The organism is Streptomyces sp. Ru73, from assembly GCF_002920575.1.
Taxonomy (GTDB): domain Bacteria; phylum Actinomycetota; class Actinomycetes; order Streptomycetales; family Streptomycetaceae; genus Streptomyces.
On the sequence record NZ_PQSQ01000001.1, the window covers coordinates 114,653 to 229,995 of the forward strand.

Genomic DNA, 115,343 nt, shown 5'->3' on the forward strand with positions numbered 1-115,343 from the left:
CCTGGATGACCCGGCCCACGAACAGCACCGGCACGCTGGTCGCCAGCGCGGCGATGACGCAGCCGATCACCATCAGGGCCATCATCCCGGCCAGCACCTTGCGGCGGCCGATGACGTCTCCCAGCCGCGGCAGGAACAGCGAGAAGAGCGCCGCCGAGGTGAAGAACGCGGTCTGGGTGAGACCGATCTCCGCCGAGGTGGCGTGCAGGCTGTCCTCGATGCTCTTGAGCGCGGGGCTGAGCATGGAGGCGTTGAGCTGGAAGGCGAAGCACGCCGCCAGCAGCGCGGTGACCAGGACACCGACCCGTACCGCCGGCCGCTCCGTCAGGCCGCCCGGGGGCGGCCCGGCCTGGGTGGATGCGTTCATGCCAGCACGTCTCCGGGCTTCTGCGGGTTCTCGCCGATCAGCTCCGGGTCGCCGATCCGCTCCAGCGCGTCCACGACGAGGTCCCAGAAGCGGCCGTGGTCCAGCTTCACCGCGACCTGGGTCTTGCAGTCGGCCGGTGCGGGCGCGCGGAAGTCGGTGACGGTCATGCCCTTGGTGAGGGTGCCGGTCAGCTCGATGTCGACCGGGGCGCGGCGCACGGTCATCACGTCCGGGTCGATGACGTACGCGACCGCGCACGGGTCGTGCACCGGCGGGGACTCGAAGCCCTGGTGGTCGCGGTAGGTGGTGCCGAAGAACTCCAGCAGCTCCTCGACGAACTTGCCGGGCTTGGTGCCGAGTGCGGCGATCCGCTCGACGACCTCGGGAGTGGCGAGCGCCTGGTGGGTGAGGTCGAGGCCGACCATGGTCACCGGCCAGCCCGCGTTGAAGACGATGTGCGCGGCCTCGGGGTCGATGACGATGTTGAACTCGGCGACCGCGCTCCAGTTGCCCTCGTGGTAGCCGCCGCCCATCAGCACGACCTCGCGGACCCGCTCGACGATGCGCGGCTCCTTGCGCGCGGCCAGCGCGATGTTGGTGAGGCCCGCGGTCGGCACGATGGTGATCTCGCCCGGCTCGTGGGACATCACGGTGTCGATGATGAGGTCGACGGCGTGCCGCTCGTCCAGGACGCACGTCGGGTCCGGCAGCACGGGGCCGTCCAGGCCGGTCTCGCCATGGATGTCACCGGCGGTCTCGATGTTCCGTACGAGGGGACGCGGGCAGCCGGCGGCGAAGGGGACGTCGGTGATGCCCGCGATGCGCGCAACGGACAGCGCGTTGCGGGTGACCTTCTCCAGCGTCTGGTTGCCGACGACGGTGGTCACGGCGACCAGCTCGATGTCGGGGTTGCCGTGGGCCAGCAGCATGGCGATCGCGTCGTCGTGCCCCGGGTCGCAGTCGAGGATGATCTTTCTGGCCAACGGTGAGCCCCTTTGCCCTGTTGAACGGTGGTGCGGTGACGGCCGGAGCAAGGATGGGAAATCGTTCTCCGACATGCCGCGAAGAGTTCACCCGCATACCGGGGCGGTTGTCAATGATTCATCCCACAGAGTCCGGCGGCTTCCCGGTGATAACGTTTGCCCGCCGTTTCCGCAGCGTACGCCGTGTTTCCGCACCTTGCGCCCGCGCGGGCGGCCCAGCCGAGCCGAGCGAAGGGCACGACCGTGGCCGAAGTCACCCTCAAGGACGTCGCCCGCGCCTCGGGCTGTTCCGTGGCCACCGTCTCCCGCGTGCTCGCCGGCACCCGGCCCGTCGGCGCCGAGACCGCACGCACCGTCAAGGAGGCGGCCGAGCGTCTGGGCTACCGCCCCAACCATGTCGCCCGCGCGCTGCGCCGCCGCGCCACCGGCACCGTCGGCCTGGTCCTGCCGCAGATCACCAACCCCTTCTTCCCCGCGCTCGTGCGCGAGCTGGAGCACGCGCTGCACGCGGCGGGCCGGGCCGTCCTGCTCGCCGACTGCGACGACGACCCGGTGACCGAGGCGGCCAGGATCGGGGAGTTCCTGGACCGCCAGGTGGACGCGCTGCTGCTGATACCCGTCGACGAACGGCGCAGCCGGGAGGCGGTGGCCGACGCCGCGCTGCGGGTGCCGGTGGTGCTGCTGGACCGCGGCTGCGGACCGGGCGTCGCCGACTCGGTCGCGGTGGACAACGCGGCCGGCATGGCGCTCGTCCTGGACCATCTGGCCGCGGCGGGCCGCCGCCGCCCGTGGTTCGTGGGCGCGGCCGGCACCACCTCGACGGCGGCCGAGCGGCGCGCGGCGTACGAGGCGGGGGCCGCCGCCCTGGACCCGGCGGCCCCCGGCCGGGTCGAGCTGGGCGACTTCTCGGTCGCCTGGGGGCGCGAAGCGGTCGACCGGATCTGGCCGTCCCGCCCCGACGCCATCGTCTGCGCCAATGACCTCATCGCCGTCGGCGCGCTGCAGCGGCTGCGCCAGCTGGGCGCCGACGTGCCGGGCGAGGTCGCGGTCACCGGCTTCGACGACGTGCCCTTCGCGGGGCTGGCCGACCCGGCGCTCACGACGGTCCGTCAGCCGGTCGCCGAACTGGCGGCGGAGGCAGCGCGGTTGCTCGCCGGCCGGTCGGCGGACCGGACGCCGGCGGAGGCGCCCCCGAGTCGCGCCGTCCGCCTCAGCCCGCAGCTGGTCGTCCGCGCCTCCGGCTGATCCGTACCCCGCTTCCTCCCGCGGCGGCGGGGCAACCCGAACGGCCGTCAGTACGACGCGCATGAGGGCGGATTCCGGCATCTCGCCCGATAATGTGCACATGACGGATGACATGCTGGATCCCGTGACATTGGCCGTACGGCCTGTGGTGTGCCCGGTCTGGTGCCACCGTGTCCACACCGCGGCCGAGGCCGGTGGCCGGGAGGGGATCATGCATCTGGCGGAACCGGTCAGCTGGAACATTTCGGCGCAGCCGGAGCGGAGCTTCCCGCAGCTCCTCTTTCACATCATGTGCGAGGACGGCACGTCGGGCCGGACGTCCCCGGTCGTCGAGGTGGGCGTGATCGAGGCGGAGGGGCGGCTGCCGTACTCCTGCGACGCGCGGACCGCCGGCGAGCTGGACCGGATCATCGGCGAGCTGGAGCGGGTGCTGGAGACCCTGCGCGGCTGGCGCGCCGCGCTGCCCGGCGGGGTTTCGGTGTCCTGACACCCCTCGTACGAACGCCCGTACGCACCGCCTCGAACGCCGTCAGCCGTCCGAGGTTGCGTCGCGCAGGCGGGTTTCAAGGAATCTGCACATCGTCCGCGCATCAGCGACACAGCGTGTGCCGCCCGGCGCCGTGCCGTGCGCGGCCGCCCGCGGCATGAAACGGGTATGTCCGAATGGGTCCGGCGTGTGCGCACCGTCTTCTCGTCGCGGGCAATCGATCTTGTGAAGGAGTCGTCACCAAGGCGTGCACGAAGCTGCACGTGATCGTCCGGTGTCGGTGAAATATGCCGAGTGGCCCGGGCAAGCGGGTTGGCCGCGCTGCCAGTTGGCGTGCTTGGATCATTTCGACGCGAGGGTCCGGCGAAAGTCCGGGGTTTCCGCTCGGTTAATCGACCGGTTTGGCGACCCCGTTATGTTCGACCACCGACCCCCGTGTCATTCGAGTATTACCGACAGTAATTGAAGGGATCCCCCTCATGGACTTCACCCCCCAGGTCGAGACCGCTGAGATCGCCGACGCCGAGCTGGACAACATCGCCGGTGGCCTCGGCGTCGTCGGTCCGGTCGCCAACGAGGTCGTCGGCACCGTCGACGGCGTGACCGGCGGCACCGTCGGCAACGTGCTCGGCACCGTGACCGGCACCGTGCAGCAGACCACCGGCGTCAACGTGAACGGCGTCGTCGCCGGCCTCTGAGCCAGGCAGTCGCTGTCGGTTTCACCGCCGCAGGCTTGACTCGACCTATGGGTACATGTCCGTATCCATAGGTTTCCCGTGAGCCCCGGAGCATTTGTTCCGGGGCTCACGGACGCCTTCGGCGGATATGTCTTCTCCCGTCAAGTGCGGGCTTTTCCGCCTGTGTTACGGTCATGCTTCGGCATGCCCGAACGGCGGGCATTTTCATGCCTTATTGGTGCGCCATGTCGCGCGTGTCCCCTTGGGTCGCCTTTACGTTGTGCCGACCTTCGGCAGCGCGCCGGCGCCGAATGAGACAAAAGCAGTCGAGGGAAAAGTTCCGTGCAGTTCCGGCAAAAGGCGCTGGCCAAGCTCCAGTCGCCTGAAGAGCTCGACCTGCCCGTGCGCTACGCCCGGCCGCAGGGCGGCCTCGTCCTCGCCGTCACCGTCGTCGTGATGGCAGCCGCCGCCTTCTGGGCGTTCACCGGGTCCGTGTCCTCCAAGCTGACCGCACCCGGCATCCTCACCCACCCCCAGGGCAGCTACGTCCTGCAGAGCCCGGTCGCGGGCCAGGTCACCCAGGTCTTCGCCAAGGAAGGCCAGACGCTCCGCGCCGGGGCCCCGGTCCTCAAGGTCCGCACCGCGCAGGGCGACCGCGCCGTACGCGCCGTCGCCCCCGGCCGCGTCACCAGCCTGGTCGGCAAGATCGGCTCGGTGGTCACCGTCGGCGCCGACGTCGCGAGCGTCGAACGCGTCAGCAGCACCCGTGAGCCGCTGGTGGCCATGGCGTACGTGCCCAGCCGCAGCGCCGCCACCGTTCCCGTCGGCGCCACCGTCGACCTCACCGTCCAGTCCGTGCCCACACAGCAGTACGGCGTGCTGCGCGGCAAGGTGAAGGCGGTCGGCCGGGCACCGCAGAACAGCCGGCAGATCGCCGCCTTCCTCGGCGACCGCGAACTCGGCAAGCAGTTCACCGCAGACGGCCAGCCCGTCGCCGTCCTGGTCCAGCTGGACCGCGCGGACACCAAGTCCGGCTACAAGTGGTCCACCGCCGGCGGCCCGCCGAACGCCATCGGCTCCATGACACCCGTCACCGGTGCGATCCACCTCACCGCGCAGCGCCCGATCGATTGGCTCCTCCCGTGACCGCGCAGCCCGAAGCACCGGCACCGCCCCCGCTGCCGCCCGGCGGCCGCGGCCGGCACCGCCCGAACGCCAAGCCCGCCCGGCGCCGCGCCGACCGCTCGGGGCCCGGACCCGCCAAGGGCACGGGCCGCACCGTGCGCACCCCCACCGTCCTCCAGATGGAGGCCGTGGAGTGCGGCGCCGCCTCGCTCGCGATGGTCCTCGGCCACTACGGCCGGCACGTCCCGCTGGAGGAGCTGCGCATCGCCTGCGGCGTCTCCCGCGACGGCTCCCGCGCCTCCAACCTCCTCAAGGCGGCCCGGTCCTACGGCCTGAAGGCCAAGGGCATGCAGATGGAGCCCGCGGCGCTCGCCGAGGTCAGGGCCCCGGCCATCCTCTTCTGGGAGTTCAACCACTACGTCGTCTTCGACGGCATGGGCCGCCGCTTCGGCCGCCGGGGCGCGTTCATCAATGACCCCGACCGGGGCCGCCGCTTCGTGCCCGCCGAGGACTTCGACACCAGCTTCACCGGCGTCGTGCTGACCTTCGAGCCGGGCGAGGACTTCCGCAAGGGCGGCCGCAAGCCGGGCGTGCTCGGCGCCCTGCCGCCCCGGCTGCGCGGCACCTCCGGCACCATGCTCGCCGCCGTCCTCGCCAGCTTCCTGCTGGTCGTGGTCGGTGCGACGGTGCCCGCGCTGAGCCGCACGTACATCGACATGTTCCTGATCGGCGACCAGACGTCGCTGCTCGGGGTGCTCTTCGCGTCGATGGGCACCACGCTCGTGCTCACCGCCGCGCTCACCGCGCTGCAACAGGCGAACCTGCTGCGCGGCCGCATCATCTCCTCCACTCTGAGCAGCGCCCGCTTCCTGCGCCACCTGCTCAGGCTGCCGGTCACCTTTTTCGCCCAGCGCAACCCGGCCGACCTCGTCCAGCGCCTGCAGACCAACGACACCGTCGCCGAGACCCTGGCCCGCGACCTCGCGTCGGCGGCCGTGGACGCGGTCGTCGTCATCCTCTACGCGTTCCTGCTGTGGTCCTACGACCCGCAGCTCACCCTCATCGGTGTGGCCGTGGCGCTGCTCAACGTCGCCGCGATGCGCATCGTCGTACGGCTGCGCGCCACCGGCACGCAGAAGCTGCGCGCCGACACCGCCCGGCTCACCAACACCTCCTACAGCGGTCTCCAGCTCATCGAGACCATGAAGGCCACCGGCGGCGAGAACGGCTACTTCCGCCGCTGGGCCGGGCAGCACGCCACCACCCTGGACGGGCAGCAGCGCCTCGGCGTGCCCACCGCCTGGCTCGCCGTCGTCGCGCCCACCCTCGCCGCCCTCAACAGCGCCTGCATCCTGCTCATCGGCGGGCTGCGCGCCGTCGAGGGCCACATGTCGGTGGGTCTGCTCGTCGCCTTCCAGGCGCTGGTCACCAACTTCACCCAGCCCATCACCCGGCTCAACGGCATGGCGGGCCGCATCCAGGACTTCGCCGCCGACGTGGCCCGGCTGAAGGACGTCGAGTCCTTCCCCGTCGACTCCCTCTACACCCGGCCCGAGCCGGTCGCCAGCACCCGGCGGCTCAAGGGCCACGTGGAGCTGAGCGGCATCACCTTCGGCTACAGCCCGCTGGACAAGCCGCTGCTCACCGACTTCTCGCTCACCGTCGGGCCCGGGCAGCAGGTCGCCCTGGTCGGCGGCTCCGGCAGCGGCAAGTCCACCGTCTCCCGGCTGATCTCCGGCCTGTACCGCCCCTGGGAGGGCACCATCCGCATCGACGGGCAGCGGCTGGAGGACATCTCCCGCGGCGCGCTGGCCTCCTCGGTCTCCTTCGTCGACCAGGACGTCTTCCTCTTCGAGGGCACCGTCCGCGACAACGTCGCGCTCTGGGACCCCTCGATCCCCGACGAGGCCGTCATCGAGGCCCTGAAGAACGCCGCCGCTCACGACGTGGTCGCCCGCCGCCCCGGCGGCATCCACAGCCGCGTCGAGCAGGACGGCCGCAACTTCTCCGGCGGCCAGCGGCAGCGCCTGGAGATCGCCCGCGCCCTGGTCCGGCGCCCCTCCATCCTCGTCCTGGACGAGGTCACCAGCGCCCTGGACGCGGAGACCGAACAGCTCATCATGGACAACCTGCGGCGCCTGGGCTGTGCCTGCGTCGTCATCGCGCACCGCCTGAGCACCGTGCGCGACAGCGACGAGATCGTGGTCCTGGACCACGGCACGGTCGTCGAGCGCGGGCGGCACGAGGAGCTGGTCGCCGCCGGCGGCGCCTACGCAGAGCTGGTCAAGGAGTCCTGAGGTGACGACCCCTCATCCCGCGGCCGCCGGTACGGCCGCCGACGACAGCGTGCTGCACGCCCTCGGCGGGCTCGGCACCGAGGCCGACCTCACCGGCCTGCGCAACCTCCCGCTCGAAGGCCCGCACGTCCTGTGGCTGGTCACCGCCGGGGCCATGGACCTCTTCGCGGTCGACGCCGCCCAGGAGGGCCACTGGTACTTCCTCGGCCGGCTCGCCCCCGGCACCCTGCTCCTCGGCCCCGTCGAGGGCCCGCAGCACACCCTCGTCGGCCGGCCCCTGCAGGGCTGCGCCGTCCGCCGCATCCAGCTGCGCGAGCTGTTCCGGCCCGAGTACGGCGGCTACGCGGAGTACGACGCGTACGGCCGGTACGTCGGGCAGGCCCCGTACCCGGGCGACCCCGCGTACGACGGCACGCTCAGCCCGCTGGAGGACGCCTTCGCACGCGGCGTCGGACGCAGCCAGCGGGTGCTGTTCGAGGCGCCCCTCGACGGCGAGTACGAGACCCCCGGGGCGGACACCGCGCCCGACCCGCAGGGCACCGCCGACGAGAACATCCTCTGGATGCCCGTCGAGCCCGGCAGCCTCCAGTACGGCGCCCACTACAGCGCCGAGGCCGCCGCCGACCTGCTCATCGACGGCACGATGTGGCAGCGGATGGTCGACCAGCAGTACCGGCTGCTGTCCGCCCTCGACCGCTGGATCGAGCGGCTGGAGCGTGCCCACGAGGACCGCACGGCGGCCGGCATCAAGGCGGGCGAGGCGGCCCGCTCCCAGGCCGACCGGACCCTCATCTCCTCCATCGGCACGCGGGGCCGCGGAGGCGAACGGACCGGCGCGGCCGACGACGCCACGCTCGCCGTCTGCCGCCGGGTCGCCGACGCCGCCGGCATCGCGCTCACCTCGCCCAAGGAGGGCGGCACGGCGGACGACCGGCTCAGCCCGGTCGAGCGGATCGCCGTCAGCTCCCGCATCCGTACCCGCGTCGTCAAGCTCGACGGCCGGTGGTGGCGCGAGAACAGTGGCCCGCTGGTCGGTCACCGCACCGAGAGCGGCGATCCCGTCGCGCTGCTGTGGCGCCGCGGCCGCTACGAAGCGGTCGACGCCGACGGCACCCGCACCCGTCTCGGACCCGAGACCGCCGCCGAGCTGGAACCGCGCGGCGTCATGCTCTACCCGCCGCTGCCCGACCGCCCCATGGGCGCCCTGCGGCTGGTCCGCTTCAGCATGCGCGGCACCCGCCTGGACCTGCGCAACCTCGCCATCGGCGGGCTGGTCGCCGTGGTGCTGGGCGCGCTGGTGCCCATCGCCACCGGCAAGGTGCTGGGCGAGTACGTGCCCAACGCCGAGCGCGGCCTCATCGTCCAGACGGCCGTCGCGCTGATCGTCACCAGCGTGGTCTCCGCCGTCTTCATGCTGCTGGAGAACACCTCCATCCTGCGCGTCGAGGGACGCATCGAGTCCACCCTGCAGCCGGCCGTCTGGGACCGGCTGCTGCGGCTGCCCACCCGGTTCTTCAGCGCGCGCTCCACCGGCGAGCTGGCCAGCGCCGCGATGGGCATCAGCGGCATCCGCCGCATCCTGTCCGGCATCGGCTCGATCGCCGTGCAGGCCAGCACGGTCGGCAGCATGAACCTGGTGCTGCTGCTGGTCTACAGCCCGAAGCTGGCCGTCGTCGCGATCGCCATGCTGGTCTGCATCGCGGCGGTCTTCCTGCTCCTCGGCCTGTGGCAGCTGCGCTACCAGCGCCGCCTCATCGAGCTGACCAACAAGCTCAACAACCAGGCGTTCCAGACCCTGCGCGGACTGCCGAAGCTGCGCGTCGCGGCCGCCGAGTCCTTCGCGTACAGCGCGTGGGCCGGGGAGTTCGCGCGCAGCCGGGAGCTCCAGCAGAAGGTCGGCCGGATCAAGAACCTCACCACCGTGCTCAACGCGATCTATCTGCCGCTGTGCACCCTGGTGATGTTCATGCTGCTCGCGGGCCCGGCCCGCGGCGTGCTCTCCGCCGGCGCGTTCCTCACCTTCAACACCGCCGTGACCATGATGCTGTCCGCGGTGACCCAGCTGACCGGCGCGTTCCTGCAGGCCGCCGCGGTGCTCCCGATGTTCGAGCAGATCAAGCCGGTGCTCGACGAGCGGCCCGAGGTGCGCGGCGGCTCCACCCAGCCCGGCGTCCTCACCGGCGCGCTGGAGGCCCGCGGCCTGTCCTTCCGGTACTCCGACGACGGGCCGCTGGTCCTGGACGACGTGTCCTTCCAGGTGCGGCCCGGTGAGTTCGTCGCCGTGGTCGGCGCGAGCGGCTGCGGCAAGTCCACCCTGCTGCGTCTCCTCATCGGCTTCGACCGGCCGGCCGCCGGCAGCGTCCTGTACGACGGCCAGGACCTGGCGGCGCTGGACCAGGCGGCGGTGCGCCGGCAGTGCGGCGTGGTGCTGCAGAACGCCCAGCCCTTCAACGGCTCCATCCTGGACTGCATCTGCGGCGCCGAGATGTTCACGCAGGAGGAGGCGTGGGCGGCCGCGGAGATGGCGGGCCTGGCCGAGGACATCAAGCGGATGCCGATGGGCATGCACACCATGCTCTCCGACGGCGGCGGTTCGATCTCCGGCGGCCAGCGGCAGCGGCTGATGATCGCGCAGGCGCTGATCCGGCGGCCGCGCATCCTCTTCTTCGACGAGGCCACCAGCGCGCTGGACAACGAGACCCAGCGGGTGGTCACCGAGAGCACCCGCAAGCTGAACGCCACCCGCGTCGTCATCGCCCACCGGCTCTCCACGATCATGGACGCCGACCGGGTGATCGTCATGGCGGACGGCCGGGTCGCCCAGCAGGGCACCCCCGCCGACCTGCTCGCCGACACCGGCGGCCTCTTCCACGAGCTGGTCCGCCGGCAGATCAGCTGACCGCCCGCCGGCCGGGTCCCCGGGGGCGCGGCCGGCCCGCAGTGTGGAACGTCACGGTCCGCCCGGCCGTCCGCACGTAAGAATGCCGTGTGCTCCAGCAACTGTTCACGCCCACCGTCCAGCACACGCTCGACCTCATCGGCATCTTCGTCTTCGCGATCTCCGGCGCGCTGCTCGCCGTGCGCAAGAACTTCGACATCTTCGGCATCGCCGTGCTCGCCGAGGTGACCGCGCTGGGCGGCGGGCTGTTCCGCGACCTGATCATCGGGGCCGTGCCGCCGGCCGCCTTCACCGACCTCGGCTACTTCGTCACCCCGCTGATCGCTGCGGTCCTCGTCTTCTTCCTCCACCCGCAGGTCCAGCGGATCCAGACCGGCGTGAACGTCTTCGACGCGGCCGGGCTCGGCCTCTTCTGCGTCGCCGGCACCACCAAGGCGTACGAGTACGGGCTGGGCCTCACCGCCTCCGCCACCCTGGGCATGGCCACCGCGGTCGGCGGCGGCGTCATGCGGGACATCGTCGCGAACGAGGTGCCCTCGCTGGTCCGCTGGGACCGTGACCTCTACGCCGTGCCCGCCATCGTCGGCGCGGCCATCGTCGCGCTCTGCATCCGCTTCCAGACCCTCAACCCCGGCACCAGCGCGGCGGCGGCCCTCGTCGCCTTCGCCGTCCGGCTGCTCGCCCTGCGCTACCACTGGCGCGCCCCCCGCGCCTGGAACCGCCGCTCCACGGCGGTCGAGGTGGACGAGACCCAAGGAGCCCGCTCATGACCGACGACAGCCCCGGCCTGGCCGCCGCACAGCACGCGCACTGGCAGCGCACCTACGACGCGCATCCGGAGATGTACGGGCAGGAGCCCTCAGCGCCCGCGCGGCACGCCGCGGCCGTCTTCCGCGCCGCCGGGGCCCGCGACGTGCTGGAGCTGGGCGCCGGGCACGGCCGGGACGCGCTGTACTTCGCGCGGGAGGGCTTCACCGTGCGGGCCACCGACTTCTCCGCGACCGGGCTGGAGCAGCTGCGGGCCGCCGCCGGAGAGCAGGGCGTGGCGGACCGGGTGACCACCGCCGTGCACGACGTGCGCGAGCCGCTGCCGCAGCCGGACGGCTCGGCCGACGCGGTCTTCGCGCACATGCTGCTGTGCATGGCCCTGTCCACCGAGGAGATCAAGGCGCTGGCCGCCGAGGTGCGGCGGGTGCTGCGGCCCGGCGGCGTCTTCGTGTACACCGTCCGGCACACCGGTGACGCGCACTACGGTGCCGGCACCGCACACGGCGACGACATCTACGAGCACGGCGGCTTCGCCGTGCACTTCTTCCCCCGCGCGCTGGTCGACGACCTCGCCGAGGGCTGGTCCCTCGACGAGGTCCACGCCTTCGAGGAGGGTGACCTGCCCCGCCGGCTGTGGCGCGTCACCCAGACGCTGCCCCGCCGGGGAAGCCGTCCCGGCCGTCGTTGACGGCGTCCGGGTCGACGCCGAGGGTGATCGCCGCGTGCACGCCGCGGTCCACCCGCCGTGCGTCGTACCGCAGCGCGAGCATGCCGTCGGCCGGGGTGTCGCCGGTGTGCAGCATGTCCTCGGCGTTGGTGGTGCGCTCGGTGGTGTTGGTGGCGTACGGCTTCGTCCGCGCGACGGCCTCGATGGCCCGCTCCGGGAAGTAGAGCTGGCCGGTGTGGCAGTCGGTGCCGCCCTCGTAGCGGCCGTGCGTGAACACGCCGTCGACGTGCACCTTGGTGTGGATGTGCACGGCCCGGCCGCGGTACCAGCCGGGGAAGACGGTCCGGAAGGTGACCCACCCGGCCGGGTCGGTCAGCTGGAAGCCGCGCAGGTAGGTGGTGTCGCTGTCCGGCTCGGCGTGGCCCCCGCCGCCGCCCGGCGGCGGCCCGGTGGGCGGGGCCGTCGGGGTGCCGGTGGGTGGTGCGGAACCGTCGCCGGAGGACGCCTTCTCGTAGCTGGAGTAGATGCCGAGCGCGTCGCAGTGCCAGATGTCGACGGCCACCCGGGACAGCGGGCGGCAGTGCACGGCGTCGACGACGCGGATGCGGAGGGTCAGCGGGACGCCCGGCTTCCCCTCGGTGACGTCGGAGCGGTACTTGTCGTAGTCGAGGTAGTACGGGCCCTCGATGGACTCCTTGGTGAGGCGGAGGCAGCCGGCCGCGGCCGGCTCCTCGGCGGACGCGCTGCCGGACAGCGCCGCTCCGCCGAGGCCCGCCACGGCGATGCCGGCACCGCCCGCTGCCAGTAACCGGCGGCGGCTGAGACGAGGTGTGCTCTCTTCTCTCATGCGGCGCACGGTACCGGGGAAAGCTGGGAATGCGCTGTGAACTCCCTTGTGAGGCACGGCTGTTGAAAGGTGCCTGCTAGCGCACCGGGCGGCTTCCCGCGTCGGCCGTGTGCTGCGCCGCCAGCCGCACCGTGGCATTGGCCGCGCCGTAGCCCTGGTAGCCGCCGCGCCGCTCCACCAGCTCGAAGAAGACCCGGCCGACGGTGACGGTGTAGCAGTGCAGGAACTCCCCGCCGTCCGCGTCCCGTTCGTAGAGCACGCCCAGTTCGCGGAAGGCGTCCAGGGTCTCGCGGTCGAGGCCGTACCGCGCGTCGAGGTCGTCGTAGTAGTTGTCGGGGATCGGCAGCAGGCCCGCGCCGTTGGCGCGCACCCGGCGCGCGGTGGCGAGCAGGTCGTCGGTGGCCAGCGCGATGTGCTGCGGCCTGACCTCCTGCTCGCCGGGTACGGGCGCGACGTTCAGCGCGACCCGCAGGGTGCCGGCCGCGTTGGCGACGGCGCGGCTGCGGAACAGGCCGTAGGGGTCGGCGAGGTCCAGGCTCTCGTTCGGCCGCAGCCCGAGCACGCTCGCGTAGAACAGGGCCGCCTCGTCGAAGTGGTGCCAGGGCTGGGTGAGCGCGACGTGGTCGATACGGGTGATCCCTGCGCCGCCGCCGTCCGGCGCGGCCGGGGAGCCGAAGTCCGCCGTCCAGCTGGGGTGGTCCTCACGGTCGGTACGGCAGAAGAACAGCTCGGTGTCGTCCGGCGCCGCGACCGCGTCCAGCGGTACGTCCCCGGGAGCGCGGCGGCGCGGCACGACCGGGGCCCGCAGTGCCTCGGCGCGGCGCACGGCGGCGGCCGGCTCCGGGCTCTCCAGACCGAGCGCGACCAGCCCCGGACCCTCGCGGCGCGCACCGCTCACGGTGTTCAGCAGCACCCGGGCCGTGCCCTGCTGCCACAGCTCCACGGGCTTGCCGCCGGTGTGCCGCCCCGTGCGCGCGAAGCCGAGCGCGCCGAGCAGGGAGCGCAGCGGTTCGGTGTCGGCGGCGGCGAGTTCGGCGAAGGCGAAGCCGTCCGGGACGACGGGCGCGGGCAGGCTGCTCAGCCCGGCCGCCTCCTCCAGCGCGATCAGCGAGCGCATCGCGTCCACCGCCGTACGGCCCGCGTCGGCCTGCCGGAAGACGTCGTTGAAGACCTCCAGCGACAGCGGTCCCGCGTAGCCGGCGCGCAGCACGTGGCCGAGCAGCCCGGCGAGGTCGAAGCCGCCCTGGCCGGGGAAGCAGCGGTAGTGCCTGCTCCACTGCAGCACGTCCATCGCGAGCTTCGGCGCGTCGGCCAGCTGGAGGAAGAAGATCTTCTCGCCGGGGATGTCCTCGATGCCCTTGGGGTCGGAGCCGCGCGAGAGGATGTGGAAGCTGTCCAGACAGGTGCCGAGCGCCGGGTGGTCGGCCTGCTCGACGATGCGCCAGGCGTGGTCGTAGGTGTTGACGTGCCGGCCCCAGGCCAGCGCCTCGTACGCGAGGCGGATGCCGTGGTCGGCGGCGCGCTCCGCGAGGGTGCGCAGCTGCCGTGCGGCCAGCGCGTCGTCGTCGACGGCGTCGGGGGAGACGCTGGAGCACACCAGCATCGTGTCGGCGCCGAGCCGCTCCATGACGGCGAACTTCCGCTCGGCGCGCCGCAGGTTCCGCGCGAAGACCTCGTCCGGCACCGCCTCGGCGTCCCGGAAGGGCTGGTAGAGGTCGATGGACAGGCCGAGGTCGGCGGCGCGCAGCCGGACCTCCTCCGGGCTCAGCGGGCTGGCCACCAGGTCGTTCTCGAAGATCTCGACACCGTCGAACCCGGCTGCTGCGACGGCGCTGAGCTTCTCGGAGAGCGAGCCGCTCAGCGACACCGTGGCGATCGATTTACGCATCGGGGCCTCCTCAGACCGCGGCAGCGCCGACCAGGCCGGCGAGGTCGGCGAGCATCTCTTCGGCGTGCGGTTCCCGGCCGGTGAAGAGCCGGAAGGCGTCGGCGGCCTGGAAGACGGCCATGCCGCCGCCGTCCAGCGTCCGGCAGCCCAACTCCCGTGCCGTACGCAGCAGTTCGGTCTCCAGCGGGCGGTAGACCACCTCGGCGACCCACAGCTCGGGGCGGAGCAGGCCGGCGGGCAGCGGCAGGCCGGGGTGGGCCGCCATGCCGGTGGGCGTGGCGTGCACCAGGCCGTCGGCGCCGGACAGTGCGGCGGCCAGCTCGTCGGGCGCGGCGGTGCCGGCGCGCCCGGCACCGAAGCGGGCGTTCAGCGCGTCGGCCAGCGCGCCGGATCGCACCGGGTCGGTGTCGACGAGGGTGAGGCGGTCGGTGCCGAGGGAGAGCATGGCGTGCGCGACGGCGGAGCCGGCGCCGCCCGCGCCGAGCTGGACGACCTGCCGGGTCGCGGCGCCGGGCAGGCCGCGCGCGAAGGACTGGGTGAAGCCGGTGACGTCGGTGTTGTGGCCGGTCGCCCGGCCGCCGCTGAAGACGACGGTGTTGACGGCGCCCAGCTCGGCGGCGCCGGGCGACAGCTCGTCCAGGTGCGGGATCACCAGCTGCTTGCAGGGGTGCGTGATGTTGAGCCCATCGAAGCCGAGGGTACGGGCGGCGGCGACCAGATCGCCGACGGACCCGGCGGGCACGCCCAGCGTGTCGAGGTCGAGGGTCCGGTAGAGCAGCCGCAGGCCGTGCCGGTCGGCCTCCCGCTCGTGCAGGGCCGGGCTCAGCGAGGGGCCGATGCCGGAGCCGATGAGACCGGTGAGATACGAGGGCGTGGACAACACGACTCCCTGGTGGTGCGCAATGTACGAACTGGTTAGTTAATTATGCTGGCAGAGGACCGCGGACGGAAGGGGAGGCCCGCGGCCCTCTGCCGCGGCGGCGGTGGAGTCGCGGTCAGGCGGAGGCCGCGCCGGCCAGATCGCCGCGCTCGCGCGCCGGGTCCGGCTTCTCGCCGAGCAGGGCGGTCGGCACCCGGTGCGTCTCCCGGCCGGTCAGCACGGCGAGCGAGCAGACCACGCAGGTCGCGGCGGTGAATGTCGCCACGCCGACCCAGTTGTCGCCGCCCGCGCCCGCGATCCGCTCGGCGATGCTCACCGCGAAGCCCGCGACCGCGAAGCCGATCTGCGTGCCGATCGCCATGCCGGACAGCCGCACCCGGGTCGGGAACATCTCGCCGTAGAAGGACGGCCAGATGCCGTTGGCGGCGCTGTAGACCACGCCGAAGAAGAGGATGCCGGTGACGAAGACCAGCGGGTAGCTGCCGGTCGAGACCGCCCACAGGTACACGAAGACCATCACGGCCGAGCCCAGCGAGCCGGTCAGGAAGACGGGCTTGCGGCCGATCCGGTCCGACAGCTTCGCCCACAGCGGGATCGCGAACAGCGCGACCACGTTGGAGAGCACCCCGACCCAGAGCATCGCCGACTTGTCCAGGCCGGCCGCGTCGCTCGTCGCGTACGCCAGGGCCCAGACCGAGAAGATCGTGCTGACGGTGGCGATCAGGGCGGCCGCGATCACCCGCAGCACACCGGTCCAGTGGTTGCGGAGCAGGTCCGCGAGCGGCAGCCGGGCCACCGCGTCCTCGGCCGCCGCCCGCTCGAAGACCGGGGTCTCCGAGAGCTTGCGCCGGATGAGGTACCCGGCGGCCGTGACGACCACGCTGACCAGGAACGGAAGCCGCCAGCCCCAGGTGTAGAGCTGCTCCTCGGGCAGGGCTGCGACGGGGATGAAGACCAGGGTGGCGATGATCTGCCCCGCCTGGGTGCCATTGAGCGCGAAGCTCGTGTAGTACCCGCGGCGATCCTCGGGCGCGTGCTCCAGCGTCATCGAGTTGGCACTGGCCTGCTCGCCGGCGGCGGAGAGGCCCTGCAGGATGCGCATCAGTACCAGCAGGACCGGCGCTGCCGTGCCGACCTGCGCGTACGTCGGCAGGCAGCCGATCAGGAAGGTCGACAGGCCCATCAGCATCAGCGTGAAGACCATGATCTTGCGGCGGCCGAGCCGGTCGCCGAAGTGGCCGAGGAAGAGCGCGCCGACCGGGCGCGCCGCGTAGGCCACGCCGAAGGTCGCCAGCGAGATGAGGGTGGCGGTCGCCGGGTCGGACGGATCGAAGAAGACCTTGGGGAAGACGAGCGCGGCGGCGCTGCCGTAGATGAAGAAGTCGTAGTACTCCAGCGCGCTGCCGATCCAGGCGGCGACGGCGGCTTTGCGTGGCCGGGCGGGGGGCGGGGCCCCGGCCTCGGACGGGAGAGCGGACATGCCTGCTCCACGGGGGAGGGCCACCGGCGTGAGGGGCGGGTGGCGGCGAGTTAACGTACTAGATAGTTAGTTGTGGGGGTGCAGCGATCGTGAACCGCCCACAGGTCACTGTCAAGACATCTCGCGGAAACAATTCCCGCCCGTGCGGCCCCGCCGCTCAGCTCGCCGCCGACCCCGTCAGATAGCCCAGCACCATGTCACCCAGCATCGTGCGGTAGTGCTCCCGCCGGTCCGCCGCCGTCAGGTCCCGCGCGAAGAGCGCGCCGAAGGTGTGCCGGTTGGCGACCCGGAAGAAGCAGAACGAACTGATCATCGCGTGCAGGTCCACCGCGTCCACCTCCATGGTGAACACCCCCTGCGCACGGCCCTGTTCGAGGATGCGCCCGATCACCTCGATGGCCGGCGAGTTGAGCCGGCCGATCGTCTCCGAGGCCGCGATGTGCTCCGCCTCGTGGATGTTCTCGATGCTCACCAGGCGGATGAAGTCGGGGTGCGCCTCGTGGTGGTCGAAGGTCAGCTCGGCCAGCCGCCGGATGGCGGCGGCGGGATCCAGGTGCTCGACGTCCAGCTGCTGCTCCTGCTGCCGGATGCCCGCGTACGCGTGCTCCAGCACGGCCGTGAACAGCTGCTCCTTGCTGCCGAAGTAGTAGTAGATCATCCGCTTGGTGGTGTGGATGCGCGCCGCGATCTCGTCCACCCGGGCACCGGTGTACCCCTGCCGCGCGAACTCCTCCGTCGCGACCTTCAGGATCTCCGCCTTCGTCCGCGCCGCGTCGCGCTGCCGGCCTGCGGTGCGGGCCGACGGGTGAACGGCGGTCATACGGCTGGCTCCTCGCGATGGTCCACTGGTCGGCCCAGTCTAGGCAGACCCGGCGGGCGCCTGGCGAGGGCCCCGGACGGCCGCGGGTGACCCGTACGACTGATGTGGCGTCAGCCCGGCGTGCAGTCCTCACGCAACGTACGTACGGTGTGACGATGAGTGATGCGGTGTGGCTGATGTCGACCCAGGCGGCCCGCCCGGCGCACGTGCCCGACCTGCCGGGCGCGGGCGGCGGACCGGACCCGGACCGGCGGCTGGCGTGGCTGGACGCGCTGCGGGGGATCGGCGCGCTGATGGTCGCGCTCCACCACGCGGCGCCGCGCTACCTCCCCGACCTGTCCGCCGCCGTGCAGCGCCACGTCAACCCCGGCACCTACGGCGTCATCGTCTTCTTCCTGGTCAGCGGGTACATCATCCCGGCGTCCCTGGAACGGCGCGGCTCCCTGCGCCGGTTCTGGACCGGCCGTGTCTGCCGCCTCTACCCGCTGCTCCTCGTGGCGCTCGCGGGCACCGCACTGCTCGCCCGCTGGGGCCCCGGGCAGCTGCGCGAAGGGCTCGGGGAGCGCGACCCGCTGAGCGCCGTGCTCGCGCACGCCACGATGCTCCAGGACCTCCTGGGCGTGCCCAACGCGCTCAACGTGCTGTGGACCCTTTCCTACGAGATGGCGTTCTACCTCCTCGTCTCGGCCCTCTTCGCACTGCGGCAGCACCGCCGCTCCGCGCCCGCGGCGCTCGGCGTTGCCGCGCTCGGCGTGGTGGCCGGCGGGGCGCTGCCGGCCGCTGCCCTGACCCGCGGTCTCGGCAGCGCCCCGGTGATCGCGGCGACCGCGCTCGGGGCGGCCGTCGCACTGTGCGCCGTGGCCTCGGGCCGCGCGCCGTGGACCCGGGCCGGGGCGCTGCTCGGCGGCGGGCTGGCGGCCGTCCTGGTCCTCGGCAACGGCCGCGTCCCGCCCTGGCAGGGGCTCGCGCTGCTGTCCCTGATGTTCGCCGGGACCGTGCTGTACCGGATGGAGCGCGGGCAGCTCGGCAGGGCCGCCGGCACGGCCGTGGTGGGCGCGGTCCTCGCGGCCTGCGTCCTCTCGGCGGCGCTGCACCTCAGTGCCGCCGACGCGGTCACCGGCGGCGACGGCCAGCGCTCCGCCGTACGCATCTGGTCGGTCAGCGCGGGACTGGCGGTGCTCACGTTCGGCGCGGCGATGGCCCTGCGGCGGCACCGCGTACCGCGCTGGCTCGCCCACTGCGGCGTCATCAGCTACTCGGTCTACCTCCTGCACCCGCTCGTACTTGAGGTCTGCGACCTGGCCGTGCCGTGGCAGCGGCACGACACACCACTGCTGATGGCCGCCTACCTCGCGCTGCTGCTGCCGCTCTGCATGCTCGCGCACCGCCTGGTCGAACTCCCCGGGCAGCGCCTGGGCCGGCTGCTGGCGGGCCCGCCCGGCGGCCTGCCGCTGCCCCGCGCGGAACAGCGAGCGAAGGCGCCGGTCCCGGCGCCGGGGGAACCCGCCTGACGCCTCCTCGGCCCTCGCGTCGTACGCCGGATCAGCGGCCCGCCGTCGCCGCGTCCAGGTGCACCCGCAGCGCCGCGTTCACCGCGTCGGGGCGCTCCACACCGGCCAGATGGGCCGCGCCCGCGACCTCGACGAGGGCCGCGCCCGGTATGCCGTCGGCGATCTCCCGGGCGTGCGCGGGCGGCGTCGCCGAATCCTGGCGGCCGGCCACCACGAGCGTGCGGGCCGCGACGGACCACAGATCGGACCGTACGTCGTAGCCGGCCAGCGCGTCGCAGCAGGCGGCGTACCCGGCCCGGTCGGCGGCGGCGAGATCGGCGAGCAGACCGCTGCCGCGCGGCCCGGCCGCGGTGCCGGGATCGGCGAACCAGCGCCCCGGCGTCGCCTGCGCCATCGCCGCCGTGCCGTGTGCGCGCACCGTGGCGGCGCGCTCCCGCCAGCCGGCCGGTTCGCCGAAGCGCGCGGAGGAGCAGATCATCGCGAGCGAGGCGATCCGGTCGGCGTGGTGCACGGCCAGGTGGGCGCCGATCGCGCCGCCGAGCGAGATCCCGGCGTAGTGGAAGGTGCTCCAGCCGTGGTGGCCGGCCAGGTCCAGGACGAGCCGCGCGAGAGCGGCGACCGTGGTGCCGCCGGCGCCGGGGGAGGGCAGGACGTCCGTGGGCGTGCCGCCGTGGCCGGGCAGGTCGAAGCGGAGCACCCGGTGGGTACGGGTCAGTTCGGCCAGCTGCGGCTCCCACACGGCGAGCGAGGTGCCCAGGGACGGGCCGAGCACGAGCGGCGGCGCGTCCGCCGGGCCGTCCAGGCGGTGGTGGAGCAGTGGGGTGGCGGGGCTGGTCACGGACTCTCCTGCGGAACTGCGGAACTGTTCGGGAACGGGTGGCGGACGGGGCACGGGGAGCGCGGAACGGCTCCCCGCGCCACCGCCGCCCGGACCGCGGCGGGGACCCGGGCCGCGCTTCTCCTGAGTCGGGCACCTGCGAGAAGCCGGCCCGGGCCCGGATGCCCGCCGGGCCAGGTGGCACTCCCGCCGGCCGGACGGCTGTCCGGGTGCGTCGGCCGGCGGGACGTACGGGATGCCGGGCGGGACCGGGTCAGCCGAGGCCGGCCGGGACCCGGACCGGGGCCGCGGTGCGGGCGGTGAGCTCCTCGGCGCTCACGCCGGGTGCCGTCTCGACCAGCGCCAGCCCGTCCCCGGTGACGTCCAGGACGCCGAGGTCGGTGATGATCCGGTGCACGCAGCGCTTGCCGGTCAGCGGCAGCGAGCAGGACTCGACGATCTTCGGGCTGCCGTCCTTGGCGGTGTGGTCCATCACCACGACCACCCGGCGGGCGCCGTGCACGAGGTCCATCGCGCCGCCCATGCCCTTGACCATCTTCCCGGGGATCATCCAGTTGGCCAGGTCGCCGCGGGCGGAGACCTGCATGGCGCCGAGGATCGCGGTGTCGATGTGGCCGCCGCGGATCATGCCGAAGGAGAGCGCGGAGTCGAAGAACGCCGCGCCCGGCAGCACGGTGACGGTCTCCTTGCCCGCGTTGATCAGGTCGGGGTCGACCTCCTCCTCGGTGGGGTACGGGCCGACGCCGAGCAGGCCGTTCTCCGACTGGAGCACCACGTCGACGCCCTCGGGCAGATAGCTGGGCACCAGCGTGGGCAGCCCGATGCCGAGGTTCACATAGTCGCCGTCGCGCAGCTCGCCCGCGGCCCGCGCGGCCATTTCTTCCCTGGTCCAGGCCATCAGCCGCGCACCGTCCCTTCGCCCTTCGGCGGCGCGGCGACCGTGCGCCGCTCGACCTTCTTGTCCGCCGCCTGAGCGGGCGTCAGCTCGACCACCCGCTGGACGAACACGCCCGGCAGGTGCACCTCGTCCGGATCCAGCGCGCCGGGCTCGACCAGCTCCTCGACCTCGGCGACCGTGACCCGGCCGGCCATCGCCGCGAGCGGGTTGAAGTTGCGCGCGGCCTTGTGGAACACGAGGTTGCCGTGCCGGTCGCCCTTCGCGGCCCGGACGAGCGCGAAGTCGGTGGTGATGCCGCGCTCCAGGACGTAGCTCTCGCCGTCGAACTCGCGCACCTCCTTGGGCGGCGACGCCTTGGCCACTCCTCCGTCCGGCCCGTACCGCAGCACCATCCCGCCGTCCGCGACGTCCGTGCCCACCCCGGCCGGGGTGTAGAAGGCCGGGATGCCGCAGCCGCCGGCCCGCAGCCGCTCGGCGAGCGTGCCTTGCGGGGTGAGTTCCAGCTCCAGCTCGCCGGCCAGGTACTGCCGCGCGAACTCCTTGTTGGCGCCGACGTAGGAGCCGGTGACGTGGGAGATCCGGCCGGCGCCGAGCCAGATGCCGAGGCCGCCGCCGTCCACCCCGCAGTTGTTGGAGACCACCCGCAGCCCGCTCGCGCCGGTCTCGTACACGGCCCGGATCAGCACGTCGGGGACGCCGCTGAGCCCGAAGCCGCCGACGGCGAAGGAGGCGCCGTCCGTCACGTCCGCCACCGCCTCGGCGGCGGTGGCCACGACCTTGTCCATGCTCCCCTCCTCAGGCGTTGATGTCGGAGGGGTGCACCGCCAGCGGCGTGACCTCGATGGACATGTAAGGGAAGAGCGGCAGGTTCCACAGGATGCCGTGCAGCTCGTCGTTGGACTCCACGTCGAAGACGCTGAGGTTGGAGTACTGGCCGACGCACCGCCAGATGTGCGGCCACTTCCCGGCCTTCTGCAACTCCTGGGAGTACGCCTTCTCACGGGCAAGGGTGTCGGCCTTGACCTCGGGGTCCAGGTCGGTGGGGAGGCGCACGTCCATCTTCACGGCGAACAGCATGCTCAGGCCTCCGCCCGGTCCATGACGAAGTCGTACGTGACCTCGTTGCCCCGGCCGCTGGTGGCGGGCTTCGGGTCCAGGATCAGCTCGGGCTTCACGGCCGAGGCGATGTCGTCCTCGACGTGGCTGCCGCCCCGGAAGTACAGCTGGGTGGTGATGAGCCGGTGACCGGGGGCCGACACCTTCAGGTGCAGGTGCGCGGGGCGCCAGGCGTGCCAGCCGGCCGCGGCGATCAGCTTGCCGCAGGAGCCGTCGGTGGGGATCTGGTACGGCGCCGGCTGGATCGTGTGGATCTTAAAGTTGCCCTGCTCGTCGGCGACGACGGTGCCGCGCAGGTTCCACTCCGGCAGGTTCGGCGCGTACTGCGAGTACAGCCCGTCGTCGTCCGCGTGCCACATCTCCACACGGGCGCCCGCCAGCGGCGTGCCGTCCACGCCGCGCACCTGGCCCTGGAAGAGCAGCGGGGTGCCGGCCTCGTCCGGGCGCATCGGCAGGGTCGCCTCGGCCTGGAACTCCGGCGAGTCGGGGACGTAGTACGGGCCCTCGATGGTGCCCTTGCTGCCCTCGCGGTTCTCGTTGGCGACCTCCTCGACGACGTGCTCGATCCACACGTCGAGGAAGAGCGGCCACTCGCCGTCCTGGCCGACGCCGATCAGCCACGCCTTCAGCGCGTCGTACTCCGCGTACGTCACCTTGTGGCGGCGGATCACGTCGTGCACCGCGGTGATGACCTCGGTGGCCAGGGTGGAGACGCGCTCCTTGCTGCTGGCGGCCTCGGCCCGCTGCTTGGCGCGGAAGGCCTCGGTGGCGGAGGCGCCGGACGCGGCGGCGGTGGCCTGCTCCTGGACGTTCTCGCTCATGGTGGTGCTCCTGTCCTCACGGGGGAAGAGGGGAAGTGGTGCGGCTCGTGCGGTGTACGGCGCCGCCGCCGGTCAGGTGTCCTGCCGGTAACGGGCCAGCTTGTCGGGGTCGAGCGCGATGCCCAGGCCCGCGCCCTCGCGGACGCGCAGTGTGCCGTCCTCGATGCGCAGCGGCTCGGCGAGCAGGTCGTCGCTCATGTCGAGGAAGTTGGACAGCTCGCCGGCCCGGCGCGCGGTCAGCTCGTAGGCGGATCCGAAGACCGCGGTGCACAACGTGCCGATCTGGCCGTCGATCTGATTGCCCATCACGGCTTCCACGCCCAGCCCCTCGCACAGGTGGTGGACGCGCTGGGAGTACGTGAAGCCGGTGCGGGCCGTCTTGATGCTGATGGCGGTCGCGGAACCGCCCAGCAGCTCACGGGTCACCTCGCCGGGGCGGGTGGCGCTCTCGTCGGCGACGAACGGGATGCCGGTGCGCGCCACCAGCCAGCGGCGGCCCATGACGTCGTCGGCCGGGCACAGCTCCTCGGCCAGCGTCAGGTCCAGCCCCTCCATCGCCCGCAGCGCGCGGGCCGATTCGGAGGCGGTCCAGCCGCGGTTGCCGTCGATGTACAGCTCCGCCTCGTCGCCCAGCCCTTCGCGCAGCGCCCGGCAGGCCTCGACGTCGAGCCGGAAGGGGCGGCGGCCGACCTTCACCTTGAAGGTGGTGATGCCGTACGTGTCGCGGATGCGCCGTGCCTCGTCGACCATCTGCTCCGGCGGCGCGAAGCCCACCATGTGCGAGACCCGCATCCGGTCGGTGAAGCCGCCGAGCAGTTCGGTGACGGGCAGTCCGACGGACTGCCCGATGATGTCCCACAGGGCCATGTCCACGGCGGACTTGGCGGTGGGGTTGCCGACGGTGCGGTTCAGGCGGTGGTGCACCGCCTCGCGCGCGGTCGGGGCGAGGCCGGTGAGCTGCGGCGCGAAGACCTTGCTGATGACCGCGACGATGGATTCCTGGGTCTCGCCGTAGGTGAAGGGCCGGGGCGGTGCCTCGGCGATGCCCGTCAGGCCGTCGTCGGTGTGGACGCGTACGAGGACGTGCTCGGCCGTGTGGACCTCGCCGCTGGCGAACTTCAGCGGCTTCTTGTAGGGGATGGCGAACGGAATCGCCTCGATCTCGGTGATCTTCATCGGTCCTCGTTTGCGGTGGTCTTCAGCGGTCCTCGGAGTCCGCGACGAACACGCCGTGCGTCTCCAGGACGCCGATCAGCGTCTCCAGCAGGGGAGAGGTGTCGTGCTCGCGCCAGGCCAGGGCGAGGCCGACGGTCTCGGCGTCCCGGACGGGCTTGAAGACGACGCCCTCCCGGGACACCGAGCGGACGGAGTCGGGCAGCAGGGCGATCCCCAGACCGGCGGCGACGAGCGCCAGCGCGGTCGAGGTCTCGGTGACATCGTGTGCGCAGTGCGGGTAGTAGCCCGCCGCGAGGCAGCTCCTGGTGACCGCGTCGTTGACGACGGAGCGGGAGTTGACCGCGTACATGATGAAGTTCTCGTGGCGCAGCTGGGCGACCTCGGCGGCCTCCGCATCGCTCAGCCAGTGGTCCTCGGGGACCGCCAGCACCAGCGGTTCGCGGGCGACCTCCCGGCAGACGATGCCCTCCTGCCGGACCGGCGGCCGGAGCATGCCCACGTCGAGACGGTTCTCGGTGAGGGCCAGCTCCTGCGCCGGGGTCAGCAGCTCGGTCTGGATCTCCAGCGCCACCCCCGGCATCTCCTCCTTGACCAGCCGGGCGATCTCGGGGAGCTGCCGGTAGCAGGCGGTCCCGGTGAGGCCGAGCCGGAGGATGCCCTCGGCGCCCTTGGCGAAGCGGCGCACGCGGGTGGTCGCCTCGTCGACCGACTGCAGGATGCGTACCGCGTCGGTACGGAAGACCTCGCCGGCCCCGGTGAGCGCCACCTGGCGGGTGGTCCGGGTGAACAGCTCGACCCCGAGGTCCGCCTCCAGCTGGCGGATCGCCTGGGACAGCGGGGGCTGTGCCATGTGCAGGTTCTCCGCGGCCCGGCCGAAGTGCCGGGTCTCGGCGACGGCGACGAAATAGCGCAGGTGGCGCAGTTCCATGGGGCCTCCTTGGCTTCCTTGCCGCCGGAATGCGGCTCATCGTAGGCAGCGGTTCTCAGACGAGAGAAATACTCTTTTCCCGCCGATTGATATGCAAGGAATCTCAATGAGGCCCTGGGTCAACCCTGGGCAAATGCCCGGGGTGGTGTCGGCACCCCGCTGCCATGGTGCTGAAAAGCGGCCGTGAGAACCCCCGACGGGACGACGGGGGCCCGGCGCAGGTTTGGAGGGACCATGACGCAGACGTCGGTCACCACCCGGGCGATCCTGGACGACGCCCTGGTGGAGGACGAGGAGCACGGCATCTACCGGGCCCGGCGGAAGATCTTCACCGATGAGGAGATCTTCGAGCTGGAGATGAAGTACATCTTCGAGGGCAACTGGGTCTATCTCGCGCACGAGACGCAGATCCCGGAGATCGGCGACTACTTCACGACGTACATCGGCCGCCAGCCCGTGGTGATCTCGCGGAGCAAGGACGGCGCGCTGCACTGCCTGATCAACGCGTGCAGCCACCGCGGCGCGATGCTCTGCCGCCGCAAGACGGACAACCGCACCACCTTCACCTGTCCGTTCCACGGCTGGACGTTCAACAACTCCGGCAAGCTGCTGAAGGTCAAGGACGGCCGCGGCGCCGGCTACCCCGAGCAGTTCAACAAGGACGGCTCGCACGACCTGACGAAGGTCGCCCGCTTCGAGAACTACCGCGGCTTCCTCTTCGGCAGCCTCAACCCCGACGTGCTGCCGCTCACCGAGCACCTCGGCGAGGCCACCAAGATCATCGACATGATCGTGGACCAGTCCCCGGAGGGCCTGGAGGTGCTCCGCGGCTCCTCCACCTACACCTACGACGGCAACTGGAAGGTGCAGGCGGAGAACGGCGCCGACGGCTACCACGTCTCCGCCACCCACTGGAACTACGCCGCCACCACCGCACGCCGCACCTCCGGCGAGTCCGCCAACGACACCAAGAACATGGACGCCGGCAGCTGGGCCCGCCAGAAGGGCGGCTACTACTCCTTCGACCACGGCCACCTGCTGCTGTGGACCCGCTGGGAGGACCCCTCCAACCGCTCGCTCAACGAGCGCCGCGCCGAGCTGGTCGCCGAGTTCGGCGAGGACAAGGCCGACTGGATGATCGAGTACTCGCGCAACCTGTGCCTGTACCCCAATGTCTATCTGATGGACCAGTTCAGCTCCCAGATCCGGCACTTCCGCCCGATCGCCGTGGACAGAACCGAGGTCACCATCTACTGCATCGCCCCCAAGGGCGAGAGCGCCGCGGCCCGCGCCAACCGCATCCGCCAGTACGAGGACTTCTTCAACGCCTCCGGCATGGCCACCCCGGACGACCTGGAGGAGTTCCGCTCCTGCCAGAAGACCTACCTGGCCGGCGCGGCCCCCTGGAACGACCTCAGCCGCGGCGTGGCCCACCGCATCACCGGCCCCGACGAGGACGCGAAGAAGCTCGGCATCCACCCCATCGCGAGCGGCGTCCGCACCGAGGACGAAACCCTCTACTCGATCCAGCACGGCTACTGGCTGGACACCATGCGCAGGGCCGTGGCCGCCGAGGACGCCGCGGCCGCGGGCCGGGACCGGTAAGGACGGAGCGAGGACATGACCGTGAGCACCGAGACCGCAGCCCCGGCCGTCACCCTGGAGGACGTCCGGCAGTTCCTCTACCGCGAGGCCCGCCACCTCGACGACCGCGAGTTCGAGAAGTGGCTGGAGTGCTACCACCCGGACGCCGAGTTCTGGATGCCGGCCTGGGCGGACGACGACGAGCTGACCCGCGACCCGCAGACCGAGATCTCACTGATCTACTACGCCAACCGCGGCGGCCTGGAGGACCGGGTCTTCCGTATCCGCACCGACCGCTCCAGCGCCACCAGCCTCCCCGAGCCGCGCACCGGGCACAACATCACCAACGTGGAGATCACCGGGCGGCGCGGCGCCGAACTGGACGTGCGCTTCAACTGGTTCACGCTCTACTACCGCTACCAGAGCGTGGACACCTACTTCGGCACCTCGTTCTACACCATCGACTTCTCGGGCGAGACCCCACTGATCAGGAAGAAGAAGGTCGTTCTGAAGAACGACTACATCCACCACGTGGTCGACGTCTACCACATCTGATCATTCGCCCTTCCCCCGAATCGAGTTCACCATGAGCTACCAGGTCGCCCTGACCTTCGAGGACGGCATCACCCGGTTCGTCACCTGCGGACCCGATGAAACCGTCGCCGACGCGTCCTACAAGGCCCGCATCAACATCCCCCTCGACTGCCGCGACGGCGCCTGCGGCACCTGCAAGTCCCTCTGCGAGAGCGGCCGTTACGACGGCGGCGACTACATCGAGGAGGCACTGAGCGACGAGGAGGCCGCACAGGGATACGCACTGCCCTGCCAGATGACCCCGCAGAGCGACCTGGTGCTCCGCATCCCCGCCACCTCCGAAGCCGCCAAGACCGCCGCCGCCACCCACAGCTCGACGCTGGTCGCGCTGGAGAAGCTGTCGGAGACCACCGTCGCCTTCACCCTGGAGCCCGACGACCGCGCCGCGCTGGCCTTCCTCCCCGGCCAGTACGTCAACGTCGCCGTGCCCGGCACCGACGTCACCCGCTCCTACTCCTTCAGCTCCGGACCCGCCGAGGGCCAGGTCTCCTTCCTCGTCCGCCTCACCGAGGACGGCGCGATGTCCGGCTATCTGCGCGACCGCGCACAGCCCGGCGACCGCATCGACTTCACCGGCCCGATGGGCAGCTTCTACCTCCGCGCGATCGAGCGCCCCGCACTGCTGCTGGCCGGCGGCACCGGCCTCGCACCCCTGCTCTCCATGCTGGAGAAGCTCGCCACCGAACCCCCGGCCCACCCGGTCCACCTGGTCTACGGCGTCTCCGCCGACCGCGACCTGGTCCGCCTCGAAGCCCTCGCCGACTACGCGGCCGTCATCCCCGGCTTCACCTACGACCACTGCGTGAAGGAGTACGTCACCGGCCGCCTGGAGCCGCGCCACCTCAACGACGGCGACGTGGACGTGTACGTCTGCGGGCCGCCGCCCATGGTCGAGGCCGTCCGCGCGCACCTGGCCGAGCAGGGCGTCACCCCCGCCCACTTCCACACCGAGAAGTTCGCGCCGACCGGCACCGCCGCGCTCGCGGGGGCCGCACGGTGAGCGCCGCGTACTTCCCCGGCCGGTTCGCCGGGAAGAAGGCCGTGATCACCGGCGCGGCCCAGGGCATCGGCGAGGCCGTGGCCCGCCGGATGGCCGCCGAAGGCGCCGAGGTCGTCCTCGTCGACCGCGCCGAACTGGTCCGCGAACTCGCCACCGAGCTGGGCAAGGACGGCGCCCCCGCACACGCCGTCACCGCCGACCTCGAACAGTACGACGGCGCCGAGCAGGCCGTGACCGAGGCCCACCGGGCACTCGGCGGCCGCATCGACATCCTCGTCAACAACGTCGGCGGCACCATCTGGGCCAAGCCCTACGAGCACTACACCCCCGAGCAGATCCGGGCCGAGGTGCAGCGCTCCCTCTTCCCGACCCTGTGGACCTGCCGCGCGGCGCTCCCGCATCTCATCGCGCGGCGCTCCGGCACCGTCGTGAACGTCTCCTCCGTCGCCACGCGCGGCGTCAACCGCGTCCCCTACGCCGCGGCCAAGGGCGGCGTCAACGGCATCACCTCCGCGCTCGCCCTGGAGGCCGCCCCGTACGGCATCCGCGTCGTCGCCACGGCCCCCGGCGGCACCGAGGCACCGCCCCGCCGGGTCGCCCGCGGCCCGGCCGCCGCCGACGACAGGGAACGCGCCTGGTACCAGCAGATCGTCGACCAGACGACGGAGTCCTCGCTGCTCAAGCGGTACGGCACCCTCGACGAGCAGGCCGCCGCCATCTGCTTCCTCGCCTCCGACGAGGCGTCGTACATCACCGCCTCCGTCCTCCCCGTCGCCGGCGGTGACCAAGGATGACCGGACCCCGGGAGGGCGCGGCGCCGCGCGGCTAAGGTGACAACCGTGGACGATCACGACGGCGCGGGCACCGGCCGGGACGGCGCCCGCGAGAAGGCCCGGCGCGGCCCCGCCGGACGGCAGGCCGAGCTGACGGCCCTGCACCGCCGGCTGGCCGCAGCCCGCGCGGGACACCCCTCGATCGTGCTGGTCGAGGGCGAGTCCGGCATGGGCAAGACCGCCCTGATCCACCACTTCCTCGCCGAACTCGCACCGGCCGGCCCCGCCGGGGCCGCGCCGGACACCGCCGCGCCGCGGGCCGTCCGCGTGCACCGCGCCAACGGCGTGCGCTGGGAGAACGAGCTCGCCCTCGGCGTCGCCGACCAGCTCGCCAAGACCGCCGGCACCGCCCTCCTCCCGGACGGGGGCGCCCCCGACGAGCCGCCGGACCCGCTCGCCGCCGCACGCCGCCTCCACGAGCTGTGGAGCACGCACCGCGAGGACACCACCGTCGTCGTCATCGACGACGCCCACTGGGCCGACGCCGCCTCCCTGCGCGCCGTCGCCTCCGCCGTCCGCCGGATGACCGCCGAGAAGGTCCTCGTCGTGCTGGCCGCCGCCGACGACCAGCTGCACCGGCTCCCCGTCGACGTACTGGACTTCCTCACCGCCCACCGCGACGGCGCCCTGCGCCTGGGCCCGCTCACCCCCGAGGACGTCCAGCAGCTCGCCTGGAGCGCCGGCCGTACCGACCTCTCGCTGCCCGCCGCGCGCATCCTCTGCCGCCACACCCGCGGCAACCCCCGCCACATCACCGACCTGCTGCAGGAGGTGCCCGCCAACATCTGGCGGGACTGGCAGCCCGCACTGCCCGCACCCCGCCGCTACGCCTCCGCCGTCCACCGCCGCCTCGACGCCTGCGGACCCCAGGCCCGCACCCTGATCGAAGCCTGCTCGGCACTGGGCGAGTCCGTGCCGTTCGCCGAGGCCGCCGAGCTGTCCGGCGTCCCCGACCCGCTCGCCGCCGTCGACGAGGCCCGCAGCGCCGGGCTGCTCACCACCACCGACGGCCCGGGGCTGACCCTGCTCACCTTCCCGCACCCGCTCCTACGCGCCGCCGTGCACGGCGCCCTCGGCCTCGTCGAACGCGGCGACCTGCACCGCAGGGCCGCGAAGATCGTCGAGGACCACGGCCGCCGCCTGATGCACCGGGTCGCCGCCACCCCCGCCGCCGACGCCGAGCTCGCGGACGACCTCGACCGGTTCGCCGCCGACCGGGCAGCCGAAGGCGCCTGGTCCCAGGCGGCGGGCGCCCTCGTCGCCGCCGGTCGGCTCACCCCGGCCCCCGCCACCCGCCGGGACCGCCTCCTGCGCGCCGTGGACGCCCTCGTCGGCGCGGGCGACCGGCCACAGGCCGAGACCTTCGCCGCCGAACTGGAGAGCTTCCCGCCCGGCGCGCTCCGCGACTCCGTCCTCGGCTACCTCGCCATCACCCGCGGCCGCCCCGAAGAGGCCGAGGTCCGCCTCGGCCAGGCATGGGAGCGCTGCGACCCGGCCCGCCGCCCCGAACTGGCCGCCGCCATCTGCCACCGCTGGGTCCTGCACTCCCTCGGCCGCTGCCGCGCCGCCGACCTCGTCCACTGGGCCCGCAAGGCCGTCGACCTCGTCGGCCCCATGGAACCCTCCGCGGTCGAGTCGGAGGCGATCCTCGGCCTCGGACTCGCCGCGATGGGCCGCGCCGACGAGGCCGCGCGCGCCTACGACGACGTACTCGCCCGCATCGAAAGCGGCGCCCAGTCCCAACGCGTCCAGATGGGCCGCGGCTGGATGGACCTGGCCATGGACGAGCCGGAGGCGGCCCGCCGCGAGCTGGAGGGCGCCGTGCCCACCGGCTTCCGCATGGGCTCGGCCCGCATCTCCCTGTGGGCACAGGCCTGGCTGGCCCGCACCCAGTTCGCGCTCGGCGCCTGGCAGGACGCCGTACGCACCGTCGACCGGGCCGCAGCCCAGCTCGCCGAGGTCCGCATGGAACTCCTGCGGCCCCTCGTGCACTGGACCGGCGCCCAGATCCACGCCCTGCGCGGCGACTGGACCGCCGCACACCACCACGCCCGGCACGCCTCGGCCGACATGCAGCACTACGAGGCGATGGTCGTCCCCGCCTGCCTGGCCCGCGCCCAGGTCGCCGAGGCCCGCGGCCAGTACGAGCGGGTGACCGCTGCGCTGGAGCCCGTGCTGCGGCTCCGGCACCGCGAAGGCATCGACGAGCCCGGCTTCTGGCCCTGGCAGGACGTCTACGCCAACGCCCTCGTCATGACCAACCGGGCGGCCGAGGCCGACGCCTTCCTCAAGCCCCACGAGGAGCTGGCCGCCGACCGCGGCCACCGCTCCACGATGGCCCGGCTCGGCTACGTACGCGGCCGCATCGCCGGCACCGAGGGCGACCTCGACGCCGCCCGCGCCCACTTCGAAGGCGCGCTGGCCCACCTGGCACACCTGCCGCTGCCCTACGACCGCGCCCGGGTGAGCTACGCCTACGGGCAGACCCTCCGCCGCGCCGGCAAGCGCCGGGAGGCGGACGCGCTGCTCCAGAACGCCCGGGACGCGTACGTACTCCTCGGCGCCCGCACCTACGTCGAGCGCTGCGAGCGGGAGCTGCAGGCGGGCGGCCTGAGCAAGCGGGGCGCGGGGGAGGCCGGCGGTGGCGCCCCGGAGTTCGCCCGGCTGACCGCGCAGGAGCGCGCTGTGGCCCGCCTCGTCGCACGCGGGATGAGCAACGGCCAGGTCGCGGGCGAGCTGTTCCTGTCGGTGAAGACCGTGCAGTACCACCTCACTCACGTCTACGCGAAGTTCGGCGTGCGCTCCCGGGGCGAGCTGGCGGCGGTCTTCCGTGAGACGGGCGAGGACGCGCCGGAGTAGCCCCACCGCACACATTCGTACAAAAATTCGAACACGGCGTACGCTGGCACCATGGCCACGCACGCCACACACGCCGCACACCTCCAGGGCTCCCTCTTCGGCGCCGCCGAAGAGCCCGCACTCCGCCCGCTCACCGGCATCGCCCGCACCGACCTCGGGCTCGGCGCCTGGATCGACGTCCTGCCCGGCTGGCTGACCGGCGCCGACACCGTCTTCGACGTGCTGGCCGGCACCGTCCCCTGGCACGCCGAACGGCGGCAGATGTACGAGCGGACCGTCGACGTACCCCGGCTGCTCTGCCACTACCGGGAAGGCACCGAGCTGCCGCACCCCGTCCTGGCCGAGGCCCGGGACGCGCTCAGCGCCCACTACGCCGCCGAACTCGGCGAACCCTTCCGCACCGCCGGCCTCTGCTACTACCGCGACGGCGAGGACAGCGTCGCCTGGCACGGCGACCGCATCGGACGCGGCCGCAGCCAGGACACCATGGTCGCCATCCTCTCCGTCGGCGAACCCCGGACCCTCGCCCTCCGGCCGCGCGACGGCGGCGGCCCGAGCATCCGCCGCTCCCTCGGCCACGGCGACCTGATCGTCATGGGCGGCTCCTGCCAGCGCACCTGGGACCACGCCATCCCCAAGACCGCCCGCCCCGTCGGCCCCCGCATCAGCATCCAGTTCCGGCCCCGGGGCGTACTGTGAGGGCCCCGGCCACATGACCGGACCGCGCCTTGTGGTCCCGCCCCACATCGGTACCGGACCCCGCGCTGCCTAAGGTGGCGCCCATGAGCGCCACCTCCACACCCGGCCCCGTCCCCCCGGCCGACCTCCACGGCCGCACCGCCCTCGTCACCGGCGCCGCCGGCGGCATCGGCGCCGCCGTCGCGCTGCGCCTCGCGGCCGCCGGCGCCACCGTCCGCGCGGTCGACCGGGACGACGACGGCCTCACCCGGCTCGCGGAACGGGCCGACGGCCTGCCCGGCGCCCTCCAGCGGATCACCCTCGACCTCACCGACCTCGACGCCGCCGAGGAGACCGCCGCCGGCGCCGACATCCTCGTCAACAACGCCGGCATCCAGCTCGTCCGGCCCCTCGAGGACTTCCCGCCCGACGTCTTCGCGACCGTCCTCAAGGTCATGCTGGAGGCACCCTTCCGCCTCGTACGCGGCGCACTGCCCCACATGTACGCACAGGGCTGGGGCCGCATCGTCAACATCTCCTCCGTGCACGGCCTGCGCGCCTCGCCGTACAAGTCCGCCTACGTCGCCGCCAAGCACGGCCTGGAGGGCCTCTCCAAGGTCGCCGCGCTCGAAGGCGCCGAGCACGGCGTCACCTCCAACTGCGTCAACCCCGGCTACGTCCGCACCCCCCTCGTCGAGAAGCAGCTCGCCGACCAGGCCGAAGCACACGGCATCCCCGCCGAGCGGGTACTCACCGAAGTCCTGCTCAAGGACACCGCCGTCAAGCGCCTCGTCGAACCCGACGAGGTCGCCGACGCCGTGGCCTACCTCTGCGGCCCCCACGCCTCCTTCATCACCGGCACCTCGCTGGCCATGGACGGCGGATGGACGGCGCACTGACCTCCGGGAACGACCCGTCCGGCACCGGCACGCCCGCCGCGGCCCCGGCGCCCGGTACCCCGCGCCGCGCCCCCGCTGGCGCGCCCCGGCGCACCGGCGGTATCCCTGTGTCCATGCCACCCCAGCAGCCCGCTCGAACCCCCGCCGAACCGGCCGAGACCCCCTTCCTCGACCTCCTCGCCACCGGCGCGCCCGCCGAGGACTTCGAACGCGCGGTGCTGCGCGCCCGGGCCGACGGCGCCTCCGCCGAACGGCTGGCCGCCCTCGAACGCGCCAAGCTGCTCGCCCTGCGCGTCCGCACCGAGCTGGAAGGACGGCGCCGCCGCGAGGCCGAACTGTCCGCGCTGTACGAAACCGCGCACGACCTCGCGGGCCTGCGCGACCTGGACGCCGTCCTGCGGGCCATCGTCCAGCGCGCCCGCTCCCTGCTCGGCACCGAGACCGCGTACATGACCCTCAACGACCCCGTCGCCGGCGACACGTACATGCGGGTCACCGACGGCTCGGTCTCCGCCCGCTTCCAGCAGCTCCGGCTCGGCATGGGGGAGGGGCTCGGCGGCCTGGTCGCCCAGACCGCCCGCCCCTACGTCACCGACAGCTACTTCGACGACCCCCGCTTCCAGCACACCCGCACCATCGACACGGGCGTACGGGACGAAGGACTCGTCGCCATCCTCGGTGTACCGCTGAAGCTGGGCAGCGGCGTCATCGGCGTACTCTTCGCCGCCGACCGCCGGGTCCGGGTCTTCGACCACGCCGAGATCGCCCTGCTGTCCGCACACGCGGCCCACGCGGCCGTCGCCATCGACACCGCCAACCTGCTCGCCGAGACCCGCAAGGCGATGACCGAGCTGGAGGCCGCCAACGAGATCATCCGCGACCGCAGCGGCGTCATCGAGCGCGCCTCCGACGTCCACGACCGGCTCGCCGAACTCGTCCTGCGCGGCGGCGGCGTCCAGGACGTGGCCGCCGCCGTCGCCGAAGTGCTCGACGGCACAGTGGAGTTCACCGAGGCCGACCGGGCACCCGCCGAGGCGCTGGACCGCTCCAGCGCCGACGGCCACGCCGTGCCCGACGGGGACGACTGGGTCGCCGCCGTCCGCTCCGGCAGCGAAGTGCTCGGCGCGCTCGTCCTGCGCGGCCACCCCCGCCTGGACCCCGTCGACCAGCGCACCCTCGAACGCGCCGCCATGGTCACCTCCCTGCTGCTGCTCGCCCGGCGCACCGCGGGCGAGGCGGAGCAGCGGGTACGCGGCGAACTCCTGGACGACCTGCTCGAAGCCCCCGACCGCGACCCGCGGCTGCTCCGTGAACGCGCCGCCCGGGTCGCCGCCGACCTGGACGTCCCGCACGTCGTCCTCGCGGCCCGCATCGAGGACCCGGCCGGCACGTCACCCGGCCCGGACGGTGCGGGCGCCACCGGACGGCAGCGCCTGTGGTCCGCCGCCTCCCACCTCGCCGCCACCCGCCACGGACTGGCCGCGGCCCGGGACGCCGGCGTCGTCCTGCTGCTGCCGCTGGGCGGCGACGGCGACACCGGCGACCAGGGCGCAGAACCCGGCGAAGCGGCCCGTCGGGTCGCCCGCCAGCTCGGCGCCGCCGTCCACGCACCGGTCACCGTCGGCGCCTCCGCACCCGTCGCCGCACCGGCCGCCACGCCCGCCGCCGTCGCCGGCGCCTACGCACAGGCCCGCCGCTGCCGGGAAGCGCTGCGCGTGCTCGGCCGCTGCGGCCAGGGCGCGGCGGCCGAGGACTTCGGCTTCCTCGGCCTGCTGCTGGCCGACGGCCGGGACGTGGACGGCTTCGTACGCCGCACGCTCGGCGCGGTACTGGACTACGACGCGCGCCGCGGCACGGACCTGCTGGGCACCCTGAACGCGTACTTCGCCAGCGGCATGAGCCCGGCCCGTACGAAGGACGCCCTGCACGTACACGTCAACACGGTCGCTCAGCGCCTGGACCGCATCGGCCGCCTGCTCGGCCCCGACTGGCAGTCCCCGTCCCGGGCACTGGAGCTGCAACTGGCGCTGCGGCTGCACCAGTTGTCGGCGGCTTTGGGGGAGTACGGGGTGGGCCGGGTTTTTTCGGCCCGCCCCCGTTTCCCTGGCAGGGCCCCTCCCTCTCCCCATCCAACGGGAGAGCCGCCCCACCCCCGCGGCCAAGACCCCCTCCCCCGCCTCCACCGCACATACCGTGAAGGTAGCGCCCCCCATCGACAGCCGGGGGCGCCTGTGGACAACGCCAACCCCACACTGTGTGCCGGCGCGGGGAGGCACCCGGCCGGGTACCTCCCCGCGCCACTCTCAGACCGCCCCGGCCTCCGCTCCGCGAGGACCTTCCGCACCCGCGGCCGACTCCGCACCCACCGCCGCCAGGTCCCGGTGCCGGGTCTCCTTGGCCGCGTACAGCGCGATCAGCGTCAGCACCGCGGCAGCGATGACGTACAGCGCGATCGGCGTCGGGCTGTCGTAGTCCGCCAGCAGCGCCGTGGCGATCAGCGGCGCCGGCGCACCCGCCGCGACCGAGGAGAACTGCGCGCCGATCGACGCGCCCGAGTACCGCATCCGCGTCGCGAACATCTCCGCGAAGAATGCGGCCTGCGGCGCGTACATCGCCCCGTGGAAGACCAGCCCGACGGTCACCGCGAGCAGCAGCAGCCCGAAGTTCTTGCTGTCGACCAGCGCGAAGAAGGGGAACGCCCAGGCCGCCACGCCCAGCGCCCCTATGAGGTACACCGGCCGCCGTCCCACCCGGTCCGACAGCGCGCCCCACGCCGGGATGACCGCGAAGTGCAGCGCGGAGGCGATCAGTACGGCGTTGAGCGCGGTCTGCTGCGACAGTCCGCTGTGCTCCGTCGCGTAGACCAGGACGAACGCCGTGAGCACGTAGTACGAGATGTTCTCGGCCATCCGCGCGCCCATCGCGATCAGCACGTCCCGCCAGTGGTGCCGCAGCACCGCCACGAGCGGCAGCTTCTCCGTCGCCCGCTCCTCGCCCTTCCGCGCCTCCGCCTGGGCCAGCGCCGCCTTGAACACCGGCGACTCGTCCACCGTCAGCCGGATCCACAGTCCGAGCAGTACCAGCACACCGGACAGCAGGAAGGGGACCCGCCAGCCCCACGACACGAACGCGCCCTCCGGCAGCACCGCGGTCAGCACCGCCAGCACCCCGGTCGCCAGCAGCTGCCCGGCCGGCGCGCCGGTCTGCGGCCAGGACGCCCAGAAGCCGCGCCGCCGCGCGTCCCCGTGCTCGCTCACCAGCAGTACGGCGCCGCCCCACTCGCCGCCCAGCGCGAAGCCCTGGACGAGCCTGAGCAGCGTCAGCAGCAGCGGGGCGGCCGAGCCGACCGTGGCGTGGGTGGGCAGCAGGCCGATCGCGAAGGTCGCGCCGCCCATCATCAGCAGGCTCAGCACCAGCAGCTTCTTGCGGCCGAGCCGGTCGCCGTAGTGCCCGAAGACGAGCGCCCCGACGGGCCGGGCCGCGAATCCGACCGCGTACGTGAGGAACGACAGCAGCGTGCCCACCAGCGGATCGGAGTCCGGGAAGAACAGCTTGTTGAAGACCAGCGCGGCGGCCGACCCGTAGAGGAAGAAGTCGTACCACTCGACGGTGGTGCCGATGAGGCTCGCGGCGACGATGCGCCGCAGCCCGGCGGGGGTTGGTGGGACGTGCGCGGTGGCGGCCATGGGTTCACTCCGGACCGGGAAGGGGGGACGATGCGATGTCGCCACACGGTAGGAAGCCGGTGCCATGGCGCGTATGTGGCCGCGCACCACACTTCCCGGCGGGCCTGTGCGCCCCGCCTCCATGACACCCGCGACCGGCCCGCGAGCGGACGGGAACCGGACGGCGACCAGCGCGGCCTCGGCCCGCGTCCGGTCCGGGACCGGCCCGTGACCAGCCAGGGACCGGTCCGCGACCGGTTTCCCCTGCGGCGCCCTCGGGCACCCGGCTGTTCTCACTCGTACCGCTGGGCGAGTGACAAAGCGGAACACACCCGCCCCTTCCGGTCGCACACGCGATGCCGCGGGGTGAGCCTGGAAGGGGACGGTATCCGCGTACGGCTCGAACAGGAAGGTTGCACAGTGGACAGCGCGCACCAGGAAACGCAGGTCGAGCACGCGGCGGAGGTCACGGTCGAGTGCACCGGATGCAAGGCGGAGGACGCCGCGGCCATCTTCACCGTGCTGCGGACGTGCTTCGCCTCCGACCGCGACGCGGACGACGCGCCCCGTGAGACGGCCGGAGCGGGGCCGAGCGTGTGGACGGCGACCTTCGACGTCAACCAGCCCCGTGACACGCCCGAGCCCACCCGGCTCTCCGCGCCCTGCACCGTCACGCTGCAGGGCGGATACCAGGCGGTCGACCAGCTCCGGAAGGCGCTGCTGCCCGCCTTCGTGGTCTCGGTCGCCGGCACGGCGGCGGGCGACCAGGAGGAGGAGGTCTCCCTGCGCCTGGAGAGCCGCTAGGGGCGTGCCGGCCTGCGGGCGAAGAAGTTCAGGGCCGTCACCGTCAGCACCGGCTCGTCCCGCTGGTTGAGCACCTCGATCGCGGTGCGCACGATGCCCCGGTCCGGCTTGGACCGGGAGACCCGTGCGTCCAGGACCGTGGTGCGGATCGACAGGGCGTCGCCCGGCCGGACCGGCTGCACCCAGCGCAGCTCGTCGACGCCGGGTGACGCCAGGCTCGCCACCTTGCTGACGTAGTGGTCGGCGTAGAGCCGCATCATCACCGCGCTGGTGTGCCAGCCGCTCGCGATCAGCCCCTTGAACGGTCCGTTCTCCGCCGCAGCCGGGTCCGTGTGGAAGCTCTGCGGGTCGAAGCGGCGCGCGAAGTCGAGGATCTCCTCCTCGGTGAGCGTGATGCTGCCGTAGGTGTAGACCGAACCCGGGACGTAGTCCTCGAAGTACCGCTCGGTGATGGGCGCCGCGAAGTCGCCGGAGCCCGCTGCCGTCGTCGTCATGCGGGCACGGTATTACGGTACTGACACTGGAGAGGCGCTGCGGTACTGAAGTCGACAGCACCACAGCGCTGCGGAAGCGCATGACAGCGGCTCTGACACCAACAGCGCCACAGTGCTGCCAGTGCTGTGCGAGAGCGCATCATTGTCCTGCACCAACAACGTCACAGCGCTACTCCGCCACACCGCTCCGGAGCGCACTACGGTACAGACACCATGAGCGCGCCCCTGTACGGTCCGGTCTTCTTCCAGGACCCCTACGCCACCTACGCCCGGCTGCGGTCCGCCGCCCCCGTCCATGCCCTGCCGCCACCGCGCGCCGGTGGCCCGGTGAGTTACCTCGTCACCGGCCACGCCGCCGCCCGCGCGGCGCTCGCCGACCCCCGGCTGTCCAAGGACACCGCGCGCTACTTCGCCGACCGGCCCACCGGCCGCCGGCTGCATCCCGCGCTCGCGCACACCATGCTCGCCACCGACCCGCCGGACCACACCCGGCTGCGCCGCCTGGTGGCCCCCGCCTTCACCGCGGGCGCCGTCGCCCGACTGCGCCCGTACCTCGACGAGCTGACCGCCGGCCTGACGCGTGACTGGCGGCCGGGGGACACCGTCGACCTCGTCGCCGGGCTCGCCGTGCCGCTGCCGGTCACCGTCATCTGCCACCTCCTCGGCGTGCCCGAGGCGGACCGCGCGCAGCTGCGGGCCTGGTCGGACCAGCTGTTCGAGGCGGGCGCCCCGGACCGTATCGATGCCGCGTCGCACGAGGTGGCGGCGTACTTCGGCCGGCTCGTCGCCGCGAAGCGCGCGGCGCCGGACGACGGCCTGCTGTCCGCGCTGATCGCCGCGCGGGACGGCACCGACCGGCTCGGCGAGGACGAACTGGTCTCGCTGGCCGTCCTGATCCTGGTCGCCGGGCACGAGACCACCACAAACCTCATCGGCAACGCGACGCTCGCGCTGCTCGCCCACCCGGACGCCGCCGCCCGGCTGCGCGCCCGCCCCGAGCTGATCCCCGGCGCGCTGGACGAACTGCTGCGGTACGACTCGCCGGTGGGCATCGCCACGTTCCGGTACGCCACCGAGCCGCTGACGCTCGCGGGTACGGACGTACCGGCCGGATCACCGGTGCTCGTCGCGCCAGGCGCCGCCAACCGCGACCCGGTGCGGTTCGCCGACCCCGACACGCTCGACCTGGACCGGGACGCGGCCGGACATCTCGCCTTCGGCCACGGCATCCACCGCTGCCTGGGCGCCCCGCTCGCCCGCGCCGAGGCGGCCACCGCGCTGACCGCCCTCCTCACCCGCTTCCCCGCCCTCCGCCTCGCCGCCCCCACCACGCAGCTCCGCTACCGCCACACCCGCCTGATGCGCGGCCTGGAGGCGCTACCGGTGGTGCTGTGAGGCGCGCTCAGGGCCCGGCCGGGGCGGCGGGACACCCGGGCAGGCACCGGACCGACGGCCGACCGCACCCGGAGCCCCCGGACACCGCCCGGTCGGCGGGCCGGTGGGCCGCCGGGTCGGCGCCGCGCCCCGGCACCGACCCGACCGCCCCCTGCCCTCCATCCCCCGGCTTCCCGTCCCCGTCCTCCCGTTCCCCGTCTCCCTCATTCCTTCCGGTACGAGTACGCCTCTCCGGCCGCCGTGGCGACCGCGTCGAGGTCGGCGCCGGTGGAGGCGGTGACCACGGCGGCCACCGCGCCCTCCAGGAACGGGGCGTCCACCAGGCGTGTCCCGTCCGGGAGTTCGTCGCCCTCGGCGAGCAGGGCCTTCACCGTGAGGACGGCGCTGCCCAGGTCCACCAGTACGGCGACGCCCGCGCCGCGGTCGACCGTGCGGGCCGCCTCGGTGATCAGCTCGGCGCTGGTCCCGAGCCCGCCGTCGGGCGTACCGCCCGCCGCCGCGACCGGTGCCTTCGCGCTGCCGCCCGCGAGTCCCACGGCCAGCTCCGCGACCGAGTCGGCCACCGCGCCGCTGTGCGACACCAGCACGATGCCGACCAGCGCGTCGCCGCCGTCGGCCGTTGTCTCCGTGCTCATGCGGTCACCTCCGCGAGGGCGGCGAACAACAACGCCGCCGAGGTCGCCCCCGGGTCCTGGTGCCCCTTGCTGCGCTCGCCCAGGTAGCTGGCCCGGCCCTTGCGGGCCTGCAGCGGCGTGGTGTCCACGGCGCCCTTCTCCGCGGCCTCGGCGGCGGCGGCGAAGGACGTACCCAGCGCCTCGACCGCCGGGCCCAGCGCGTCCAGCATCGTCTTGTCGCCCACCGCAGAGCCGCCCAGTTGGGCCACCGCGTCGACCCCGCCGCGCAGCGCGGCCCGCAGTTCCTCGGCGGTGACGCCCGGCGCGTCTCCCAGTGCCTTGCCCGCGCGGCGCAGCAGCGTCCCGTACAGCGGCCCCGAGGCGCCGCCCACGGTCGAGATCAACTGCCGTCCCGCCGTGGTGAGTACGGCACCGGGGGTCACCGGCGGGTCCGACTCCAGGGCCTTGGCGACGGACGCGAAGCCGCGCTGCAGGTTGCCGCCGTGGTCGGCGTCGCCGATGGGGGAGTCCAGCTCGGTGAGGCGGTCGGCCTCCCGGTCCACCAGGGCGGCGGCAGCCTGCATCCAGCGGACGAAGAGCGCGGCGTCAAGGGCCGTTTCGGTCACGTGCTGCTCCTGAGATCTGCGGTACGCGCAACGACGGCGCGTACGGAACGGACGAGGGGGACAGGTACGGGTACGGATACGAGTACGGGAACGGCTGGGAAGTCGGTACGGACAAACGGATCGGTGCTTTCGCGGCCGGTCCGGCAGGGAGCACGGCAACGGCGCTGTCGCGGACGATCCTGGCAGGTCAGCGCCCCCACCGCAGCCCGGCGGTCTGCACCGGCGCGTCCCACAGCCGCAGCAGCTCCTCGTCCGCCTGGCACAGCGTCACCGAGCAGCCCGCCATGTCCAGCGAGGTGACGTAGTTGCCGACGAGCGTACGGGCCACCGCCACGCCGCGCTCGGCGAGCACCCGTTGCACCTCAGCGTTGAAGCCGTACAGCTCCAGCAGCGGCGTCGCGCCCATCCCGTTGACCAGTACCAGCACCGGGCCCCTGGGCTGCCAGTCGTCCAGGATCGCGCCCACCGACGCGTCGGCGATCTCGTGGGAGGTCATCATCGGCCGCCGTTCGCGCCCCGGCTCGCCGTGGATCCCGACGCCGAACTCCAGCTCCCCGGCGGGCAGATCGAACGTCGGGGTGCCCTTCGACGGCGTCGTGCAGGCGCTCAGCGCCACCCCGAGGCTCCGCGAGGACGCGACGACCCGGCGGGCGAGCGCCTCGACCCGCTCCAGGGGCTGCCCCTCCTCGGCCGCGGCGCCGGCCAGCTTCTCCACGAACAGCGTCGCCCCGGTCCCGCGCCGCCCCGCCGTGAACGTCGAGTCCGTCACCGCCACGTCGTCGTCGACCAGCACGCTGGCGACCTGCACGCCCTCGTCCTCGGCCAGCTCCGCCGCCATCTGGAAGTTCAGTACGTCACCGGTGTAGTTCTTCACGACGAACAGCACGCCCTTGCCGCTGTCCACGGCGGCCGCGGCCCGCACCATCTGATCCGGCACCGGCGAGGTGAACACCTCGCCAGGACACGCCGCGTCCAGCATCCCGGGCCCGACGAACCCGCCGTGCAGCGGCTCGTGCCCACTGCCACCGCCCGACACCAGCGCGACCTTCCCGGACACCGGCGCGTCCCGCCGCACTACGACGCGCCCCTCGACATCCACCACCAACTCCGGATGCGCCGCCGCCATCCCCCGCAAAGCGTCCGCGACCACACTCTCCGGCACATTCATCAGCATCTTCACGGGGTACCTCCAGGTGAGTCCGGCAGTAGGGCCACTGAGCAGTGTTGCCGCAGGTCATGCGGGTCATGCCCGGCTCCGTCAGCGCCTTTGCCCGGAGCCGCTCGGTCCCCAGTATCGACCCCGTGGCGATCGAGGTCACGGATCAGGCGGGAGGCTCTGCGCGGGACGCCGCCGCCACCGTCGAGCACGGCCTCCGCAGTGCTGCCGTGGGCGTGCGGGAATCTCCGCTGGGGACCGTGCCGCGCCACGAGACAGCGGGGAACGTAGCGGTGACTCCACCTGTCCTCACCAGCCCGAACGACCAGTCCGAACGGCTCGGGCGGTCCGGACCCGCAGTGGTTGATCAGTCGAGGCTTCTCCCCAGAAGGCGCATTGCCATGACGGGGGCGCTGACGGCCACGTCCAGGGCGTCGGGTCCGGCGGTGACCTTCGTGCTCGGCATCTGCGTCAACACCCCACCCGGATCGGTTGCACGGCTTCGCAGGGCCCGTCCGTCCCGCTCCACCCGGGTCCGGGCACCCGTGCGCTGCTGGTACAGATTTCCGGCACTGTTCGCCGACAGGAAGGCGAGTCACCCCAATGCAGGAAATCTATCGAGACGGCTGTAGACATGCGCGGGTCACAGGGTTACTGTTTTGCCTGTAACCGAGAGATCGAGTGAAGCGCGGCAGAGGACGAACTGCCGTGGAGCAGAACGCAAGTAGCAACGGCACGGCAGCGGAGCGAGGGAGCCGGAAGGTGTAAGGGTTCCGTCGCTGGCTGCCGGGCCGGGCGGCCCACTGAGGGGCCGCGCGCAGTTCCGCATGTTCAGCAGTACGAACCAGCAGTCCGGAGAGAAGGAGGAAGACGCCATCAGGATCGCCCGGGCGAGGAAACGTCACCGCCCGGGTACCGCAAGACCCCGGATTGGAAGGTGGTCCCCGGTCACGCAACCGCGATCCCCGCGCCTCCGGCCTCCCAGGCGGAGAGACGCGGAATGAGAAGGCCGGCGCAACCAACCGCCGGCAGATGGTGTTGAAATCCTCGGGGCCCTGGTGCTGTACGGCACCAGGGCCCCTCGACGCATGACCGTGAACGAGGTGCAGATGACGGCAGACACCCCGCTCGACCGTCTCGATGACGACGACTACCCCGCCTACACCATGGGCCGCGCCGCCGAGATGCTCGGCACCACCCCGGCCTTCCTGCGCGCCATAGGCGAAGCCCGTCTGATCACCCCGCTGCGCTCCGAGGGCGGCCACCGCCGCTACTCCCGCTACCAGCTGCGCATCGCGGCCCGTGCCCGCGAACTGGTCGACCAGGGCACCCCCATCGAGGCGGCCTGCCGCATCGTCATCCTCGAAGACCAGCTCGAAGAGGCCAAGCGCATCAACGAGGAACTGCGCCACTCCGCCGCACAGCGCCGGCGCACGAGCGACGCCTGACACCGGCGGCCTGCCCCGCACCACCCGGATCTGCGACCGAGTACCTCTGCTCGGACGCTGAGCCCGATGCGGGGTTCCTGTGCAGGCTCATATGCAGGGCGAGAGCGGCACGGCCTGAGTGGTGCGGCGCCCGCCCTCCTGCGGCGAAGCTCTCCGAGGCGTCGGCCGACCCGGTCAGTCCCCCTTGTACGGAGGCACGGCCACCTGCGGCAGGGCCATGGTCGGCGCGTCCTTGTGCGTCGGCGGGTGGCAGGGGACCAGACGGCTGCGCACCCGGTAGCGGGCGCGCCCGCCGTCCGGATGCGCCACGACGCCCACCGTCACCGGGCCGGCGAAGCTGTAGGACCGCTCGGCCGCGTACCGCCGGATCTCAGCGGCCAGTTCCGGCCCGAGCCGCTCCCGGTGGCCGGCCAGCCGCCGGTGGCTGGCCGCGGGCAGCTCGATCGAGAAGCAGTTGGGTACCACGGTGCGGCCACGGCCCATGATCAGGGCGTTGTCGTCGCACTCCCGGCGCAGCCTGGCCACCACGTCCATCGGCTTCTTCCCGGGCTTGCGCACCGAGGCCCATGCGGCACTCGTCCAGCGTTCCATGGCCCGTTCGAATCGTCCGATCATGTTCATCCCCGGCGCCTGTCCGCCCTCGCTCCGCCCAAGCGCACCCATCCGGGTGAGTGGCCGCAGCGCACTGGTTCGACGGCCGTCCATCGATTCCTCGAGGCGCTGCTGCTGCGAATGACTCGGAGAGGCCCAGCCGGGCAACGAACGGACTGGGCAATCCGGCCGTGCCCTCGGGCCTGCCGGCGGCGCAGCCGGAAATTTCGACAGCCCCCCGGAGGCAAATATCTGGTCTCGCCGTTGCAGAAATGCGGGTATGCGTGGCGAGAATTCGTGGTTCGGCGGATCCGGGGCGAGAAAGTGTTGCCTTCTCCCGGAGTGACCGTGCTACGGTTACGTCAGTTGCAGTTGTGGTTCCCCGAAACTTCGAGTGCTCCTCCCGGATTTCTGGGGGAGTCCTTGTGTGTTCCGGTCTCCCGGAAGGGCGATCATTGCGGCAGCTCCGGTTCCTGCGCAGTGCGGGCTCCGGGTATCGCCCAGAAGGAGAAGTATTTTGGCTACTGGCACCGTGAAGTGGTTCAACGCGGAAAAGGGTTTCGGCTTCATCGAGCAGGACGGTGGCGGCGCTGACGTGTTCGCCCACTACTCGAACATCAACGCCACCGGCTTCCGTGAGCTGCTCGAAGGCCAGAAGGTAAGCTTCGACGTCACGCAGGGCCAGAAGGGCCCGCAGGCGGAGAACATCGTTCCCGCCTGACGCTGACGCGCACAACGAGCTGGGGCACGCACCTGCGTGCGGCCCCGGCTCGTTGCGTTATTCGCGCTCGCCCGCGGGGACGGACTTCCGCCCGCGGCGGCGAGCGAGCGGCGGCACGGTCCGCCGCATCCCCGAGTCGGGGCCGGAAGCCCGCGGCTCCCTCGCACCCGTATACCGGTCACGTTCGTCACGGGCCGGGTCCCGGTGCCTCTTCACGACGATTCGACGGCCATTTAAGGCCGCGTTTATTTCGTCTTTTCTTCGGCTCGATCTTGCGAATCCGTACGTGGTTCAACAGCGCTGCGGCGAATTCCTCGATACGTGCCGCATCGAGGAAGGTTCTGCATGAACCGCACTGCTCGCACCACCGCCGCTCCCTCTCCCTCGCGCAGCGGCGCGCTCGGCTCCGGCCGCGACGGCCGACGCTCGCAGGGCATCGCCCGCCGGGGCGGACCGTCGCGCTCGGCCAAGACCGGGCACCCCCGTCAGGGACGCGCCACAGGCGCCCCGCGGGAGTTCGCCCTGCCGGTCACCCACACTCCGCCCCTGCCGGCCGTCGAGACGTTCGCCGGTCTCGACATGCCCGAGCGTCTGAAGACCACGCTCCGCGCCCACGGCATGAGCGCCCCGTTCCCGATCCAGGCCGCCACGCTGCCCAACGCGCTGGCCGGCCGGGACGTGCTGGGCCGGGGCCGTACGGGCTCGGGCAAGACCCTGGCCTTCGGTCTCGCCCTGCTGGCCCGCACCGCGGGGCAGCGTGCCGAGCCGCGGAGCCCGCTGGCGCTGGTCCTCGTCCCCACCCGGGAGCTGGCACAGCAGGTAACGGCCGCGCTCACCCCCTATGCCCGTGCGCTGCGGCTGCGGCTCACCACGGTGGTCGGCGGCATGTCGATCGGCCGTCAGGCACGCGATCTGCAGAGCGGCAGCGAGGTGGTGGTGGCCACGCCGGGCCGGCTCAAGGACCTCATCGAACGCGGTGACTGCCGGCTGGACCGGGTGGCCGTCACGGTCCTGGACGAAGCCGACCAGATGGCCGACATGGGCTTCATGCCCCAGGTGACCCACCTGCTCGACCAGGTACGGCCCGAGGGGCAGCGTCTGCTGTTCTCCGCCACCCTGGACCGCAACGTCGACCTCCTGGTCCGCCGCTATCTGACCGATCCGGTGGTCCACTCCGTCGATCCGTCCGCAGGCGCGGTCACCTCCATGGAGCACCATCTGCTGCACGTCCAGGGGGCCGACAAGCACGCGACGACCACTCGGATCGCCGCACGTGACGGGCGAGTGATCATGTTCCTGGACACCAAGCACGCAGTGGACCGGCTGACCAGGGACCTTCTGGCGGTCGGGGTACGCGCCTCGGCCCTGCACGGCGGCAAGTCGCAGTCGCAGCGCACCCGCACCCTCGCCGGTTTCAAGTCGGGCCACGCGAACGTCCTGGTGGCCACCAATGTCGCGGCCCGCGGCATCCACGTCGACAACCTCGACCTCGTCGTCAACGTCGACCCGCCGAGCGACCACAAGGATTACCTGCACCGCGGTGGGCGTACTGCCCGCGCCGGCGAGTCCGGAACCGTCGTCACCCTCGTCCTGCCCGGACAGCGCCGCAGCATGAACCGCCTGATGTCGGACGCCGACATCACCGCGCAGGAAACCAGGATCCACCCGGGCGAAGCCGACCTGAGCCGTATCACCGGGGCCCAGGCGCCTTCGGGCATCGCCCTGACCGCAGCGGACACCCAGCCCCCCGAGCGCACCGGCACCGTGCGGCAGTCGCGGCGCAGCCGCCCTGCCCGACAGCGGCGCCGCTCCTGAACCAGCAGCCACGGCCCCTCACGCAGCAAGCGCCCCGGAGGACTGGCCCTCACCGACCGTGGCTTCACCGACGGCCGGGCGGGGCGACCGCATCGGCTGGCGGCGTACGGTGACGTGGTCCGGCGGCCCCGAGGCTCGGCGACCGCGTCGCTCTCGTGGAAATTTCGGGGAAGAAGTGCTGGTCAGCGAGGTGCGGGCAGGGAACCGGAAATTTTTTCCGGCGATGATGTCGAGAACCGGCGAGTGGCTCCGTCCCCGGGGTGAACGCGACGACAATGGGTCGCACCGGCATCGAGGAGACCGACCATGGCCAAGTACCTGCTGCTGAAGCACTACCGCGGCGCTCCGGACGCGGTGAACAACATTCCCATGGACCAGTGGAAGCCCGAGGAGATCTCGGCGCATATGCAGTACATGCAGGACTTCGCGGCCCGGCTGGAGAAGAGCGGGGAGTTCGTCGACGGGCAGGCGCTCGCCCCCGAGGGGACGTGGGTCCGGTACGACGGCGAGGGGCGTCCGCCGGTCACCGACGGGCCGTTCGCCGAGACCAAGGACCTCATCGCCGGCTGGATGGTGATCGACGTCGACAGCTACGAGCGCGCCGTCGAGCTGGCCGGGGAGCTGTCGGCCGCCCCCGGCGCGGGCGGGCAGCCGATCCACGAGTGGCTGGAGCTGCGCCCGTTCCTCACCGCGCCCCCCACCATCACGGAGTGACCTCCCCGGTGTCGCAGCTGAACGAGGCCCTGCTCAGGAGCCTCACGCCGAGTGTGCTCGGCATCCTCGTCCGCCGCGGAGCAGACTTCGCGGCGGCCGAGGACGCCGTACAGGACGCGCTGGTCGAAGCGCTCCGCGTCTGGCCGGCCGACCCTCCGCGCGATGCGAAGGGGTGGCTGGTCACCGTGGCCTGGCGCCGGTTCCTCGACGCGACCCGCGCGGACGCCGCCCGCCGGCGCCGCGAGGACCTGGCCGAGGAACAGCCGGAGCCAGGGCCCGTGTCCGGCGTGGACGACACGCTGCAGCTGTACTTCCTGTGCGCCCACCCCTCGCTGACACCGTCGTCCGCCGTCGCGCTCACCCTGCGCGCCGTCGGCGGGCTCACCACCCGCCAGATCGCCCAGGCGTACCTGGTGCCGGAGGCGACGATGGCGCAGCGCATCAGCCGCGCCAAGCGCACCGTCTCCGCCGTCCGTTTCGACCGGCCAGGTGACGTCGCCACCGTGCTGCGCGTGCTGTACCTGGTCTTCAACGAGGGCTACTCCGGTGACGTCGACCTCGCCGCCGAGGCCATCCGGCTCACCCGGCAGCTCGCGGCCGTCATCGACCATCCCGAGGTGGCGGGGCTGCTCGCCCTCATGCTGCTCCACCACGCCCGGCGGGCCGCCAGGACCGCGCCCGACGGCAGCCTGGTGCCGCTCGCCGAGCAGGACCGCGGCCGGTGGGACACCACGGCGATCGCCGAGGGCGTCCGCATCCTGCAGGCGGCACTCGCGCGCGACCGGCTGGGCGAGTTCCAGGCCCAGGCCGCCATCGCGGCGCTGCACGCCGACGCGCCCACCGCCGGGGAGACCGACTGGGTGCAGATCGTCGAGTGGTACGACGAGCTGGCGCGGCTGACCGACAGCCCGGTCGTACGGCTCAACCGCGCGGTCGCCGTCGGCGAGGCGGACGGTCCGCGGGCCGGCCTGGCGGCGCTCGCCGAACTGGACGACTCGCTGCCCCGTCACGCCGCGGTGGCCGCGTACCTCCACGAGCGCGACGGCGACCCGGCGACGGCGGCCCGGCTGTACGCGGAGGCGGCCGGCAAGGCGGCCAACCTCGCCGAGCGCGACTACCTCACACGCCAGGCCGCCCGGCTCAACGCCGGCCGGCCCGGCTGACGGGCCGCTGCCGCTCAGCCCCGTGTCAGCTCCTTGAGGGCGAGGTTGAGCCGGAGGACGTTGACGCGGGGTTCGCCCAGGAAGCCGGCGACGCGGCCCTCGGTGTGGTCCGCGACCAGCTTCTTCACGCGTGCGACGGGGAGGTGGTTGCGGTCGGCGACGCGGCGGGTCTGGAGCTGGGCGTAGGCGGGGGAGATGTCGGGGTCCAGGCCCGAGCCGGAGGAGGTGACCGCGTCGGGCGGTACCCGGGACGGCGCGATCCGGTGGCCGGGTACGGAGTTGTCCCTGACGACGGCGGCCCGCGCCGCCTTCACGGACGCGACCAGCTCGGGGTTGTCGGCGGCGAGGTTGGTGGCGCCGGAGACCAGCAGCTTGTACTGGGTGTTGACGGTGTTGGTGGTCAGGCCGTCGGAGGGGCGGGGCTGGAACCAGCGCAGGTCCGGCGCGGGCTTCTGCTGCCCCTTCTTCAGCGGCAGGTCGTAGCGCTGGCCGATGAGTGCGGAGCCGACGGCCTTGCCCTCCGCCCTCACCTCCGAGCCGTTGGCCTGGTGGGGAAAGAGGCCCTGGGCGACGCCGGTGACGGCGAGCGGGTAGAGCACGCCGCACACGACGGTCAGGACGAGCAGGGCACGCAGGCCCGCCGCGCACAGGCGTGCGGTGTTCTTGACGGCAGTGTTCATGGCGGTCACCCGATGCCTGGAAGGAGGGAGAGGAGCAGGTCGATGAGTTTGATGCCGAGGAAGGGGGCGATCAGGCCGCCGAGCCCGTAGATGCCGAGGTTGCGGCGGAGCATCTTGTCGGCGCTGGTGGGCCGGTACCGCACGCCCTTCAGGGCCAGCGGGACGAGCGCCACGATGATCAGCGCGTTGAAGACGACGGCGGAGAGGATCGCGGAGTCGGGGGAGGACAGCCGCATGATGTTGAGCTTGTCCAGGCCGGGATAGACCGCGGCGAACAGCGCCGGAATGATCGCGAAGTACTTGGCGACGTCGTTGGCGATGGAGAACGTCGTCAACGCGCCCCGAGTGATGAGCAGTTGCTTGCCGATTTCGACGATCTCGATGAGCTTGGTCGGGTTGGAGTCCAGGTCGACCATGTTCCCGGCCTCCTTGGCGGCGGAGGTGCCGGTGTTCATGGCCACGCCGACGTCGGCCTGGGCGAGGGCGGGCGCGTCGTTGGTGCCGTCGCCGGTCATCGCGACCAGCTTGCCGCCCGCCTGCTCACGCTTGATCAGGGCCATCTTGTCCTCGGGGGTGGCCTCGGCGAGGAAGTCGTCCACGCCTGCCTCGTCCGCGATGGCCTTGGCGGTGAGCGGGTTGTCGCCCGTGATCATGACGGTCTTGATGCCCATCCGGCGCAGCTCGGTGAACCGCTCGCGCATGCCCTCCTTGACCACGTCCTTGAGGTGGATGACGCCCAGGACGCGGGCGCCGCGGGCGTCCTCGACGGCCACCAGCAGCGGCGTGCCGCCCGCCTCGGAGATGCCTCGGACCAGGTCGTCGGCGTCCTCGGCCACGGTGCCGCCGCGCTCCCGTACCCAGGCGAGTACCGAGCCCGAGGCGCCCTTGCGGATGCTGCGGCCGTCCACGTCCACGCCCGACATGCGGGTCTGCGCGGTGAAGGCGATCCACTCGGCGTGGCCCAGTTCGCCCCGGGCGCGCTCGCGCAGGCCGTACTCCTCCTTGGCCAGGACCACGACGGAGCGGCCTTCGGGAGTCTCGTCGGCGAGCGAGGAGAGCTGGGCCGCGTCGGCGACCTCGGCGGCGGTGCTGCCGCGTACGGGCACGAACTCGGCGGCCTGCCGGTTCCCGAGGGTGATGGTGCCGGTCTTGTCCAGCAGCAGGGTGGAGACGTCGCCCGCCGCCTCGACCGCGCGGCCGGACATCGCCAGGACGTTGCGCTGCACCAGGCGGTCCATGCCGGCGATGCCGATGGCGGAGAGCAGCGCGCCGATCGTGGTCGGGATCAGGCAGACCAGCAGTGCGGTCAGCACGATGAGCGAGGTCTGCCCGTCGGCGCCGGCGTGGGCGGCGAAGGGCTTCAGCGTGACCACGGCGAGCAGGAAGACGATGGTCAGCGAGGCGAGCAGGATGTTCAGCGCGATCTCGTTGGGCGTCTTCTGCCGGGCCGCGCCCTCGACCAGGTTGATCATCCGGTCGATGAACGTCTCGCCCGGCTTCGTCGTGATCGTGACGACGATGCGGTCGGAGAGGACCTTCGTACCGCCGGTGACCGCCGACCGGTCACCGCCCGACTCCCGGATGACCGGGGCCGATTCGCCGGTGATGGCGGACTCGTCGACGGACGCGACCCCTTCGACGACATCGCCGTCGCCGGGGATGATGTCGCCCGCCTCGCACACCACCCGGTCGCCGACGCGGAGTTCGGTGCCGGGCACGCGCTCCTCGGTGCCGCCGGTGAGGCGGCGCGCGACGGTGTCGGTCTTGGCCTTGCGCAGGGTGTCGGCCTGGGCCTTGCCGCGGCCCTCGGCCACGGCCTCGGCGAGGTTGGCGAAGAGGACGGTCAGCCACAGCCAGGCGGTGATCGTCCAGCCGAACCAGTCGCCGGGGCGGGCGAGCGCGAGCGCCGTGGTGAGGACCGAGCCGATCAGTACGACGAACATCACCGGCGACTTGATCATCACGCGCGGGTGCAGCTTCCGTACCGCGTCGGGAAGCGAGGTCAGCAGCTGGCTCGGGTCGAACAGCCCGGTGCCGACCCGGCCGTCGCCGGGTTCGTGGCCCGTCGGCAGGTCCTGGTGGGGCGCCCGGGGCGGGGTTGCTGTGGTCATGTCGTCCTGCTCTTCGGTCCTCAGCTGCGGTGTGTCGGTGGTGGTCATGCCGCGAGCCCTTCGGCGAGGGGGCCCAGGGCCAGCGCGGGGAAGTAGGTCAGCCCGGTGACGATCAGCAGGGTGCCGACCAGGAGGCCGCTGAACAGCGGCTTCTCCGTACGCAGGGTGCCCGCGGTCTCGGGGACGGGCCGCTGCCCGGCGAGCGAGCCGGCCAGCGCCAGGACGAACACCATGGGCAGGAACCGGCCGAGCAGCATGGCGAGTCCGAGGGTGGTGTTGTACCAGGGGGTGTCGGCGCTGAGCCCGGCGAAGGCCGATCCGTTGTTGTTGGCGCCGGAGGTGTAGGCGTACAGCACCTCCGAGAAGCCGTGCGCGCCGGGGTTGAGGATCGAGTGCGGCGGGGTCGGCAGGGCCATGGCCGCGGCGGTGAAGCACAGGACCAGGGCCGGGGTGATGAGGATGTAGCAGGCGGCCAGCTTGATCTCGCGGGAGCCGATCTTCTTGCCCAGGTACTCCGGGGTGCGGCCGACCATCAGGCCGGCGAGGAAGACGGCGATGACGGCCATGACGAGGATGCCGTAGAGGCCGGAGCCGACACCGCCGGGCGCGATCTCGCCCAGCTGCATGCCCAGCAGGGTGATGCCGCCGCCGAAGCCGGTGAGCGAGGAGTGGAAGGCGTCCACGGCGCCCGTCGAGGTCAGCGTCGTGGCCACCGCGAAGATCGAGGAGCCGCCGATGCCGAAGCGGGTCTCCTTGCCCTCCATCGCGCCGCCCGCGGCCTGCAGGGCGGGGCCGCCGTGGTGGAACTCGGTCCACATCATCAGCGCCGTGAAGCCCAGCCAGATGGCGGCCATGGTGGCCAGGAGCGCGTAGCCCTGCCGGAGGGAGCCCACCATGCGGCCGAAGGTCCGGGTGAGGGCCACGGGGATCAGCAGGATGAGGAAGACCTCGAAGAGGTTGGTGAAGCCGTCGGGGTTCTCGAAGGGGTGGGCGCTGTTTGCGTTGGCCAGGCCGCCGCCGTTGGTGCCCAGCTCCTTGATGACCTCCTGGGAGGCGTAGGCGCCGCCCTGCCACTGCTGCGGGGCGCCCAGGAACTGGCCGACCTCGTGGATGCCGGCGAAGTTCTGGATCGCACCGCAGGCGACCAGGACCAGCGCGCCGGCGACGGAGATCGGCAGCAGGACGCGGAGGGTGCCGCGGACCAGGTCGGTCCAGAAGTTGCCCAGTTCGCCGGTGCGTGACCGCGCGAAACCGCGGACGAGGGCGACGGCGACGGCCATGCCGACCGCGGCCGAGACGAAGTTCTGCACCGCCAGGCCGCCGGTCTGCACGACGTGGCCCATGGCCTGTTCGCCCGCGTAGGACTGCCAGTTGGTGTTGGCCACGAAGGAGGCGGCGGTGTTGAACGCCTGGTCCGGTGAGATCGAGGCGAAGCCGAGCGAGCCGGGCAGTACGCCCTGGAGCCGCTGGAGCAGGTAGAGGAAGAGGACGCCGGCGGCCGAGAAGGCGAGCACGCCGCGCAGGTAGGCGGGCCAGCGCATCTCGGTGTCGGGGTGCGCGCCGATGGCCTTGTAGAGCCACTTCTCCACGCGCAGATGGCGGGGCGAGGAGTAGACGCGGGCCATGTGATCGCCGAGGGGACGGTATGCCAGGGCGAGCGCCGCTATGAGCGCCAGCAGCTGCAGCACACCGGCAAGGACGGGGCTCATGTCGTTCTCAGAACCTCTCCGGGTAGATCAGGGCGAGGACGAGATAGCCCAGGAGGGCCGCGGCCACGATCAGGCCGACGATGTTTTCGGTGGTCACAGCTTGGCGACCCCCTTGGCGACAAGGGCCACCAGCGCGAAGACCGCGAGCGTGGTGACGACGAAGGCCACGTCGGCCATCGAGAGCTCCTGGATGAGAGGTGGAACTGAACGGACGGTGAGAGCAAACCGCCTTTTCCGGCCACGGCGGCCGCCGTTGACGGCTCCCTTACGGCCGCGCGTGCGCCCTTGACGCCTCCCATACGCCGACGGGCGGCAGCGCACGCCGGAACCCGCGCTGAGCTGCGAAGAAGAATCGCCGAAGGCCCGCACCGGGGAGGTGGTGCGGGCCTTCGGGGACGCCGTGACGGCTGCCCTCAGGGGGAGGCGCGACGGCTGCCCTCAGGGGGCGGGTAAAGCGCGCCCCTGAGGGCGTGCGGGTCAGCGGCCGACGTCGCGGCTGCTGAGGTCGTCCAGGGTCTCGCGGCGTACCAGGAGCCGTGCAGCACCGTCCGCCACGGCGGCCACCGGCGGGCGGCCCACGAGGTTGTAGGCGGAGGCCATGGACAGGTGGTACGCACCCGCCGCCGGTACGGCCAGCAGGTCGCCGGGCCGTACGTCACCGGGCAGCGGCACGCCGGCCGCGAGGACGTCGCCCGCCTCGCAGTGCCGGCCGACCACGGTCACCGGGGCCGGCGCGGCGTCCGAGCGCCGTCCCACGAGGCGCGGCGCGTACCGCACCCCGTAGAGCGCGGGCCGCGGATTGTCGCTCATCCCGCCGTCCACGGCGACGAACGTGTGCGCCTCCGTGCGCTTGACGGCGAGCACCCGGTAGAGGGCGACGCCCGCGGGCCCCGCGATGGCCCGGCCCGGTTCGATGACGAGCCGGGGCACGGTGAGCCCGGCCGCCGCACAGCTCTCGATCAGCTCGGTACGCACCTTCCTGGCGAGCGCGGGGACGTCCAACGCGGGTTCGCCCGGCCGGTAGGCGATGCCGTGCCCGCCGCCGAGATCCAGCTCGGGCGGCACCGTGCCGTGTGCGTCCCGGATGCGGGCCATCAGCCCCACCATCCGGCGCACCGCCGCGAGGTAGGGCTTGGCGCTGGTGATCTGCGAGCCCAAGTGGCAGTGCAGCCCGGCCAGTTCCAGGTCGGGCTGGGCGAGCACCCGGGCGACGGCGTGCTGTGCGCTGCCGTCCGCGACCGACAGCCCGAACTTCTGGTCGCCGGTACCGGTACGGATCTTCTCGTGCGCCCCGGCGGCGATGCCGGGCACCACCCGGACCATCACCTTCGGGCGGACCCGGCCGGCGCCGGCCGCCGCCGCGAGGCGGGCGATCTCCGCCGGGCTGTCGATGACGATGCGGCCCACGCCGAGCCGCAGCGCCGTCTCCAGGTCCTGCGGGCTCTTGGCGTTGCCGTGCAGCACGATGCGCTCGGGCGGCACGCCGGCCGCGACGGCGAGCTCCAGCTCGCCCGCCGAGCACACGTCCAGCCCGAGCCCTTCCTCGGTCACCCAGCGCGCCATGGTCCGGCACAGGAACGCCTTGGCGGCGTACCGGACGTCGGCGTCGGGGAAGGCGTGCGCGTACGTACGGCAGCGGGTCCGCACCTCGGTCTCGTCCAGCAGGTAGAGCGGTGTGCCGAAGCGCTCGGCGGCCTCGGCGAGCGGTACGCCGCCCACCGCGAGGTCGCCGGTGGGCAGCGGGAGGGTGGAGGCGGGCCAGACGGACAGCCCGGCCGGGTCCACGGCGGCGGCCGCCGCGGGCGTCAGGTCCACGGTGGTCATGCGGCGCGCCCCCGGAGGAGGAACGGCGTCGCGGCGGCGGGGAAGCGGTCCGGTACGGGGGCGGGGCGGGGCCGCGCGGCGTGCGGGTTCGGGGCCGCGAAGCGGGGGTCGACGGTGACGCGGGTGACGCCCAGCGGGGCGACGAGGGCGCGCAGCGCCGGTTCGGCCAGCCGGATCCAGTCCACTCCGGGGCCGAGCGCGGCCACGAGCCGGTCCGCCGTCGTGAAGCCGACGGCCGTCCGGCAGCCGAGGGGCGTACGGCACAGGCGGGTCGCACAGCCCAGGGGTCCCGGCCGGACCGGCACGTACAACGGCGGTCCGGCCGGGGGCTGTTCGAGGGGTTCGGGGTCTTCGCTGAACACGGTGTCCGCCATGGTGTTCTCCCAGGTGGTACGGGTGGAAGGCAGCGGCCCCGGCGCGGTGAGGGCGAGCCGGGACCGCTGCCGACGGTATGCCCGGGGCAACGGGCGGCCCGGTCGTCCATGACGGGACGCTGATGGGGAAGGGGGCGCTCCTGACGGGACGTTGACGCGGGGCGTGTCCTGCGTGCCGCGCGCCGGCGGCCCCGTGACCGGGGCGTCAGCACGGGAGTCGGAATATCACCACCTCGGTGGCGGAGCGTCAGTACGCCGTCAAGGCCGGTCCTGCGGCGCGTCAGTACGGCGTCAAGGCGGGGTCCGCCGGCCCGCTGTGTCCCTACCGTCGAAGGCATGGAGGGCCGCCACGACGAGTGCCGGCAGCCGTCCGGCGTCCTCGTCCGCGACTGCCGGTGGGCCGCCGGGCTCCGGGATGCCTGCCTGTACGCCGCCGCCCTGCTGGGGCTCCTGCTGCTGCTCGACGGCGTATCGGGGCGGCTCACCCCGGCGCGTGCGGCGCTGTGGGCGGTGCTCGCGGCGCTGCTGTTCACGGTGCTGCTGCCGGCCCGGGTCACGGCGGCTCCCGGCCGGCTGGCCGTCCGTGGCCTGCTGCGGGAGCAGCGGGTCCGTACCGACCTGCTGGTCTCTGTCGGCCGGCCGGCGGGTGTCGCGCAGCGACTGGTGCTGCGTGACTGGTACGGAGGCCGGGTCGAGATCGATCCGGCGGTGCTCACGGGGGACCCCGCGCTGTGGCGGCTGGTCGAGGAGGGTGCCCGGAGCTCGGCCGAGCGGGGGCTGCTGCTCTGCGGCGCCACCACGCTGCGGCAGCTGACGCGTCATGTCGACAAAGAGACCGCGCGTCTGGTCTTCAAGGCGTCCGGGCTGCGTTAGTCCGGAGCACCGGGGAGGCCGGTGCGGTGCCGCGCCGGCTCTCCGGGCCGGATCACCGGTCGCGGTGCCGCCCCGCTTCGCGGTCCTCGTCCTCGCCCTCCGCCTGCGACGGCGTGGTGTGGGGGACGTCGCGGCCGCGTCCGGAGTCGTCCTGCCGGCCGCGGTTGTCCTGCGGCCCCTGGCGTTCGCCCTCGGCCTGCGAGGGCGTCGGTTCGTTCATGGGATCTGCGTCGTGCATCTCCGCCTCCCGGTCTCGCCGGTCCGTGCACGTTCCGGCACGGATGCCGGAACGATCAACGAGTACCCGGTGGCCTCCGGTGCAAACCGGTGCAAATACCTGGATAGGGCACGGATGCCGCTCACGCCTCCGCGAGCGCCTTGACGCCCTCCAGTACCGCGGTCATCCCCTTGCGCAGCTCCGCGAGGCGTGCCTCGATCAGCTGCTCCTCCCGGTCGGGCATCCGGGCGATGACCGTGCTGAGCCCGGAGGCGCCGGGGCCGATGCGTACGGAGTGCCGCAGCAGCACGCCCCCGGGCGCGGCGTCCAGGACGAAGCGCCAGGTGGCCAGGGACTGCTCGGGCCCGGTCGCGGGCGTGCCGAACCGGCCGGCGGTGTCCAGTACCGCCCAGCCGAATTCCCGTCCCGGGTCGACCGCGACGAGCTCCGAGACGGTCCGCCACTCGCCGATCTTCGGGTGGTGGTTGTGCCCGGCGAAGCGCGCGCCCACCACGGGCGCGGTGGCGCCGTCGAGCCACTCCACCCGCTGCAGTTCGGGGCTCGTGCGGGCCGGCAGGCCGATGTCGCTGATCAGCTCCCAGACGCGCGGCGGGGCTGCCGCGATCCGTATCTCGCACTCGGCCGTGGGGCCGTCGGCATAACGCATCGTGTGTCCTCGTCTCCTTCGGTCGAGAAGAAGGTACGCGCCATGGCGCCAGGTCACACGATCTTCACTTTTTTCACAGGAATTACGTTTAATGTTCGAGTAGTTCGGTATTCTGGTGCCCTGCTGAGTCCGTCGGGACTCGGCCCGACATCTGAGGATGCGCGTTGCTTCGTATACGTACGCTCGCCGCCGCGGCGACCGCCGCCGCGTGTGCCGGGGTCCTTGCACTGCCCGCCCAGGCCGAGGCGGCCGGCTCGGTGCACCTGTACAAGATCTACTACGACAGCCCGGGCAAGGACACCCGCTCCAACTCCAGCCTGAACGCCGAGTACGTCCAGATCCGCAACACCACCGGCCGCAGCGTCAGCCTGAAGGGCTGGACCCTGACGGACGCCTCGCGGCACAAGTACACCTTCGGCACCTACACCCTCGGCTCCGGCAAGACCGTGACCGTGCGGACCGGCAAGGGCACCAACACCCAGGCCACCCGCTACCAGGGCCGTGCCGCCTACGTCTGGAACAACGACAAGGACACCGCGACGCTGCGCACGTCCACCGGCCGGACCCAGGACACCTGCTCGTACAACTCCACCCGGTACGACTACAAGATGTGCTGAGCCGGACGGGCCGGCGCGTCCGCCGCGGGGGCCGCGCACGGCCCCCGCGGGGCCGCAGGGCGGGGGCGTTGCGGGCCCCTTCCGGGCGCGTGATGATGGCTGCGGGAGCGGCACGCCGGACGCGGCGCGCCGGTCACGAGGGAGCGAGCCATGAGCGAACCCGACCTGCGGCAGACGTACGCGTTCAGCTGCACCGGATGCGGCCACGCCTGGAAGCAGAGCTACGACATCGTGCTCGTCACCGGCCCCGACGGCCGCCGCTCGCAGACGTACCGCCTCGACGGGCGCACGGTGCCCTCCCCGCTCACCTCGCCCGTCTGCCCGCACTGCGAGAGCCGGCGGGTGCACGCGGTGCCGGTCGGGCTGGCCGACCGGGCCCTGGCGGCGGAGACGGCGGCGGTGTCCCGCGCCGAACGCGCCGGGCACACACCGCACCAGCCGCACGGCCCCCATCTGCACCTGCGCCGCCGTTCGCACCGTACGGGCGCGCAGGAGGCCGCGCCCGTACGGGACCGTCCCCTGCAGGACGGATCCGACGTGAAGGGCGAGCCGCCGGAACGGTGACGCGCGCCGGGGCCGCCCGCGGGAGGGGCCGCCGCCCGGAAACGGGTCAGCTGCCGTGCCGCGCGCCCGGCTCCCCGGGGGCACGGTCCGCCGGGAGCGCGGCGTGCCTGGCAAGGGCCGCGTTTTCGGCGAGCGCGTTGTTTTCGGCGAGCGCCCCGTGGAGCCGCTGGACGCCCTCCTCCAGTTGCGTCGTGCCCGGTGCGCCGACGTAGCTCAGCCGCAGGTGGGGCGCGGGCGCCTCGGCGGTGAAGTACGGGCCTCCGGCGGTGACCGCGACGCCGCGGCGCAGGGCGGCCGCGACGACGGCGCGCTCGTCGGTGCCGTCGGGCAGCCGCAGCCACAGGTGGTACCCGCCGAGCGGCGGCCGGTCCGGCACGAGCCCCGGCAGGACGCCGCGCAGCGCGGCGAGGAGGGCGTTCCGGCGGTCGCGCAGCGCCTCGGCGAGCATCCGCAGATGGCGGGTCCAGGCGGGCGAGCCGACCAGTTCGAGGGCGGTCTCCTGCAGGGGCCGGGGGACGAAGAAGCTGTCGACGACCTGGACGGCGCGCAGCCGCTCCAGCGCCGGGCCGCGGGCCGTCAGGGCCCCGAGCCGCATGCTGGGGGAGGCGGCCTTGGTCAGTGACCGCACGTGGACGACGACCCCGTCCGGATCGTCGGCGGCCAGCGGGGCCGGCAGCGGCGGGGAGCCGGCGTGCGCCAGCCGGCGCGCGAAGTCGTCCTCCACGACGAAGGCGCCCGCCGCCCGGGCGATGCGGACCACCTCGGCGCGCCGCTCCGGGGACAGCACCGTGCCGGTGGGGTTGTGGAAGAGCGGCTGGCAGACGAACACCCGGGCCCGGGTGGCCGCGAACGCCTCGGCGAGCAGGTCGGTGCGCACGCCGTCGGCGTCGACCGGTACCGGCACGGGGCGCAGCCCGGCGGCGCGCGCGACGGCGAGCATGCCGGGGTACGTGGGCGACTCGACGAGGACCGGGGAGCCGGGCGCGGCCAGGGCCCGCAGGGCGGTGGTGAGCGCGCCCTGGCCGCCGCCGGTGATGAGGACGTCGGAGGCGTCGAGCGGCCCGGCCGGGCCGCCGATGTCGCGCGCGAACCACTCCCGCAGCTCGGCCAGGCCCTCCACCGGGGGACGGGACCAGGTGCCGGGCCTGCGGCCCGCCCGGGCGAGCGCGGCGGCGAGGGCGCGTTCGGGCTGCAGCGTGGGGTGCAGATAGCCGCCGTTGAGGTCGATGACCTCGGGCGGCGAGGTGGTGAGGGTGGCCAGGACGGCGGCCGCGTCCGTGCCGCGGGCGCCGGTGACGGCGGTGTGCGGCGGATCGGCGCTGAGGGCCACCTCCTGCCACGACACGTCGCCGAGGACGCCCGTGGTGGCGCGTGCGGCGGCCTTGAAGACGCCGGCGCCCGGGCGGGAGGTGACGAGCCCTTCGGCGGCCAGCGCTGCGATCGCCCGGGAGACCGTCACGGGACTCACCTGGTACCGGGTGACCAGTGCCCTGCTGGACGGCAGCTTCTCTCCGTCCGAGTAGCGGTCCAGCTCCTTTCGCAGGTTCGCGGCGAGTTGAGCCACACTGCTACTGTGTTTCATGACAACACAGAATAGCGCTACTCAGCCCCTGGCGATAACGGTCCGCAGCGGTACTCTCCTCGCCGCGCTCGGCGTGGCCTCCTTCTCCTTCAGCCTGCCCGCCACCGCATGGGCCCTGGACGGCTTCGGCCCGTGGACGGCGACCGGCGTACGCGGCCTGCTGGCCGGCCTGATCGCCGCGGCCTGCCTCTTCGGGGCCCGCGTGCCGGTGCCCGCCCGGCAGCACTGGCCGGGCCTGCTGACGGTGGCCGCCGGCTGCGCCATCGGCTTCCCGCTGCTGTCCACGCTCGCCCTGCAGACGTCCACCACGGCCCACTCGGCCGTGGTCATCGGCCTGCTGCCGCTGGCCACCGCCGCCGTCTCCGCCGTCCTGACCGGCCGGCGCCCCTCGGCCGCGTTCTGGACGGCCGCCGGCCTCGGCGCGCTCACCGTGGCCGCCTTCACGCTCCTGCAGAGCCACGGCCTGCCGACGCTCGGCGACGCCTACCTCTTCGGTGCCGTGCTGGTGTGCGCCGCCGGGTACGCGCAGGGCGGCCGGCTCGCCTCCCACATGCCCGGCTGGCAGGTCATCGGCTGGGGCGTCGTCGCGGCGCTGCCGGTGTCCGCGCTGGTCACCGCCGTGTCCCTGCCGGTCGAGCCGGTGCACCTGACGAGCCGGGCGGTCCTCGGCATGGCGTACATCGCGGCCATGTCCCAGTTCGGCGGCTTCGTCATGTGGTACCGCGGCATGGCCGCCATCGGCGTGCCCAGGGCCAGTCAGATCCAGCTCGCGCAGCCCCTGCTGACCCTCGCGTGGGCGGTCCTGCTGCTCGGGGAGCGGCCCTCCGCGCTCGCCCCCGTCGCGGCCCTGATCGTCCTCGGTTGCATCGTGGCCACCCAGCGCGCCCGCAGCTGACTCAGGGGGTCACGGCCAGTTCCAGGTACGCCGCGAGCAGGGCCAGGTGGAGGGCGCCCTGGAGGAGCGTGGCGCGGCCGGGGATGACCGTCAGGGTGCCGACGATCATCGTGAGGGCGAGCAGCACCATGTGGGTCGGACCGAGGCCGAGGATGAGCGGGCCGTCCAGCCAGATGGAGGCCGCGGCCACCGCGGGGATGGTGAGGCCGATGCTCGCCATCGCGGAGCCGAGGCCGAGGTTGAGGCTGGTCTGCACCCGGTCGCGGGTGGCCGCCCGTACCGCCGCGATGGTCTCCGGCAGCAGCACCAGCAGCGCGATCACGATGCCGACCACCGCGGCCGGCAGCCCGACCGCGGCGACGCCGGCCTCGATGGTGGGCGAGACGCCCTTGGCGAGCCCCACCACGCCGACCAGGGCCAGGGCCAGGAGTCCCAGGCTGGTCAGGGCCACCCGGCGGGTGGGCGGGTCGGCGTGGTCGTCCTCGTCCACCACCTCGCCGGACGAGGTGACCGGCAGGAAGTAGTCGCGGTGCCGCACGGTCTGGGTGGTCACGAAGAGCCCGTAGAGCACGATGGCGGCGAGCGCCGCGAAGCCCAGCTGGGCCGGGGCGAACTCCGGACCCGGCTTGCTCGTGGTGAACGTGGGCAGGACGAGGCTCAGCCCGGCCAGCGTGGCCACCGTCCCGAACGCCGCCGAGGTGCCCTCGGCGTTGAACACGGCGACCCGCCGCCGCACCGCGGCGATCAGCAGGGACAGCCCGACGATGCCGTTACAGGTGATCATCACGGCCGCGAAGACGGTGTCCCGGGCGAGCGAGGCGGCCTTGTCCCCGCCGTCGGTCATCAGAGTGACGATCAGCGCCACCTCGATGATGGTCACCGCCACCGCCAGTACGAGGGACCCGAACGGCTCGCCCACCCGGTGGGCCACCACCTCGGCGTGGTGCACCGCCGCCAGCACGGCGCCGGCCAGGAAGCAGGCCACGAGGGCCACGACCGGGCCGGGCAGCGAACGGCCCCAGGTGAGCGCGAGCAGGACGACGGCGAGGACGGGGAGGGCGGTGGTCCAGCGGCCGGCGACCGCCCGCACGGTACGCGACATGGCTCGACCTTCTCAGAAGACCCGGCGGCCTGCGCGCGGAAGAACGCCGCGCTGCCCCTTCCGTATTACTGGAACACGTTCTACCGTGCGGGCGACCCTACGGACCGCGGGACCGGGACAGGGAGGGGCCGTGCACCTCGCATACACGCCCGAACAGCAGCGGCTGCGCGCCGAGCTGAGGACCTACTTCGCCGAGCTGGTGCCGGACCACGCGTACGCCCGGTACGCGGCACCCGCCGAACAGAAACGCTTCTACCGGGACACGATCCGCCGGCTGGGCCGCGACGGCTGGCTCGGCGTCGGCTGGCCGCGGGAGTACGGGGGCCGCGGCCTCACGCCCGTCGAACAGTTCGTCTTCTTCGACGAGGCGGCACAGGCGGGCGTGCCGCTGCCCCTGATGGCGCTGAACACCGTCGGCCCCACGATCATGAAGTACGGCACCGGCGAGCAGAAGGCGTACTTCCTGCCGAAGATCCTCTCCGGCGAGCTGGACTTCGCCATCGGCTACAGCGAACCGGACGCCGGCACCGACCTCGCGGCCCTGCGGACGCGCGCCGTACGAGAAGGCGACGACTACGTCGTCAACGGGCAGAAGATCTGGACCACCAACGGCGACACCGCCGACTGGGTGTGGCTCGCGGTGCGCACCGACCCCGAGGCGCCGCCCCACAAGGGCATCAGCATGCTCCTCGTCCCCACCAGCGACCCCGGCTACTCCTGCACCCTCATCAACACCCTGGCCTCCCACGACACCACCGCCAGCTACTACGAGAACGTACGCGTCCCGGTGCGCAACCGGGTCGGCGCGGAGAACGCGGGCTGGCGGATCATCACCAACCAGCTCAACCACGAGCGCGTCACCCTGGCCGCACACGGCACCATGGCGATCCGCGCCCTGCACGACGTCCAGCGCTGGGCCATGGAGACCAAGCTCGCCGACGGCCGGCGCGTCGTCGACCTGGGCTGGGTGCGCACCCGGCTCGCGCGTACCCACACGAGGCTGGAGGCGCTGCGGCTGCTGAACTGGCGCATGGTCGACGCCCTCCAGCGCGACACCCTCACCCCCCAGGACGCCTCGGCCGTCAAGGTGTACGGCTCCGAGGCCCGCCGGGACGCCTACGCCTGGCTGCTGGAGGTGGTCGGCGCCGCCGGACCGCTGAAGGAGGGCTCGGCGGGCGCGGTGCTCCACGGCGAGCTGGAACGCGGCTACCGGTCCGCCGTCATCTTCACCTTCGGCGGCGGGAACAATGAGATCCAGCGGGAGATCATCTCCTGGATCGGCCTGGGGATGCCCCGCGTGCGCAGATGAATCCGTACGGGCGAAGGGGGTGCCGCGGTGGCGGACGAGGACTTCGGACGGGCCGGACGGCGGGCCACGAAGGGCGGCGGGGGCCGTGCCTCCAGGGCGAGCGAAGGCCGTGCCCCAGAGGCGGGCGGCGGCCGTGCCCCGAAGGCGGACCCCGGCCTCTACGGGCCGGACTCGGTGACCTGGCAGCTGCACGGCGACCCGATGATGTGGATAGCGGGCGTCCGCGCGCTCTACCTCCAGGCGCTGCACCCGCGTGCCGTGCGCGGCGTCCTGCAGAACTCCGACTTCCGGCGGGACGCCTGGGGGCGGCTGATGCGCACCGCCGGGTTCGTCGGCACCACCACGTACGGCACCACCGAGGCCGCCGAGCGGGCCGGCGCGGCGGTACGCGGCATCCACCGCAGGCTGACCGCCACCGACCCCGCCACGGGGGAGCGCTACCCCGTGGACGAGCCGGCGCTGCTCCTGTGGGTGCACTGCGCCGAGATCGACTCCTACCTGGAGGTCGTGCGCCGCTCCGGACACCCCGCGAGCGCTGCCCTTCGCGGGGCGGCGGGGGACGCGTACATACGGGAGAACCGCACCGCCGCCCGTCTCGTGGGTCTCGACCCCGCCGCCGTACCGGGGGACCGCGCCCGGCTCGCCGCGTACTTCGAAGAGGTGAGGCCCGAACTGGCGGCGACCCCTGAGGCGGCGGCCGTGGACGACTTCCTTCGGAGGCCGCCCGCCCCGCTGCCGCTGCTCCCCGTACGGGACCTGCTGTGGCGGCGGGTGGCCTCGCTGGCGTACGCGGCGCTCCCGCCGTATGCGCACGCGTTGTACGGCAGGCCGGCACCGCCTCCGGACACCGTGGACCGGCGGCTGCGCGCGGCGGGGCGGGTACTGCGGTCCGTCCCCGCGACCGTGCGCTGGCAACTGCCCCCGAAACACATCCTGCGCGCGGTGGCCAGACTCGGACCCGGCACCCGCCCGTCGGCCTACAAGCTGTGCCGCCCGGCCGCCATACTGAGGGCTCACGGTGCTCAGGGGGAGCCACAGGACTGATTACGCGGACGGGGGCGGCGGCAGGCGATGGGGGAGAGCAGGCTGATCCACGGCCGTTACCGGCTGATCGAGCGGATCGGGCGCGGGGGGATGGGCGAGGTCTGGCGGGCCCGGGACGAGTCGCTGGGCCGCCGGGTCGCGGTCAAGTGCCTCAAGCCACTGGGGCAGCAGCAGGACCCGTCGTTCATGCGGGTGCTGCGCGAGCGGTTCCGCCGTGAGGCGCGGGTGGCCGCCGGCCTGCAGCACCGCGGCATCACCGTCGTGCACGACTTCGGCGAGGACGACGGCATCCTGTACATCGTCATGGAGCTGCTGGACGGGCGCAATCTCAGCCAGCTTCTGGAGGACAACCGCCGGGACCCGCTGCCCGTACCGGACTTCGTGGACATCGCCGACCAGGTGTCGGCGGCGCTCGCGTACACGCACGAGCAGGCGGTCGTGCACCGGGACCTGAAGCCCGCCAACATCGTCCGGATAGCGGACGGCACGGTGAAGATCTGCGACTTCGGCATCGCCCGGCTCGGCCACGACATCGGCTTCACCGCCCGCCTCACCGGCACCGGCATCGCCATGGGCACCCCGCACTACATGTCGCCCGAACAGATCGCGGGCGGCACCATCGACCACCGCAGCGACCTGTACTCCCTGGGCTGCGTGCTCTACGAACTGGCCACAGGGGTACCGCCGTTCGAGTTCGACGACGCCTGGGCGGTGCTCGTCGGCCACCGGGACACCGAGCCCGAACCGCTCCGCAAGCGCCGCCCCGACCTGCCCGAACCCTACGAGCGCATCGTCCTGGACCTGCTCGCCAAGGACCCCGACGACCGTCCGCGCGACGCCGCCGAGCTGGGCAAGCGCATCGCCACGGCGCGCGCCCCGCAGCACACCGGCCCGGGGCTGCCCGCCTGGACGGCCGGCATGCGGATCGGCGCCGGGGCCCGGCCGGTCCGCGCGCCGCGCACGCCGCCCCGCGGTGCCGTCGGCGAGCTGACCGGCTCCTGGACGGCCGGCTTCGAGCCCCCGGGCGCCGACGGCGTCCCGTCGGCCCAGGAGCGCCCCGCGCCCTCGCCCGCCACGCTCACGGCCCTCGCCGGGCGGCACAAGGCCGGGCTGAGCCTGGGCCGGCTCGGGCGCTGGGAGGAGGCGGGCGAGGTGCACCGCGCGGTCGCCGCCGAACGGGAGCACCTGCTCGGGCCCGACCACGCCGACACCCTCGCCAGCCGCTTCGAGGTGGCCTTCACCCTGGCGCGCTCGGGCCGGTTCGCCGACGCGCTGCGCGAGTACGAGGCGGTGGCGGCGGGCCGCGAGCGGACGCTCGGCCCCGAGCACGCCGACACGCTCGCGGCGCGCCAGGAGACCGCCTACGTACTCGGCCGCCTCGGGCGCCACTTCGAGGCGCACCAGATCTACACCTCGGTGGCCGCGGCCCGGGACCGCACGATGGGCGCCGACCACCCCGACACCCTGCGCTGCCGCCACAACCTCGCCAACAACCTCGGCCGGCTGGGCCGTCTGGAGGACTCCTACAAGGTGGCGTGCGAGGTCGCCGCCGCGCGCGCCCGGGTGCTCGGCGACCGCCACCCCGACACGCTCGTCACGCGCCACGAGGTCGCGTACGCCCTCGGCCGGCTGGGCCGCTGGCCCGAAGCGCTGCGCACCTACCGGGAGGTGGCCGCGGCGCGCTCTCAGGCGCTCGGCCCGCGGCACCCCGATACGCTCGCCGCGACGTACGAGGTCGGCATAAGCCTCGGCCGGCTGGGCCGGAGCGCGGAGGCCCTGCAGCTCTACCGGGAGCTGGTCGCGGCCCGTACGGAGGGGCAGGGCCCGGAGGACCCCGAGACGCTGCGCGCGCGGCACGGTCTCGGCGTCAACCTCGGGCGGCTCGGGCGCTGGGAGGAGGCGCTGGCCGAGGCGCGGGAGGTGTGCGCGCTGCGCGAGAAGGTGCTCGGCCCCGACCACCCGGACACCCTCGTCAGCCGCCGCGAGGTCGCCGTGGCGCTGGGCTGGCTGAAGCGCTGGAGCGAGGCGCTGTCGGTCTACCGGCAGGTCGCCGAGGCCCGGGAGCGGGTGCTCGGGCCCGACCACCCCGACGCGCTGGCCAGCCGCACGGACGAGGCGCACTGCCTGGAACAGGTGGGCCGTGCGGAGGAGGCGGTCGGCCTGTACCGCCGGGTGGCCGCGCTGCGCCAGCGCCGGGAGCCGCACGCGCAGTGAGGCGCGCGAGACCGCCGAGTCTCCGGAAGTTTTCGAACGGGATCGTTGCTGAGTGTTTGCCGACCGGAGGGAGGCCGACCTCTGGCCGGTAGTGATCGCACCGTGCTACCAAGAGGCATGCCGGAACGGACGTCCTACGACGTGATCATTGTCGGCGGCGGGCACAACGGCCTCGTCGCCGCCGCCTACCTCGCCCGCGCCGGGCGCACCGTGCTCGTACTGGAGCGGCTCGGCCACACCGGTGGCGCAGCCGTCTCCACGAGGGCCTTCGCCGGGATCGACGCCCGGCTCTCCCGCTACTCCTACCTCGTCAGCCTGCTGCCCCCGAAGATCGTCCAGGACCTCGGCCTCCGCTTCGCCGTCCGGAAGCGCACCGTCTCCTCCTACACGCCCGCCGACCGTGCGGGCCGCCCCACCGGGCTCCTCGTGGGCGGCGGTCCCGCGCGTACCCGTGCCGCGTTCGAGGCACTGACCGGCACGGACCGCGAGTACGAGGCGTGGGAACGCTTCTACGGGATGACGTCACGGGTCGCCGAGCGCGTCTTCCCCACGCTCACCGAACCGCTGCCCTCCCGTGCGGAGCTGCGCGCCCGCATCGACGACGAGGACGCCTGGCAGGCCCTCTTCGAGCGGCCGATCGGCGAGACCATCGAGAAGACCTTCGCCGACGACCTCGTGCGCGGCGTGGTGCTCACCGACGGCCTGATCGGGACCTTCGCCTCCGCGCACGACGAGACGCTGCGGCAGAACCGCTGCTTCCTGTACCACGTCATCGGCGGCGGCACCGGCGACTGGGACGTCCCCCTGGGCGGCATGGGCGCGCTCACCGACGCGCTGGCCCGCGCCGCCCGGCAGGCCGGCGCCGAGATCGCCACGGGGCACGAGGTGACGGGGCTGGCCACGGACGGGACGACGGCCGAAGTCACGTGTGCGCAGGGCACGTTCGCCGCCCGTCACGTCCTGGTGAACGCCTCCCCGGAGGCGCTGGCCGGGCTCCTCGGCCAACCGCGGCCGGAGCCGGCCGAAGGCGCCCAGCTGAAGGTCAACATGCTGCTGACGCGGCTGCCGCGCCTCCGGGACACGAGCGTCGACCCCCGGGAGGCGTTCTCGGGCACCTTCCACGTCGCCGAGGGGTACGAGCAGCTGGAGACGGCCTACCAGCAGGCGGCGGCCGGTGAGCTGCCCGCAGCGCCGCCCAGCGAGATCTACTGCCACTCGCTCACCGACCCGTCCATCCTCGCCCCCGGCCTCGTGCGCCAGGGCTACCAGACCCTCACCCTCTTCGGGCTGCACACCCCCGCGCGCCTCTTCGCGGGCGACAACGACGCCCAGCGGGAACGCCTCCTGCGGGCCACCGTCGAACAGCTCGACGCGCACCTCGCCGAGCCGCTGGCCGACTGCCTGGCGCACGACGCCGACGGGCGCCCCTGCATCGAGGCGAAGACCCCGCTGGACCTGGAACGCGACCTCCGGCTGCCGGGCGGCAACATCTTCCACGGCGACCTGTCGTTCCCGTACGCCGACGGCCGGGAGGACGACACCCCCGCCGCCCGCTGGGGTGTCGCCACCGGCCATGCCAACGTCCTGCTGTGCGGTGCCGGCGCTCCCCGGGGCGGCGGCGTCAGCGGAATCCCAGGACACAACGCCGCCATGGCGCTCCTGGCGGACTGAACACCCCGCCCCGGCCTTCCGGGTCGGGGCGGCGCCCGCCCGCCGCTCCACGGCCGATCAGGGGCCGCGGACACCACGACGAGGCGGCAGCCGGGCGCGGCAGGACCAGCCGCGCCTACGCCCCCGGCGGCAGGACCAGCCGCAGCACCGCGTCCAGCCCCCGCACCGAACCCGGCGCTGCACCGGCGGGCAGTACGTACGACCGCAGGCCGCTGCCCGCCGCGCCGCCGTCCTTGGCCGGGTGGTCGCCGACCATCAGCGTCTCGGCGGGCGCCACGGCCAACTGCCGGCAGGCGTACCCGAAGAGCGCCGGATCGGGCTTCTCCGTGCCGTGCTCGAAGGAGTGCACCCACACGGAGAAGTACCGGTCGAGCCCGTGCCGGGCGAAGGTCGGCCGCAGGTCCCAGCCCACGTCGCTGACCACGCCGAGCGCGACGCCCCGTCGGGTGAGTTCGTCCAGCGTCGCCGCCGCGTCCGCGTACGGGCGCCAGTGGTCCGGCGAGCGCAGCTGCTCGTACAGCGCGTCGGCGACCGGTGCCAGGGCCGGCACGGACGCGTACCAGGTGGTGAAGGCGTGCCGGTGGGCGGTGGCCGAGACGTCCCGGCCGCGCTGGGCCGCGACGACGGCGGGCTGCGCCAGTCCGGCCTCCAGCCCCGCCAGCATTGCGTCCATCGCCGCCTCGCCCACGGGGGAGTCCAGGGCCGCGCGGATGCGGTCGGCGTACGAGGCGATCTGGAACAGCGTGCCCGAGAAGTCGAAGAGCACGGCACGTACGGGAGGCGGGTGCGGCGCACCCTCGGGTGCGCGCAGCGGGCCTTCGGGGCCGCAGACGGGAAGAGAAGCCATGCCAGGATCTTCCGCCGGACCGGCGGGCGCCGCCGGGATCTGACGTTGTGTCAGGAAAACTCTTCCCTCGTGCGGTGTGCTGCGGCATCCTGCGCGCATGCAGACGGAGTTGAGCAGGACACTGGGGGCCGAGCACGCCGTCTTCGGGTTCACCCCGTTCCCCGCCGTGGCCGCGGCCATCAGCCGGGCCGGTGGGTTCGGGGTGCTCGGCGCCGTGCGGTACGGCGCGGCCGACGAGCTCGCGCGCGACCTGGACTGGATGCAGGAGCACACCGACGGCCTCCCGTACGGCCTGGACGTCGTGATGCCCGCGAAGAAGGTCGAGGGCGTCACCGAGGCCGACATCGAGGCGATGATCCCCGGGACGCACCGCGCGTACGTCGAGGAGACGCTCGCCAAGCACGGCGTGCCGCCGCTCCCCGAGGGCGAGGCGTCCGGCTGGCGGATCACCGGCTGGATGGAGCAGGTGGCGCGCTCCCAGCTGGACGTCGCCTTCGACTACCCGATCAAGCTGCTCGCCAACGCGCTCGGCTCACCACCGCCCGACGTGGTGCGGCGCGCGCACGACCACGGCATCCTCGTCGCCGCGCTGGCCGGCAGCCCCCGGCACGCGCGGCACCACCAGGAAGCCGGCATCGACATCGTCGTCGCGCAGGGCTACGAGGCGGGCGGGCACACCGGCGAGATCGCCACGATGGTGCTCACCCCCGAAGTGGTGCGCGCCGTCGATCCGCTCCCCGTGCTGGCCGCGGGCGGCATCGGCACCGGGGAGCAGGTCGCGGCGGGCCTCGCCCTCGGGGCGCAGGGCGTCTGGCTCGGTTCGGTCTGGCTGACCACCGAGGAGGCCGACATGCACTCGCCGCTGCTCACCCGGAAGCTGCTCGCCGCGGGCCCCGGGGACACCGTCCGCTCGCGCGCCCTCACGGGCAAGCCCGCACGGCAGCTGCGTACGGAGTGGACCGACGCCTGGGACGACCCCGAGGGGCCCGGTCCGCTGCCCATGCCGCTGCAGGGCCTGCTGGTCGCCGACGCCCTGACGCGCATCCAGAAGTACGAGGCCGAGCCGCTGCTCGGCACCCCCGTGGGCCAGATCGTCGGGCAGATGAACAGCACCCGGAGCGTGCAGGCCGTCTTCGACGACCTCACCCGCGGGTTCGAACGCGCCATCGACCGCATCAACCGCATCGCCGGCCGGGCGTGAGGAGGGTTACGCCATGACAGCAGTGCCGCAACCCGGAGCACCGGCCCCCAGCGGCTTCTGGGCCCAGGCAGCCGCAGCGCCGGACCGCACCGTCCTGATCGCCCCGGACGGCGAGGAGTGGACGGCGGGCCGGCTGCACGCCGCCTGCAACCGCCTCGTCCACGGACTGCGCGCCGCCGGACTGCGCCGCGGCGACGCCTTCGCCGTCGTGCTGCCCAACGGGGCGGAGTTCTTCACGGCCTACCTCGCCGCCAGCCAGGCCGGGTTCTACCTCGTACCCGTCAACCACCACCTCGTCGGCCCGGAGATCGCCTGGATCGTCGCCGACTCCGGCGCCAAGGCGCTCATTGCCCACGAGCGGTACGGCGAGGCCGCCCGGGCCGCCGCCGACGAGGCCGGAATGCCCCCGGAGAGCCGCTACGCGGTCGGCACGGTCGACGGCTTCCGGCCCTACCCCGAACTCCTCGCAGGACAGCCGGAGACGGCCCCTGAGGACCGCACGCTCGGCTGGGTCATGAACTACACCTCGGGCACCACCGGACGCCCGCGCGGCATCCGGAGGCCGCTGCCCGGCAAGCCCCCCGAGGAGACCCATCTCGGCGGCTTCCTCGGGATCTTCGGCATCCGGCCCTTCGACGGCAACGTGCACCTCGTGTGCTCGCCGCTCTACCACACGGCCGTCCTGCAGTTCTCCGGCGCCGCCCTGCACATCGGCCACCGGCTCGTCCTGATGGACCGGTGGACGCCCGAAGAGATGCTGCGCCTCATCGACACCTACCGGTGCACGCACACGCACATGGTGCCCACCCAGTTCCACCGGCTGCTCGCCCTCCCGGAGGAGACCAGGAACCGGTACGACGTGTCCTCGATGCGGCACGCCATCCACGGCGCCGCACCCTGCCCCGACCACGTCAAACGCGCCATGATCGACTGGTGGGGGAGCTGCGTCGAGGAGTACTACGCGGCCAGCGAGGGCGGCGGCGCCTTCGCCACCGCCGAGGACTGGCTCAAGAAGCCCGGCACGGTCGGCAAGGCCTGGCCCATCAGCGAACTTGCGGTCTTCGACGACGACGGCAACCGCCTGCCGGCCGGTGAGCTCGGCACCGTCTACATGAAGATGACCACCGGCGGCTTCAGGTACCACAAGGACGACGGCAAGACCGAGAAGAACCGCATCGGCGACTTCTTCACCGTCGGCGACCTGGGCCACCTCGACGAGGACGGCTACCTCTTCCTCCGCGACCGCAAGATCGACATGATCATCTCCGGCGGCGTCAACATCTACCCCGCCGAGATCGAGGCCGCGCTCCTCGCCCACCCCGCCGTCGCCGACGCCGCCGCCTTCGGCATCCCGCACGACGACTGGGGCGAGGAGGTCAAGGCCGTCGTCGAACCGGCGGACGGCCACACGCCCGGCCCCGATCTGGCCGCCGACATCCTGGCCCACTGCGCCACCCGGCTGGCCGGGTACAAGCGCCCCAAGAGCGTCGACTTCATCACCGCCATGCCGCGCGACCCCAACGGCAAGCTCTACAAGAGGCGGCTGCGCGCGCCCTACTGGGAGGGCAGGGAACGCGCACTGTGAGGTACCGCGCGGCAGCCGTGGCACCGGGGGCCGCCGCGCCCCGGTGCCGCCTCCCTTGACCCGGGCGGTGGCTGGGCACAGGATCGCGCCATGGCTGGAGTACGGAGCAGTACGGTCGACGGAATGCTGCGGCGGAGCGCCCGGCGCGTGCCCGAGCGCACGGCGGTGCGGTACGCCGAACGCTCCTGGACCTACCGGGAGCTGGACGAGGCGGTCACCGCCGCGGCCCGGCTGCTCCTCGGCGAGGGGCTGCGCCCCGGCGACCGGGTCGGCTCCTACGGGCACAACTCCGACGCCTACCTGATCGGCTTCCTCGCCTGCGCCCGCGCCGGCCTCGTCCACGTCCCCGTCAACCACCACCTCACCGGCGACGACCTCCGGTACATCGTCGAACAGTCCGGCAGCTCCCTGGTGCTCGCCGACCCCGGCCCCGCGCGCGAACTCCCCGACGGCGTGCGCGTCCTGCCGCTGCGCGACGCCGCCGACGGGCTGCTCGCCCGGCTGGACAGGCTGCGCGCGGACCCCGCGGCCCTCGAAGCGCTCCCGCTGCCCGGCGCCGTCGACGGCGAGTCCCTCGTCCAGCTGCTCTACACCTCGGGCACCACCGCGCTCCCCAAGGGCGCGATGATGACCCACCGCGCCCTCGTGCACGAATACGTCAGCGCCATCACGGCGCTCGACCTCACGGAGAACGACCGGCCGCTGCACTCCCTGCCGCTCTACCACTCCGCCCAGATGCACGTCTTCCTGCTGCCCTACCTGGCCGTGGGCGCGGAGAACACCATCCTGGACGCGCCCGCCGCCGAGACCATCTTCGAACTGGTGGGCGCCGGCCGCGCGGACAGCCTCTTCGCGCCGCCCACCGTGTGGATCGCCCTCTCCCACCACCCCGACTTCGCGGCGCGCGACCTCTCCGGGCTGCGCAAGGCGTACTACGGGGCCTCGATCATGCCGGTACCCGTACTGGAGCGGCTCCGCGGCCGGCTCCCCGGCCTCGCCTTCTACAACTGCTTCGGGCAGAGCGAGATCGGCCCGCTGGCCACCGTGCTCGGGCCCGACGAGCACGAGGGGCGGATGGACTCCTGCGGCCGGCCCGTCCTCTTCGTGGAGGCACGGGTCGTCGACGAGGCGGGCCGGGACGTGCCCGACGGGACGCCGGGCGAGGTCGTCTACCGCTCGCCGCAGCTGTGCGAGGGCTACTGGGAGAAGCCGGAGGAGACCGCCGAGGTCTTCAGGGACGGCTGGTTCCACTCCGGTGACCTGGCCGTGCGCGACCCCGAGGGCTACCTCACGGTCGTCGACCGGGTGAAGGACGTCATCAACTCCGGCGGCGTACTGGTCGCCTCGCGGCAGGTCGAGGACGTGCTGTACGAGCACCCGAAGGTCGCCGAGGTCGCGGTCGTCGGACTGCCGGACGACCGGTGGATCGAGGCGGTCACCGCGGTGGTCGTGGTGAAGCCGGACGCGGGCGACGTCGGCGAGGAGGAGCTGATCGCCGCGGCGCGCAGCCGGCTGCCCGCCTTCAAGGCGCCCAAGCGGGTCGTCTTCGTCCCCGAGCTGCCGCGCAACGCCAGCGGCAAGATCCTCAAGCGTGAACTGCGGCAGCGGCTGGGACGGGAGCAGGGGCCGGGACGGGGCTGAGCACGGACCCGGCCGGGGCTGGGCGCGGGGCCGACGGAAACTGGGCGCGGGGCCCGCCGGGTGGCTTCGGCGTCCCGTCCGACCTGCGGTGACGTGTCGCTGCGGGGTGACTGTCAGTGGTGCCTGCCATGCTGAGGACCGATCGGAAAAGGGCGGTGCGGGCCGTGATCGGCCGGCGGCCGGACACCGCCACCACGGCAGTTCACCCGCTTCGCCTCACACCGAAGGATCTGCTCATGCTCTCGACCCAGTACGTACCGGGCGCGCCGAACTGGCTGGACCTCGGCGTCCCCGACGTGGACGCGGCCGTCGCCTTCTACAGCGAGGTGTTCGGCTGGACCTTCGAGTCCCTGGGGCCGGACGCCGGAGGGTACGGCTTCTTCCGGCTGGACGGCCGGACCGTCGCCGCCATCGGCCCGCTCGTGGAGGAGGGCGCCGACCCGTCCTGGACGCTGTACTTCCACACCACCGACGCGGACGGCACGGCCAAGGCGGTGCAGGCGGCCGGCGGCACGGTGCGCGCCGAGCCGATGGACGTCTTCACCGCCGGCCGGCTGGCCGCCTTCACCGATCCCACGGGTGCGCGCTTCGCCGTCTGGCAGCCCGGCGAGATCAAGGGGCTGGAGGCGGTGATGGAGTCCAACGCCCTGTGCTGGACCGAGCTGTACACCACCGACAGCGCGCGGGCGAAGGACTTCTACGGCGCGGTGTTCTCCTGGCAGTACCAGGACCTGCCGATGGGCGAGGCGGGCGCGTACACCATCGTGGTCCCGGCGGGCGTCGCGGCGTCCCCCGCGTTCGGCCAGGGCGGCATCATGCAGCTGCCCCAGGAGCACCTGGAGCGCGGGTCGACGTCCGAGTGGCACCCGTACTTCGGCGTGGACGACTGCGACGCGACGGCGGCAGCGGCCACGGAGCGCGGCGCGACGACCCTCATCCCGCCGGTCGACGCGGAGGGCGTCGGCCGTCTGGCGATGTTCCGCGATCCGTACGGCGCGGCCTTCGCCATCATCAAGGGGGAGCCGCCGACGAGCTGAGCGAAGGGACCTGACGCCGGCACGCGGACAGTCAGCGCACCGCGAACGCCTCGCGTCACGGAGTCTTGGAACGGCCCGCCGTGGGTACCTTCGGCCCCATGGCGGACGTACAGAAGGTGCAGGTGGACGGTGTCGAGCTGGCGTACCGGACGTGGGGCGAGGCGGACGCGCCCCCGGCCGTGCTGCTGCACTGTCTCGGCGAGGACGGCGAGGACTGGCGCGGGGTGGTGGGCCAGCTGGCCACCACCCACCGGGTGTACGCGCTGGACCAGCGGGGACACGGCAAGAGCGACTGGCCCGGCGAGTACGGCTTCGAGCGGTGGCGGGACGACGCGATCGGCTTCCTCGGCGCGCTGGAGCTCGAGGACGTCACGCTCATCGGCCACTCGCTGGGCGCGGTGACCGCGTTCCTGCTGGCCGCCGAGCGGCCGGAGCTGGTGGCGCGGCTGGTCCTGGAGGAGGCGGCCCCGCCGCTGCCTGCCGACCCGCCGCAGGAGGTGCCGGAAGCACCGCCGGGGCCGCAGCTGTTCGACTGGGCGGCCAAGGCGGCGGTGGTGGCGCAGCGGAACGCGCCGGACCCGGAGTGGTGGGACGGCCTTACGCGCATCACCGCGCCCACGCTGGTGATCGGGGGCGGCGGCGACAGCCACATCCCGCAGGAGCACCTGGCCCGCATGGCGGAGCTGATCCCGCACGCCGAGCTGGTCACGATCGACGGTGCCGGACACCTCGTGCACGAGGAGCGGCCGCGCGAATTCCTCGACGCGGTACAGACGTTCCTGGCACGGGAGCCGTAGCGCGGGCGCCGGCGCCCGCGCGGCAGGGGGCCTCGCCCGGGTCGGAGGCACCTCGCCCAGGTCGGAGGGCCTCGCCCGGGTCGGAGGGGCTCGCTCACGTCGGCGAGGGTGTTGCCCGCGCCAGTGGGGGCGTCGCCGGAGCTGCCGCTCGTCCCGGCCGGCCGCGCGTGTGTCGCCCGTGCCAGTGGGGGCGTCGTCCGCGCCGGTGGAGCGGCCGGCGCGCGGCCGGCGGGGCGGGGGCCGATCGGGCGCGCGTGGCGACGCGGGAACCGCCTCCGGACCGGTAGCCGGGCCGACTGTTGATCAAGTACAACAGGACCGTCCCGCGAGCCGCCCACGGCATGCGGGCCGCCGCCAGTTGTGCGTCTCCCCGTGAGACCGTCCGGGAAGGGCAATCCGTGCCGCTCACCGCCTCCGTCCGCCGTGGTTCGCCGCGGCGCGTCCTCGTCCGCCGTGCGCTCGTCGCGGCCGCCGCCGCGACCGTCCTCTGCACCGCAGCCCCCGGCGCGGTCGCCGCGCCCGCTGCCCACGCCGCGCCGTCAGCGGCTCCGTCCGCCGTGCGCCCCGCCGCGCACGCGGGCCCGTACGCCGCGCTGCGGCCGATCGCCCAGCTGTCCGCCGAGCGGCTGGCCACCGCCGACCTGGTCGCGGCGGCCAAGTGGGGTACGGACAGCCCGATCGACGACCCGGCGCGCGAGCGGCAGGTCCTCGACGCGGTGGCCCAGCGGGCCCGCGAACTGGGCGCGGACCCCGTGCGCACGGTCGCGGTCTTCCGCGACCAGATCGAGGCGAACAAGATCGTGCAGCGGGAGCTGCACCGCCGCTGGACCGCCGACCCGTCTCAGGCGCCCACCACCCGCCCCGACCTCACCGAGGTCCGCGCGGAGATCAACCGGATCAACGAGGGCCTGGTGCGCGCGCTCGCCGACTCGGCGGCCGCGCGCCGGGCGCCGTCCTGCGGCCCCGTCCTGACGGCTGCCTCGGCCGGCGTCGTACGCGACGGGCACCTGGACCCGCTCCACACGGTGGCACTGGCCCGCGCCCTCCGGTCGGTCTGCGGCTAGCCGGAGACGGTTCGGCGGCCGCCCGAGGCGGGGGCCTCCCGGGCGGCGTCCCGGGCGGTGTCCCGGGCGGCGTGCCGGGCCGCCGTGCCCGTCTCCGCCAGTGCCTCCGCGAAGGCGCGTACGCGGGCGGTTTCGTGGTCGCGGTGCCAGACGAGCGCCAGCGCGGAGGCCGGGAAGCCGGTCACCGGTACGTAGGCGAGCGCGCTGCGGGCGTGGTACTCGGCGGTCGGCGCGCAGAGCAGCATCGCGCCCCGGCCCGCCGCGGCCAGCGTGAGTCCTTCCTGCAGCGTGCCGATCGCCGGGCCCGCCGGGATCGGCCGCCCCGCCGGCGTGACGGGCGGTGCGGCGACGGCGCGCCAGTACGCGGGAGCGGGACCGCTCACCCCGATCAGCGTGCAGTCGGCGAGGTCCTCGGCGGACACCGAGGGCCGGCCGGCGAAGGGGTGGCGCACCGACACCGCAAGGTGCTGCGGCTGCCGTGAGAAGACCGTGCCCACGACCAGGTCGTCCTCCGCCACCGGCATCAGTACGGCGGCCAGGTCCGCCGCGCCGCACCGCACGGCACCGAACGGATCGCTCAGCGGCACCTCGACCATCTCCGTCGTACAGCCGGGGTACCGCTCCTGGAACCGGGCCACCGCGCTCATCAGCTGATCGTTGGCGGCACCCTGGAAGCCGAGGCGCAGGACCCCCGTGACGCCGCGTGCCGCGGAGCGCGCCTCGTCGACGACCGCGCGCAGGTCGTCGTAGGCCGGCCGGAGCCCGGCGAGGAAGCGTTCCCCCAGCGGCGTCAACCGCACGCGACGGCTGGTACGTGCGAACAGCCGGGCACCGATGCGGCTCTCCAGCGAACCCAGCAGCTGACTGACCCGGCTCTGGGAGACGTACAGCCGTTCCCCGGCCCGCCCGAAGTGCAACTCCTCAGCGAGCACGAGGAAGCACTCCAGCTCACGTACGTCCAGGCCGCTCATCAGCCGCTTTCCCTCCTGTGCGGTGCCCGCGCACCTCTCCCGGTACGCGCTGTCCGCGCACCTGTCCTGGCGGTCGGGACGAGTGTGCCTCATCGGCGATCGATGAGTGTGACTCATCGAAGGATGAGAGAACCGCCGTTGTTCCCGGTGCGGGACAAGGGTTGCCTGAAGGCATGGAAGAGACAGTGCACACGACGCGTCCGGCGCACCCCCGGCCGGAACAGGAAGCGGTGCCGGAGAGGCCGACGCGGCGCGGCTGGGCGGCCGTCGGTGCGGTCGCCGCCGCCACCTTCACGGTCGTGACCTCCGAGATGCTGCCGGTGGGGCTGCTGACCCCGATGGGCCGCTCGCTGGGGGTGAGCGAGGGCGCGGCCGGGCTGGCCCTGACGGTCACCGGGCTCGTCGCGGCGGCGTCCGCGCCGCTCCTGACGCCGCTACTGGGACGCCGGGACCGCCGGGCCGTCCTGTGCGCGCTGATGCTGTTGCTGACCGCCGGGAACCTGCTGGCCGCCTGGGCGCCGCACTTCGGGGTGCTGATGGCCGGGCGCGTGCTGGTCGGCGTGGGCATGGGCGGGGTGTGGACGGTGGCCGCTTCCCTCGCCGCGCGTCTGGTGCCCGGGAGGCCGGCGGGTGCCGCGACCTCACTGATCTTCAGCGGCATCGCCGTGGCCTCCGTGCTCGGTGTGCCGGCCGGCACGTACCTCGGGGAAGCCGCGGGCTGGCGTACGGCGTTCATCGCGGTCGGAGCGCTGGGCGCCGCCGTCGCGGTGGCGCTTGCGGTACTGCTGCCGCGGCTGCCGGTGGCGCGGGCGGCCCGGCTGGGCGGGCTCTTCCGACTGGCGGGGGAGCGCACCGTACGCATCGGACTGCTGGCCATCGCGCTGCTCGTCACCGGGCACTTCACCGCGTACACGTACGTGCGTCCGGTCCTGGAGGACGTCTCCGGCGCCGGTCCCGGGCTGATCGGTGCGCTGCTGCTGGCCTACGGGATCGCGGGCGTCGTGGGGAACTTCGCCGGTGCGGCCGGCGCGGCACGCTCGCCGCGCCGCGCGCTGCTGGTCATCAGCGCGGTGCTCGCCGCTGCCGTGCTGCTGGTGCCCGAGCTGGGCGGCTCGCCGCCGGCCGGCGGGGCGCTGCTGGTGGTGTGGGGGCTGGCCTACGGGGGCGTCTCGGTGGCGGCGCAGACCTGGTTGCAGGCCGCCGTCCCCCATGCGCGGGAGGCGGCCGCCGCCCTCTTCGTCGGCGTGTTCAACGCCTCGATCGCTCTGGGCGCGGCGGTGGGCGGGCGCGTCGCGGACGGTGCGGGCCTTGCGGCGGTGCTGTGGACCGGCGGCGCGCTGGCGGCCGGGGCCCTGGTCGTGGTGGCGGTGGCGCGGTCCGAGCCGGAAGCCGGTGCCGCGGGGGAGGCGGACGAAGGGTGAACACCGTCACCGGGGCCGCTCGCTCCCCTCGGGTGCGGCCTCGGTCGATGGCCCCGGGGCCGCACCCGAAGGCACAGCGTGCCCCAGAGACGGGGCGTACGCCAGGAGGCGGGCCCCGGAGGCACGCTGCCTCCCGGAGCCACGCCGCCTCCCGGAGGCACGCCGCGCCCCCGGAGAGGCGGGCGCGCCCCGGAGCGGATCAGCCTTCCGCAGCCACCCGTTTCGCCCAGCGGTAGTCCGCCTTGCCGCTGGGCGAGCGCTGGATGCGGTCGGTGAGCACGACCGTGCGGGGGATCTTGTAGCCGGCGAGGCGGGTGCGGCAGTGGGCCTGGACGGTGGCCAGGTCCACAGGGCCCGCACCCGGCCGCAGTTGCAGCACCGCCGCGACCCGGTTGCCCCAGCGGTCGTCCGGCACCCCCGCGACCAGCGCGTCGTACACGTCCGGATGGGCCTTGAGCGCCTGCTCGACCTCCTCCGGGTAGATCTTCTCGCCGCCGGAGTTGATGCACTGCGAGCCGCGCCCGAGGACCGTGACCACGCCGTCCTCGTCGACCGTCGCCATGTCGCCCAGCAGGACCCAGCGCTCGCCGTCCGCCTCGAAGAACGTCTCGGCGGTCTTGGCCGGGTCGTTGTAGTAGCCCAGCGGTACGTGGCCGCGCTGCGCCAGCCGGCCCGGCTCACCGGGCGGCACGGGCGCGTGCGTCACCGGGTCGACCACCGCGGTACGCCCGTTGACGTGCAGCCGGAAGCCGGTGTCCGGGCCCGCGTCGGCGGTCGCCGTGCCGTTGAAGCCGGACTCCGAGGAGCCGAAGTTGTTCAGCAGCATCGCCTGCGGGAGCAGGGCGGTGAACTGGGCGCGTACGGTCTCGGAGAGGATCGCGCCGGAGCTGGAGACGGCGAAGAGGGAGGAGCAGTCGGTGCCCTTGAGCGGGCCGCCGAGCGCGTCCGTCAGCGGGCGCAGCATGGCGTCGCCGACGAGGGAGACGCTGGTGACCCGTTCGCGTTCGATCGTCCGCAGTACTTCTTCGGGCACGAACTTCCGGTGCAGGACCACCTTCTGTCCGAAGTGGAAGCCGATGAGGGCGGTGAGCGTGGAGGTGCCGTGCATGAGCGGGGGAGTGGGGAAGAAGACCAGCCCCTCACCGCTCGCCGCGGCCCGTTCGGCCAGCTCCTCGGGGCGGGTGACCGGCTCGCCGGTGGGCGCGCCGCCGCCCGTCCCCGAGAAGAACAGGTCCTCGTGGCGCCAGACCACGCCCTTGGGCATGCCGGTGGTGCCGCCCGTGTAGATGATGATGCGGTCGTCGGCGCTGCGCGGGCCGAAGCCGCGGCCGGGGGAGCCCGCGGCCTCCGCCTCCGTGAACGGCACTACGGGGAGCGCGGGTTCGCGGGCCTCCGGGGGCGGCGTGCCGACGCGTACGAGGTGGCGCAGGCGCGGCGCTTCGGGTGCGGCGGCGGCCACCCGGCCGGTGAACTCCGCGTCGAAGACCAGGGCCGCCAGGTCCGCGTCGCGGTAGAGGTAGGCCAGCTCCTCCGCGACGTAGCGGTAGTTGACGTTGACGGGCACGGCGCGGATCTTCAGGCAGGCGTACAGCGTCTGGAGGTACTCGACGCCGTTGTAGAGGTGCAGGCCGACGTGGTCGCCGGGGCGTATCCCGGAGTCCTTCAGGTGGTGCGCGAGACGGTTGGCCGCGCGGTCCAGCTCCGCGTAGCCGAGGCGGCGTTCGGCGCCGCTTCCTGGATGGTCGACGTACACCAGCGCCTCGCGGTCCGGCACCGCGTCGACGATCGACTCGAAGAGGTCGGCAAGGTTGTACTCCACGTCTCCTCCTGATCGCGCGGGCCGCTGGTCCGGCGCTCATTAGAGCTTCCGGGGCGGCAAGGGGGAAGAGCCGAGGCCAATAAATCTGACTGAGTGTCAGAAAACCCTTGAAGTCGCCGTGCTGCTCCTGCAACCTGTTCTGCATTCTTCACACGGGCAGGACGGGAGAACGGCATGGGCGGCACACCCGGCGGCACCGGCACCGGCACCGAACACCTCACCGTGGAACGCGTCGGCGCGACACTCGTACTCACCCTCGACCGCCCGGCGGCGAAGAACGCCCTCTCGCCACCGATGCTCGTCGGCCTGTACGACGGCTGGCTGGCCGCCGACGAGGACGACGAGATCCGGTCCGTCGTCCTCACCGGCGCGGGCGGCGTCTTCTGCGCCGGCATGGACCTCAAGGCGCTGGCCGGCGACGGCATGGCCGACAGCGCGTACCGCGACCGGATGAAGGCCGACCCCGACCTGCACTGGAAGGCCATGCTCCGGCACCACCGGCCGCGCAAGCCGGTGATCGCCGCCGTCGAGGGCCCCTGTGTGGCGGGCGGCACCGAGATCCTTCAGGGCACCGACATCCGCGTGGCAGGGGAGAGCGCGACCTTCGGCCTCTTCGAGGTGCGGCGGGGGCTGTTCCCCATAGGCGGCTCGACCGTCCGCCTCCAGCGCCAGATCCCGCGCACGCACGCCCTGGAGATGCTGCTCACCGGCCGCCCGTACACCGCGCACGAAGCGGAACGGACCGGCCTGATCGGCCACGTCGTGCCCGACGGCACGGCCCGCGCCAAGGCCCTGGAGATCGCCGAGCAGATCAACGCCTGCGGCCCGCTCGCCGTCGAGGCGGTCAAGGCCTCGGTGTACGACACGGCCGGGATGACCGAGGCCGACGGGCTCGCCCATGAACTCGCCGTCGGCTGGCCCGTCTTCGCCACCGCAGACGCCAAGGAAGGCACCAGGGCCTTCGCCGAGAAGCGTCCGCCCGTCTACCGGCGCACCTGAGGAGCAGCCCGTGACCACCGACAGCCTCGCCGCCCCGCTCGTCGTCGCATTCCCCTTCACCCGCTCCCTCGGCCCGGTCCAGAGCGCCTTCCTCACCGGCCTCCGCGAACGCACCGTCCTCGGCGTCCGCACCACCGCCGGCACGGTGCTGGTGCCGCCCGTCGAGTACGACCCGGTCACCGCCGACGAGCTGCGGGACCTCGTCCAGGTCGCGGAGACCGGCACCGTCACCACCTGGGCCTGGAACCCGCACCCCACCGGCAAGCACCCCCTCGCCCGGCCCTTCGCCTGGGTGCTGGTCCGGCTCGACGGCACCGACAGCGCGCTGCTGCACGTCCTCGACGCCCCCTCGCCCGACGCCGTCAGCACCGGGATGCGGGTGCGCATCCGGTGGGCGGAGACGCGGACCGGCGCCATCACGGACATCGCCTGCTTCGAGCCGTACGAGGGAGCGGCCGGACCCGCGCCCCGGGACCACGCCGGTGACTTCGCCGACGCCGTCTCCGTCGTCACCCTCCCGGCCCGCCTCGACTACACCTACAGCCCCGGCCGCGCCCAGACCGCGTACCTCAAGGCCCTCGCCGAGCGGCGCACCGTGGGCGAGCGCTGCCCCGAGTGCGCCAAGGTGTACGTACCGCCCCGCGGCGCCTGCCCCACCTGCGGCGTCCCCACCGGCGAACGCGTCGAGGTCGGCCCGAAGGGCACCGTCACCACCTTCTGCATCGTCAACATCAAGGCCAAGGGTCTGGACATCGACGTGCCCTACGTCTACGGCCACATCGCCCTCGACGGCGCGGGGCTCGCCCTCCACGGCCGCATCGCCGGCATCCCGTACGACCAGGTCCGGATGGGCATGCGGGTCGAGCCGGTCTGGAAGGAAGGGCAGCGCTGGCCCGACCACTACCGGCCAACGGGCGAACCGGACGCCGACTACGACACGTACAAGGAGCTGGTGTGATGCGGGACGTGGCGATCGTCGCGTTCGGACAGTCCGACCACGTACCGGACAGCACCGAGGTCTCCGAGGTGGAGATGCTGATGCCGGTGCTGAAGGACGTCCTCGGCGCGGTCTCCCTGAAGACCGGCGACCTCGGCTTCGTCTGCTCAGGGTCCTGCGACTACCTCGCCGGGCGGGCCTTCTCGTTCACCATGGCGCTGGACGGCGTCGGCGCCTGGCCACCGGTCGCCGAGTCGCACGTCGAGATGGACGGCGCCTGGGCGCTGTACGAGGCGTGGGTGAAGCTGCTGACCGGCGAGGCCGACACCGCCCTCGTCTACTCCTACGGCAAGTCCTCGCCCGGCGACCTCCGTGAGGTGCTGACACGCCAACTCGACCCGTACTACCTGGCGCCGCTCTGGCCCGACCCCGTGGCGCTCGCCGCACTCCAGGCACAGGCCCTGTTCGACACCGGCGCCGCCGACGAGCACGCCCTGGCCGGGGTCGCCGCGCGCAGCCGTACGGATGCGGCCACCAACCCGCACGCCCAGCTGCGCGGCGACGTCCCCATGGGGGACCACGTCGTCGCCCCCCTGAGGCGCGGCGACTGCGCGCCCATCGGGGACGGCGCCGCAGCCGTCGTCCTGGCCGCCGGGGACACCGCACGAGAGCTGTGCGACCGGCCCGCCTGGATACGCGGCATCGACCACCGCATCGAGGCGCACGCACTCGGCGTGCGCGACCTCACCGACTCGCCCTCCACCCGGCTCGCCGCCGAACGCGCCGGGGCCTTCGACCGGCCCGTGGACACCGCCGAACTGCACGCCCCCTTCACCTCGCAGGAGATCGTGCTGCGCCGCGCCCTGCGGCTCACCGACGACGTGGCCGTGAACCCCTCGGGCGGCGCCCTCGCCGCCAACCCGATGATGGCCGCGGGGCTGATCCGGCTCGGCGAGGCGGCGGCCCGCATCCAGCGCGGTGAGTCCCGACGCGCCCTCGCACACGCCACCTCCGGCCCGTGCCTGCAGCAGAACCTGGTCGCCGTCCTGGAAGGGGAGTGAGGCCGTCATGAGCAAGGAGCCCGTGGCCGTCGTCGGCATCGGCCAGACCCGGCACGCCGCCGCACGCAAGGACGTCTCGCTCGCCGGACTCGTCCGCGAGGCCGCCCTGCGCGCCCTGAAGGACGCCGAGTTGACCTGGGCCGACATCGACGCCGTCGTGATCGGCAAGGCCCCCGACTTCTTCGAGGGCGTGATGATGCCGGAGCTGTACCTCGCCGACGCGCTCGGCGCCGTCGGCAAACCCATGCTCCGAGTGCACACCGCGGGCTCCGTGGGCGGCTCCACCGCCCTGGTGGCCGCCAGCCTCGTCGCCGCACGCGTGCACGGCACCGTCCTCACCCTCGCCTTCGAGAAGCAGTCCGAGTCCAACGCGATGTGGGGCCTGTCCCTGCCCGTGCCCTTCCAGCAGCCCCTGCTGGCCGGCGCCGGCGGCTTCTTCGCGCCCCACGTGCGCGCCTACATGCGGCGCACCGGCGCGCCCGGCACCATCGGCTCCCTCGTCGCCTACAAGGACCGACGGAACGCGCTCAAGAACCCGTACGCGCACCTGCACGAGCACGACATCACGCTGGAGAAGGTCCAGGCGTCCCCGATGCTCTGGGACCCCGTCCGGTACTCCGAGACCTGCCCTTCTTCGGACGGCGCGTGCGCGATGGTCTTCACGGGACGGGCGGGCGCACACCGCGCGCCGCACCCGCCGGCCTGGGTGCACGGCGGGGCGATGCGCAGCGAACCGACGCTCTTCGCGGGCAAGGACGCCGTCTCGCCGCGCGCCGGACGGGACTGCGCCGCCGACGTCTACCGGCAGGCCGGCATCACCGACCCGCGCCGCCAGATCGACGCGGTGGAGATGTACGTGCCGTTCAGCTGGTACGAGCCGATGTGGCTGGAGAACCTGGGCTTCGCGGAGGAGGGCGAGGGCTGGAAGCTCACCGAGTCCGGCGCGACGGAACTGGACGGTGACCTCCCGGTGAATCCTTCGGGCGGGGTCCTCTCCACCAATCCGATCGGCGCCTCGGGCATGCTCCGCTTCGCCGAAGCGGCACTCCAGGTGCGCGGCCGGGCCGGCGAGCACCAAGTGCCGGGCGCCCGGCGCGCGTTGGGGCACGCGTACGGCGGCGGCTCGCAGTTCTTCGCGATGTGGCTGGTCGGCGCCGCACCGCCCGCGAGCTGACCGATGCCGTACGGTACCGGGCCGCGCAGCCCGTCGCGGCCTGTCGGTCGCCGGGCGCGGTGGCTACGCTGGCCCGGACGGCGGACACCCCCTTGGGGAGGAGCGGAAAACGTGGCCGAAAGCACCACCACCGAGCAGCGGACCACCGGCGAACAGCGGCCCGACCTCGATCTCACGCGGGCCCAGTGGCAGCCCAGCGGGCAGGCCGTGGGAGACGTCCAGATCGCCTTCGTCGACGGCTTCATCGCGATGCGGGACCGCCGCAGTCCGGACGGCCCGGCCGTCGTCTTCTCGCCCGGCGAATGGCGCGGCTTCATGCTGCGCGCCCGGGACGGCGAGTTCGACCTGACGTGAGGCCCGGGGGCCCCGGCGGCACCGGGGCCCCGCGGCCGTCCTACGCCTCCCGGACCCCGGGATCGGCGGCCGCGAACAGCCCGGCCCACGGGCGGCTGCTCACGGAGGCGGTGCCCGTGGCGTCGTAGCGCGGCGTTTCCTGCGACCACACGAGGTTGCCGGTCATCAGATGCCGCATGCCCGTGACGTAGTGCGCCACATGATCGTGCACCTCGGCCGGCACGCCCAGCTCCCTGAGCGTCGCCGGCAGCGTCGCGGCGATCTGCTGGAACTGGTCCACCCGCGCGTTGGCCGTACGGATGATCCGGCGCACGGCCTGGTCCGGCGTGCAGCCCGTGGACCGCTGGAGGATGATCACGCTGTTGTTGACGTCCCCGGCCGCCAGCTCCTTGTCCACCGACACGACGTCGTTGACGAAGATGACCACTTCGGCGGTGAGCCGGCGCAGCTCCGCCAGCGGCGGCCGGCCGTGCAGCTCTCTCGGGAGCACATAACCGCCGCAGCGCTCGGTGAAGTCCAGGCACGGCTGCACCCCTATGGAGTCCCGGCGCCCCTTGAGGTACTGCTCCAGTGGCAGCACCCCCTTTCGGGTACGGTTCTGCGCCTCCCAGTGGTACGCGCCGAGATACCGCTCCCAGTGGTCGCGGAAGCGCAGCTGCCAGGCACGGGGCGCGCCCGCTGTGATGCGCCGCCAGATGTCGCGGTACCCGGAGACCAGCGGGCTGTCGGGCTCCTCGGGCAGCAGCTCCGGCGCGTCGTCCATCGTGCGCACCACCCGGTCCACGAAGTGCGCCACCGCCTCCGGGCACTGGCCCAGCTCGCCGTCGAACTGGTCGTCGAAGAGGAAGAACCAGGCGTTGAAGTCCGTTGCCAGCGCCAGCTCGTCGGGCCCGGCGTCCGGATAGAAGTAGGCCATGAGCCGGTCCAGTCGCAGCGCGTCGTACTCCTCCGTGGCCGCCTCACCGCACAGCATGCCGTGCCCGTGGAGCCAGCCGAGCGTGTGCCGCCGGGCCGCCTCCACCCCGGGATTGAGCCGCGCGGGAAAGGGGATGGCCAGGGGCGAGGTACGCCGGACGACGGGGGGCAGCGGTACCGCCGCCGCGGTGGTCGGGTCGTTCATGGTCCGCCTCCTTCGCGCTGCGCCCCGTGGCGCAGCCAGGGGAGCCTGAGGCTCCTGCGATGACCAGTCAAGAAGGGAGCAGGTTTATCGGTCAATGAATTTGTGCGCGACGCCCGCTCGCGCCACCCGCGCAGGAAGGGGAACGCGCGCCGCGTGATGAACCGGGCGGCGCAGAGGCTGCTGATGCGCCCCGCGGGTTCATGGTCGGAAGTTGACGAGGCCGGTCCGCGCGACGTCCCACGGCGCTAGTCTCATCGTTATATGCGGAGGGGTAAGGACCAGAACATGGCGGAGATGATCGGGCGGTCCGGCCGCATGCGCCGGCCGGTGCTCGAGCGGGAGACCGAACTCAGTGCGCTGGACGGCATGTTGACCGACCTCTGCGGTGCGGGGGAGGGCGACGGCGGCATGCGCACGGGCGGCCTGCTCGCCTTCGCGGGACCGCCGGGCATGGGCAAGACCGCGCTGATCACCGAGGCCCGCCGGCGCGCCATCGCCCGCGGCTGCACCGTCCTGCTCGCCCGGGGCGGTGAGCAGGAGCAGGAAGTGGCCTTCCACGTCGTACGGCAGCTGGTGCAGCCGGTGTTCGCGGCGGAGTCGCCCGAGGAGCACCGCCGCATCCTCGGCACGTGGTACGACATCGTGGCGCCCGCCGTCGGCCTGGTGGCGGCGGAGGGCGGCGCCTCGCCCGACCCGCAGGGCGTGCGGGACGGCCTGGACTGGGTCGTCACCCGCTTCGCCGTGCACTTCTCGCCCGTCGTGCTGATCCTCGACGACGCGCACTGGGCGGACCCCGAGTCCCTGGCCTGGCTCACCGCGTTCGCGGCGCGCGCCGAGGAGCTCCCCATACTGATCATCGTCGGGTACCGCCCCGACGAACTGCCCGCCGGCGCCGGGCCGCTGCGCCGGATCGCCGAGCGCGGCGGCTCCCGCCCCTTCGAGCTCACCCCGCTCACCCCCAACGCCGTCCGGCGCGTGGTGACCCACATGGTCGGCGACGGCGCCGACGAGGCGTTCTGCCGCGAGTGCTGGGCCGTCACCGGCGGCAATCCGTACGAGGTCGTCGAGCTGAGCGCCAAGATCCGCGAGCGCGGCATCAAGCCGCAGCAGGCCAACGTCTCCCAGCTGCGCGAGCTGGTCATGGCCATCAAGGACAGCGGCCTCATCGAGCGCCTGGAGCGGCTCGGCACCGCCGCAGTGCGCTTCGCCTGGGCCGCCGCCGTGCTCGGCACCGAGGTCTCCCCGACGCTCGCCGCCAACGTCGCGGGCCTCGGCGCCGTCCAGGCCGCCGACGTCGTGGACAAGCTGCGCGACGCCCGCATCCTCGCCCCGGCCCGCTCCTCCGACAACGGCAACCTCCGCTTCTTCCACCCCCTCGTCGCCAGCGCCGTCTACCAGGCCATCCCCGGCGCGCTCCGGGTCGCCCTGCACGGCCAGGCGGCCGCCGCCGTGGTGGACGCGGGCCTCGGCGCCACGGCCGCCGCCCGGCACCTGCTGGAGATGCACCCCGAGCACGACGACTGGGTCGTGCAGCGGCTGCGGGAGGCCGCGAGCGAGTACTTCCGCGCGGGCGCGCCGGACGCGGCCCGCCGCTGCCTGGCCCGCGCGCTGCGCGAACCGCCCGCCCTCCAGGACCGCGCCAGGGTCCTCTTCGAGCTGGGCTGCTCCTCCCTGCTCAGCGAGCCGGCGACCACGGTGAACCACCTCCGTGCGGCGCTGGAGGAGCACGAGCTGGACGCGGACCTGCGCGAGACGATCACGTACAAGCTGGCGCAGGCGCTCGGGCACGCCGACCGCATGGAGGAGGCGGCACAGGTCGTCGCCGCCGAGGCGCAGCGGGCGACGAACGCGCGGACGCGGCTGCGCATGCAGGCCGAGCAGTTCATGTGGAACGCCTTCCGGGCCGACGAGCAGGACTCGCCCGCCCGCTCCCGGCTGCTGGCCAAGCTCGCCGACCACCTCACCGGGCGCGGCATGGCCGAGCGGTACATCCTCGGGCTGCGCGCCTGGGACGCCATGGTGCGCGGCGAGAGCGCCAAGACGGCACTGCACTACGCCGAGGAGGCGCTCGGCGACGGGCTGCCGTGGACGGACGAGGAGTGGGGCTTCGAGGTACCGGTCCTGGTCGCCCTCACCTTCATGTACTGCGACCAGCCGGGCCGCGCCGAGGAGCTGTTCCACAAGGGCATCGCCGAGTGCGAGCGCAAGGGCTGGCGCGGCGCCCACCTCTCCTTCGGGTACACCCTGCTCGGCTACATCCGCTACCGCCGCGGCCGGCTCGCCGAGGCCGAGGACCTGGTCCACGGCGGCCTGCGGATCGCGCACCGGGTGGGGCAGCGGGTGCCGGCCCAGTGGTTCGCCATCGGCATCCTCATCGAGATCCTGCTCGCCCGCGGCCGCGTCGCCGAGGCCCAGGAGCTGGCCGACACCTACAGCTACGGCGAGGTCGTCCCCAACGCCGTCGTCTACCCCGACTCGCAGACCGTCTACAGCGAGCTGCTGCTCGCGCGCGGCCTGCACCGCGACGCGGAACACCAGCTCACGGCCGTCGGCCGGCGCCTGGAGCCGCGCGGCATGCGCAACCCCGCCTGGTGCCCCTGGCAGCTGCACCTCGCCCGCGCGATCGCCCTCACCGACCGGGCCAGGGCCCTCACCCTGGCCGACGAGGCGCTGCAGCGGGCCCAGGACTTCGGCACCGAGTCGGCCATCGGGCAGGCGCTGTTCTGCAAGGCCGGCGTGGTCGGCGGCGCGGAGGGCATGAAGCTGCTGGCCGAGGCGGTACGCCACTTCGAGCGGTCCCCGTCCGCCTTCGAGCTGGCCCAGGCGCTGGTGGAGCACGGCGCCGCGCTGCGCCGGGCGGGCCTGCCGCAGGACGCGGCCGACCGCCTCTACCGCGGCCTGGACGGCGCGCTGCACTGCGGCGCCGAGGCGCTGGCGGCCCGCGCCCGTGACGAGCTGTCCGCCGCCGGGCTGCGCCCGCTCCAGCTGCGCAGCTCCGGCACGGACACGCTCACCACGCAGGAGCGGGCGGTGGCCGAGTGGGTCGTGCAGGGCTGGACCAAGGACCGGATCGCCGTCGAGCTGGGCACCCAGGTGCCCGCCGTCAGCCGGCTGCTCTCCGGGGTCTACCGCAAGATGGGCACGGACCGCAGCGGCCTCTCCCGGCTGCTGGAGAGCACGGGGGTGGCCGCCGTGTCGCCGCCGGCCGCGCCGGAGGGGTGACGGCCGCCGGGGACGGGACGGCCGTGGTGCCGCCGCCCGGCGCTCCGGAGGACGACGGCCGCCCGGTACCGCGGGATGCCGCCCCGGCGCGCCACGTACGATGGCTGTATGTCGTTCCTCCGTCGCCGTAGCGCCGTGCCTGCCGGGCCAGATTTCGATGTGCTTGCCATGGACCCCGGGGACTGGCCCGGCAACCTCGGTGCCGGGCTGCTGCCCGCGCCCGACGGCACCTGCCAGGGCGTCTTCCTGCGGTACGACCTGTTCGGCGGCCGCGGCCCCGCGATGATCATCGGCAACCTCCCCGAGGGCTCCCCGGCGCGCGAGCTCGGCGAGGGCGAGGTGCCCTTCGAGGTCGCGCAGCTGCTGGACGCGCTGGGGAACGACGAGGACGTCACCGTCGTGGAGACCGAGGACATCCCGGTCATGCACGACAACAACCTGCTGATCGTCAAGCGGATCAAGTGCTCCGAGGGCCGGATCTCCTGCGTGCAGTTCGACCGCAGCGACAACGTCCTGGTCACCATCGCCAGCTGGGACCGGCCGATCACCGACGATCTGTACGCGCTGCTCAAGCCGCTGCCGGCGGAGATGTTCCAGCAGGGCTGAGCCCCGGCCACCGCGTGCCGCGCACGGAGGAGTGAACGACCCTCGGGCGGCGCGCGGCGGTCACCCACGCATTGGGGTCACCCATGCGTTGCGGTCACCCGTACGCGTTGTGGTCACCCCGTACGCGTTCACTCCGCCGGGGTCTGCGACGCCTGCGGCGGCGGTGCCGTGGTGGCCCGCGGGATCAGCCGGGTGGGCAGCACGATGTGCCGGGCCAGGTCCGCCTCCGGGTCGTTGATCAGAGCGCGGGCCAGCTCGCCGGCCGACCGGCCGATGTCCTCCGGGGACTGCGCGATCGTGGTGAGGTCCGACCACTCCGCCATCTGGTGGTCGTCGAAGCCGAGTACGGACATCCGTCTGGGCACGTCGATATGGGCCCTGCGCAGCGTCCACAGCACCGAGACGGCGACCTCGTCCTGCTCGGCGAAGATCGCGGTGGGCGGCTCGCGCAGGCTCAGCAGCCGCCCGACCGCCTCGGCGGTGCGCCGCTTGTGCCCGGGCGGCGTGGCCACCACCAGCTCGCCGGCCGGCTCCACCCCCGCCTCGGCGAGCGCCTGCTGGTAGCCGAGCAGCCGCTCGTGCGAGCTGAAGCTGAAGCCGCTGGCCCCGGTGGTCTGCACGAAGGCGATCCGGCGGTGCCCGAGGCCGAGCAGATGCCGGGTCCCGGCGCGGGCCCCGGCCACGTCGTCCACGTACACACTGGGCCGGCCCTCGGCGTGCTGGCTGAGGTAGACCACCGGCATCTGCAGCTCGTCCAGGCGCGCGCTCTCCGCCTCGGAGAGGTCGAAGGAGAACACCAGGAGCGCGTCCGCGTTGCGCCGCGCGGGCAGCCGCTCGAAGAAGTCGGTCCGCTCCGTCATGTCGGGGATGACGTAGACGAGCAGTTCCAGCCCCGCGGCGCGCAGCACGGGGCCCAGGCTGGAGAGCGCCGAGCCGATGAACCAGGAGTTGAGCGTGGGCGCGAGCACGGCGACCACGCCCGTACGGCCGGTCACCAGGCTGGACGCCTGCCGGGAGATCACGAAGTTCAGTTCGCGCGCGGCCTGTTCGACGCGGGCGCGCACCTCGGGCGAGACGGTCGGGAGGCCGCGCATGGTGCGCGAGACGGTGGAGGCGGAGACCCCGGCCCGCTGGGCGACGTCGGCCAGCGTGGGGTGGTGCCGCTGGGCTGGTGGCATGGCGGCAAGTTAGCAGCCGCCGGCCCACGGGCAACAGGAGTAGGACAGCGCTGTCATCAACTTACCCCCGTGTAATGCGTTGACTTCGCTTGCCTGCACTCCTAGCGTGCAAGCGTTGTTACGGAGTGACCGCTGCCGTCTGCCCGCTCGCGCATCCCTCGCCCTTCCTCAGGTCTCTGACATGAACGTCTTCCCTCCCGCCTGCTCAGAAAGCGGCTGACAGCGCAGTCACGCGGTCAGACAAGGAGCGCACCGCACATGACCCGCACCGCACCCTGGTGGCGCGACGCCGTCATCTACCAGGTCTACATCCGCAGCTTCGCCGACGGGAACGGCGACGGCATCGGTGACATCGCCGGCATCCGCTCCCGCCTGCCGTACCTGAAGTCGCTCGGCGTGGACGCCATCTGGATCAATCCCTGGTACAAGTCCCCGCAGGCCGACCACGGTTACGACGTGGCCGACTTCCGCGCCATCGACCCGCGCTTCGGCACGGTCGAGGAGGCCGAGGCGCTCATCGAGGAGGCTCACGCGGCAGGACTCCGCGTCATCCCCGACATCGTGCCCAACCACACCTCCGACCAGCACGAGTGGTTCCGCGCCGCGCTGGCCGCCGGGCCCGGCAGTCCCGAGCGCGCCCGGTACGTCTTCCGGGACGGCCGCGGCCCCGACGGCGCCGAGCCGCCCAACGACTGGAAGTCCTGCTTCGGCGGCCGCGCCTGGACCCGGGTGCCCGACGGCCAGTGGTACCTCCACCTCTTCGCGCCCGAGCAGCCCGACCTCAACTGGGACCACCCGGACGTGCTCGCCGAGTTCGAGGACATCCTCCGGTTCTGGTTCCGGCGCGGCGTGGACGGCTTCCGCATCGACGTCGCACACGGCCTGGTCAAGCACCCCGAACTGCCCGACCTGCCGGACCTCCCGGCACCCGCCGACCGCGTCCCGGGCCAGCACCTGGACCACCCGCACTGGGACCGCGACGAGGTGCACGAGATCTACCGCGCCTGGCGCCGGGTCGCCGACGAGTTCCCCGGCGACCGTGCCTTCGTGGCCGAGGCGTGGGCCGACACCCCCGAACGGCTCGCCGCCTACGTACGCCGCGACGGCCTGCACACCGCCTTCAACTTCGACTTCCTCATGGCGAGCTGGGACGCCAAGGAGCTGCGCCAGGTCATCGACGACTCCCTCGCCATGCTCGGCGCCGTCGGCGCCCCCGCCACCTGGGTCCTCTCCAACCACGACGTGGTGCGCCACCCCAGCCGCTACGGCCGCGAGGTCGTCAAGAAGTGGGGCGCCAACGAGTCCTACCGCCCCGAAGGCCCGCTCGACCTCGCGCTCGGCACCCGCCGCGCCCGCGCGGCCGCGCTCCTCATGCTGGCCCTGCCCGGCGGCGCGTACGTCTACCAGGGCGAGGAACTGGGGCTGCCCGAGGTCGAGGACCTGCCCGACGAGGTGCTCCAGGACCCGACCTGGGAGCGGTCGGGTCACACCGACCGCGGCCGCGACGGCTGCCGGGTGCCGATCCCGTGGTCCGGGGAGCACGCACCGTACGGCTTCAGCCCGGACGGCGCGACCGGCGCGCCCTGGCTGCCCCAGCCCCCGCTGTGGCGCGAGCTGAGCGTCGCCGCGCAAGAGGGCGACGAGGACTCGATGCTGGCGCTGTACCGCACTGCGCTGCGCGTCCGCCGGGAGCACCCGGCCCTCGGCGACGGGACGATGACCTGGCTCGAAGCGCCCGCCGGCGTCCTCGCCTTCCGCCGCGAGCCGGGTTTCGTGTGCGTCGTCAACCTCTCGGCCGAGCCGTACCCCCTCCCGGAGCACAAGGAGATCCTGCTGGCCAGCGGACCGCTCGCGGACGGCCGGCTGGCGCCGGACCACGCGGTCTGGCTCGCCCTGTGACCACCGGCCGCACGGAAGGAACACCTGACATGGAGTACCGCACCCTCGGGTCCACCGGCTGCGCCGTCTCCGAACTGGCGCTCGGCACCATGACCTTCGGGCACGAGACCGACGAGGCGGGCGCGCACGCCCAGCTCGACCGGTTCGTCGAGGCCGGCGGCACCCTCGTGGACACCGCCGACGTCTACACCGCCGGCGCGTCCGAAGAGATCATCGGCCGCTGGCTCGCGTCCCGGCCCGCCGACGTCACCGACCGCGTCGTCCTCGCCACCAAGGGCCGCTTCCCCATGGCCGCCGACCCGAACGGCGCCGGCCTCTCCCGCCGCCACCTGCGCCGTGCGCTCGACGCCTCGCTGCGCCGGCTCGGCGTGGAGACGGTCGACCTCTACCAGGTGCACTCCTGGGACCCGCTGACGCCGGTCGAGGAGACCCTGCGCTTCCTGGACGACGCCGTCCGCCAGGGCAAGGTCCACTACGTAGGGCTGTCGAACTTCACCGGCTGGCAGGTCCAGAAGGCGGTGGACGTCGCGGACTTCCGCGGCCTGGCCCGCCCCGTCACCCTCCAGCCGCAGTACAGCCTGCTCGCCCGCGAGATCGAATGGGAGATCGTCCCCGCCTGCGTCTCCGAAGGGCTCGGCCTGCTCCCGTGGAGCCCGCTCGGCGGCGGCTGGCTGACCGGGAAGTACCGGCGGGACGCCCGGCCGGCCGGCGCGACCCGGCTCGGCGAGAATCCCGAGCGCGGGGTCGAGGCGTACGACCGGCGCGGCCGCGTCGAGCGCACCTGGGCGGTCGTCGACGAGGTGCGCGCGGTGGCCGAGGAGCGCGGCGTCTCCATGGCGCAGGTCGCGCTCGCCTGGGTGCGCGACCGGCCGGCCGTCTCCTCGGTGATCCTCGGGGCCCGCACCCTGGCGCAGCTGGACGACAACCTCGCGGTCACCGGCCTCCGGCTGTCGGAGGAGGAGCGGGCCCGGCTGGACAAGGTGAGCGACCCCGGCGCCGCCGACTACCCGTACGGCGGCCCGGGCATCGAGCAGCGCAGCCGGGACGTGGCCGGCGGGCGCTGAACCGCGGACACGGAACGGCGGCCGGCGGGCCCGTAAGAGGACCCGCCGGCCGCCGTTGTGCCGCTAGCGGCCCGACCAGCGGATGTCCACGTCCGCCGCCCGGACGTAGCCGACCCGGTGGCCGACCTGGATCTCGTAGTACACGTCCTTGCCGCGCACGACGGCGTGCTTGCTGGTGTCGAACGTCGGTGCGTAGAAGTACTCGCCACGCGTCCGGTCGCCGACGGCGTAGCGCTGGCCCGCCTTGAGCGCGTACGGCAGCGGCGAGACCGCCTGGACCGGGACGCCCGCCGGGTAGGCCTCCTTCTCCGGGTACGCCCGGCCGTAGACCGGGATTTCGGCCCTGCCCTCCTTCGGGGTGGCGACCCAGCCCCTGGCGTTGAGCGCCGTCGGCTCGTCACCGGGGTTGTGGAACCACGCCTTCTGGCCGAGGTACCAGATCGCCGTCCAGTCGCCCTTGCGGTCCGCGACCGCGAACTGCTGGCCGGTGCTGGCGCGGGCGCCGGTGTCGTTCACCCCGGTGGTGGACGCCGCGCCACCCGGGTGCAGCCCCTCGTCCTTCACCAGCGGCGCGTCCTCGCTGGGCGCGGAGTACAGGCGTACGGCACCCGAACCGTGCGCGGCGCACGGCTGGCCCGCCTTCTCGCAGCCGGTGTACTGCGGCTGGTTGGTGTCGTACTCGGGGTCGATGGTGACGAGGCCGCCGCGCGGCCCGCCGGTGGGCGTCAGCGGCCGGCCCAGCAGCGCGAAGTAGTGGTCCCAGTCCCAGTAGGGGCCCGGGTCGGTGTGCATGCCCTTGATCGACGCGGTGGTGGTGCCGGGGACGTTGTCGTGACCGAGGATGTGCTGCCGGTCCAGCGGGATGTCGTACTTGTGCGCCAGATACCGCACCAGCCGCGCGGAGGTCCGGTACATCGCCTCCGTGTACCAGGCGTCCGGCGCGACCAGGAAGCCCTCGTGCTCCAGGCCGATGGAGCGGGAATTGATGTACCAGTTGCCCGCGTGCCAGCCGACGTCCTTGGTCCGGACGTGCTGGGCGATCAGCCCGTCGGAGGAGCGGAGGCTGTAGTGCCAGGACACGTAGGTCGGGTCCTGGACCAGCTTCAGCGTCGTCTCCCACGTCGCCTCGGTGTCGTGGATGACGATGTAGTCGACGCTCTGGTCCTCGGGGCGGTCCGCCAGGTCGTGGTTGCCGTAGTCGCCGTCGCCGAACTCCTGGTACGGCGCCGGCACCGACTCGCACGACACGCTCGACGGGCACTCGGTCCCCTCCGAGGGCGCCTTGCGCAGGCCCAGCGCGCGGGTCTGGGCGCGGTCGGGGGAGAGGCCGGGGGACTTGGCGAGGGTGACCCGCTGGCCCGCGTCCGTCGTCCGGGAAGCGCCGCTGCGCAGCGTGTCGTAGACCTGGTCGGCGAAGACGGTGGCGCTCTTGGCGTCGCTCGCGCCGGAGTAGCGGGCCACGGCGGCGTACCAGTCGGCGGGGTCGGCGCTCGCCTCGAGGCCGAGCCGGCGCTGCTGGTCGGCGAGGAGGGCCGCGCCGCCGGCGATGTTCGCCGCGGCGTTCTCCCGCAGCTCGCGCGCCGGCAGACCGGTGAGCCGCGCGGCCTTCGACAGGGTCTTGAGGCGCGCCGGTACCTCGGACGCGTCGGGCAGCTTCGCCTCGGCGGTCTTGCGGGCGCGCGAGGAGTCCCCGCGCGCGTCCTCGGTGCCCTCGCTGTGGTGCGGCGCCTCCTTGGCGAGCGCGGCGCGCGCGTCGGTGAGGTGCATCGGGCCGTAGCCGCCGGCCACGCTGGGCGCGCCCCGGTGGCCGTCCCAGCGGGACTCCAGGTACGAGACGCCCAGCAGGACGCTCTGCGGCACGTCGTACTTGGCGGCGGCGTCGGCGAAGGCGCGCTGGAGGGAGCCGGCGTCCGCGCCGGCGGTGGCGACCGGCGCGGCCGAGACCAGTGGCAGCAGGAGGGCGGTCGCCGCCGCGGCCGTCGCCGCCCTCCTGGTCGTTCTGCGGGTGCGGAGGGCGTCGCGTCTGGCGACGCCGTAGGAAGCGGATCCTCGCAATGCAGCCTCCTCGGGCCGGCCCGTACCGGGCGGTGTGGCGGATGGTGCGCCGTTGGGCGTGCGGGAACCCGACAAGAGGTATCGGTTCGCCGACGATCCGTCAATCACCCCGCAACCGGTCGATTCCGCAGGTCGGCGCGGGGTCCGGGGCGGCTTCTCGGGTACCGGGCCCCGGGCCTGGGACGCGTCAGTCGAGTAGACCAATGCCGGGGCGAAACGCCGGTCCGTAACACACTCGGGAACCACACCGCCGCATGGTGCGACTGGGTGATGCCCCGATGGCCGCGACCGTACGCCACCCCGCCGCACGCCACCCCTGACCGGATGCGCACATACGTAAGCGGCGCGCCCCAGCACAGGCGCGCCGCTCCGTCCCCCCGTCAGCGGATCAGCGGGTGCCGACCGCCGCCCTCACCGCACGCCGCGCCATCTGGGCGTCGTCGTGCAGCCGCCGCAGCAGCAGGCGCTGCTCCTCACCCGCGGCGGGCGCTCCCGGCTGTCCCGTACCGGAGGAGCCGGGCGGCGCCTCCTCCCGCATCGTCCGCTGCACCGCGGTCTCGTAGCGCCGGATCTCCCGGGTCAGTACCAGCATCAGATTGACCAGGAAGGCGTCCCGGGCGGCGGGACCCGCGGCCTGCGCGAGCTGGCTGATCTGGCGGCGCGCGACCGGTGCGTCACCGAGCACCGACCACAGGGTCGCCAGGTCGTAACCCGGCAGGTACCAGCCGGCGTGCTCCCAGTCCAGCAGCACCGGGCCGGCCGGGGAGAGCAGAACGTTGTTCAGCAGCGCGTCACCGTGGCAGAACTGGCCCGTGGAGTGCGCGAGGCCGTGCATCAGCTTCTGCAGGTCGCCCAGGTCACGGTCGGTCAGCAGCCCGAGGTCGTGGTACCGCCCGATGCGGTTCGCGTAGTCCAGCGGCGCGTCGAACATGCCGGCCGGCGGACGCCAGAGGTTGATCCGGCAGACGGCGCCGAGGGCCGCACGGATGTCCGCACGCGGCGGCGCCTCCGTGGGGTGGCGCTGCACGGCCGCGACCCGGCCGGGCATGCGCTCGATGACGAGGGTGCAGTTGTCGGGATCCGCGGCGACCAACCTCGGCACGCGCACCGGTGGCCGGTGGCGTACGAAGGCGCGGTACGCAGCTATTTCGTGCCGGAACCGCTCGACCCAGGCCGGCGAGTGGTCCAGTAAAACCTTCGCGACCGCGGTCGTGCGCCCCGTCGTGCCGACGAGGAGCACGGACTTCCCGCCCCGCCGCAGCACCTGGACCGGGTTGAACTCCGGGCAGATGCGCTGCACCGAGGTGACCGCCGCGCGCAGCTGCGCGCCCTGGGGTCCGGACAAGTCGAGTCTTCCGCTCAGCGGTTGCGGCCCGGGCCCCTGCGCCCGCCTGATGCGGCCGCCCGGGGGCCCCGCGGCCATTCCCGCGGAGTGGGCGGGATCGAGGTACGGACCGCTGCCCGTGGGCTGCGGACGGTACGGCCGGGGCGGGGCGGTCGCGGCGGACGATGCTGCGTACATGGGTGGATGAGGTCCCTTCGTGCGCCGACGAGTGGCGGTGCGCCTCCGGCCCGGTGAGGGTTGCGACACCCTGGGGAATGCGTTTCCGCCACCGGGCCGGGGGCTGCATCTCTACAGAACACGCGGCTACGGGTGGCAGACCATCTGGCGCACCCTGGCGAACCCTGGCGAATGCTCGCCCGGCACATGACGGCCGGTTACTGTCAACTCAGTCGAGGAACCTGGGGGCTTGACGTGAACAGGGAGCCGAACACCCGTCTCGCGGACCTTTTCCAGCTCGCCGGCTGGTCGAAGGGCGAGCTGGCGAGGTTGGTCAACCGGCAGGCGGCGGCCATGGGCCATCCGCAGCTGGCGACCGACACGTCCCGAGTACGGCGCTGGATCGACATGGGGGAGACCCCGCGCGATCCCGTACCGAAGGTACTGGCGTCCCTTTTCACCGAGCGCCTCGGCCGTGTCGTAACCATCGAGGACCTCGGCTTCGCACGCTCCGGGCGCGCGGGGAAGCGGCAGGCCGCCGACGGCCTGCCGTGGCCGCCCGACCGTACGGCCGCGGTCCTCACGGAATTCACGGGAATGGACCTCATGCTCAACCGACGCGGCTTGGTGGGCGCGGGCGCGGCGCTCGCCGCGGGCTCCGCGCTCAGCAGCGCCATGTACGACTGGCTGCACGCCGACCCGGCCCTGGCAGCCGACGCCCCCCGTACCGACAACCCCCTGTCCCCCCACACCGCCGACCAGGCCGGCCTGGACCGCTACGAAGCGGCCCCCGTCGGCTCCCAGGAGATCGACGCCCTGGAGCGCTCGGTGGAGGTCTTCCGCGCCTGGGACGCGGCCCGCGGCGGCGGGCTGCAGCGCAAGGCCGTGGTGGGCCAGCTCAACGAGGTGGGCGGCATGCTCTCCTACCGCCACCCCGATCACCTCCAGCGGCGGCTGTGGGGTGTGGCGGCCAACCTCGCCGTCCTGGCCGGCTGGATGTCGCACGACGTGGGCCTGGAACCCACGGCGCAGAAGTACTTCGTGATCGCCGCGCACGCGGCCCGCGAGGGCGGCGACCGGCCGCGGGCGGGGGAGGCGCTGTCCCGGGCCGCCCGGCAGATGGTGCACCTCGGCCGGCCCGACGACGCGCTGGACCTGATGAAGCTCGCCCAGTCCGGCTCCGGCGACCAGACCCTGCCGCGCACGCGTGCGATGCTGCACACGATCGAGGCATGGGCGCAGGCGTCCAAGGGCCAGGGGCAGGCGATGCGGCGCACCCTCGGGGAGGCCGAGGAGCTGTTCGTCTCGGACAAGCGCGACGTGCCGCCGCCCAGTTGGATGCAGAACTTCGACGAGGCCGACCTGCACGGCATGCAGGCGCTGGCGTACCGCACGCTCGCCGAGCACGACCCCAAGGCGGCCAAGATCGCCCAGGGGCACGCCCAGCAGGCACTGGCACTGCGCCGGGACGGCTACCAGCGCTCGCAGATCTTCGACTACCTGTCGATGGCCTCGGCCCTGTTCATCGCCAACGACCCCGAACAGGCCGACCGGTACGCCCGCCTGGCGCTGATGTCGATCGGGGAGAACTCCTCGCACCGCACCTGGGACCGGCTGCGCGAGATGTACCGCCTGACGGGGCAGTACGCCGACTACCCCAAGGTGCAGGCGCTCCGCGAGGAGATCGAACTGGCGCTGCCCAAGCAGAAGAAGCCCAGGGAAGGCACCGGCCGGGCCTGAGCGGCCGCCTGCCGGCTTCGGCGCCCCCATCGCCCCTCGGGGCGGGCGGACGGTGCCGGGAGAGCGCGGAAGACGCCCCCAAGACCTCGGGGCGCTTTTCCCTTTCCGCACGCCCTTCTTCGCCGGCTTACGGCGGTCGATTCAGCCCGGCGGTCGTTTCAGCTGGGCTTGTTCAACCGGGCTTGTTCAGCGCTGGGCCAGTTTCAGCTGGGCCTGTTTCCGTCACAGACCTTGGCGATCAGTACGCACGCGTCGTCCTCCCGTTCGGCGCTGCCGAACTCCTCGACGACGATACGGACGCTGTCCTGCGCGCTCCGTGCCCCCGCGAACCGCGGGGCCAGGGCGAGCAGCCGCTCGGTGCCTTCGTGCGCGCCGTCCGCCTCGGCCGTACGGCGGCAGGGCACCAGGCCGTCGGTGTACAGCACGAGGAGGTCGCCCGGGGCCAGCTGCTCGCTGCGCTGCGCGTACGTGGCCCCCGAGGTCGCGCCGAGCAGCACGCCCTCGGGCGGCTGCAGCTCCCGGCCGTGCCCGTCCCGGAACAGCAGCGGGGCGGGGTGTCCGGCCTGCGCCCAGTCCAGCCGGCGGGTGGCCGGGTCGAAGCGGCAGCACACGGCGCTGCCCAGCGCGGGCTGTGCCGAGGCGTCCAGGAGCTGGTTCAGGAAGCCCATCAGGGGGCCCGGCTCCTGGCCGGAGACGGCCATGCCGCGCAGCGCGCCGAGCAGCATCGCCATGCCGCCGGTGGCCGCGACGCCGTGGCCGGTGAGGTCGCCGGCGCTGAGCAGGGTGCGCCCGTCGGGCAGCTGGAGCGCGTCGTACCAGTCGCCGCCGATCAGGGCGCTGGATCCGGAGGGGAGGTAATGGGCGGCCAGGTCCAGGGCGGCCGGGCCGCCGTGCGGGAACCGCAGGGAGCCGCGCCACGGCGGCAGCACGGCTTCCTGCAGCTCGACCGCAAGCCGGTGTTCGGTCTGCGCGATGTGCCGCTGGCGCTGCAGCGAGTCACGGGTCTCGCGCACCGCCCGCTGGCTGCGGCGCAGCTCGCTGACGTCCCGCAGCACCGCCCACATGCAGGCCGTGCTGCCGTCGGCGTCGAGCACCGGCTCGCCCACCATGTGCACCGTGCGCACGCTCGTGTCGGGGCGCACGATGCGGAATTCGCCGTCGATCGGCTTGCCGTCCACCAGGCAGTCCGTGACCATCGCGGTCAGCTGGGGCTGGTCGTCGCAGAAGATCAGGGACGGCAGCTCGTCCAGGGTCAGGGGCCCGTCGGCCGGGTCCCGGCCGAAGATCCCGTACAGCTCGTCGGACCAGCTCACCTCGTCGGTGAGCAGATTCCACTCGGCGCTGCCCACACGGCTCAGCAGCGAGCCGCGGGCGCGGGCCTCGGGGTCCGGGTCGGGCGGGGCGGCGGGCAGCTGCAGGGAGTCGTCGGAGCCGTCCGCCGGGCCGCCCGGCAGGCCCTCTCTGAGCTGGTCCAGATGGCCGCCGAGGTCGTCGAGGTGGTGGACCGCGAGGTCGCACAGGGCCCGCTGCCAGCGCAGCCGGGCGTCCTCGTCGGGGAATCCGCCGGCCGCGGCCTCGCGCCGCACGGCGTCCAGACCGCCGCGGAGCCGACGGGCCTGCGAAATGAGTGCGTCGACCGCGCCGCGCTCCGGCGGCTGCGCGTGAGGGTGGTCCGCGAAGAGATGGGACGGCATGACGTACTCCGATATCAGGCGGCGCTCGGCCATGTCTCCGGCCTTGTCGGCCATGTCTGACGGAAGGGCCGGTTACGACTGTTGCACAGGCCGCGACGCCGCGTAAGGGATTTGGCATGACCCGATACGGTGGTGCACACGGCATATGCCACCGGCTGCGCCTCCGCAACCCTACCGAGCGCTGCGGAATCCGTCGCTCCGGGCTAGGCTTCGGCCGCCGTACGGCAGTCGTTCCGCCGATCCACTGTGGCAACGACGCATACGGCCCGCGGACACCGGCAAGAATGCCGGTCAGCGGAAATCCCGTTGCCAGCCAGTCCCCCGCACCGGATGCTGACCTCATGTTCGATCCAGACATAGCGCCCAGTGGCACCCTGCTCGGCCTCCTCCAGCGAGGCCGCGGCGACGGGACCCTGCATGCCTTGGCGGCGCCCCGGGCCGAGGCCCTGGCCGCCCTCGACGACTGCGTGCTGCGCGACCCCCGGCGCGACTGGCAGCTGGAGAACCGCTCGCTGTACTACGCACGCCTCTACCTGCAGCTCGACGGCGGACTCGAAGAGATCGAACGGCACCTCTTCCACCCCGACGACCGCACCGACACCCGCGAGGAGCGCACCGGTCTCGCCCTTTCCGTACTGGGCCACCTCGCCTCCTACGGGCGTGACGCCGCGCTGTTCCTGTTGCGCAGCTACGCCGCGGTCGGCGGCAACTGGCGCTGGGCCCTGGACGAGCTCGCGCTGCGCGACGACGACGACGGCCTGCGCTCCCTGGCGCCCGCCGTGCTGGCCCGTTTCCCGGAGACCCCCGAGGGCGAGGCCGAGCTGGCCGCTGCCGTACGGGACGCGTTCGAGCCCCGCCCCTGGCGGCTGTGGGCCGAGGACGCCCGGTACGGCGCGCGGGTCCGCGCCGCCCATGAGCAGGGCAGTTTCGACCGCTGGCAGCGCCAGCTGACGCCGAGCGGCCCGCGCCCCGGCTGGAGCGTCCGGGAGATCCTGCAGTGGGCCGAGGACGGCCGGGCCGCCGGGCCCGCCGAGTGGCGGACCGGAGCCGCGGCCCGCTGCCTGGCAGCGGTGGCCGGCCCCGAGGACCGCCCCGAGCTGCTGGCCGCCGCGCGCAGTGGCCCGGACGCCGCGCGCGCCGCGGCCCTGCGTCACCTCGCCGAGCGCGGCGACCCCGAAGCGCTCGACCTGATCGAGGCCGCCGTGTCCGACCCGCTCGGTTCGGCGGAGCTCACGGAAGCGGCGACCAGCGCGTTCGTCCGCATGCGCGCCGTCGCAGCCATCGAGCGCGCCCGGATCTGGGCCCACCGCACGGACCGGCTGAGCGCCGTGGCCGCCGGGCTGCTGGCCCGCCGCGGCGCCGCCGGGGACGCCGACACCGTGCTGGCCGCGCTCCGCAGGACCGTGCAGTCGGAGGGCCCGGACGCGGCCGGGCTGTGGGAGCTGGCCGACGGCGTCGGACGGCTCGGCGTCGAGTGCGCGGCGCCGGTACTGCGCCACATCTACCGCGAGACCTCCTCCTCCCACCTGCGCGGCCGTGCAGCCGCCGCGCTCGCGGCCACCGACCCCGGCTTCGCAGCGGGCTTCGCCGTCGAGTGCCTGTGGGACTGCGAGGAGACCACCCGGGAACTCGCCGCCCGTACCGCGGCGACCGGCGACGCGCGCGTCGTCGAACAGCTCCGCCGGCTGGCCGCCGACCCGGCCGAGGAGACCGAGGTCCAGACGGCGGTACGGGGCCGGATCGGCCCGGACGCCGCGGAGGTCTGAGCCGAAATCCGAGCCGCGCTCCGGGGGGGGGCCGCGCGCCTGCTCACCCTGAAGCGGCCCGGTACGCGCTGCCCCCGTGCGCCCCGTCGCGGCCCGCCTCGTGCGGCGCGTGACGCCCGCTTCGTATGGCGCGCAACGCTCGCCTCCTATGGCGCGTGACGCCCGCTTCGTGCGGTGAGTGACCCCCGCCCGCGGCACCTCTGTGGCGCGTCCTCGGCCTCCGTACGACGCATGGCGCCCGCCACCCGGTCGTGGCAGGCCGGGGCGCCGCCTGCAGGAGCGTGGACGCGCCTACTGGGCAGGGCGTAGCGGAAGCGGCGACGGGCGCGCCGCGCGCCACCGTCCTGTCACGACACTCGGGCCCCGCGGGGCAGCCGGTCCCCGCCGCCCACTCCGGCGACGACGCAACGCTCATGGGACGTTCCCCCGTTGGAAAGATCCCCTTGGCCCCGTCCACGCCCGGCCCGCCGACAACACGGGTATGCGTGTCGCCATCGTCACCGAATCCTTCCCGCCCGACGTCAACGGCGTCGCACACTGCACCCTGGAAACCGCCCGCCACCTGGTGCGGCGCGGCCACGAGCCGCTGGTCGTCGCCCCGGCCACGGCCCAGGACCCGGCGGCCGGGCGCACCCCGCCGTGCCCGGTCGTCCGGGTGCCGTCCCTGCCGCTGCCCGGCTACCCGCAGGTGCGGATCGCCCTGCCGGGCCGCCGGCTGGCCGCCGCGCTCACCGCGCACCGGCCCGACCTCGTCCACCTCGCCGGCCCCTTCGTGCTCGGCGTGCGCGGCATGGCCGCGGCGGCCCGCCTCGGGGTGCCCGCCGTCGCGGTCTACCAGACCGACCTGGGCCGCTACGCCCGGACCTACCTGGGCACGGGCAGCGCGGCGGCCTGGCGGCGGCTGCGCGCGGTGCACAGCGCCGCCGACCGCACCCTGGCGCCCTCCACCGCCGCGGCCCGGGAGCTGGCCGAGCACGGCGTGCCCCGGGTCAGCCTGTGGCCGCGCGGCGTGGACTCCATGCGGTTCCACCCGGACCGCCGCGACGAGGTGCTGCGCAGCTCGCTGGCGGCCGGGCGCGAGGTGCTGGTGGGGTACATCGGGCGGCTCGCGCCGGAGAAGGAGGTCGGGCTGCTGCGCGAGACGGCCCGGCTGCCGGGCGTGCGGACCGTCGTGATCGGCGACGGGCCGAGCGCCCCGGGGCTGCGCGCGGCGCTCCCCGAGGCGCGCTTCCTCGGCCGCCGTACCGGTGACGAGCTGGCCCGGCTCTTCGCCAGCCTCGACGTCTTCGTGCACACGGGGGCGCACGAGACCTTCGGGCAGACCGTGCAGGAGGCGATGGCCAGCGGGGTGCCGGTGGTGGCGCCGGCGGCGGGCGGCCCGCTGGACCTGGTGGCGCACGGGAGCACGGGGCTGCTCGTGCCACCGGGGGACGCCGCTGCGGTACGGGACGCGGTGCAGGTGCTGGCCGCCGCACCGCGGCTGCGTGCCGCTTACGGGGCGGCGGGCCGGGCGGCGGTGGCGGACCGTACCTGGGAGGCCGTCGGCGACCGGCTGCTGGCGCACTACGAGGACGTACTGGGACAACGGGAGGCGGTGCCGGCATGAGGCGCGACGGTACGGACCACATCGGGAGGCAGCCGGGCGCGGGCGCGGCCCGGCGCGGAAGCATGCGGCGCGAGGGGCTGCGCATCGTGCGGCTGGCGAACTTCGTCACCCCGGCGTCGGGCGGGCTGCGCACGGCCCTGCGCGAACTGGGCGAGGGCTACCGGGCCGCAGGGCACGATCCGGTGCTCGTCGTGCCGGGCCCGGCCGCGAGCGACGAACGCACCCCGCAGGGCCGGGTGATCACGCTCCCGGGGCCGGTGCTGCCCGGCACGGGCGGCTACCGCGTTCTCACGGGACGCGCGCGCCTGGAGCAACTGCTGCGTACGCTGGCCCCGGACCGTCTGGAGGTCTCCGACCGCACGACGCTGCGCTGGACCGGTGAGTGGGCCCGGCGCGCCCGGGTGCCCGCGGTGATGGTCTCGCACGAGAGCGTGGACGGGGTGCTGCACACGTGGGGCGTGCCCCGGTACGCCGCGCGGTCGGTCGCCGACCGGCTCAACTCCCGTACGGCACACGCCTACAGCCGCATCGTGTGCACGACGGAGTGGGCGGCGGCCGAGTTCGCCAGGACCGGCGCGCGCAACGTGGTCACCGCGCCGCTCGGCGTCGACCTGGCCCGTGCGCACCCCGGCTGCCGCAGCGAGGAGCTGCGCCGGCGGACCGGCGGCGGTGCGTCCGCCGTGCTGCTGCTGTGCTCCCGGCTGTCGGTGGAGAAGCGCCCGGGAAGGGCCCTGGACGCCCTCTCCCGGCTCCGCGCCGACGGGGTGGACGCGGCGCTGGCCGTGGCCGGTGACGGGCCGCTCCGCGCCCGCCTGGAGGCCCGCGCCCGCGCCGAGCGGCTGCCGGTCGCCTTCCTCGGCCACGTCGCCGGCGCGGACACGCTCGCCGCCCTCCAGGCCAGTGCCGACGTCCTCCTGGCGCCTGGCCCCGCCGAGACCTTCGGGCTCGCCGCACTGGAGGCGATGGCCTGCGGCACGCCGGTCGTGGCCAACGCCGGCTCCGCGCTCGCCGGGCTCATCGGTTCCGCGGGGGACACGGCCCTCGACGACGGGCACAGCATCGCCGCCGCCGTCCGCCGCGTCCTGGCCCGCCCCGAGGAGCAGCGCCGCGCCGCCGCCCGTCGCCGCGCCGAGGACTTCGGCTGGCACGCCGCGGTCAACGCCTTCCTGGCCGCCCACGACGCGGCCCCGCTCACGCCGTCCCGTGCGTCGGCACTCGAGGGGGCTGCCTGAGCATCGGCCGGTCCCGAAGGCGCGGAGTGCGGGGCGCCGGAGGCCGCGCGCCCGGGCGCCCGGTGGGCAACGCGCCGTCCGCCCGTGCCGGTCCGCCTTCGGGACTCCGCCGTCACAATGGGCGCATGACGGGACGCTGGGAGTTCTGGATCGACCGGGGCGGGACCTTCACGGACGTGGTGGCGCGGCGGCCGGACGGCACGCTGCTCACCCGGAAGCTGCTCTCGCACCACCCCGAGCGGTACGACGACGCGGCCGTCGCCGGCATCCGTGAGGTGCTGGGGATCGCGCCGGGGGAGCCGGTGCCCGCCGACCGGGTGGCCGTCGTCAAGATGGGCACCACCGTGGCCACCAACGCCCTCCTGGAACGCAAGGGCGAGCCCACGGTGCTCGTCACCACCCGCGGCTTCCGGGACGCGCTGCGGATCGCCTACCAGAACCGGCCCCGGCTGTTCGACCGGCACATCGTGCTGCCGGACGCGCTGTACGACCGGGTGATCGAGGTACCGGAGCGCGTGGACGCGCACGGTGCGACGGTCACGCCCCTCGATGCCGGTGCCGCCCGGGACGCGCTGGCCGCCGCGTACGAAGCGGGCTTCCGCAGCGCCGCCGTCGTCCTGCTCCACGGGTACCGCCACCCGGCGCACGAGAAGGCGCTCGCCGCGCTGGCCACGGAGGCGGGCTTCACCCAGATCAGCTGCTCGCACGAGGTGAGCCCGCTGATGAAGCTCGTCCCGCGCGGCGACACCACCGTGGTGGACGCCTACCTGTCTCCCATCCTGCGGCGCTACGTGGAGGAGGTCGCCGCACAGCTCCCCGGCATCCGGCTGATGTTCATGCAGTCCAACGGGGGGCTGCGGCAGGCCGAGCACTTCAGGGGCAAGGACGCCGTGCTCTCCGGGCCGGCCGGCGGTGTGGTGGGCATGGTCCGCTCCGCCGCCGAGGCCGGGCACGACAAGGTGATCGGCTTCGACATGGGCGGCACGTCCACGGATGTGTCGCACTATGCGGGGGAGTTCGAGCGGGTCTTCGGCAGCGAGGTCGCGGGCGTACGGATGCGCGCGCCCATGATGAACATCCATACGGTCGCGGCGGGCGGCGGTTCCGTCCTGCACTTCGACGGGCGCCGCTACCGGGTGGGGCCCGACTCGGCCGGCGCCGTCCCGGGGCCCGCCTGCTACCGCCGCGGCGGCCCGCTCACCGTCACCGACGCCAACGTCATGCTGGGCCGTATCCAGCCCGCGCACTTCCCGGCCGTGTTCGGGCCGCACGGTGACGAGCCGCTGGACGCGGACGTGGTACGGCAGCGCTTCGAAGAGCTGGCCCGGGAGGCGGAGAAGGCGGTGGGGGACCGGCGCGGTCCCGAGGAGGTCGCCGCCGGCTTCCTGGACATCGCCGTGCTCAACATGGCCAACGCGGTGAAGAAGATCTCCGTGCAGCGCGGCCACGACGTGACCCGGTACGCGCTCACCAGTTTCGGCGGCGCGGGCGGCCAGCACGCCTGCGCGGTCGCCGACGCGCTCGGCATCGGCACGGTCGTCGTGCCGCCGCTGGCCGGCGTGCTCTCCGCGTACGGCATCGGGGTCGCCGACGCCACCGCGATGCGCGAGCAGGCCATCGAGACCGAGCTGACGCCCGGCGCCATGGACCGCGTACGCGCCACCTGTGACGAGCTCGCCGACCGTACCCGCGACGAACTCCGCGCCGACGGCGTGCCCGAGGAGAGCATCACCACCCGCGCCCGCGTCGTCCTCCGGTACGCGGGCACCGACGCCGGCATCCCCGTACCGCTCGCCGGTGCCGACGAGATGGCCGCCGAGTTCGCCCGTGTGCACCGCACCCGGTACGCCTTCACCATGGACAAGCCGCTGATCGCCGAGGCGGTCTCCGTGGAGGCGGTCGGCGCGGCCGGCGGCACGTCCGGCCACCGCAGCCTCGCGGCCGACCGGGAGGGCCCGCTGCGGCCGCTGGACACGGTCCGGACGTTCGTGGCCGGGGAGTGGCGGGAGACCCGCCTGTACCGGCGTACGGACCTGCGGCCGGGCGACACCGTCACCGGGCCCGCGATCGTCGTGGAGGACGACGCCACCACGGTCGTCGACCCGGGCTGGCAGGCGGCCGCGGGTGACCGGGGGCACCTGCTGCTCACCCGCGTCGAGGCGCGCCCCGAGCGCACCGCCGTCGGTACCGCCGCCGACCCGGTCATGCTGGAGGTCTTCAACAGTCTCTTCATGGCCATCGCCGAGCAGATGGGCGTGCGCCTCGAACACACCGCGCACTCCGTCAACATCAAGGAGCGGCTCGACTTCTCGTGCGCGCTCTTCGACGCCGACGGCAACCTCATCGCCAACGCGCCGCACATCCCCGTCCATCTGGGCTCGATGGGCGAGTCCATCAAGGAGGTGCTGCGGCGGCGCACGGACGACATGCGCCCCGGGGACGTGTACGCGATCAACGACCCGTACCACGGCGGCACGCACCTCCCCGATGTCACGGTCGTCACCCCCGTCTTCGACGAGCGGGGCGAGGAGCTGCTCTTCCTGGTGGCGTCCCGCGGCCACCACGCCGAGATCGGCGGCATCACGCCGGGCTCCATGCCCGCCTTCAGCCGCACGGTCGAGGAGGAGGGCGTGCTCTTCGACAACTGGCTCCTCGTGCGCGACGGCAGGCTGCGCGAGGAGGAGACGCGGCGGCTGCTCACCGAAGGGCCGTACCCCTCGCGCTCCCCGGATGCCAACATCGCCGACCTCCGGGCGCAGATCGCCGCCAACGAGAAGGGCATCAGGGAACTGCACAAGATGATCGGGCAGTTCGGCCTGGACGTGGTGCGCGCCTACATGGGGCACGTGCAGGGCAACGCCGAGGAGTCGGTGCGCCGGATCATCGCCGGGCTGTCCGACGGATCCTTCCGGTACGAGACCGACAGCGGCGCGGAGATCAGGGCCGCGCTGACCGTGGACCGGGCCTCCCGCAGCGCGGTGCTCGACTTCGAGGGGACCTCGCCGCAGCAGCCCGGCAACGCCAACGCGCCCAGCTCGGTGGTGATGGCCGCGGTGCTCTACGTGTTCCGCACCCTGGTCGCCGACGACATCCCGCTCAACAGCGGCTGCCTGAAGCCCCTCGACGTGCGCATCCCGGAGGGCTCGATGCTCGCGCCGGTCTTCCCGGCCGCCACCGTCGCGGGGAACGTGGAGACCTCCCAGGCGGTCACCGGCGCGCTCTACGGGGCGCTGGGCGTCCAGGCCGAGGGCTCCGGCACGATGAACAACGTCACCTTCGGGAACGACCGGGTGCAGTACTACGAGACGGTCGCGAGCGGATCGGGCGCGGGCGACGGCTTCGACGGCGCCGACGCCGTGCAGACCCATATGACCAACTCCCGGCTCACCGACCCCGAAGTGCTGGAGTGGCGCTATCCCGTGCATGTGGAGGACTTCTCGGTACGGGAGGGCAGCGGCGGCCGCGGGCAATGGCACGGCGGCTGCGGCGTCGTCCGCCGGATCCGCTTCCTTGAGCCGATGACGGTCGCGCTGCTGACCGGGCACCGCAGGGTGCCGCCGTACGGCATGGCGGGCGGCGAGCCGGGCGCACCGGGCGAGAACGTCGTGGAGCGCGCTGACGGCCGTACGGAGCGGCTGGCGGGCTGTGACGCGGCCGAGGTGGCCGCCGGGGACGTGCTGGTGCTCCGCACGCCGGGCGGCGGCGGGTACGGGCGGCCGACCTCGTGACCGGCGCCCGGGGCCGGCAGTGACGGCGCCCGGTGCCGGTAAAGATTTCTGAGGTGCTGTGCAAGAACTCTTGTCCGCGGGGCAGGAGTTCTTTACCTTCCCGGTCATGGCACACGAGCCCGACGCGTCGCGCGACGAGGGGGCCGGGGACGTCCCCGTGGGCGACCGGCTGCGTGTACTGCGCCGCGCCCGGCGGCTGACCCTGCGGGCGGTCGCCGAAGCGGCCGGCATCAGCGAGGGGTACCTCAGCCAGGTCGAGCGCGGCATCGCCAACCCGAGCATCGCCACGCTCCGGCAGATCGCCGGGGCGCTCGGCCTGAAGATGGGCGACCTGTTCGCCGCCGACTACACCACCGGTCCGCGGGTCCTGAGGGCGGCTGCGGCGCCGAGCCTGACGTTCGGCGTCCTGGGCCGCAAGTTCCGGCTCACACCGGGGCCACAGCACCATCTGGAGGCGTTCCTCGGCGAGTTCGAGCCCGGTGGGTCCACCGGCGACCGGCCCTACACGCACGGCGACTCCGAGGAGTTCCTCTATGTGCTGGAGGGGGAGGTCGCACTGCACCTCGGGGAGGAGCGCTTCGCCCTCGGGCCCGGCGACAGCATCCGGCACAGCAGCGCCGTCCCGCACCGGCTCCTGGAGACCGGCGGCGCCGGCGCCAGGGTCCTGTGGGTGATCAGCCCGCCCAGCTACTGAGCGACGGAGGACGCGATGACGTGGAACGGCAACATCTCCTTCTGGTACCGCCAGACCGGCGTGCCCAGCCGGCGCGACCCGCTGACCGGTCCGGTGAGCGCCGACGTGTGCATCGTCGGCGCCGGCTTCACCGGGCTGTGGACCGCGTACTACCTCAAGAAGGCCGAGCCGGGGCTGGACATCGTCGTCCTGGAGCGGGAGTTCGCCGGCTTCGGCGCCTCGGGGCGGAACGCCGGCTGGCTCAGCGCGAAGATCGCCGGCTCGCCCGAGGCGTACGCACGGAAGCGCGGCCGGCAGGCCGTGGTGGAGCTGCAGCGGGCCATGCACGCGACGGTGGACGAGGTGATCGCGGTGGCCGCGGCCGAGGGCATCGACGCCGACGTGGTCAAGAGCGGCTACCTGAGCGTGGCGCACCGGCCCGCCCAGTTGCCGCGGCTGCGCGCCGCCCATGAGAAGTCGCGTTACTGGGGCAACGAGGACGAGGTGCTGCTCTCGGGGCGCGAGGTGCGCGACCGCATCGATGTGGCCGGCGCACTGGGCGGCGTGCACAACCCGCACTGCGCTCGTGTCCACCCGGCCAAGCTCGTCCAGGGACTGGCCCGCGCGGTCTCCGCCCTCGGGGTGACCATCCACGAATCGACGCCGGTGACCCGCATCGCCCCCGGACGCGCCGAGACGCCCTTCGGGACGGTGCGCGCCCGGCGTGTCCTGCGGGCCACCGAGGGCTTCACCGGTGACCTCCACGGTGAGCGCCGCACCTGGCTGCCCATGAACTCCTCCATGGTCGTCACGGAGCCGCTGCCCGACGCCGTCTGGAAGGCCATCGGCTGGGACGGCCACGAACTGCTCAGCGACCTCACGCACGCCTACATGTACGCGCAGCGCACCGCGGACGGCCGGATCGCGATCGGCGGGCGCGGCGTCCCGTACCGCTTCGGGTCCCGCGTGGACCGGGACGGGCACACCAGCCCCAGGACCGTGCGGGCGCTGCGCGACACCCTGAACCGGCTGCTGCCGCCGACCGCCGGCGCGCGGATCGACCACGCCTGGTCCGGGGTGCTGGCCGTGCCGCGCGACTGGTGCGCTTCCGTCTCCTTCGAGCGGGCCACGGGGCTGGGCTGGGCCGGCGGCTACGTCGGGCACGGCGTCGCGGCCACCAACCTGGCGGGCCGCACCCTGCGCGATCTCGTCCTGGAGCGGGACACCGCGCTGACGCGGCTGCCGTGGACCGGCCACCGGGCCCGGTCCTGGGAGCCGGAGCCCGCCCGCTGGCTCGGCGTGCACGGCATGTACGCCGCCTACCGGGCGGCGGACCGCAGCGAGGCGGCGCGCCGCACCACCACAGCACCGATCGCGAAGGTCGCCGACCGCATCTCGGGGCGCTGACATGGACGCCACCACGGAGCCCGCGGGCAGAACAGCGGCGCACGAAGGCGGCGACAGCCGCACCGCACGCCGGGCGGGGCTCGCCTCGTTCATCGGCACCACCATCGAGTGGTACGACTTCTACATCTACAGCACCGCGTCCGCGCTGGTCCTGGGCAAGCTGTTCTTCCCCGCCACCTCCTCGGGCACCGGGACGCTGGCCTCCTTCGGCACCCTGTGGCTGGGCTTCCTCGCCCGCCCCCTCGGGGGCATCGTCTTCGGGCACCTCGGGGACCGCATCGGCCGCAAGAAGACGCTCGTGACGACGCTCCTGATGATGGGCGTCGCGACGACTCTCATAGGGCTGCTGCCCACGTACAGCAGTGCGGGACTGCTGGCACCCGTGCTGCTGATCGTGCTGCGCATGGTGCAGGGCGTCGCTGTGGGCGGCGAGTGGGGCGGTGCGGTGCTCATCGCGTCCGAGCACGCGCCCAGGGGCCGCGGGCTGTCCTTCGGGGCCTTCGCGCAGCAGGGCTCGCCGGCCGGCTCGATCCTCGCCACGCTCAGCTTCGCGCTGCTCTCCCAGCTGCCGGACGCGTCGTTCGACGCCTGGGGCTGGCGGCTGCCGTTCGTCTCCTCGGCCGTGCTGGTGGTCGTCGGGCTGGTGATCCGGCTGCGGGTGGCGGAGTCACCGGAGTTCACCCGGCTGCGCGCGGAACGCGAGGTGGCGCGGGTGCCGCTCGGCGAGGTGCTGCGGCGCCACCCGGGCACCCTCGTGCTCGGCGTGCTGGCCAGCTCCATCGGCATCGCGGCGACCTACTTCATCACCACGTTCATCCTCTCCTGGGCCACCGGGGACCTCGGCCTCGACCGCTCCACCATGCTGAACGTGCTGCTGTGCTACAGCGTCGCGCAGTTCCTCGTGCAGCCGCTGGGCGTGGTCCTCGCGGAGCGGTTCGGCACCGCCCGCACGGTCGGCGTGCTGCTGACGCTCAACTTCCTGCTGGTGCCGGTCATGTACGCGCTCGTGGCCACAGGGGACGCTGTCGCCGCCGGGTTCGGCATCTCGCTGGTGGGCGTCACCGGCGCGATGAACTACGCGATCCTGGCGGGCCTGCTCGCCCAGGCGTTCCCCGCCCGTGTCCGCTACACCGGCATCTCCCTGTCCTACCAGCTGTGTTCCGCACTGATCGGCGGCACGGCGCCGCTGGTGGGCGAGTGGCTGTTCACCGCCGGCGGCGGCTCCATCGTGCCCGTCGCGGTCTACCAGATGGTGCTGGTCGTGGTGTCGCTGGTCTGCTCCCTCGTCGTCCTGGCGCGCAGCGCGCGGAGGCACGAGGAGTAGCGACGCCACGCCTCTTCGGGGGCGACGCGGCCGCCGCCCCCGAAGGAGGCTCAGGCGCCGCGCACCCGGGGGCTGCGATGTGCGCGTACGAAGCGCACCGGGGTGCCGGGCGCGGCCTGTGCGGCGGCCGGCAGCGCGGCCTCCTGCACGACCGCGATGACCGGGTAGCCGCCGGTCGTCGGATGGTCGGCGAGGAAGAGCACCGGGAGGCCGTTCGGGGGCACCTGGACGGCGCCCAGCGCCATGCCCTCACTGGGGAGTTCGCCGTCCCGGGCGCGCTCCAGGGCCGGGCCCTCGGTGCGCAGCCCGATGCGGTTGCTCGCGGAGGACACCTGCCAGACGCCCGTCAGGAGGGTGCGCAGCCCCGCCGCCGTGAACCAGTCGTCGCGCGGCCCGAGCCGGACCGGCAGGACCAGCTCGCGCACCGGCCCGGCGTGCGGCACCGCGTCGGCGGCGGGGGCCGGGGCGCCCGGTGTGCCGAGCGGCAGCACGGCGCCGTCGGTGAGCGGGTCGGGGCCGAGCCCCGAGAGGAGGTCGGTGGCGCGGCTGCCGAGCACCGGCTCGGCGTCGACGCCGCCCGCGAAGGCCAGGTAGCTGCGCAGCCCGTGGGTGGCGGTGCCCAGCTCCAGTACGGCGCCGGCCGGCACGTGCACGGGGGCGCCCCAGGCGGCGGGGCGGCCGTCGACGGTCACCGGGCACGGCGCTCCGGTGACGGCCACGGTGACCGCGCACCGCACCCGTACCGCGCAGCCGGTGACGGTGGTTTCCAGGGTCGCGGCTTCGGGGGTGTTGCCGACGAGGCGGTTGGCCAGCCGGTGCGCGGCGGCATCGAGCGCGCCGGAGCGCGGGACGCCCAGGTGGGCGTGGCCGGCGCGGCCGAGGTCCTGGACGGTGGTCAGTGCCCCGGCGCGTACGACGGCGAAGGCGCGGTCGGTCACTGGGCCGCCTCCGGGTGCGGGTCGAGCGGTTGGGGGACGAAGCGGACGAGGGTGCCGGGTGTGAACAGCGCCGCGGGCTCCCGGGAGGAGTCCCACAGCACGGCGTCCGTAGTGCCGAGCAACTGCCAGCCACCGGGGGAGGAACGCGGGTACACCCCCGTGTACGGACCCGCGAGGGCCACGGAGCCGACCGGGAGGCGGGTCCTCGGGGTGGCCCTGCGCGGCACGTGGTAGCGCTCGGGAAGGCCGGTGAGGTAGCCGAACCCGGGGGCGAAGCCACAGAAGGCGACGCGGAATTCGGTGCCGGAGTGGATCCGCACGACCTCGTCCGGGGTGACGCCCCACAGCGCGGCGACGTCGGCCAGGTCGGGGCCGTCGTAGCGGACGGGGACCTCGATGGCCCGCGCACCGGAGCGCGCGGCCGGCGGCACGTCCCAGCGGGCCAGTTCGGCGGCGAACCGCTCCGGGTCGGCGAGCCCGTCGAGCAGCACGGTGCGCGCAGCGGGCACGATCTCACGGGTGGCGGGCAGCAGGCCGGCCGCGGCGCGGCGCAGCAGCTCGGCGTGGAGCGCTTCGGCGGCTTCGCCGCTGTCCAGTTCGACGAGCAGCCCGTGGTCGCCCACGGGGAGGGTGCGCAGACGCAGGCTCCGGTCCTCGGCCGAGGCGGAGGCGGTCGGGGGTGCGCTCATGCGAACGCCGCCACGCGGACGCCGGCGGCCGTCAGCTCGTGCCGTACGCGCCGGGCGAGGGCCGCGGCGCCCGGGGTGTCCCCGTGCAGGCACAGCGACTGCAGATCGACCTCCACGCGCTCCCCGTCGATCGAGGTGACGGCGTGGTCGCGGGCGAGGCCCAGGGAGCGCTTGACGACGGCGTCCGGGTCGTGGACGACGGCGCCGGGCTCGCGGCGCGGGACCAGGGTGCCGGCCGCGGTGTAGGCGCGGTCGGCGAACGCCTCGGCGACGGCGGGCAGTCCCGCGGCGCGCGCCTCCGCGTGCAACTCCGAGCCCGGAAGGCCGAGCACGGGCAGCGGGCCGGCCGCGCGCCGGATGCCCGCCACGATGGCGGCGGCCTGCTCGGCGTCGTGCACGGCACGGTTGTACAGCGCGCCGTGCGGCTTGACGTACGAGACCCGGGACCCGGCGGCGCGCGCGAAGACCTCCAGGGCGCCGATCTGGTAGGCGATCTCGTCGGCGAGTTCGTCCGGGGGCACGTCCATGGCGCGGCGGCCGAAGCCGGCCAGGTCGCGGTAGGAGACCTGGGCGCCGATGCGGACGCCGCGCTCGGCCGCCGTCTCGCACACCCGGCGCATCGTGGAGGGGTCGCCCGCGTGGAATCCGCACGCGACGTTGGCACTGGTGACGACGGAGAGGAGACTGTCGTCGTCGGTGAGGTGCCACCGCCCGAACCCCTCACCGAGGTCGGCGTTGAGGTCGATCACCGGGTCCGTCATGAGGGTCCGTTCCAACTGGGCCGGCGGGGCCGGACGCGGGCAGGGCAAGGCAGAGCCGGCCGGCCCGTTCCGTAGCGGCTGTCCTCCTGGGGCGCTCGGGCCGACCGGTTACCGCCTCAAGCTAGAGGATTGTTGAACGATAGGACAAGAGGGTTGTTGTCTTGTGCGGCGATCTGGGATTGACTGCGTGCCCTCGCGAGCGGCCGTGCGGCCGCCGTACTGGGTCGCGGTGACCGGGGGACGAAAGTGAGGCACGACGTGGCGAAGGGCATCGACCGGGGGTTCGCGGAGCCGGCCGGGCTGGCGGTGGACCGGGCGCTGCTGGGGCGGACGAGCACCGCCGAGCGGGTCGCCGACATCCTGCGCGACCGCATCGCCGAGGGCTTCTTCCCGCCCGGCGTACGGCTG

The 115,343-nt window shown here is 73.4% G+C and carries 97 protein-coding genes and 1 pseudogene (2 of these 98 running past the window's edge); 57 read left to right on the forward strand and 41 right to left on the reverse strand.

Annotation, left to right across the window (positions count from 1 at the left end; all coding sequences use genetic code 11):
• Nucleotides 1–367, reverse strand: partial view of an MFS transporter gene (locus C3486_RS00525; protein ID WP_103830481.1) — the 5' portion only. The gene continues 1,076 nt to the left of window position 1, outside the view; 367 of the gene's 1,443 nt are visible here — the first part of the coding sequence; its start codon is at nt 365–367; its stop codon lies beyond the left edge, outside the window.
• Complete coding sequence (locus C3486_RS00530) at nt 364–1,350, reverse strand: nucleoside hydrolase (protein ID WP_103830482.1); 987 nt, start codon at nt 1,348–1,350, stop codon at nt 364–366. Before C3486_RS00530 ends, C3486_RS00525 begins: the two co-directional genes overlap by 4 nt.
• Nucleotides 1,351–1,593: 243 nt before the next feature.
• On the opposite strand from C3486_RS00530, the gene C3486_RS00535 reads away from it, so the two are divergent.
• From C3486_RS00535 to C3486_RS00570, 8 genes are all read left to right on the forward strand, one after another.
• Nucleotides 1,594–2,595 carry a LacI family DNA-binding transcriptional regulator gene (locus C3486_RS00535; protein ID WP_103830483.1) on the forward strand — a complete coding sequence of 334 codons (1,002 nt, stop codon included), beginning with the start codon at nt 1,594–1,596 and terminating at the stop codon, nt 2,593–2,595.
• Nucleotides 2,596–2,695: 100 nt separating this feature from the next.
• Nucleotides 2,696–3,082 (forward strand): DUF6907 domain-containing protein, encoded by a 387-nt coding sequence (locus C3486_RS00540; protein ID WP_146074929.1) that lies wholly within the window; start codon nt 2,696–2,698, stop codon nt 3,080–3,082.
• A gap of 479 nt (nt 3,083–3,561) precedes the next feature.
• Nucleotides 3,562–3,780 carry a type A2 lantipeptide gene (locus C3486_RS00545; RefSeq protein WP_103830485.1) on the forward strand — a complete coding sequence of 73 codons (219 nt, stop codon included), beginning with the start codon at nt 3,562–3,564 and terminating at the stop codon, nt 3,778–3,780.
• A 321-nt stretch (nt 3,781–4,101) separates the two neighbouring features.
• A complete protein-coding gene (locus C3486_RS00550) occupies nt 4,102–4,905 on the forward strand; it encodes an HlyD family efflux transporter periplasmic adaptor subunit (RefSeq protein WP_103830486.1) in 804 nt (267 codons plus the stop codon).
• A complete protein-coding gene (locus C3486_RS00555) occupies nt 4,902–7,181 on the forward strand; it encodes an NHLP family bacteriocin export ABC transporter peptidase/permease/ATPase subunit (RefSeq protein ID WP_103830487.1) in 2,280 nt (759 codons plus the stop codon). The genes C3486_RS00550 and C3486_RS00555 overlap by 4 nt, the downstream gene beginning before the upstream one ends.
• 1 nt (nt 7,182) lies before the next feature.
• Nucleotides 7,183–10,080, forward strand: coding sequence for an NHLP bacteriocin export ABC transporter permease/ATPase subunit (locus C3486_RS00560; protein WP_103830488.1), 2,898 nt, complete (start codon nt 7,183–7,185; stop codon nt 10,078–10,080).
• Nucleotides 10,081–10,169: 89 nt separating this feature from the next.
• The gene (locus tag C3486_RS00565) at nt 10,170–10,850 is read left to right on the forward strand and encodes a trimeric intracellular cation channel family protein (protein ID WP_103830489.1); all 681 of its coding nucleotides are present in this window, start codon (nt 10,170–10,172) and stop codon (nt 10,848–10,850) included.
• Complete coding sequence (locus C3486_RS00570) at nt 10,847–11,536, forward strand: class I SAM-dependent methyltransferase (protein WP_103830490.1); 690 nt, start codon at nt 10,847–10,849, stop codon at nt 11,534–11,536. The genes C3486_RS00565 and C3486_RS00570 overlap by 4 nt, the downstream gene beginning before the upstream one ends.
• Here C3486_RS00570 and C3486_RS00575 read toward each other — a convergent pair.
• The 5 genes from C3486_RS00575 to C3486_RS00595 all read right to left on the reverse strand — a co-directional run bounded on the left by C3486_RS00575 (nt 11,490) and on the right by C3486_RS00595 (nt 17,430).
• Nucleotides 11,490–12,362: an intradiol ring-cleavage dioxygenase gene (locus C3486_RS00575; protein ID WP_103830575.1), complete on the reverse strand. Its 873-nt coding sequence runs from the start codon at nt 12,360–12,362 to the stop codon at nt 11,490–11,492. The two genes, C3486_RS00570 and C3486_RS00575, sit on opposite strands and share 47 nt — an antisense overlap.
• A 76-nt stretch (nt 12,363–12,438) precedes the next feature.
• On the reverse strand, nt 12,439–14,250 hold the full coding sequence (locus C3486_RS00580; protein WP_103830491.1) for a bifunctional sugar phosphate isomerase/epimerase/4-hydroxyphenylpyruvate dioxygenase family protein: 1,812 nt from the start codon (nt 14,248–14,250) through the stop codon (nt 12,439–12,441).
• A gap of 10 nt (nt 14,251–14,260) precedes the next feature.
• Nucleotides 14,261–15,130, reverse strand: a complete 870-nt coding sequence (locus tag C3486_RS00585) for a shikimate dehydrogenase (protein WP_103830492.1) — start codon at nt 15,128–15,130, stop codon at nt 14,261–14,263.
• A gap of 115 nt (nt 15,131–15,245) precedes the next feature.
• Nucleotides 15,246–16,610: an MFS transporter gene (locus C3486_RS00590; RefSeq protein WP_103830493.1), complete on the reverse strand. Its 1,365-nt coding sequence runs from the start codon at nt 16,608–16,610 to the stop codon at nt 15,246–15,248.
• A 157-nt stretch (nt 16,611–16,767) separates the two neighbouring features.
• Nucleotides 16,768–17,430 (reverse strand): TetR/AcrR family transcriptional regulator, encoded by a 663-nt coding sequence (locus C3486_RS00595; protein ID WP_103830494.1) that lies wholly within the window; start codon nt 17,428–17,430, stop codon nt 16,768–16,770.
• 155 nt (nt 17,431–17,585) lie between these two features.
• Between C3486_RS00595 and C3486_RS00600 the strand changes: the two genes are divergently transcribed.
• Nucleotides 17,586–18,941 (forward strand): acyltransferase, encoded by a 1,356-nt coding sequence (locus C3486_RS00600; RefSeq protein WP_258052507.1) that lies wholly within the window; start codon nt 17,586–17,588, stop codon nt 18,939–18,941.
• Between the two features lie 31 nt (nt 18,942–18,972).
• Here C3486_RS00600 and C3486_RS00605 read toward each other — a convergent pair whose 3' ends face one another.
• The 7 genes from C3486_RS00605 to C3486_RS00635 all read right to left on the reverse strand — a co-directional run bounded on the left by C3486_RS00605 (nt 18,973) and on the right by C3486_RS00635 (nt 24,718).
• Nucleotides 18,973–19,779 carry an alpha/beta fold hydrolase gene (locus C3486_RS00605; protein ID WP_258052508.1) on the reverse strand — a complete coding sequence of 269 codons (807 nt, stop codon included), beginning with the start codon at nt 19,777–19,779 and terminating at the stop codon, nt 18,973–18,975.
• 253 nt (nt 19,780–20,032) lie between these two features.
• Nucleotides 20,033–20,677, reverse strand: coding sequence for a CoA transferase subunit B (locus C3486_RS00610; protein WP_103830495.1), 645 nt, complete (start codon nt 20,675–20,677; stop codon nt 20,033–20,035).
• Nucleotides 20,677–21,462: a CoA transferase subunit A gene (locus tag C3486_RS00615; protein WP_103830496.1), complete on the reverse strand. Its 786-nt coding sequence runs from the start codon at nt 21,460–21,462 to the stop codon at nt 20,677–20,679. The genes C3486_RS00610 and C3486_RS00615 overlap by 1 nt, the downstream gene beginning before the upstream one ends.
• A gap of 10 nt (nt 21,463–21,472) precedes the next feature.
• Nucleotides 21,473–21,754 (reverse strand): muconolactone Delta-isomerase, encoded by a 282-nt coding sequence (catC, locus tag C3486_RS00620; RefSeq protein WP_103830497.1) that lies wholly within the window; start codon nt 21,752–21,754, stop codon nt 21,473–21,475.
• Nucleotides 21,755–21,756: 2 nt separating this feature from the next.
• Complete coding sequence (gene catA / locus C3486_RS00625; protein ID WP_103830498.1) at nt 21,757–22,614, reverse strand: catechol 1,2-dioxygenase; 858 nt, start codon at nt 22,612–22,614, stop codon at nt 21,757–21,759.
• Nucleotides 22,615–22,686: 72 nt separating this feature from the next.
• The gene (locus C3486_RS00630) at nt 22,687–23,790 is read right to left on the reverse strand and encodes a mandelate racemase/muconate lactonizing enzyme family protein (RefSeq protein WP_103830499.1); all 1,104 of its coding nucleotides are present in this window, start codon (nt 23,788–23,790) and stop codon (nt 22,687–22,689) included.
• A gap of 22 nt (nt 23,791–23,812) precedes the next feature.
• Complete coding sequence (locus tag C3486_RS00635; RefSeq protein WP_103830500.1) at nt 23,813–24,718, reverse strand: LysR substrate-binding domain-containing protein; 906 nt, start codon at nt 24,716–24,718, stop codon at nt 23,813–23,815.
• Nucleotides 24,719–24,952: 234 nt separating this feature from the next.
• Between C3486_RS00635 and benA the strand changes: the two genes are divergently transcribed.
• The 8 genes and pseudogenes from benA to C3486_RS00675 form a co-directional block, all read left to right on the forward strand.
• On the forward strand, nt 24,953–26,323 hold the full coding sequence (gene benA, locus C3486_RS00640; RefSeq protein WP_103830501.1) for a benzoate 1,2-dioxygenase large subunit: 1,371 nt from the start codon (nt 24,953–24,955) through the stop codon (nt 26,321–26,323).
• A 15-nt stretch (nt 26,324–26,338) separates the two neighbouring features.
• Nucleotides 26,339–26,857 carry a benzoate 1,2-dioxygenase small subunit gene (benB, locus tag C3486_RS00645; RefSeq protein ID WP_103830502.1) on the forward strand — a complete coding sequence of 173 codons (519 nt, stop codon included), beginning with the start codon at nt 26,339–26,341 and terminating at the stop codon, nt 26,855–26,857.
• Between the two features lie 31 nt (nt 26,858–26,888).
• Nucleotides 26,889–27,896, forward strand: coding sequence for a benzoate 1,2-dioxygenase electron transfer component BenC (benC, locus tag C3486_RS00650; RefSeq protein ID WP_103830503.1), 1,008 nt, complete (start codon nt 26,889–26,891; stop codon nt 27,894–27,896).
• The gene (locus tag C3486_RS00655) at nt 27,893–28,690 is read left to right on the forward strand and encodes a 1,6-dihydroxycyclohexa-2,4-diene-1-carboxylate dehydrogenase (RefSeq protein WP_103830504.1); all 798 of its coding nucleotides are present in this window, start codon (nt 27,893–27,895) and stop codon (nt 28,688–28,690) included. Before benC ends, C3486_RS00655 begins: the two co-directional genes overlap by 4 nt.
• A gap of 45 nt (nt 28,691–28,735) precedes the next feature.
• Nucleotides 28,736–31,588, forward strand: a complete 2,853-nt coding sequence (locus C3486_RS00660; protein WP_103830505.1) for a LuxR family transcriptional regulator — start codon at nt 28,736–28,738, stop codon at nt 31,586–31,588.
• Nucleotides 31,589–31,639: 51 nt separating this feature from the next.
• Complete coding sequence (locus C3486_RS00665; protein WP_103830506.1) at nt 31,640–32,287, forward strand: alpha-ketoglutarate-dependent dioxygenase AlkB; 648 nt, start codon at nt 31,640–31,642, stop codon at nt 32,285–32,287.
• Between the two features lie 83 nt (nt 32,288–32,370).
• Complete coding sequence (locus C3486_RS00670; protein WP_103830507.1) at nt 32,371–33,165, forward strand: 3-hydroxybutyrate dehydrogenase; 795 nt, start codon at nt 32,371–32,373, stop codon at nt 33,163–33,165.
• A 113-nt stretch (nt 33,166–33,278) separates the two neighbouring features.
• Nucleotides 33,279–35,222, forward strand: a pseudogene (locus C3486_RS00675) (helix-turn-helix domain-containing protein); the annotation flags it as partial.
• A gap of 246 nt (nt 35,223–35,468) precedes the next feature.
• Here C3486_RS00675 and C3486_RS00680 read toward each other — a convergent pair.
• Nucleotides 35,469–36,851, reverse strand: a complete 1,383-nt coding sequence (locus C3486_RS00680) for an MFS transporter (protein WP_103830508.1) — start codon at nt 36,849–36,851, stop codon at nt 35,469–35,471.
• A gap of 399 nt (nt 36,852–37,250) precedes the next feature.
• Between C3486_RS00680 and C3486_RS37090 the strand changes: the two genes are divergently transcribed.
• Entirely contained in the window at nt 37,251–37,634 is a 384-nt protein-coding gene (locus C3486_RS37090) for a hypothetical protein (protein WP_181138397.1), read from the forward strand.
• Here the strand turns inward: C3486_RS37090 and C3486_RS00690 are convergent.
• Nucleotides 37,631–38,128, reverse strand: coding sequence for a MaoC family dehydratase (locus C3486_RS00690; RefSeq protein WP_103830510.1), 498 nt, complete (start codon nt 38,126–38,128; stop codon nt 37,631–37,633). The genes C3486_RS37090 and C3486_RS00690 overlap by 4 nt on opposite strands.
• A 213-nt stretch (nt 38,129–38,341) precedes the next feature.
• Here C3486_RS00690 and C3486_RS00695 point away from each other — a divergent pair, with 213 nt between their 5' ends.
• Nucleotides 38,342–39,523, forward strand: a complete 1,182-nt coding sequence (locus tag C3486_RS00695; protein WP_103830511.1) for a cytochrome P450 — start codon at nt 38,342–38,344, stop codon at nt 39,521–39,523.
• Nucleotides 39,524–39,726: 203 nt separating this feature from the next.
• On the opposite strand, the gene C3486_RS00700 is transcribed toward C3486_RS00695, so the two are convergent.
• The 3 genes from C3486_RS00700 to dhaK all read right to left on the reverse strand — a co-directional run bounded on the left by C3486_RS00700 (nt 39,727) and on the right by dhaK (nt 41,943).
• On the reverse strand, nt 39,727–40,158 hold the full coding sequence (locus C3486_RS00700; RefSeq protein ID WP_103830512.1) for a PTS-dependent dihydroxyacetone kinase phosphotransferase subunit DhaM: 432 nt from the start codon (nt 40,156–40,158) through the stop codon (nt 39,727–39,729).
• Entirely contained in the window at nt 40,155–40,721 is a 567-nt protein-coding gene (gene dhaL / locus C3486_RS00705) for a dihydroxyacetone kinase subunit DhaL (RefSeq protein WP_103830578.1), read from the reverse strand. Before dhaL ends, C3486_RS00700 begins: the two co-directional genes overlap by 4 nt.
• Before the next feature lie 229 nt (nt 40,722–40,950).
• Nucleotides 40,951–41,943 carry a dihydroxyacetone kinase subunit DhaK gene (gene dhaK, locus C3486_RS00710; RefSeq protein WP_103830513.1) on the reverse strand — a complete coding sequence of 331 codons (993 nt, stop codon included), beginning with the start codon at nt 41,941–41,943 and terminating at the stop codon, nt 40,951–40,953.
• 1,085 nt (nt 41,944–43,028) lie between these two features.
• On the opposite strand from dhaK, the gene C3486_RS00715 reads away from it, so the two are divergent.
• Nucleotides 43,029–43,367 (forward strand): MerR family transcriptional regulator, encoded by a 339-nt coding sequence (locus tag C3486_RS00715; protein ID WP_103830579.1) that lies wholly within the window; start codon nt 43,029–43,031, stop codon nt 43,365–43,367.
• A gap of 174 nt (nt 43,368–43,541) precedes the next feature.
• On the opposite strand, the gene C3486_RS00720 is transcribed toward C3486_RS00715, so the two are convergent.
• Nucleotides 43,542–43,982, reverse strand: coding sequence for a DUF3662 domain-containing protein (locus C3486_RS00720; protein ID WP_181138391.1), 441 nt, complete (start codon nt 43,980–43,982; stop codon nt 43,542–43,544).
• A 493-nt stretch (nt 43,983–44,475) separates the two neighbouring features.
• On the opposite strand from C3486_RS00720, the gene C3486_RS00725 reads away from it, so the two are divergent.
• The 4 genes from C3486_RS00725 to C3486_RS00740 all read left to right on the forward strand — a co-directional run bounded on the left by C3486_RS00725 (nt 44,476) and on the right by C3486_RS00740 (nt 48,371).
• Nucleotides 44,476–44,679, forward strand: coding sequence for a cold-shock protein (locus C3486_RS00725; RefSeq protein ID WP_030877404.1), 204 nt, complete (start codon nt 44,476–44,478; stop codon nt 44,677–44,679).
• 345 nt (nt 44,680–45,024) lie between these two features.
• Nucleotides 45,025–46,494 carry a DEAD/DEAH box helicase gene (locus C3486_RS00730; protein WP_103830515.1) on the forward strand — a complete coding sequence of 490 codons (1,470 nt, stop codon included), beginning with the start codon at nt 45,025–45,027 and terminating at the stop codon, nt 46,492–46,494.
• Nucleotides 46,495–46,800: 306 nt separating this feature from the next.
• Nucleotides 46,801–47,208: a YciI family protein gene (locus C3486_RS00735; RefSeq protein ID WP_103830516.1), complete on the forward strand. Its 408-nt coding sequence runs from the start codon at nt 46,801–46,803 to the stop codon at nt 47,206–47,208.
• Nucleotides 47,209–47,225: 17 nt separating this feature from the next.
• Entirely contained in the window at nt 47,226–48,371 is a 1,146-nt protein-coding gene (locus C3486_RS00740; RefSeq protein ID WP_103830580.1) for an RNA polymerase sigma factor, read from the forward strand.
• A 14-nt stretch (nt 48,372–48,385) separates the two neighbouring features.
• On the opposite strand, the gene C3486_RS00745 is transcribed toward C3486_RS00740, so the two are convergent.
• From C3486_RS00745 to C3486_RS00775, 6 genes are all read right to left on the reverse strand, one after another.
• Nucleotides 48,386–49,051, reverse strand: coding sequence for a potassium-transporting ATPase subunit C (locus tag C3486_RS00745; RefSeq protein WP_103830581.1), 666 nt, complete (start codon nt 49,049–49,051; stop codon nt 48,386–48,388).
• A 5-nt stretch (nt 49,052–49,056) separates the two neighbouring features.
• The gene (kdpB, locus tag C3486_RS00750) at nt 49,057–51,210 is read right to left on the reverse strand and encodes a potassium-transporting ATPase subunit KdpB (protein ID WP_103830517.1); all 2,154 of its coding nucleotides are present in this window, start codon (nt 51,208–51,210) and stop codon (nt 49,057–49,059) included.
• Nucleotides 51,207–52,871: a potassium-transporting ATPase subunit KdpA gene (gene kdpA, locus C3486_RS00755; RefSeq protein ID WP_103830518.1), complete on the reverse strand. Its 1,665-nt coding sequence runs from the start codon at nt 52,869–52,871 to the stop codon at nt 51,207–51,209. Before kdpA ends, kdpB begins: the two co-directional genes overlap by 4 nt.
• Nucleotides 52,872–52,878: 7 nt before the next feature.
• Nucleotides 52,879–52,968, reverse strand: coding sequence for a K(+)-transporting ATPase subunit F (gene kdpF / locus C3486_RS00760; RefSeq protein ID WP_103830519.1), 90 nt, complete (start codon nt 52,966–52,968; stop codon nt 52,879–52,881).
• A gap of 380 nt (nt 52,969–53,348) precedes the next feature.
• A complete protein-coding gene (gene lysA, locus C3486_RS00770) occupies nt 53,349–54,695 on the reverse strand; it encodes a diaminopimelate decarboxylase (protein WP_103830521.1) in 1,347 nt (448 codons plus the stop codon).
• Nucleotides 54,692–55,069 carry an SAV_915 family protein gene (locus C3486_RS00775; RefSeq protein ID WP_103830522.1) on the reverse strand — a complete coding sequence of 126 codons (378 nt, stop codon included), beginning with the start codon at nt 55,067–55,069 and terminating at the stop codon, nt 54,692–54,694. The genes lysA and C3486_RS00775 overlap by 4 nt, the downstream gene beginning before the upstream one ends.
• A 336-nt stretch (nt 55,070–55,405) precedes the next feature.
• Between C3486_RS00775 and C3486_RS00780 the strand changes: the two genes are divergently transcribed.
• Nucleotides 55,406–55,942, forward strand: coding sequence for a hypothetical protein (locus C3486_RS00780; RefSeq protein WP_258052509.1), 537 nt, complete (start codon nt 55,406–55,408; stop codon nt 55,940–55,942).
• 52 nt (nt 55,943–55,994) lie between these two features.
• Here C3486_RS00780 and C3486_RS37095 read toward each other — a convergent pair whose 3' ends face one another.
• Nucleotides 55,995–56,162, reverse strand: a complete 168-nt coding sequence (locus tag C3486_RS37095) for a hypothetical protein (RefSeq protein WP_181138392.1) — start codon at nt 56,160–56,162, stop codon at nt 55,995–55,997.
• 139 nt (nt 56,163–56,301) lie between these two features.
• Nucleotides 56,302–56,826: an SRPBCC family protein gene (locus C3486_RS00790; RefSeq protein ID WP_103830524.1), complete on the reverse strand. Its 525-nt coding sequence runs from the start codon at nt 56,824–56,826 to the stop codon at nt 56,302–56,304.
• Nucleotides 56,827–56,990: 164 nt separating this feature from the next.
• Here C3486_RS00790 and C3486_RS00795 point away from each other — a divergent pair, with 164 nt between their 5' ends.
• Both C3486_RS00795 and C3486_RS00800 read left to right on the forward strand, forming a co-directional pair.
• The gene (locus tag C3486_RS00795; protein WP_103830525.1) at nt 56,991–57,443 is read left to right on the forward strand and encodes a lamin tail domain-containing protein; all 453 of its coding nucleotides are present in this window, start codon (nt 56,991–56,993) and stop codon (nt 57,441–57,443) included.
• 150 nt (nt 57,444–57,593) lie between these two features.
• Entirely contained in the window at nt 57,594–58,007 is a 414-nt protein-coding gene (locus C3486_RS00800; protein ID WP_103830526.1) for a hypothetical protein, read from the forward strand.
• A gap of 46 nt (nt 58,008–58,053) precedes the next feature.
• Here C3486_RS00800 and C3486_RS00805 read toward each other — a convergent pair whose 3' ends face one another.
• Nucleotides 58,054–59,589, reverse strand: a complete 1,536-nt coding sequence (locus tag C3486_RS00805; RefSeq protein WP_103830527.1) for a PLP-dependent aminotransferase family protein — start codon at nt 59,587–59,589, stop codon at nt 58,054–58,056.
• Nucleotides 59,590–59,662: 73 nt separating this feature from the next.
• On the opposite strand from C3486_RS00805, the gene C3486_RS00810 reads away from it, so the two are divergent.
• Complete coding sequence (locus tag C3486_RS00810; protein ID WP_308461207.1) at nt 59,663–60,484, forward strand: DMT family transporter; 822 nt, start codon at nt 59,663–59,665, stop codon at nt 60,482–60,484.
• Between the two features lies 1 nt (nt 60,485).
• Here the strand turns inward: C3486_RS00810 and C3486_RS00815 are convergent, their stop codons facing one another.
• Nucleotides 60,486–61,586: a calcium:proton antiporter gene (locus C3486_RS00815; protein WP_103830529.1), complete on the reverse strand. Its 1,101-nt coding sequence runs from the start codon at nt 61,584–61,586 to the stop codon at nt 60,486–60,488.
• A gap of 130 nt (nt 61,587–61,716) precedes the next feature.
• On the opposite strand from C3486_RS00815, the gene C3486_RS00820 reads away from it, so the two are divergent.
• From C3486_RS00820 to C3486_RS00835, 4 genes are all read left to right on the forward strand, one after another.
• Entirely contained in the window at nt 61,717–62,895 is a 1,179-nt protein-coding gene (locus C3486_RS00820; RefSeq protein ID WP_103830530.1) for an acyl-CoA dehydrogenase family protein, read from the forward strand.
• 174 nt (nt 62,896–63,069) lie between these two features.
• On the forward strand, nt 63,070–63,939 hold the full coding sequence (locus C3486_RS00825; RefSeq protein ID WP_258052516.1) for an oxygenase MpaB family protein: 870 nt from the start codon (nt 63,070–63,072) through the stop codon (nt 63,937–63,939).
• 27 nt (nt 63,940–63,966) lie between these two features.
• Entirely contained in the window at nt 63,967–66,153 is a 2,187-nt protein-coding gene (locus C3486_RS00830) for a tetratricopeptide repeat protein (RefSeq protein ID WP_103830531.1), read from the forward strand.
• A 117-nt stretch (nt 66,154–66,270) separates the two neighbouring features.
• Complete coding sequence (locus tag C3486_RS00835) at nt 66,271–67,824, forward strand: NAD(P)/FAD-dependent oxidoreductase (protein WP_103830532.1); 1,554 nt, start codon at nt 66,271–66,273, stop codon at nt 67,822–67,824.
• 115 nt (nt 67,825–67,939) lie between these two features.
• Here C3486_RS00835 and C3486_RS00840 read toward each other — a convergent pair whose 3' ends face one another.
• Complete coding sequence (locus C3486_RS00840; protein ID WP_103830533.1) at nt 67,940–68,671, reverse strand: HAD family hydrolase; 732 nt, start codon at nt 68,669–68,671, stop codon at nt 67,940–67,942.
• A gap of 97 nt (nt 68,672–68,768) precedes the next feature.
• Between C3486_RS00840 and C3486_RS00845 the strand changes: the two genes are divergently transcribed.
• The 6 genes from C3486_RS00845 to C3486_RS00870 all read left to right on the forward strand — a co-directional run bounded on the left by C3486_RS00845 (nt 68,769) and on the right by C3486_RS00870 (nt 75,996).
• Nucleotides 68,769–69,872, forward strand: a complete 1,104-nt coding sequence (locus tag C3486_RS00845; RefSeq protein WP_103830584.1) for a nitronate monooxygenase family protein — start codon at nt 68,769–68,771, stop codon at nt 69,870–69,872.
• A 13-nt stretch (nt 69,873–69,885) separates the two neighbouring features.
• Nucleotides 69,886–71,457, forward strand: a complete 1,572-nt coding sequence (locus C3486_RS00850) for an acyl-CoA synthetase (RefSeq protein WP_103830534.1) — start codon at nt 69,886–69,888, stop codon at nt 71,455–71,457.
• A gap of 90 nt (nt 71,458–71,547) precedes the next feature.
• The gene (locus tag C3486_RS00855; RefSeq protein WP_103830535.1) at nt 71,548–73,098 is read left to right on the forward strand and encodes an acyl-CoA synthetase; all 1,551 of its coding nucleotides are present in this window, start codon (nt 71,548–71,550) and stop codon (nt 73,096–73,098) included.
• Between the two features lie 236 nt (nt 73,099–73,334).
• A complete protein-coding gene (locus tag C3486_RS00860) occupies nt 73,335–74,135 on the forward strand; it encodes a VOC family protein (protein ID WP_103830585.1) in 801 nt (266 codons plus the stop codon).
• Between the two features lie 98 nt (nt 74,136–74,233).
• Complete coding sequence (locus C3486_RS00865; protein ID WP_103830586.1) at nt 74,234–74,932, forward strand: alpha/beta fold hydrolase; 699 nt, start codon at nt 74,234–74,236, stop codon at nt 74,930–74,932.
• Between the two features lie 398 nt (nt 74,933–75,330).
• Entirely contained in the window at nt 75,331–75,996 is a 666-nt protein-coding gene (locus C3486_RS00870) for a chorismate mutase (RefSeq protein ID WP_258052510.1), read from the forward strand.
• Here C3486_RS00870 and C3486_RS00875 read toward each other — a convergent pair.
• Nucleotides 75,993–76,967, reverse strand: coding sequence for a LysR family transcriptional regulator (locus tag C3486_RS00875; RefSeq protein ID WP_103830536.1), 975 nt, complete (start codon nt 76,965–76,967; stop codon nt 75,993–75,995). The genes C3486_RS00870 and C3486_RS00875 overlap by 4 nt on opposite strands.
• 173 nt (nt 76,968–77,140) lie before the next feature.
• Here C3486_RS00875 and C3486_RS00880 point away from each other — a divergent pair, with 173 nt between their 5' ends.
• A complete protein-coding gene (locus C3486_RS00880; protein WP_103830537.1) occupies nt 77,141–78,388 on the forward strand; it encodes an MFS transporter in 1,248 nt (415 codons plus the stop codon).
• A 199-nt stretch (nt 78,389–78,587) separates the two neighbouring features.
• Here C3486_RS00880 and C3486_RS00885 read toward each other — a convergent pair whose 3' ends face one another.
• Complete coding sequence (locus C3486_RS00885; RefSeq protein WP_103830538.1) at nt 78,588–80,207, reverse strand: acyl-CoA synthetase; 1,620 nt, start codon at nt 80,205–80,207, stop codon at nt 78,588–78,590.
• A 174-nt stretch (nt 80,208–80,381) separates the two neighbouring features.
• Between C3486_RS00885 and C3486_RS00890 the strand changes: the two genes are divergently transcribed.
• The 5 genes from C3486_RS00890 to C3486_RS00910 all read left to right on the forward strand — a co-directional run bounded on the left by C3486_RS00890 (nt 80,382) and on the right by C3486_RS00910 (nt 84,732).
• Nucleotides 80,382–81,206: a crotonase/enoyl-CoA hydratase family protein gene (locus C3486_RS00890; protein ID WP_103830539.1), complete on the forward strand. Its 825-nt coding sequence runs from the start codon at nt 80,382–80,384 to the stop codon at nt 81,204–81,206.
• A 10-nt stretch (nt 81,207–81,216) separates the two neighbouring features.
• Nucleotides 81,217–82,164, forward strand: coding sequence for a Zn-ribbon domain-containing OB-fold protein (locus C3486_RS00895; protein ID WP_258052511.1), 948 nt, complete (start codon nt 81,217–81,219; stop codon nt 82,162–82,164).
• Nucleotides 82,164–83,204, forward strand: coding sequence for a thiolase domain-containing protein (locus C3486_RS00900; RefSeq protein WP_181138393.1), 1,041 nt, complete (start codon nt 82,164–82,166; stop codon nt 83,202–83,204). Before C3486_RS00895 ends, C3486_RS00900 begins: the two co-directional genes overlap by 1 nt.
• 7 nt (nt 83,205–83,211) lie before the next feature.
• Nucleotides 83,212–84,378 (forward strand): thiolase domain-containing protein, encoded by a 1,167-nt coding sequence (locus tag C3486_RS00905; protein WP_103830542.1) that lies wholly within the window; start codon nt 83,212–83,214, stop codon nt 84,376–84,378.
• Between the two features lie 111 nt (nt 84,379–84,489).
• The gene (locus tag C3486_RS00910; RefSeq protein ID WP_103830543.1) at nt 84,490–84,732 is read left to right on the forward strand and encodes a DUF397 domain-containing protein; all 243 of its coding nucleotides are present in this window, start codon (nt 84,490–84,492) and stop codon (nt 84,730–84,732) included.
• Nucleotides 84,733–84,772: 40 nt separating this feature from the next.
• Here C3486_RS00910 and C3486_RS00915 read toward each other — a convergent pair whose 3' ends face one another.
• The gene (locus C3486_RS00915) at nt 84,773–85,852 is read right to left on the reverse strand and encodes an isoafricanol synthase (RefSeq protein WP_103830544.1); all 1,080 of its coding nucleotides are present in this window, start codon (nt 85,850–85,852) and stop codon (nt 84,773–84,775) included.
• Nucleotides 85,853–86,137: 285 nt separating this feature from the next.
• Between C3486_RS00915 and C3486_RS00920 the strand changes: the two genes are divergently transcribed.
• Both C3486_RS00920 and C3486_RS00925 read left to right on the forward strand, forming a co-directional pair.
• Nucleotides 86,138–89,074, forward strand: a complete 2,937-nt coding sequence (locus C3486_RS00920; RefSeq protein WP_258052512.1) for an AAA family ATPase — start codon at nt 86,138–86,140, stop codon at nt 89,072–89,074.
• A gap of 108 nt (nt 89,075–89,182) precedes the next feature.
• Nucleotides 89,183–89,680, forward strand: coding sequence for a hypothetical protein (locus tag C3486_RS00925; protein WP_103830545.1), 498 nt, complete (start codon nt 89,183–89,185; stop codon nt 89,678–89,680).
• 128 nt (nt 89,681–89,808) lie between these two features.
• Here C3486_RS00925 and C3486_RS00930 read toward each other — a convergent pair whose 3' ends face one another.
• On the reverse strand, nt 89,809–90,858 hold the full coding sequence (locus C3486_RS00930) for a LacI family DNA-binding transcriptional regulator (protein ID WP_308461206.1): 1,050 nt from the start codon (nt 90,856–90,858) through the stop codon (nt 89,809–89,811).
• 258 nt (nt 90,859–91,116) lie between these two features.
• Here C3486_RS00930 and C3486_RS00935 point away from each other — a divergent pair, with 258 nt between their 5' ends.
• Nucleotides 91,117–92,757, forward strand: a complete 1,641-nt coding sequence (locus C3486_RS00935; RefSeq protein ID WP_103830546.1) for a glycoside hydrolase family 13 protein — start codon at nt 91,117–91,119, stop codon at nt 92,755–92,757.
• A gap of 29 nt (nt 92,758–92,786) precedes the next feature.
• Nucleotides 92,787–93,821 (forward strand): aldo/keto reductase, encoded by a 1,035-nt coding sequence (locus C3486_RS00940; RefSeq protein ID WP_103830547.1) that lies wholly within the window; start codon nt 92,787–92,789, stop codon nt 93,819–93,821.
• 63 nt (nt 93,822–93,884) lie between these two features.
• On the opposite strand, the gene C3486_RS00945 is transcribed toward C3486_RS00940, so the two are convergent.
• The gene (locus tag C3486_RS00945; RefSeq protein ID WP_103830548.1) at nt 93,885–95,876 is read right to left on the reverse strand and encodes an N-acetylmuramoyl-L-alanine amidase; all 1,992 of its coding nucleotides are present in this window, start codon (nt 95,874–95,876) and stop codon (nt 93,885–93,887) included.
• A 388-nt stretch (nt 95,877–96,264) separates the two neighbouring features.
• Entirely contained in the window at nt 96,265–97,398 is a 1,134-nt protein-coding gene (locus C3486_RS00950; protein WP_103830549.1) for an aminoglycoside phosphotransferase family protein, read from the reverse strand.
• Nucleotides 97,399–97,632: 234 nt separating this feature from the next.
• Here C3486_RS00950 and C3486_RS00955 point away from each other — a divergent pair, with 234 nt between their 5' ends.
• A complete protein-coding gene (locus C3486_RS00955; protein WP_103830550.1) occupies nt 97,633–99,117 on the forward strand; it encodes a hypothetical protein in 1,485 nt (494 codons plus the stop codon).
• A gap of 203 nt (nt 99,118–99,320) precedes the next feature.
• Here C3486_RS00955 and C3486_RS00960 read toward each other — a convergent pair whose 3' ends face one another.
• The gene (locus C3486_RS00960) at nt 99,321–100,811 is read right to left on the reverse strand and encodes a PP2C family protein-serine/threonine phosphatase (RefSeq protein ID WP_103830590.1); all 1,491 of its coding nucleotides are present in this window, start codon (nt 100,809–100,811) and stop codon (nt 99,321–99,323) included.
• 341 nt (nt 100,812–101,152) lie between these two features.
• Between C3486_RS00960 and C3486_RS00965 the strand changes: the two genes are divergently transcribed.
• The 7 genes from C3486_RS00965 to C3486_RS00995 all read left to right on the forward strand — a co-directional run bounded on the left by C3486_RS00965 (nt 101,153) and on the right by C3486_RS00995 (nt 112,547).
• Nucleotides 101,153–102,577: a hypothetical protein gene (locus C3486_RS00965; RefSeq protein ID WP_103830551.1), complete on the forward strand. Its 1,425-nt coding sequence runs from the start codon at nt 101,153–101,155 to the stop codon at nt 102,575–102,577.
• A 481-nt stretch (nt 102,578–103,058) separates the two neighbouring features.
• Complete coding sequence (locus C3486_RS00970) at nt 103,059–104,183, forward strand: glycosyltransferase family 1 protein (RefSeq protein ID WP_103830552.1); 1,125 nt, start codon at nt 103,059–103,061, stop codon at nt 104,181–104,183.
• 62 nt (nt 104,184–104,245) lie between these two features.
• A complete protein-coding gene (locus C3486_RS00975) occupies nt 104,246–105,415 on the forward strand; it encodes a glycosyltransferase (protein WP_258052518.1) in 1,170 nt (389 codons plus the stop codon).
• Between the two features lie 125 nt (nt 105,416–105,540).
• Nucleotides 105,541–109,143 (forward strand): hydantoinase B/oxoprolinase family protein, encoded by a 3,603-nt coding sequence (locus C3486_RS00980; RefSeq protein ID WP_103830554.1) that lies wholly within the window; start codon nt 105,541–105,543, stop codon nt 109,141–109,143.
• 106 nt (nt 109,144–109,249) lie between these two features.
• The gene (locus C3486_RS00985) at nt 109,250–109,837 is read left to right on the forward strand and encodes a helix-turn-helix domain-containing protein (RefSeq protein WP_103830555.1); all 588 of its coding nucleotides are present in this window, start codon (nt 109,250–109,252) and stop codon (nt 109,835–109,837) included.
• 15 nt (nt 109,838–109,852) lie between these two features.
• Nucleotides 109,853–111,223, forward strand: a complete 1,371-nt coding sequence (locus C3486_RS00990; protein WP_103830556.1) for an FAD-binding oxidoreductase — start codon at nt 109,853–109,855, stop codon at nt 111,221–111,223.
• A gap of 1 nt (nt 111,224) precedes the next feature.
• Nucleotides 111,225–112,547, forward strand: coding sequence for an MFS transporter (locus C3486_RS00995; protein WP_103830557.1), 1,323 nt, complete (start codon nt 111,225–111,227; stop codon nt 112,545–112,547).
• A gap of 50 nt (nt 112,548–112,597) precedes the next feature.
• Here the strand turns inward: C3486_RS00995 and C3486_RS01000 are convergent, their stop codons facing one another.
• From C3486_RS01000 to C3486_RS01010, 3 genes are read right to left on the reverse strand one after another with little or no spacing between them, the layout of a single operon-like run.
• On the reverse strand, nt 112,598–113,485 hold the full coding sequence (locus C3486_RS01000) for a biotin-dependent carboxyltransferase family protein (protein ID WP_103830558.1): 888 nt from the start codon (nt 113,483–113,485) through the stop codon (nt 112,598–112,600).
• Nucleotides 113,482–114,174, reverse strand: coding sequence for a 5-oxoprolinase subunit PxpB (gene pxpB / locus C3486_RS01005; RefSeq protein ID WP_181138395.1), 693 nt, complete (start codon nt 114,172–114,174; stop codon nt 113,482–113,484). Before pxpB ends, C3486_RS01000 begins: the two co-directional genes overlap by 4 nt.
• Entirely contained in the window at nt 114,171–114,935 is a 765-nt protein-coding gene (locus tag C3486_RS01010) for a LamB/YcsF family protein (RefSeq protein WP_103830559.1), read from the reverse strand. Before C3486_RS01010 ends, pxpB begins: the two co-directional genes overlap by 4 nt.
• Before the next feature lie 246 nt (nt 114,936–115,181).
• Between C3486_RS01010 and C3486_RS01015 the strand changes: the two genes are divergently transcribed.
• On the forward strand, nt 115,182–115,343 hold the beginning of the coding sequence (locus tag C3486_RS01015) for a GntR family transcriptional regulator (protein WP_374936825.1). The gene runs 576 nt beyond the window's last position; 162 of the gene's 738 nt are visible here — the first part of the coding sequence; the start codon lies at nt 115,182–115,184; its stop codon lies beyond the right edge, outside the window.

Coding starts and splice junctions, on each gene's coding strand:
- C3486_RS00950 (WP_103830549.1), bottom strand. CDS start 97,398: ATGTACGCAGCATCGTCCGCCGCGACCGCCCCGCCCCGGCCGTACCGT.
- C3486_RS00630 (WP_103830499.1), bottom strand. CDS start 23,790: ATGAAGATCACCGAGATCGAGGCGATTCCGTTCGCCATCCCCTACAAG.
- C3486_RS00915 (WP_103830544.1), bottom strand. CDS start 85,852: ATGAACGACCCGACCACCGCGGCGGCGGTACCGCTGCCCCCCGTCGTC.
- C3486_RS00545 (WP_103830485.1), top strand. CDS start 3,562: ATGGACTTCACCCCCCAGGTCGAGACCGCTGAGATCGCCGACGCCGAG.
- C3486_RS00720 (WP_181138391.1), bottom strand. CDS start 43,982: ATGATCGGACGATTCGAACGGGCCATGGAACGCTGGACGAGTGCCGCA.
- dhaL (WP_103830578.1), bottom strand. CDS start 40,721: ATGCAGGCTGCCGCCGCCCTGGTGGACCGGGAGGCCGACCGCCTCACC.
- C3486_RS00665 (WP_103830506.1), top strand. CDS start 31,640: ATGGCCACGCACGCCACACACGCCGCACACCTCCAGGGCTCCCTCTTC.
- C3486_RS00835 (WP_103830532.1), top strand. CDS start 66,271: ATGCCGGAACGGACGTCCTACGACGTGATCATTGTCGGCGGCGGGCAC.
- benB (WP_103830502.1), top strand. CDS start 26,339: ATGACCGTGAGCACCGAGACCGCAGCCCCGGCCGTCACCCTGGAGGAC.
- benA (WP_103830501.1), top strand. CDS start 24,953: ATGACGCAGACGTCGGTCACCACCCGGGCGATCCTGGACGACGCCCTG.
- C3486_RS00695 (WP_103830511.1), top strand. CDS start 38,342: ATGAGCGCGCCCCTGTACGGTCCGGTCTTCTTCCAGGACCCCTACGCC.
- C3486_RS00735 (WP_103830516.1), top strand. CDS start 46,801: ATGGCCAAGTACCTGCTGCTGAAGCACTACCGCGGCGCTCCGGACGCG.
- C3486_RS00690 (WP_103830510.1), bottom strand. CDS start 38,128: ATGACGACGACGGCAGCGGGCTCCGGCGACTTCGCGGCGCCCATCACC.
- C3486_RS00580 (WP_103830491.1), bottom strand. CDS start 14,250: ATGCGTAAATCGATCGCCACGGTGTCGCTGAGCGGCTCGCTCTCCGAG.
- C3486_RS00715 (WP_103830579.1), top strand. CDS start 43,029: ATGACGGCAGACACCCCGCTCGACCGTCTCGATGACGACGACTACCCC.
- C3486_RS00985 (WP_103830555.1), top strand. CDS start 109,250: ATGGCACACGAGCCCGACGCGTCGCGCGACGAGGGGGCCGGGGACGTC.
- kdpA (WP_103830518.1), bottom strand. CDS start 52,871: ATGAGCCCCGTCCTTGCCGGTGTGCTGCAGCTGCTGGCGCTCATAGCG.
- C3486_RS00940 (WP_103830547.1), top strand. CDS start 92,787: ATGGAGTACCGCACCCTCGGGTCCACCGGCTGCGCCGTCTCCGAACTG.
- C3486_RS00905 (WP_103830542.1), top strand. CDS start 83,212: ATGAGCAAGGAGCCCGTGGCCGTCGTCGGCATCGGCCAGACCCGGCAC.
- C3486_RS00980 (WP_103830554.1), top strand. CDS start 105,541: ATGACGGGACGCTGGGAGTTCTGGATCGACCGGGGCGGGACCTTCACG.
- C3486_RS00935 (WP_103830546.1), top strand. CDS start 91,117: ATGACCCGCACCGCACCCTGGTGGCGCGACGCCGTCATCTACCAGGTC.
- C3486_RS00635 (WP_103830500.1), bottom strand. CDS start 24,718: ATGGAACTGCGCCACCTGCGCTATTTCGTCGCCGTCGCCGAGACCCGG.
- C3486_RS00700 (WP_103830512.1), bottom strand. CDS start 40,158: ATGAGCACGGAGACAACGGCCGACGGCGGCGACGCGCTGGTCGGCATC.
- C3486_RS00900 (WP_181138393.1), top strand. CDS start 82,164: ATGCGGGACGTGGCGATCGTCGCGTTCGGACAGTCCGACCACGTACCG.
- C3486_RS37095 (WP_181138392.1), bottom strand. CDS start 56,162: ATGAACGAACCGACGCCCTCGCAGGCCGAGGGCGAACGCCAGGGGCCG.
- C3486_RS00880 (WP_103830537.1), top strand. CDS start 77,141: ATGGAAGAGACAGTGCACACGACGCGTCCGGCGCACCCCCGGCCGGAA.
- C3486_RS00780 (WP_258052509.1), top strand. CDS start 55,406: ATGGAGGGCCGCCACGACGAGTGCCGGCAGCCGTCCGGCGTCCTCGTC.
- C3486_RS01010 (WP_103830559.1), bottom strand. CDS start 114,935: ATGACGGACCCGGTGATCGACCTCAACGCCGACCTCGGTGAGGGGTTC.
- C3486_RS00805 (WP_103830527.1), bottom strand. CDS start 59,589: ATGAAACACAGTAGCAGTGTGGCTCAACTCGCCGCGAACCTGCGAAAG.
- C3486_RS00615 (WP_103830496.1), bottom strand. CDS start 21,462: ATGGACAAGGTCGTGGCCACCGCCGCCGAGGCGGTGGCGGACGTGACG.
- C3486_RS00540 (WP_146074929.1), top strand. CDS start 2,696: ATGACGGATGACATGCTGGATCCCGTGACATTGGCCGTACGGCCTGTG.
- C3486_RS00865 (WP_103830586.1), top strand. CDS start 74,234: ATGGCGGACGTACAGAAGGTGCAGGTGGACGGTGTCGAGCTGGCGTAC.
- C3486_RS00610 (WP_103830495.1), bottom strand. CDS start 20,677: ATGGCCTGGACCAGGGAAGAAATGGCCGCGCGGGCCGCGGGCGAGCTG.
- benC (WP_103830503.1), top strand. CDS start 26,889: ATGAGCTACCAGGTCGCCCTGACCTTCGAGGACGGCATCACCCGGTTC.
- C3486_RS00890 (WP_103830539.1), top strand. CDS start 80,382: ATGGGCGGCACACCCGGCGGCACCGGCACCGGCACCGAACACCTCACC.
- catC (WP_103830497.1), bottom strand. CDS start 21,754: ATGCTGTTCGCCGTGAAGATGGACGTGCGCCTCCCCACCGACCTGGAC.
- pxpB (WP_181138395.1), bottom strand. CDS start 114,174: ATGAGCGCACCCCCGACCGCCTCCGCCTCGGCCGAGGACCGGAGCCTG.
- C3486_RS00600 (WP_258052507.1), top strand. CDS start 17,586: ATGAGTGATGCGGTGTGGCTGATGTCGACCCAGGCGGCCCGCCCGGCG.
- C3486_RS00855 (WP_103830535.1), top strand. CDS start 71,548: ATGGCTGGAGTACGGAGCAGTACGGTCGACGGAATGCTGCGGCGGAGC.
- C3486_RS00965 (WP_103830551.1), top strand. CDS start 101,153: ATGTTCGATCCAGACATAGCGCCCAGTGGCACCCTGCTCGGCCTCCTC.
- C3486_RS00845 (WP_103830584.1), top strand. CDS start 68,769: ATGCAGACGGAGTTGAGCAGGACACTGGGGGCCGAGCACGCCGTCTTC.
- C3486_RS00745 (WP_103830581.1), bottom strand. CDS start 49,051: ATGAACACTGCCGTCAAGAACACCGCACGCCTGTGCGCGGCGGGCCTG.
- C3486_RS00925 (WP_103830545.1), top strand. CDS start 89,183: ATGTCGTTCCTCCGTCGCCGTAGCGCCGTGCCTGCCGGGCCAGATTTC.
- kdpB (WP_103830517.1), bottom strand. CDS start 51,210: ATGACCACCACCGACACACCGCAGCTGAGGACCGAAGAGCAGGACGAC.
- C3486_RS00920 (WP_258052512.1), top strand. CDS start 86,138: ATGGCGGAGATGATCGGGCGGTCCGGCCGCATGCGCCGGCCGGTGCTC.
- C3486_RS00590 (WP_103830493.1), bottom strand. CDS start 16,610: ATGTCCGCTCTCCCGTCCGAGGCCGGGGCCCCGCCCCCCGCCCGGCCA.
- C3486_RS00875 (WP_103830536.1), bottom strand. CDS start 76,967: ATGAGCGGCCTGGACGTACGTGAGCTGGAGTGCTTCCTCGTGCTCGCT.
- C3486_RS00595 (WP_103830494.1), bottom strand. CDS start 17,430: ATGACCGCCGTTCACCCGTCGGCCCGCACCGCAGGCCGGCAGCGCGAC.
- C3486_RS00800 (WP_103830526.1), top strand. CDS start 57,594: ATGAGCGAACCCGACCTGCGGCAGACGTACGCGTTCAGCTGCACCGGA.
- C3486_RS00570 (WP_103830490.1), top strand. CDS start 10,847: ATGACCGACGACAGCCCCGGCCTGGCCGCCGCACAGCACGCGCACTGG.
- C3486_RS00680 (WP_103830508.1), bottom strand. CDS start 36,851: ATGGCCGCCACCGCGCACGTCCCACCAACCCCCGCCGGGCTGCGGCGC.
- C3486_RS00850 (WP_103830534.1), top strand. CDS start 69,886: ATGACAGCAGTGCCGCAACCCGGAGCACCGGCCCCCAGCGGCTTCTGG.
- C3486_RS00990 (WP_103830556.1), top strand. CDS start 109,853: ATGACGTGGAACGGCAACATCTCCTTCTGGTACCGCCAGACCGGCGTG.
- C3486_RS00670 (WP_103830507.1), top strand. CDS start 32,371: ATGAGCGCCACCTCCACACCCGGCCCCGTCCCCCCGGCCGACCTCCAC.
- C3486_RS00840 (WP_103830533.1), bottom strand. CDS start 68,671: ATGGCTTCTCTTCCCGTCTGCGGCCCCGAAGGCCCGCTGCGCGCACCC.
- C3486_RS00930 (WP_308461206.1), bottom strand. CDS start 90,858: ATGCCACCAGCCCAGCGGCACCACCCCACGCTGGCCGACGTCGCCCAG.
- C3486_RS00860 (WP_103830585.1), top strand. CDS start 73,335: ATGCTCTCGACCCAGTACGTACCGGGCGCGCCGAACTGGCTGGACCTC.
- catA (WP_103830498.1), bottom strand. CDS start 22,614: ATGAGCGAGAACGTCCAGGAGCAGGCCACCGCCGCCGCGTCCGGCGCC.
- C3486_RS00815 (WP_103830529.1), bottom strand. CDS start 61,586: ATGTCGCGTACCGTGCGGGCGGTCGCCGGCCGCTGGACCACCGCCCTC.
- C3486_RS00730 (WP_103830515.1), top strand. CDS start 45,025: ATGAACCGCACTGCTCGCACCACCGCCGCTCCCTCTCCCTCGCGCAGC.
- C3486_RS00775 (WP_103830522.1), bottom strand. CDS start 55,069: ATGGCGGACACCGTGTTCAGCGAAGACCCCGAACCCCTCGAACAGCCC.
- C3486_RS00575 (WP_103830575.1), bottom strand. CDS start 12,362: ATGAGAGAAGAGAGCACACCTCGTCTCAGCCGCCGCCGGTTACTGGCA.
- C3486_RS00830 (WP_103830531.1), top strand. CDS start 63,967: ATGGGGGAGAGCAGGCTGATCCACGGCCGTTACCGGCTGATCGAGCGG.
- C3486_RS00970 (WP_103830552.1), top strand. CDS start 103,059: ATGCGTGTCGCCATCGTCACCGAATCCTTCCCGCCCGACGTCAACGGC.
- C3486_RS00790 (WP_103830524.1), bottom strand. CDS start 56,826: ATGCGTTATGCCGACGGCCCCACGGCCGAGTGCGAGATACGGATCGCG.
- C3486_RS00975 (WP_258052518.1), top strand. CDS start 104,246: ATGCGGCGCGAGGGGCTGCGCATCGTGCGGCTGGCGAACTTCGTCACC.
- C3486_RS00995 (WP_103830557.1), top strand. CDS start 111,225: ATGGACGCCACCACGGAGCCCGCGGGCAGAACAGCGGCGCACGAAGGC.
- C3486_RS00960 (WP_103830590.1), bottom strand. CDS start 100,811: ATGCCGTCCCATCTCTTCGCGGACCACCCTCACGCGCAGCCGCCGGAG.
- lysA (WP_103830521.1), bottom strand. CDS start 54,695: ATGACCACCGTGGACCTGACGCCCGCGGCGGCCGCCGCCGTGGACCCG.